Source organism: Micromonospora sp. NRRL B-16802, from assembly GCF_001279555.1.
In the GTDB taxonomy this organism is placed as follows: Bacteria; Actinomycetota; Actinomycetes; order Mycobacteriales; family Micromonosporaceae; genus Micromonospora; species Micromonospora profundi.
In genome coordinates this window covers 57,672-173,014 of sequence record NZ_LGEB01000024.1, presented here as the reverse complement: position 1 = coordinate 173,014, position 115,343 = coordinate 57,672, and the positions used below count along the sequence as shown (strand labels likewise).

96 protein-coding genes, 2 pseudogenes and 2 riboswitches (2 of these 100 cut by a window edge) are annotated in these 115,343 nt (G+C 71.1%); of the genes and pseudogenes, 57 read left to right on the top strand and 41 right to left on the bottom strand.

Annotation, left to right across the window (positions count from 1 at the left end; all coding sequences use genetic code 11):
- The 18 genes and pseudogenes from ADK66_RS05550 to ADK66_RS05465 form a co-directional block, all read left to right on the top strand.
- Positions 1-194, top strand: the 3' portion of a protein-coding gene (locus tag ADK66_RS05550; protein ID WP_053652796.1) for an ATP-binding cassette domain-containing protein. It extends 763 nt beyond the left edge of the window; 194 of the gene's 957 nt are visible here — the last part of the coding sequence; the start codon falls outside the window, past its left edge; the stop codon is at positions 192-194.
- Entirely contained in the window at positions 191-979 is a 789-nt protein-coding gene (locus tag ADK66_RS05545) for an ABC transporter permease (RefSeq protein ID WP_053652795.1), read from the top strand. The genes ADK66_RS05550 and ADK66_RS05545 overlap by 4 nt, the downstream gene beginning before the upstream one ends.
- A 611-nt stretch (positions 980-1,590) precedes the next feature.
- Positions 1,591-3,297 (top strand): ribulokinase, encoded by a 1,707-nt coding sequence (gene araB / locus ADK66_RS05540; RefSeq protein WP_053652794.1) that lies wholly within the window; start codon positions 1,591-1,593, stop codon positions 3,295-3,297.
- Positions 3,294-3,986, top strand: coding sequence for an L-ribulose-5-phosphate 4-epimerase (locus tag ADK66_RS05535; protein ID WP_053652793.1), 693 nt, complete (start codon positions 3,294-3,296; stop codon positions 3,984-3,986). The genes araB and ADK66_RS05535 overlap by 4 nt, the downstream gene beginning before the upstream one ends.
- A gap of 126 nt (positions 3,987-4,112) precedes the next feature.
- Positions 4,113-5,117, top strand: coding sequence for an ABC transporter substrate-binding protein (locus ADK66_RS05530; protein ID WP_369814764.1), 1,005 nt, complete (start codon positions 4,113-4,115; stop codon positions 5,115-5,117).
- A 191-nt stretch (positions 5,118-5,308) separates the two neighbouring features.
- Positions 5,309-6,850, top strand: a complete 1,542-nt coding sequence (locus ADK66_RS05525) for a sugar ABC transporter ATP-binding protein (RefSeq protein ID WP_053652791.1) — start codon at positions 5,309-5,311, stop codon at positions 6,848-6,850.
- Entirely contained in the window at positions 6,847-7,917 is a 1,071-nt protein-coding gene (locus ADK66_RS05520) for an ABC transporter permease (protein WP_053652790.1), read from the top strand. Before ADK66_RS05525 ends, ADK66_RS05520 begins: the two co-directional genes overlap by 4 nt.
- The gene (gene yjfF, locus ADK66_RS05515; RefSeq protein ID WP_053652789.1) at positions 7,914-8,903 is read left to right on the top strand and encodes a galactofuranose ABC transporter, permease protein YjfF; all 990 of its coding nucleotides are present in this window, start codon (positions 7,914-7,916) and stop codon (positions 8,901-8,903) included. The genes ADK66_RS05520 and yjfF overlap by 4 nt, the downstream gene beginning before the upstream one ends.
- Positions 8,904-8,929: 26 nt before the next feature.
- On the top strand, positions 8,930-10,432 hold the full coding sequence (gene araA / locus ADK66_RS05510) for an L-arabinose isomerase (RefSeq protein ID WP_053652788.1): 1,503 nt from the start codon (positions 8,930-8,932) through the stop codon (positions 10,430-10,432).
- 347 nt (positions 10,433-10,779) lie between these two features.
- Positions 10,780-12,878 (top strand): annotated as a pseudogene (locus ADK66_RS05505) (RICIN domain-containing protein).
- 412 nt (positions 12,879-13,290) lie between these two features.
- Positions 13,291-14,280: a LacI family DNA-binding transcriptional regulator gene (locus ADK66_RS05500; protein WP_197281424.1), complete on the top strand. Its 990-nt coding sequence runs from the start codon at positions 13,291-13,293 to the stop codon at positions 14,278-14,280.
- Positions 14,281-14,653: 373 nt separating this feature from the next.
- Positions 14,654-15,799: a multiple monosaccharide ABC transporter substrate-binding protein gene (chvE, locus tag ADK66_RS05495; RefSeq protein ID WP_053652786.1), complete on the top strand. Its 1,146-nt coding sequence runs from the start codon at positions 14,654-14,656 to the stop codon at positions 15,797-15,799.
- 83 nt (positions 15,800-15,882) lie between these two features.
- On the top strand, positions 15,883-17,421 hold the full coding sequence (mmsA, locus tag ADK66_RS05490; protein ID WP_053652785.1) for a multiple monosaccharide ABC transporter ATP-binding protein: 1,539 nt from the start codon (positions 15,883-15,885) through the stop codon (positions 17,419-17,421).
- A complete protein-coding gene (gene mmsB, locus ADK66_RS05485; protein WP_053652784.1) occupies positions 17,418-18,668 on the top strand; it encodes a multiple monosaccharide ABC transporter permease in 1,251 nt (416 codons plus the stop codon). The genes mmsA (ADK66_RS05490) and mmsB (ADK66_RS05485) overlap by 4 nt, the downstream gene beginning before the upstream one ends.
- An 827-nt stretch (positions 18,669-19,495) precedes the next feature.
- Positions 19,496-20,665 carry a peptidoglycan DD-metalloendopeptidase family protein gene (locus tag ADK66_RS05480; RefSeq protein ID WP_082377240.1) on the top strand — a complete coding sequence of 390 codons (1,170 nt, stop codon included), beginning with the start codon at positions 19,496-19,498 and terminating at the stop codon, positions 20,663-20,665.
- A 65-nt stretch (positions 20,666-20,730) separates the two neighbouring features.
- Positions 20,731-21,612, top strand: coding sequence for an N-acetylmuramoyl-L-alanine amidase (locus ADK66_RS05475; RefSeq protein ID WP_082377244.1), 882 nt, complete (start codon positions 20,731-20,733; stop codon positions 21,610-21,612).
- 122 nt (positions 21,613-21,734) lie between these two features.
- Complete coding sequence (locus tag ADK66_RS05470; protein ID WP_053652783.1) at positions 21,735-22,388, top strand: M23 family metallopeptidase; 654 nt, start codon at positions 21,735-21,737, stop codon at positions 22,386-22,388.
- Positions 22,389-22,462: 74 nt separating this feature from the next.
- The gene (locus ADK66_RS05465) at positions 22,463-22,693 is read left to right on the top strand and encodes a DUF2188 domain-containing protein (protein WP_053652782.1); all 231 of its coding nucleotides are present in this window, start codon (positions 22,463-22,465) and stop codon (positions 22,691-22,693) included.
- A gap of 118 nt (positions 22,694-22,811) precedes the next feature.
- On the opposite strand, the gene ADK66_RS05460 is transcribed toward ADK66_RS05465, so the two are convergent.
- A complete protein-coding gene (locus tag ADK66_RS05460; RefSeq protein ID WP_053652781.1) occupies positions 22,812-23,930 on the bottom strand; it encodes an ROK family transcriptional regulator in 1,119 nt (372 codons plus the stop codon).
- 90 nt (positions 23,931-24,020) lie between these two features.
- Between ADK66_RS05460 and ADK66_RS05455 the strand changes: the two genes are divergently transcribed.
- A complete protein-coding gene (locus ADK66_RS05455) occupies positions 24,021-25,319 on the top strand; it encodes a DUF1479 domain-containing protein (protein ID WP_053652780.1) in 1,299 nt (432 codons plus the stop codon).
- A 61-nt stretch (positions 25,320-25,380) separates the two neighbouring features.
- Here the strand turns inward: ADK66_RS05455 and ADK66_RS05450 are convergent, their stop codons facing one another.
- Positions 25,381-26,640, bottom strand: coding sequence for a glycoside hydrolase family 16 protein (locus tag ADK66_RS05450; protein WP_053652779.1), 1,260 nt, complete (start codon positions 26,638-26,640; stop codon positions 25,381-25,383).
- 292 nt (positions 26,641-26,932) lie between these two features.
- On the opposite strand from ADK66_RS05450, the gene ADK66_RS05445 reads away from it, so the two are divergent.
- Positions 26,933-27,334 (top strand): hypothetical protein, encoded by a 402-nt coding sequence (locus tag ADK66_RS05445; RefSeq protein ID WP_053652778.1) that lies wholly within the window; start codon positions 26,933-26,935, stop codon positions 27,332-27,334.
- Between the two features lie 30 nt (positions 27,335-27,364).
- Here the strand turns inward: ADK66_RS05445 and ADK66_RS05440 are convergent, their stop codons facing one another.
- A complete protein-coding gene (locus ADK66_RS05440; protein ID WP_157552255.1) occupies positions 27,365-28,822 on the bottom strand; it encodes an aminotransferase class V-fold PLP-dependent enzyme in 1,458 nt (485 codons plus the stop codon).
- A gap of 166 nt (positions 28,823-28,988) precedes the next feature.
- On the opposite strand from ADK66_RS05440, the gene ADK66_RS05435 reads away from it, so the two are divergent.
- From ADK66_RS05435 to ADK66_RS05415, 5 genes are all read left to right on the top strand, one after another.
- A complete protein-coding gene (locus tag ADK66_RS05435) occupies positions 28,989-30,167 on the top strand; it encodes a glutathione-independent formaldehyde dehydrogenase (protein WP_053652777.1) in 1,179 nt (392 codons plus the stop codon).
- A gap of 612 nt (positions 30,168-30,779) precedes the next feature.
- Complete coding sequence (gene mmsA / locus ADK66_RS05430; RefSeq protein ID WP_053652776.1) at positions 30,780-32,327, top strand: multiple monosaccharide ABC transporter ATP-binding protein; 1,548 nt, start codon at positions 30,780-30,782, stop codon at positions 32,325-32,327.
- The gene (mmsB, locus tag ADK66_RS05425) at positions 32,324-33,622 is read left to right on the top strand and encodes a multiple monosaccharide ABC transporter permease (protein ID WP_053652775.1); all 1,299 of its coding nucleotides are present in this window, start codon (positions 32,324-32,326) and stop codon (positions 33,620-33,622) included. The genes mmsA (ADK66_RS05430) and mmsB (ADK66_RS05425) overlap by 4 nt, the downstream gene beginning before the upstream one ends.
- A gap of 57 nt (positions 33,623-33,679) precedes the next feature.
- Complete coding sequence (locus ADK66_RS05420) at positions 33,680-34,783, top strand: sugar-binding protein (RefSeq protein WP_053652774.1); 1,104 nt, start codon at positions 33,680-33,682, stop codon at positions 34,781-34,783.
- A gap of 98 nt (positions 34,784-34,881) precedes the next feature.
- On the top strand, positions 34,882-36,144 hold the full coding sequence (locus tag ADK66_RS05415; RefSeq protein ID WP_082377238.1) for an ROK family transcriptional regulator: 1,263 nt from the start codon (positions 34,882-34,884) through the stop codon (positions 36,142-36,144).
- Between the two features lie 50 nt (positions 36,145-36,194).
- On the opposite strand, the gene ADK66_RS05410 is transcribed toward ADK66_RS05415, so the two are convergent.
- The gene (locus tag ADK66_RS05410) at positions 36,195-36,542 is read right to left on the bottom strand and encodes a hypothetical protein (protein WP_053652773.1); all 348 of its coding nucleotides are present in this window, start codon (positions 36,540-36,542) and stop codon (positions 36,195-36,197) included.
- 88 nt (positions 36,543-36,630) lie between these two features.
- On the opposite strand from ADK66_RS05410, the gene ADK66_RS05405 reads away from it, so the two are divergent.
- The 3 genes from ADK66_RS05405 to ADK66_RS05395 all read left to right on the top strand — a co-directional run bounded on the left by ADK66_RS05405 (position 36,631) and on the right by ADK66_RS05395 (position 38,918).
- On the top strand, positions 36,631-37,596 hold the full coding sequence (locus tag ADK66_RS05405) for an ATP-binding cassette domain-containing protein (RefSeq protein WP_231639910.1): 966 nt from the start codon (positions 36,631-36,633) through the stop codon (positions 37,594-37,596).
- The gene (locus tag ADK66_RS05400) at positions 37,593-38,417 is read left to right on the top strand and encodes an ABC transporter permease (RefSeq protein WP_231639909.1); all 825 of its coding nucleotides are present in this window, start codon (positions 37,593-37,595) and stop codon (positions 38,415-38,417) included. The genes ADK66_RS05405 and ADK66_RS05400 overlap by 4 nt, the downstream gene beginning before the upstream one ends.
- 144 nt (positions 38,418-38,561) lie before the next feature.
- Positions 38,562-38,918: a hypothetical protein gene (locus ADK66_RS05395; protein WP_053652771.1), complete on the top strand. Its 357-nt coding sequence runs from the start codon at positions 38,562-38,564 to the stop codon at positions 38,916-38,918.
- An 86-nt stretch (positions 38,919-39,004) separates the two neighbouring features.
- Here the strand turns inward: ADK66_RS05395 and ADK66_RS05390 are convergent, their stop codons facing one another.
- The 6 genes and pseudogenes from ADK66_RS05390 to ADK66_RS05365 all read right to left on the bottom strand — a co-directional run bounded on the left by ADK66_RS05390 (position 39,005) and on the right by ADK66_RS05365 (position 46,471).
- Positions 39,005-39,277, bottom strand: coding sequence for a hypothetical protein (locus tag ADK66_RS05390; RefSeq protein WP_053652770.1), 273 nt, complete (start codon positions 39,275-39,277; stop codon positions 39,005-39,007).
- Between the two features lie 108 nt (positions 39,278-39,385).
- Positions 39,386-42,082: pseudogene (locus ADK66_RS05385) on the bottom strand (DUF5682 family protein); the annotation flags it as partial.
- Positions 42,079-43,191: an AAA family ATPase gene (locus tag ADK66_RS05380; protein WP_053652768.1), complete on the bottom strand. Its 1,113-nt coding sequence runs from the start codon at positions 43,189-43,191 to the stop codon at positions 42,079-42,081. The pseudogene ADK66_RS05385 and the gene ADK66_RS05380, both read right to left, overlap by 4 nt.
- Positions 43,192-43,206: 15 nt before the next feature.
- Complete coding sequence (locus ADK66_RS05375) at positions 43,207-44,616, bottom strand: VWA domain-containing protein (protein WP_053652767.1); 1,410 nt, start codon at positions 44,614-44,616, stop codon at positions 43,207-43,209.
- A complete protein-coding gene (locus ADK66_RS05370) occupies positions 44,613-46,004 on the bottom strand; it encodes a hypothetical protein (protein WP_053652822.1) in 1,392 nt (463 codons plus the stop codon). Before ADK66_RS05370 ends, ADK66_RS05375 begins: the two co-directional genes overlap by 4 nt.
- Positions 46,004-46,471 carry a hypothetical protein gene (locus tag ADK66_RS05365; RefSeq protein ID WP_197281429.1) on the bottom strand — a complete coding sequence of 156 codons (468 nt, stop codon included), beginning with the start codon at positions 46,469-46,471 and terminating at the stop codon, positions 46,004-46,006. The genes ADK66_RS05370 and ADK66_RS05365 overlap by 1 nt, the downstream gene beginning before the upstream one ends.
- 326 nt (positions 46,472-46,797) lie before the next feature.
- Between ADK66_RS05365 and ADK66_RS05360 the strand changes: the two genes are divergently transcribed.
- The 4 genes from ADK66_RS05360 (at position 46,798) to ADK66_RS05345 (ending at position 50,863) form a co-directional block, all read left to right on the top strand.
- On the top strand, positions 46,798-47,904 hold the full coding sequence (locus tag ADK66_RS05360; RefSeq protein WP_231639908.1) for a hypothetical protein: 1,107 nt from the start codon (positions 46,798-46,800) through the stop codon (positions 47,902-47,904).
- A 102-nt stretch (positions 47,905-48,006) separates the two neighbouring features.
- Positions 48,007-49,056, top strand: coding sequence for a nitronate monooxygenase (locus ADK66_RS05355; protein WP_053652766.1), 1,050 nt, complete (start codon positions 48,007-48,009; stop codon positions 49,054-49,056).
- Between the two features lie 65 nt (positions 49,057-49,121).
- Complete coding sequence (locus ADK66_RS05350) at positions 49,122-50,210, top strand: SRPBCC domain-containing protein (RefSeq protein WP_053652765.1); 1,089 nt, start codon at positions 49,122-49,124, stop codon at positions 50,208-50,210.
- Positions 50,211-50,224: 14 nt separating this feature from the next.
- Positions 50,225-50,863 carry a hypothetical protein gene (locus ADK66_RS05345; RefSeq protein ID WP_053652764.1) on the top strand — a complete coding sequence of 213 codons (639 nt, stop codon included), beginning with the start codon at positions 50,225-50,227 and terminating at the stop codon, positions 50,861-50,863.
- A gap of 53 nt (positions 50,864-50,916) precedes the next feature.
- Here the strand turns inward: ADK66_RS05345 and ADK66_RS05340 are convergent, their stop codons facing one another.
- Positions 50,917-52,953, bottom strand: coding sequence for a glycosyl hydrolase family 28-related protein (locus ADK66_RS05340; protein WP_082377237.1), 2,037 nt, complete (start codon positions 52,951-52,953; stop codon positions 50,917-50,919).
- A gap of 212 nt (positions 52,954-53,165) precedes the next feature.
- On the opposite strand from ADK66_RS05340, the gene ADK66_RS05335 reads away from it, so the two are divergent.
- Complete coding sequence (locus ADK66_RS05335) at positions 53,166-54,260, top strand: PIN domain-containing protein (protein WP_053652763.1); 1,095 nt, start codon at positions 53,166-53,168, stop codon at positions 54,258-54,260.
- Positions 54,261-54,383: 123 nt separating this feature from the next.
- Entirely contained in the window at positions 54,384-54,605 is a 222-nt protein-coding gene (locus tag ADK66_RS05330; protein WP_030335934.1) for a hypothetical protein, read from the top strand.
- A gap of 116 nt (positions 54,606-54,721) precedes the next feature.
- On the opposite strand, the gene ADK66_RS05325 is transcribed toward ADK66_RS05330, so the two are convergent.
- The 3 genes from ADK66_RS05325 to ADK66_RS05315 all read right to left on the bottom strand — a co-directional run bounded on the left by ADK66_RS05325 (position 54,722) and on the right by ADK66_RS05315 (position 57,845).
- Positions 54,722-55,783: a Gfo/Idh/MocA family oxidoreductase gene (locus ADK66_RS05325; RefSeq protein ID WP_053652762.1), complete on the bottom strand. Its 1,062-nt coding sequence runs from the start codon at positions 55,781-55,783 to the stop codon at positions 54,722-54,724.
- A gap of 95 nt (positions 55,784-55,878) precedes the next feature.
- A complete protein-coding gene (locus ADK66_RS05320) occupies positions 55,879-56,544 on the bottom strand; it encodes a response regulator transcription factor (RefSeq protein WP_053652761.1) in 666 nt (221 codons plus the stop codon).
- Entirely contained in the window at positions 56,532-57,845 is a 1,314-nt protein-coding gene (locus tag ADK66_RS05315; protein WP_053652760.1) for a sensor histidine kinase, read from the bottom strand. The genes ADK66_RS05320 and ADK66_RS05315 overlap by 13 nt, the downstream gene beginning before the upstream one ends.
- Positions 57,846-58,087: 242 nt before the next feature.
- Here ADK66_RS05315 and ADK66_RS05310 point away from each other — a divergent pair, with 242 nt between their 5' ends.
- From ADK66_RS05310 to ADK66_RS05300, 3 genes are all read left to right on the top strand, one after another.
- Positions 58,088-59,722 (top strand): MFS transporter, encoded by a 1,635-nt coding sequence (locus ADK66_RS05310; RefSeq protein ID WP_082377235.1) that lies wholly within the window; start codon positions 58,088-58,090, stop codon positions 59,720-59,722.
- A gap of 52 nt (positions 59,723-59,774) precedes the next feature.
- Positions 59,775-60,536: a TetR/AcrR family transcriptional regulator gene (locus tag ADK66_RS05305; protein ID WP_053652759.1), complete on the top strand. Its 762-nt coding sequence runs from the start codon at positions 59,775-59,777 to the stop codon at positions 60,534-60,536.
- A 77-nt stretch (positions 60,537-60,613) separates the two neighbouring features.
- Positions 60,614-61,801 carry a low temperature requirement protein A gene (locus tag ADK66_RS05300; RefSeq protein ID WP_053652758.1) on the top strand — a complete coding sequence of 396 codons (1,188 nt, stop codon included), beginning with the start codon at positions 60,614-60,616 and terminating at the stop codon, positions 61,799-61,801.
- Positions 61,802-61,863: 62 nt separating this feature from the next.
- On the opposite strand, the gene ADK66_RS05295 is transcribed toward ADK66_RS05300, so the two are convergent.
- The 3 genes from ADK66_RS05295 to ADK66_RS05285 all read right to left on the bottom strand — a co-directional run bounded on the left by ADK66_RS05295 (position 61,864) and on the right by ADK66_RS05285 (position 63,948).
- Positions 61,864-62,259 carry a hypothetical protein gene (locus tag ADK66_RS05295; RefSeq protein WP_053652757.1) on the bottom strand — a complete coding sequence of 132 codons (396 nt, stop codon included), beginning with the start codon at positions 62,257-62,259 and terminating at the stop codon, positions 61,864-61,866.
- Positions 62,256-62,705 (bottom strand): hypothetical protein, encoded by a 450-nt coding sequence (locus ADK66_RS31285; RefSeq protein WP_157552253.1) that lies wholly within the window; start codon positions 62,703-62,705, stop codon positions 62,256-62,258. Before ADK66_RS31285 ends, ADK66_RS05295 begins: the two co-directional genes overlap by 4 nt.
- Positions 62,706-63,069: 364 nt before the next feature.
- The gene (locus ADK66_RS05285) at positions 63,070-63,948 is read right to left on the bottom strand and encodes an alpha/beta fold hydrolase (RefSeq protein WP_053652756.1); all 879 of its coding nucleotides are present in this window, start codon (positions 63,946-63,948) and stop codon (positions 63,070-63,072) included.
- A 152-nt stretch (positions 63,949-64,100) separates the two neighbouring features.
- Between ADK66_RS05285 and ADK66_RS05280 the strand changes: the two genes are divergently transcribed.
- Positions 64,101-67,601 carry a BTAD domain-containing putative transcriptional regulator gene (locus tag ADK66_RS05280; RefSeq protein WP_082377234.1) on the top strand — a complete coding sequence of 1,167 codons (3,501 nt, stop codon included), beginning with the start codon at positions 64,101-64,103 and terminating at the stop codon, positions 67,599-67,601.
- A 329-nt stretch (positions 67,602-67,930) separates the two neighbouring features.
- On the top strand, positions 67,931-69,508 hold the full coding sequence (locus ADK66_RS05275; RefSeq protein WP_082377233.1) for a Na+/H+ antiporter: 1,578 nt from the start codon (positions 67,931-67,933) through the stop codon (positions 69,506-69,508).
- 45 nt (positions 69,509-69,553) lie between these two features.
- On the opposite strand, the gene ADK66_RS05270 is transcribed toward ADK66_RS05275, so the two are convergent.
- The 4 genes from ADK66_RS05270 to ADK66_RS05255 all read right to left on the bottom strand — a co-directional run bounded on the left by ADK66_RS05270 (position 69,554) and on the right by ADK66_RS05255 (position 74,402).
- Positions 69,554-70,291: an amino acid ABC transporter ATP-binding protein gene (locus tag ADK66_RS05270; RefSeq protein ID WP_082377243.1), complete on the bottom strand. Its 738-nt coding sequence runs from the start codon at positions 70,289-70,291 to the stop codon at positions 69,554-69,556.
- A gap of 2 nt (positions 70,292-70,293) precedes the next feature.
- A complete protein-coding gene (locus ADK66_RS05265) occupies positions 70,294-71,070 on the bottom strand; it encodes an amino acid ABC transporter permease (protein ID WP_053652754.1) in 777 nt (258 codons plus the stop codon).
- A gap of 45 nt (positions 71,071-71,115) precedes the next feature.
- Positions 71,116-71,988 carry an ABC transporter substrate-binding protein gene (locus tag ADK66_RS05260; RefSeq protein ID WP_053652753.1) on the bottom strand — a complete coding sequence of 291 codons (873 nt, stop codon included), beginning with the start codon at positions 71,986-71,988 and terminating at the stop codon, positions 71,116-71,118.
- A 280-nt stretch (positions 71,989-72,268) separates the two neighbouring features.
- Positions 72,269-72,380, bottom strand: a riboswitch (SAM riboswitch).
- A gap of 72 nt (positions 72,381-72,452) precedes the next feature.
- Positions 72,453-74,402: a hypothetical protein gene (locus ADK66_RS05255; protein WP_053652752.1), complete on the bottom strand. Its 1,950-nt coding sequence runs from the start codon at positions 74,400-74,402 to the stop codon at positions 72,453-72,455.
- 194 nt (positions 74,403-74,596) lie between these two features.
- Between ADK66_RS05255 and corA the strand changes: the two genes are divergently transcribed.
- A complete protein-coding gene (corA, locus tag ADK66_RS05250) occupies positions 74,597-75,718 on the top strand; it encodes a magnesium/cobalt transporter CorA (RefSeq protein ID WP_053652751.1) in 1,122 nt (373 codons plus the stop codon).
- Positions 75,719-75,746: 28 nt separating this feature from the next.
- Here corA and ADK66_RS05245 read toward each other — a convergent pair whose 3' ends face one another.
- Complete coding sequence (locus tag ADK66_RS05245; protein ID WP_157552249.1) at positions 75,747-75,938, bottom strand: hypothetical protein; 192 nt, start codon at positions 75,936-75,938, stop codon at positions 75,747-75,749.
- Between the two features lie 297 nt (positions 75,939-76,235).
- Between ADK66_RS05245 and ADK66_RS05240 the strand changes: the two genes are divergently transcribed.
- Complete coding sequence (locus ADK66_RS05240) at positions 76,236-76,745, top strand: DinB family protein (RefSeq protein ID WP_053652749.1); 510 nt, start codon at positions 76,236-76,238, stop codon at positions 76,743-76,745.
- A 15-nt stretch (positions 76,746-76,760) separates the two neighbouring features.
- On the opposite strand, the gene ADK66_RS05235 is transcribed toward ADK66_RS05240, so the two are convergent.
- Positions 76,761-77,807 carry an NAD(P)-dependent alcohol dehydrogenase gene (locus tag ADK66_RS05235; protein ID WP_053652748.1) on the bottom strand — a complete coding sequence of 349 codons (1,047 nt, stop codon included), beginning with the start codon at positions 77,805-77,807 and terminating at the stop codon, positions 76,761-76,763.
- 167 nt (positions 77,808-77,974) lie between these two features.
- On the opposite strand from ADK66_RS05235, the gene ADK66_RS05230 reads away from it, so the two are divergent.
- On the top strand, positions 77,975-78,364 hold the full coding sequence (locus ADK66_RS05230) for an SCP2 sterol-binding domain-containing protein (RefSeq protein WP_053652747.1): 390 nt from the start codon (positions 77,975-77,977) through the stop codon (positions 78,362-78,364).
- Positions 78,361-80,424 (top strand): glycogen debranching N-terminal domain-containing protein, encoded by a 2,064-nt coding sequence (locus ADK66_RS05225; protein WP_053652746.1) that lies wholly within the window; start codon positions 78,361-78,363, stop codon positions 80,422-80,424. The genes ADK66_RS05230 and ADK66_RS05225 overlap by 4 nt, the downstream gene beginning before the upstream one ends.
- A gap of 50 nt (positions 80,425-80,474) precedes the next feature.
- On the opposite strand, the gene ADK66_RS05220 is transcribed toward ADK66_RS05225, so the two are convergent.
- Together ADK66_RS05220 and ADK66_RS05215 are read right to left on the bottom strand one after the other, a co-directional pair.
- Positions 80,475-80,744, bottom strand: a complete 270-nt coding sequence (locus tag ADK66_RS05220; RefSeq protein ID WP_157552247.1) for a hypothetical protein — start codon at positions 80,742-80,744, stop codon at positions 80,475-80,477.
- Between the two features lie 57 nt (positions 80,745-80,801).
- Positions 80,802-81,302: a DinB family protein gene (locus tag ADK66_RS05215; RefSeq protein WP_053652744.1), complete on the bottom strand. Its 501-nt coding sequence runs from the start codon at positions 81,300-81,302 to the stop codon at positions 80,802-80,804.
- Between the two features lie 134 nt (positions 81,303-81,436).
- Here ADK66_RS05215 and ADK66_RS05210 point away from each other — a divergent pair, with 134 nt between their 5' ends.
- Positions 81,437-82,360, top strand: coding sequence for a DUF72 domain-containing protein (locus ADK66_RS05210; protein ID WP_082377231.1), 924 nt, complete (start codon positions 81,437-81,439; stop codon positions 82,358-82,360).
- A 79-nt stretch (positions 82,361-82,439) separates the two neighbouring features.
- Here ADK66_RS05210 and ADK66_RS05205 read toward each other — a convergent pair whose 3' ends face one another.
- Together ADK66_RS05205 and ADK66_RS05200 are read right to left on the bottom strand one after the other, a co-directional pair.
- Entirely contained in the window at positions 82,440-82,811 is a 372-nt protein-coding gene (locus ADK66_RS05205; protein ID WP_053652742.1) for a hypothetical protein, read from the bottom strand.
- Between the two features lie 97 nt (positions 82,812-82,908).
- The gene (locus ADK66_RS05200; RefSeq protein WP_053652741.1) at positions 82,909-83,535 is read right to left on the bottom strand and encodes a hypothetical protein; all 627 of its coding nucleotides are present in this window, start codon (positions 83,533-83,535) and stop codon (positions 82,909-82,911) included.
- 186 nt (positions 83,536-83,721) lie between these two features.
- Here ADK66_RS05200 and ADK66_RS31280 point away from each other — a divergent pair, with 186 nt between their 5' ends.
- Positions 83,722-83,892, top strand: coding sequence for a hypothetical protein (locus tag ADK66_RS31280; RefSeq protein WP_157552245.1), 171 nt, complete (start codon positions 83,722-83,724; stop codon positions 83,890-83,892).
- Between the two features lie 24 nt (positions 83,893-83,916).
- Here the strand turns inward: ADK66_RS31280 and ADK66_RS05195 are convergent, their stop codons facing one another.
- Both ADK66_RS05195 and ADK66_RS05190 read right to left on the bottom strand, forming a co-directional pair.
- Positions 83,917-84,780, bottom strand: a complete 864-nt coding sequence (locus ADK66_RS05195; RefSeq protein ID WP_053652740.1) for an alpha/beta fold hydrolase — start codon at positions 84,778-84,780, stop codon at positions 83,917-83,919.
- 198 nt (positions 84,781-84,978) lie between these two features.
- A complete protein-coding gene (locus ADK66_RS05190; RefSeq protein WP_053652739.1) occupies positions 84,979-86,262 on the bottom strand; it encodes a hypothetical protein in 1,284 nt (427 codons plus the stop codon).
- 318 nt (positions 86,263-86,580) lie between these two features.
- On the opposite strand from ADK66_RS05190, the gene ADK66_RS05185 reads away from it, so the two are divergent.
- Together ADK66_RS05185 and ADK66_RS05180 are read left to right on the top strand one after the other, a co-directional pair.
- Positions 86,581-88,638, top strand: coding sequence for a type IIA DNA topoisomerase subunit B (locus ADK66_RS05185; protein WP_053652738.1), 2,058 nt, complete (start codon positions 86,581-86,583; stop codon positions 88,636-88,638).
- Between the two features lie 32 nt (positions 88,639-88,670).
- Positions 88,671-91,154: a DNA topoisomerase (ATP-hydrolyzing) subunit A gene (locus tag ADK66_RS05180; RefSeq protein WP_053652737.1), complete on the top strand. Its 2,484-nt coding sequence runs from the start codon at positions 88,671-88,673 to the stop codon at positions 91,152-91,154.
- A 12-nt stretch (positions 91,155-91,166) separates the two neighbouring features.
- Here ADK66_RS05180 and ADK66_RS05175 read toward each other — a convergent pair whose 3' ends face one another.
- The 7 genes from ADK66_RS05175 to pseB all read right to left on the bottom strand — a co-directional run bounded on the left by ADK66_RS05175 (position 91,167) and on the right by pseB (position 98,599).
- Complete coding sequence (locus ADK66_RS05175; protein WP_053652736.1) at positions 91,167-91,802, bottom strand: alpha-ketoglutarate-dependent dioxygenase AlkB; 636 nt, start codon at positions 91,800-91,802, stop codon at positions 91,167-91,169.
- 114 nt (positions 91,803-91,916) lie between these two features.
- The gene (locus ADK66_RS05170; RefSeq protein ID WP_053652735.1) at positions 91,917-92,975 is read right to left on the bottom strand and encodes a PseG/SpsG family protein; all 1,059 of its coding nucleotides are present in this window, start codon (positions 92,973-92,975) and stop codon (positions 91,917-91,919) included.
- On the bottom strand, positions 92,972-93,727 hold the full coding sequence (locus ADK66_RS05165; protein WP_255353012.1) for a cytidylyltransferase domain-containing protein: 756 nt from the start codon (positions 93,725-93,727) through the stop codon (positions 92,972-92,974). Before ADK66_RS05165 ends, ADK66_RS05170 begins: the two co-directional genes overlap by 4 nt.
- Positions 93,728-93,795: 68 nt before the next feature.
- Positions 93,796-95,607 (bottom strand): hypothetical protein, encoded by a 1,812-nt coding sequence (locus ADK66_RS05160; protein WP_053652734.1) that lies wholly within the window; start codon positions 95,605-95,607, stop codon positions 93,796-93,798.
- Positions 95,597-96,448, bottom strand: coding sequence for a hypothetical protein (locus tag ADK66_RS05155; protein ID WP_053652733.1), 852 nt, complete (start codon positions 96,446-96,448; stop codon positions 95,597-95,599). Before ADK66_RS05155 ends, ADK66_RS05160 begins: the two co-directional genes overlap by 11 nt.
- Before the next feature lie 10 nt (positions 96,449-96,458).
- Positions 96,459-97,610, bottom strand: a complete 1,152-nt coding sequence (locus tag ADK66_RS05150; RefSeq protein WP_053652814.1) for a DegT/DnrJ/EryC1/StrS aminotransferase family protein — start codon at positions 97,608-97,610, stop codon at positions 96,459-96,461.
- Positions 97,611-97,615: 5 nt separating this feature from the next.
- Entirely contained in the window at positions 97,616-98,599 is a 984-nt protein-coding gene (pseB, locus tag ADK66_RS05145) for a UDP-N-acetylglucosamine 4,6-dehydratase (inverting) (RefSeq protein ID WP_053652732.1), read from the bottom strand.
- Between the two features lie 366 nt (positions 98,600-98,965).
- On the opposite strand from pseB, the gene ADK66_RS05140 reads away from it, so the two are divergent.
- Positions 98,966-100,699 (top strand): glycosyltransferase family 39 protein, encoded by a 1,734-nt coding sequence (locus ADK66_RS05140; protein WP_053652731.1) that lies wholly within the window; start codon positions 98,966-98,968, stop codon positions 100,697-100,699.
- Positions 100,700-100,805: 106 nt separating this feature from the next.
- Here the strand turns inward: ADK66_RS05140 and ADK66_RS05135 are convergent, their stop codons facing one another.
- Positions 100,806-101,315 carry a GNAT family N-acetyltransferase gene (locus tag ADK66_RS05135; RefSeq protein ID WP_053652813.1) on the bottom strand — a complete coding sequence of 170 codons (510 nt, stop codon included), beginning with the start codon at positions 101,313-101,315 and terminating at the stop codon, positions 100,806-100,808.
- A 99-nt stretch (positions 101,316-101,414) separates the two neighbouring features.
- Here ADK66_RS05135 and ADK66_RS05130 point away from each other — a divergent pair, with 99 nt between their 5' ends.
- From ADK66_RS05130 to ADK66_RS05115, 4 genes are read left to right on the top strand one after another with little or no spacing between them, the layout of a single operon-like run.
- Positions 101,415-101,666 (top strand): acyl carrier protein, encoded by a 252-nt coding sequence (locus ADK66_RS05130; protein WP_053652730.1) that lies wholly within the window; start codon positions 101,415-101,417, stop codon positions 101,664-101,666.
- Positions 101,663-102,925: an AMP-binding protein gene (locus ADK66_RS05125; protein ID WP_053652729.1), complete on the top strand. Its 1,263-nt coding sequence runs from the start codon at positions 101,663-101,665 to the stop codon at positions 102,923-102,925. The genes ADK66_RS05130 and ADK66_RS05125 overlap by 4 nt, the downstream gene beginning before the upstream one ends.
- Positions 102,918-103,673, top strand: a complete 756-nt coding sequence (locus ADK66_RS05120) for an SDR family NAD(P)-dependent oxidoreductase (protein ID WP_053652728.1) — start codon at positions 102,918-102,920, stop codon at positions 103,671-103,673. Before ADK66_RS05125 ends, ADK66_RS05120 begins: the two co-directional genes overlap by 8 nt.
- Entirely contained in the window at positions 103,657-104,160 is a 504-nt protein-coding gene (locus tag ADK66_RS05115) for a hypothetical protein (RefSeq protein WP_197281423.1), read from the top strand. Before ADK66_RS05120 ends, ADK66_RS05115 begins: the two co-directional genes overlap by 17 nt.
- Before the next feature lie 386 nt (positions 104,161-104,546).
- Here ADK66_RS05115 and pseI read toward each other — a convergent pair whose 3' ends face one another.
- Complete coding sequence (gene pseI, locus ADK66_RS05110) at positions 104,547-105,599, bottom strand: pseudaminic acid synthase (protein ID WP_053652727.1); 1,053 nt, start codon at positions 105,597-105,599, stop codon at positions 104,547-104,549.
- 133 nt (positions 105,600-105,732) lie between these two features.
- The gene (locus ADK66_RS05105) at positions 105,733-106,911 is read right to left on the bottom strand and encodes a glycosyltransferase (RefSeq protein WP_082377229.1); all 1,179 of its coding nucleotides are present in this window, start codon (positions 106,909-106,911) and stop codon (positions 105,733-105,735) included.
- A 225-nt stretch (positions 106,912-107,136) separates the two neighbouring features.
- Here ADK66_RS05105 and ADK66_RS05100 point away from each other — a divergent pair, with 225 nt between their 5' ends.
- The 5 genes from ADK66_RS05100 to ADK66_RS05080 all read left to right on the top strand — a co-directional run bounded on the left by ADK66_RS05100 (position 107,137) and on the right by ADK66_RS05080 (position 112,200).
- Entirely contained in the window at positions 107,137-108,321 is a 1,185-nt protein-coding gene (locus tag ADK66_RS05100) for an acyltransferase (protein ID WP_082377228.1), read from the top strand.
- 94 nt (positions 108,322-108,415) lie between these two features.
- Positions 108,416-108,859, top strand: coding sequence for a hypothetical protein (locus ADK66_RS05095; protein ID WP_053652726.1), 444 nt, complete (start codon positions 108,416-108,418; stop codon positions 108,857-108,859).
- Between the two features lie 149 nt (positions 108,860-109,008).
- The gene (locus ADK66_RS05090) at positions 109,009-109,791 is read left to right on the top strand and encodes a hypothetical protein (protein ID WP_053652725.1); all 783 of its coding nucleotides are present in this window, start codon (positions 109,009-109,011) and stop codon (positions 109,789-109,791) included.
- Between the two features lie 288 nt (positions 109,792-110,079).
- Positions 110,080-110,221: riboswitch (cyclic di-AMP (ydaO/yuaA leader) on the top strand.
- 244 nt (positions 110,222-110,465) lie between these two features.
- Positions 110,466-111,317: a C39 family peptidase gene (locus tag ADK66_RS05085; protein ID WP_053652724.1), complete on the top strand. Its 852-nt coding sequence runs from the start codon at positions 110,466-110,468 to the stop codon at positions 111,315-111,317.
- A 136-nt stretch (positions 111,318-111,453) separates the two neighbouring features.
- Positions 111,454-112,200 (top strand): alpha/beta fold hydrolase, encoded by a 747-nt coding sequence (locus tag ADK66_RS05080; protein WP_053652723.1) that lies wholly within the window; start codon positions 111,454-111,456, stop codon positions 112,198-112,200.
- 19 nt (positions 112,201-112,219) lie between these two features.
- Here ADK66_RS05080 and ADK66_RS05075 read toward each other — a convergent pair whose 3' ends face one another.
- Together ADK66_RS05075 and ADK66_RS05070 are read right to left on the bottom strand one after the other, a co-directional pair.
- Complete coding sequence (locus ADK66_RS05075) at positions 112,220-113,905, bottom strand: CDP-glycerol glycerophosphotransferase family protein (protein WP_053652722.1); 1,686 nt, start codon at positions 113,903-113,905, stop codon at positions 112,220-112,222.
- Between the two features lie 39 nt (positions 113,906-113,944).
- Positions 113,945-115,343, bottom strand: the 3' portion of a protein-coding gene (locus tag ADK66_RS05070; protein ID WP_053652721.1) for a bifunctional cytidylyltransferase/SDR family oxidoreductase. It continues 122 nt past the right edge of the window; the window shows 1,399 of its 1,521 coding nt (coding positions 123-1,521); the start codon falls outside the window, past its right edge — the gene reads right to left on this strand; its stop codon occupies positions 113,945-113,947.

Below are 115,343 nucleotides of genomic sequence, written 5' to 3'. Positions count from 1 at the left end.
CGACCCGGGACGACGCGGCGCTCACCCTCCAGGTCCCGAGCGACGGCGGCGTCGGATCGTTGCGCTCAGTGCTCGACCAGCTCGACAGCGCGTCGATAACCGTGGCCGGCCTCGCCGTGCACACCCCCGACCTCGACGACGTCTTCCTCACCCTCACCGGCCAGACCGACAAGGAAGGGGCCCTGGTGCGATGAGCACCCTCACCCTCGCCGCCCGCGATTCGGGCACGATGTTGCGGCGCAACCTGCTCCACATGCGGCGCTACCCGTCGCTGACACTCATGCTCGTCGGCATCCCGGTCATCCTGCTGCTGCTCTTCGTGTACGTCTTCGGCGGCACCCTGGGCGCCGGCCTCGGGCCCACCGGTGACCGCGCCGATTACGCCAACTACGTCACCCCGGGCATCCTGCTCATCACTGTGGCGAGCGCGGCGCAGGGCACCGCCATCTCGGTCGCCATGGACATGACCGAAGGCATCATCGCCCGTTTCCGTACGATGGCGATCTTCCGGCCGTCGGTGCTCACCGCCCACGTGCTCGGCAGCCTCATCCAGGCGTTGCTCAGCCTCGCGGCGGTCACCGGGGTGGCGCTGCTCGTCGGGTTCCGGCCCAACTCCACGGCGATCGAGTGGATCGCCGTGATCGGCGTCCTCGCCATGATCACTTTCGCGGTGACCTGGTTGTCGGTCGCGCTCGGCCTGGTCACCAAGAGCGTCGAGACGGCAAGCAATCTGCCCATGCCGCTGGTGCTGCTGCCCTTCCTCGGCAGCGGGTTCGTCCCCACCGACTCGATGCCGACCCCGGTGCGGTGGTTCGCCGACCACCAGCCCTTCACACCGGTCATGGAGACCCTGCGCGGCTTGTTCTTCGGTACCGGTATCGGCAGTAACGCGATCGAGGCGGTCGCGTGGTGCGCGGCCATCAGCGTGGTCTGCTTCTTCTGGGCCAGGGCGTTGTACAACCGCGACCCGAGCGCCTGACCCGACACGCACCCGTCGTGACTCGCGGCGCAGTCCCGGCCGAGGCGAGGCGCGAACGGGGGTGGCCCGCACGATTGCCCGACAGCCCGGCCCCGATGGGCCGGGCTGTCGGCTGTCGGCGCGGACGTGGTTCGCGTCGGCCCCGGAGCACGCTCGACCAAACATCAAATGTTATCGATAACAATGCGCCGCCGGGTCGGCTGGCCGGGGTCGCCGCTGGTCGCCGGAGCGCTTGATCCTGGGCACTGTGCTGACCCGTCGGTCGATACAGAGATCCGACCACAGGACCGCGAAGCCCGATGATGTTATCGCTGACACTGGCGCTGGCGGCAGTCGCTCCTGTTTGGATGTCCGCCTCGCGATCGTGGTCGACGGCGGGCGACTCGTCCCTGACCGTCGGGGAGGGTGCCGTCGTCGAGGCAGCCCCTACGGGGCCGCCGACCCGCCAGCATGTCCCCAGAATGCCGGACTTCCGCGCTTTGCCCCGGTCTGATGGCTGCCTGTGTGCCCGGATGGGCCTCCGCGTTCCGTTACGGAGCTGTTGCGGGTAGATGTCTTGACGAGCCTGGATGTGAGCGTTAACACTATCCCCGTTAACGGCGGAGGTGAACATGAACCGTGTGGACGGAGCTGCCGAAAGCTACGTCGTCGGTGTCGACTACGGCACCCTCTCCGGGCGGGCACTCGTGGTCCGGGTCGGTGATGGTGCCGAGGTCGGGACCGCGGTGCACGAGTACGGCGACGGGGTGATCAGCGCGGCGCTTCCCAACGGCCGGTCGCTGCCCCCGGACTGGGCTCTGCAGAACCCGCAGGACTACCGCGACGTGCTGCGTCACGCCGTTCCGGCAGCGGTGTCCGCAGCGGGGATCGACCCGGCCGCCGTGATCGGCATCGGCATCGACTTCACCGCCTGCACGGTGCTGCCGACGTTCGCCGATGGCACCCCGCTCTGCGAGGACCCCGATCTGCGCGACCGGCCGCACGCGTGGGTCAAGCTGTGGAAGCACCACGCCGCGCAGCCGCACGCCGACCGGATCAACGCGTTGGCCCACGAGCGGGCCGAGCCGTGGATCGGCCGGTACGGCGGCAAGATCTCCGCCGAGTGGCAGTTCGCCAAGGGCCTGCAGATCCTGGAGGAGGACCCCGAGGTCTACCACCGGGCCGAGCGCTTCATCGAGGCGGCCGACTGGATCGTCTGGCAGCTCTGCGGCGCCGAGACCCGCAATGTCTGCACTGCCGGCTACAAGGGGATCCTCCAGGACGGCCAGTACCCGTCCGAGGGCTTCCTGACCGCGCTCAACCCCGGCTTCGGCGACTTCGTAACCAAGCTGGACGGTCCGCTGCTGCCGCTGGGTGCCAAGGCCGGCACGCTCACCGCCACCGCTGCGGCGTGGACCGGGCTGCCGGAGGGGATCGCGGTGGCCGTCGGCAACGTCGACGCGCACGTCACAGCGGCCTCGGCGCAGGCCGTGGAGCCCGGTCGGCTCGTCGCCATCATGGGCACCTCCACCTGCCACGTGGTCAACGGTCGGCAACCCGCCGAGGTGGCCGGCATGTGCGGGGTGGTCGACGGCGGCATCAGCCCCGGCGCATGGGGCTACGAGGCCGGGCAGAGCGGTGTCGGCGACATCTTCGGCTGGTTCGTCGAGCACGCCGCCCCGGCCGGGGCCGCCTCGCACGAGCACCTCACCGCACTGGCCGCCAGCCAACCGGTCGGCGCGCACGGCCTTGTCGCGCTGGACTGGTGGAACGGCAACCGCTCGCTGCTTGTCAACCACGACCTGAGCGGGATGATCGTCGGGATGACCCTGGCCACCCGGCCGCAGGACATCTACCGGGCGCTGCTGGAATCCACCGCCTACGGCACCCGCATGATCATCGAGGCGTTCGTCGAGGCCGGCGTGCCTGTCGACGACCTGGTGATCGCCGGTGGCCTCACCTCCAACGAGCTGCTGATGCAGATCTACGCCGACGTGACCCGGCGGCCGCTGAACATCATCGCCTCCGCGCAGGGCCCGGCGCTCGGATCGGCGATCCACGCTGCCGTCGCCGCCGGCGCGTACCCGTCGGTGCACGAGGCGTCGCAGGCCATGGGGAAGGTGCACGAGGCCGTCTACCGGCCGGACCCCGACCGGGCCCGCGCCTACGACGCCCTCTACGCGGAGTACCGGGCCTTGCACGACCACTTCGGCCGGGGCGGCAACGACGTCATGCTCCGCCTGCGGGCGATCCGCAACGCGGCGGTGGGGACCGCCGAGGCGCCGGCCGACAGCGCCCCCGTGACCGCTCACGAGACCCCGTTGGAGGTCGTCGCATGACCATCGAGGTGACCCGACAGATCCGCGAGCTGCGTGAGACGGTCGCCCGTCTGCACTCCGAGCTGACCCGCTACCAGCTGGTGGCCTGGACGGCCGGCAACGTCTCGGCCCGCGTACCGGGCAGCGACCTCATGGTGATCAAGCCGAGCGGTGTGAGCTACGACGACCTCACGGCCGACACCATTGTGGTCTGTGACCTCGACGGCGTTCTCGTCGAGGGCGACCTCGCCCCGTCCAGCGACACCGCCGCCCACGCCTACGTCTACCGGGCCATGCCCGAGGTGGGCGGGGTCGTGCACACCCACAGCTCGTACGCGACCGCCTGGGCGGCCCGCGGTGAGTCCATTCCCTGCCACCTCACCGCGCAGGCCGACGAGTTCGGCGGCGAGATCCCGATCGGCCCGTTCGCGTTGATCGGCGGCGACGACATCGGCAAGGGCATCGTCGCCACGCTCGCCGGGCACCGCTCACCTGCGGTGTTGATGCGTAACCACGGCGTGTTCACCATCGGCCGTGACGCCCGCGCGGCGGTCAAGGCCGCGGTGATGTGTGAGGACGTCGCCCGCACCGCCCACCTGGCCCGGGCGCTCGGTCAGCCGGTGCCGATGGCACAGGCAGACATCGATGCCCTGTATCACCGCTACCAGAACGTCTACGGTCAACAACCAGTCGCACCGGCGAGTTCCTGACCGTCCAGCGTGGATCAGGGTCGCAGGTCTGCACCACCGACGTACCAGCACGCACCACCCGCGTAGGTCGCCTCTCGTACGTCGGCGGCGGACGCGGTCCCCACCACACCCAGCCAAGGAGAACTGATGAGAAAGATGCGTACGCAGTCCGCGCCGTGGCGCGCTGTCGCGGTCCTCGCCAGCGTGCTGCTCGTCGGCGGCGTGGCGGCCTGCGGCAACAGCGACACGGGCGGCGGCGGCTCCACGGACGACGGCAAGATCACGATGGGCTTCTCGCAGGTCGGCGCGGAGAGCGGGTGGCGTACCGCGAACACCACCTCGATCAAGGAGGCGGCAGCCGCGGCGGGCATCGAGCTGAAGTTCGACGACGCGCAGCAGAAGCAGGAAAACCAGATCAAGGCGATCCGCAACTACATCCAGCAGAAGGTCGACGTGATCGCCTTCTCGCCGGTTGTGGAATCCGGATGGGACACCGTCCTCAAGGAGGCCAAGGACGCCGACATCCCGGTCATCCTGACCGACCGCTCGGTCGACTCTGCCGACAAGTCGCTGTACAAGACCTTCCTCGGCTCGGACTTCGTCAAGGAGGGCCGGCTCGCCGGTGAGTGGCTGGTCGAGCAGAAGAAGAGCGCCTCGGGCCCGGTGAACATCGTCGAGTTGCAGGGCAACACCGGCGCGGCTCCGGCCAACGACCGCAAGAAGGGCTTCGGCGAGGCGATTGCCGCCAACCCGAACTTGAAGATCATCGCCTCCCAGCCGGGTGACTTCACCCGGGCGGGTGGCAAGCAGGTCATGGAGCAGTTCCTCAAGGCCAACCCGAAGATCGACGTGCTGTTCGCGCACAACGACGACATGGGCCTGGGTGCCCTCGAGGCGATCACCGCGGCCGGCAAGGAGCCGGGCAAGGACATCACCATCATCACTGTCGACGCGGTCAAGGACGGCATGCAGGCTCTCGCCGACGGGAAGTTCAACTTCATCGCGGAGTGCAGCCCGTTGCTCGGCCCACAGCTGATGGAACTGGCCAAGAAGGTCCACGCCGGCGAAGAGGTGCCGCCTCGGATCGAGACCGAGGAGACCACGTTCACGCAGGAGCAAGCGAAGGAAGCGCTGCCCAACCGTAAGTACTGATCGACGCCGGGGGGCCGCCGCGCTCGCGTGGCGGCCCCGCCGCGTCGCCTCCCTACCCGAAACGGACCGGGCTTGGCCCGCGGCGACCCCCGTACCACGCCCGCCCGAGCGACCCCCCAGGGTCGACCGGGCGGGCGTCGCGGGGGCGTAGCGGCCCTTCCGTGTCGACAACCCAGAAGAGGTCTGATGGGATGACGGATAGCCGTCCGGTCCTGACGATGACCGGGATCAGCAAGTCCTTCCCCGGGGTGCGCGCACTCCACAACGTCAACTTCCGGCTCTTCCCCGGCGAGGTGCACGCCCTGATGGGCGAGAACGGCGCCGGCAAGTCGACCCTCATCAAGGTGCTCACCGGTGTCTACGACACCGATGAGGGCGCGATCACCCTCCATGACGAGCCCGTGTCGTTCACCGGGCCCATGCAGGCGACCGCAGCTGGTGTGAGCACCGTTTTCCAGGAAGTCAACCTCTGCACCAACCTGTCGGTGGCGGAGAACATCTTCATCGGCCGTGAACCCCGGCTCCTCGGGGCCGTCCGCTGGGGTGAGGTCCGCCGCCGCGCCCGTACGCTGCTGGCCCGCCTCGACCTCGACCTCGATGTCAGCGCGCCACTCGGCTCGTACTCCCTGGCGATCCAGCAGATGGTCGCGATCGCCCGCGCCATCGACATCAAGGCGCGGGTGCTGATCCTGGACGAGCCGACGTCCAGCCTCGACGCCGGCGAGGTGGCGCAACTGTTCCGCATCATGCGGCAACTGCGCGACGAGGGCATCGCGATCCTGTTCGTCACCCACTTCCTCGACCAGGTCTACGAGATCGCCGACCGGATCACAGTGCTGCGCAACGGTGGACTCGTCGGCGAGTACCAGACCGCCGAGCTGCCCCAGCTCGCTCTCGTGGAAAAGATGATCGGCAAGGAACTCGACGTCCTGGAGGGCATCGAGGAGCACTCCCGCCGGGACCTTGCCGCGCTGGAGGAGGGCACCCCGCTGGTGGCGGTGTCGAACTTCGGCCGGTCCGGCGCGGTCGAGCCGTTCAGCCTCACCATCCACGCAGGCGAGGTGGTGGGCCTGGCCGGCCTGCTGGGCTCTGGGCGTACCGAGGTGGCGCGGTTGTTGTTCGGCGCCGACCGCACCGACGGCGGCCAGGTCGCCATCGACGGCACGGCGAGCAGTCTCCGTACCCCCGCCCAGGCCATCGACCACGGCGTCGGCTTCTGTTCCGAGAACCGCCGCGCGGAGGGCATCGTCGCCGACCTGTCGGTCCGCGAGAACATGATCCTCGCCATGCAGGCGGCCCGGGGCTGGCTGCGACCCATCCCGCGACGTCGCCAGGACGAGCTTGTCGACAAGTACGTCAAGGCCCTCAACATCCGGCCCGCTGACCCGGAGGTGCCGGTACGCAACCTGTCCGGCGGCAACCAGCAGAAGGTGCTGCTGGCCCGGTGGCTGATCACCGAGCCACGACTGCTGATCCTCGACGAGCCGACCCGGGGCATCGACATCGGCGCGAAGACCGAGATCCAGAAGCTCGTGACGCAGCTGTCCGACGGGGGCATGGCCGTGCTGTTCATCTCCGCCGAGTTGGAGGAGGTGCTGCGCCTGAGTCACAAGGTGGCAGTGATGCGGGACCGGCAGATGGTCGCGCAGCTCGCCAACGACGAGAGCCTCGACGCCGACCGCATCATGCAGACAATCGCCAGCGGATCCCACCGGGAGGAGGCAGACCGATGAACGACACAATGAGCCGCTTCCGGACGATGACCGGTCACCGGCTGTTCTGGCCCGCCGCCGTGCTGTTCGCCATGCTCGCCGCGAACACGATCTACCGGCCCGGGTTCCTGTCCATCGAGCTCAAGGACGGGCACCTGTACGGCACGCCGATCGACATCCTGCGGTTGAGCGCACCGCTGATCCTCGTCGCGCTGGGCATGACCCTTGTCATCTCGACCGGCGGCATCGACCTGTCGGTCGGCTCGCTCTGCGCGATCAGCGGCGCGATCGCCTGCATGTACATCAGCAAGCAGCCCGACCAGAACAGTCTCGGTGTGGTGGTGACCGCCCTCGCGCTGGCGATGGGGGTCTCGCTCGTGCTCGGCGCCTGGAACGGGGTGCTGGTGGCCGTGATCGGCATCCAACCGATCATCGCCACCCTGATCCTGATGGTCGCCGGCCGGGGTCTCGCCCAGCTGATCACCGAGGGCCAGATCATCACCATCAACTCGGAGCCGTACCGGGCGATCGGCCTGGGCCACGCGTTGACCCTGCCGCTTGCCATCTTCATCGCTCTCGCCGCGGCCCTGCTGGTGGCCGCGTTCACCCGTCGTACCGCGCTCGGCATGATCATCGAGTCGGTGGGCGGCAACTCAGTGGCGAGCCGGCTCGCCGGCATCCGGTCCAGCCGGGTCATCTTCCTCGCTTACGTGATCAGCGCCGCGTGCGCCGCGGTAGCCGGTTTCATGATGACGGCAAACGTCTCCAGCGCCGACGGCAACGCCGCCGGCCTCTGGGTCGAGCTGGACGCGATCCTCGCGGTCGTCATCGGCGGTACGTCCCTCGCGGGCGGTCGGTTCTTCCTCAGCGGCACGATCATCGGCGCGCTGATCATCCAGACCCTGACCACCACCGTGTACGCAATGGACATCTCACCGCAGACGTCGCTGCTGTTCAAAGCGGTGGTCGTCATCGCCGTCTGCCTCATCCAGGCGCCGGCCTTCCGGGCCAGGTTCAGCCGCCGTAGGCGAAACGTCCCGCCGCCCGCCCCCGTCGCCGACAAGCCGAAGGAGCAGGTGCCGGCATGACCACTGGATCGCTTACCGCCGGTCGTACCCGGTTCCGGCTGCCGAGGAAGCAGATACCGGTCCTGGCGACGCTGGCACTGCTGCTGGTGATGTACGGCATCGGCGTTTCGCAGTACACGGCGTTCTCCAACGTGCAGGTCATCTTCAACGTCTTCATCGACAACGGCTTCCTGCTCGTCGTCGCGGTGGGCATGACCTTCGTGATCCTCACCGGTGGCATCGACCTGTCGGTCGGGTCGGTAGTGGCCATGACGGCGATGGTGTCGGCCTGGCTGCTCCAGGAGGGCCTGCCGGCGGCACTGGTGCTCGTCATCGCCCTGCTCATCGGCCCGACGCTCGGCCTGCTGATGGGCTGCGTCATCCACTTCTTCGAGATCCAGCCGTTCATCGTGACGCTCGCCGGGATGTTCTTCGCCCGGGGCATGTGCACGTTCATCTCCGGCTCGTCCATCCCGATCACCGACGGGTTCTGGACCAGGATGTCGCAGGAGCGGATCGGCGACCCCAAGGGCAACTTCGTCTCGATCAGCGTGCTCATCGCCTTCGCCGTGGTGGCAGTGGCCGCGTACACGCTTGCCTACACCCGGTTGGGGCGCAACGTGTACGCCATCGGCGGCAACCCGCAGTCGGCGCTGCTGATGGGCCTGCCGGTGGGGCGGACCCGGATCGCCGTCTACACGATCAGTGGTCTGTGCTCGGCGATCGGCGGCATCCTGCTGTCCTTCTACACCCTCTCCGGCGCGCCGTTGATCGCCGTGGGAATGGAGTTGGACGTCATCGCCGCCGTCGTCATCGGTGGCACGGTGCTCACCGGCGGCGCGGGGTACGTCTTCGGCACGGTGCTCGGCGTACTGGTCCTGGGCGTCATCCAGACTCTCATCACCTTCGATGGGAGCCTCAACTCCTGGTGGACCAAGATCGTGATTGGGGGCCTGCTCTTCGTCTTCATCCTCCTCCAGCGCCTCATCGGAATCCGTTACAAGTGACCGCCCCTCTCGCGGAAGGCAACCCCATGGCACCACACCCCGAACCCGTGATCTGGTTCCTCACCGGCAGCCAAGGCATGTACGGCGAGGAAACGCTCCGGCAGGTCGCCGAGCAGTCCCGCCAGATCGCGGCCGCGCTCGACGACTCGCCGCAGATCCCTGCCCGGGTGGTCTGGAAGCCGGTCCTGACCAACAGCGGCGAGATCCTCCAGGTCTGCCGCGACGCCGCCGCTCAGGGCGCGATCGGGGTCATCGCGTGGATGCACACCTTCTCCCCGGCGAAGATGTGGATCGCCGGCCTGGACGCGTTGCAGACGCCGTTGCTGCACCTGCACACCCAGGCCAATGTCCTGCTGCCGTGGGACGACATCGACATGGACTTCATGAACCTGAACCAGGCCGCCCACGGCGACCGCGAGTTCGGGTACATCCAGACGCGTCTCGGTGTGGCCCGTAAGACCGTCGCGGGGCATGTCAGCGACCCGAGGGTGACCAGCCGGGTCGGCGCGTGGGCGCGGGCGGCCCTGGGGTGGTCGGCGATGCGGTCGCTGCGTCTGGCCCGCTTCGGTGACAACATGCGCGACGTCGCGGTGACCGAGGGCGACAAGGTCGAGGCGGAGCTGCGCTTCGGGGTGTCGGTGAACACCTACGGCGTCAACGACCTGGTCGAGGTGGTCGGCGAGGTCACCGACGCGCAGGTCGACGACCTCGTGAAGGAGTACGAGGACACGTACCGCGTCGTCGCGGCGCTGGGCTCCGGGGGCGAGCAGCACGACTCCCTGCGGTACGCGGCCCGCCTGGAGCTGGGCATGCGGGCCTTCCTGGACGCCGGCGGGTTCCGGGCGTTCACCACCAACTTCGAGGATCTCGGCGGGCTGCGTCAGCTGCCGGGCATCGCTGTGCAACGGTTGATGGCCGACGGCTACGGCTTCGGCGGCGAGGGCGACTGGAAGACCTCGGTCCTCGTGCACACCCTCAAGGCGATGTCGGTGGGCGTGGAGGGCGGCACGTCCTTCATGGAGGACTACACCTACGACCTCACCCCCGGCTCGGAGCTGGTGCTCGGCGCCCACATGCTGGAGGTCTGCCCGACCATCGCGTCCGGCGTACCCAACGTGGAGATCCACCCGCTGAGCATCGGCGGGCGGGAGGACCCGGTCCGCCTCGTCTTCGACGCCGAGCCCGGCCCGGCGGTGGTGCTGGGGCTCGCCGACATGGGGGAGCGCTTCCGGCTGGTGGCCAACGAGATCGACGTGGTGACGCCGCCGCAGCCGCTGCGCCGGCTGCCGGTGGCACGGGCCGTCTGGCGTCCACGACCCGACCTGCCCGTCTCGGCCGAGGCGTGGATCACCGCTGGCGCTCCCCACCACACGGTGCTGTCCCAGGCCGTCGGCGTGGAGGAGTTGCACGACCTGGCCGAGATGAGCCGTACCGAACTCGTCGTCATCGACGCCGACACCGAGCCGCGCCGCTTCGCCGACGAGATCCGGTGGAACCAGGCCTACTACCGGTTGGCGCGCGGCTTCTGACCCCACTCACCAGCGCTTCCCAGACGGGTGGCGCGTCCCCGGCGGCAGTCGTCGGCCGGGACGCGCCACCCGTCTGCGTGTGCGCCTAGCACGATCGCGAGCCGGCTGTGTTACGTCTTGACTAAGGACGTGTTATCGCTCACAGTCTATAACCAAGACAATCAATGTCTGCGGCTGGCCCGCCCGCGAATTGTGTCCGCCCCCCGATTTTCACAGATTGCTGCCCTCGTGGCACGGGGAGCGATGTTAGCGATCACATCGGTCGGGCCCGTGGCCAGGCACGGCACCCCGCCCGGTGCCGGGGATGCCGGCCCAGACCGCTCGGTTCGCGTTCTCGAAGGAGGATCATGGTTGCCATCGGTCGGGTTCCCTGGGCCACACCATCCGCGCGTCGGCGCGGCTGGTTGCGGCGGCTCACCGCCGCCGCGGCGGCGGTGCTGGTGGGCGGCACGCTCACCGCGGTGGCCGCGTCACCCGCATCGGCAGCGACGGTGGACACCAACGCCTGGTACGTGTTGGTGAACCGCAACAGTGGCAAGGCGCTGGACGTGTACAACCAGGCCACGAACGACGGCGCGCGCATTGGCAGCAGTGGCAGTTCGTCGACTCCGGCGGCGGCTACTACCGGCTGAAGTCCCGGCACTCCGGCAAGGTGCTCGACGTCTACAACTTCTCCACCGCCAACGGCGCGTCGATCGTGCAGTGGGCCGACGGCAACGGGGTGAACCAGCAGTTCCGCCTGGCGGACTCCGCCGGTGGCTACGTTCGACTGATCAACCGCAACAGCAACAAAGCAGTCGAGGTGCAGAACGCCTCCACCGCCGACGGCGGCAACATCGTGCAGTACGACGACTGGGGCGGCAACAACCAGCAGTGGCAGCTCGTGCAGGTGGGCAGCGGAGGCAACCCCACCACGCCGCCGCCGACGACTCCGCCCCCGCCGAGCGGCACGTACACCAACCCGGTCGTCTGGCAGGACTTCGCCGACGTCGACATCATCCGGGTGGGCGACGCCTACTACATGTCGGCGTCCACGATGCACTACTCGCCGGGCGCTCCCGTCCTGCGCTCGTACGACCTTGTCAACTGGGAGTTCGCCGGGCACTCGGTACCCCGCTTGGAGTTCGGGTCGAAGTACGACATGAGCGGCGGTAACGCGTACGTCGACGGGATCTGGGCCTCGACGTTGAACTACCGTCCGAGCAACCGGACGTTCTACTGGGCCGGGTGCATCGACTTCGCGCAGACCCACATCTACACGGCGAGCGCCGTGGACGGCACCTGGAGCAAGCACACCACCATCCCCAACTGCTACTACGACGCCGGGATGCTGATCGACGACAACGACACCATGTACGTGGCGTACGGCAACGGCACCATCAGCGTCGCCCAGCTGTCCGCCGACGGGAAGTCGCAGGTCCGCGCCCAGCAGGTCTACCAGACGCCGTCGAGCATCGGAACGCTTGAGGGCGCACGGTTCTACAAGCGCAACGGTGCCTACTACATCTGGCTCACCCGACCGGCCAACGGCCAGTACGTGCTGAAGTCGACAAACGGCCCGTTCGGCCCGTACGAGCAGCGCCAGGTGCTGCTCAACCTGCCCGGCCCGATCTCCGGCGGCGGGGTTCCGCACCAGGGTGGACTGGTGCAGACCCAGAACGGCGACTGGTACTACATGGCGTTCGTCGACGCGTACCCCGGTGGTCGGATGCCCGCCATGGCGCCGATCACCTGGACCGGCGACGGGTGGCCCGTCCTGCAGACGGTAAACGGCGCCTGGGGCAGCTCGTACCCGAAGCCGAACCTGCCCGCCGCGCCCCGGGCGGTGAAGCCACTCACCGGCACCGACACGTTCTCCGGCACGACCCTCGGCCCGCAGTGGGAGTGGAACCACAATCCGGACACCAGCAGGTATTCGGTGAACAACGGACTTCGCCTGCAGACCGCCACCGTCACCGGCGACCTGTACGCCGCCCGGAACACGTTGACGCACCGCATTCAGGGCCCCACCTCCACCGCCACCATCGAGCTGGACTACTCGACGATGCGCGACGGTGACCGCACGGGCCTGGCGGTGCTGCGCAACTCGTCGGCCTGGATCGGCATTCGGCGGGACAACGGTTCCACTCGTCTGGTGATGCAGAACGGCTTGACGATGGACGGCAACTGGAACACCACGAGCACCGGCAGTGAGGTGGCGAGCACCGCCGTCTCCGGTGGCCGGATCTGGTTGCGTGCCAACGCCGACATCAGACCCGGCTCCGGACGGCAGGCCCGCTTCTCGTACAGCACCGACGGGGTCAACTTCACGTCGTTCGGCAACGCCCTGACGCTCGCCAACAACTGGCAGTTCTTCATGGGCTACCGGTTCGCCATCTTCAACCACGCCACCCAGGCGCTCGGGGGAGCGGTCACCGTGAGCCGGTTCGACCTGACGACACCGTGACGCCTGTCACACGGCTGTCGATCTGACCGGTGGCGCGGACTGCCCGTCCGGATCTCGGACGGGCAGTCCGCGCCACTGTTTGTGCCCGTCGCCGCCCTGCTCCGCGCCCCCTTCCGGGAACGGGGAACCGGCCGGCGGCAGGGGCGCCGCCAGGGCCGTCCGCCGCCCTCGGTGTGGGTGACGGGTGGGCCGGGCCGCCGACCTGCGGCCCGTCGCGCCGTTCCCCCGCAGCCAGGCCCTGTCCAGGCCGATGCCTGGCGTAGACTGTCGGCGATCCAGCGCTGGTCACCTGGGATTCAGCACCGGCGTGGTGACTGAGCGAGGGGGATCAGGCCGGGCCGCTCCAGTCGACGTCGACGGGCTGCGGTCCGGATTTGGCGGGGGGAGTGAAATGGCCGTCCATGGTCCCGCGATGACTGATGTCGCTCGTCTCGCCGGTGTCTCCCACCAGACCGTGTCACGTGTGCTCAACGGGCACCCCAACGTGCGTGAGCAGACCCGTTTGCGGGTGCGGGCGGCGATCGCCGAACTCGGCTACCGCCCGAACGGCGCGGCGCGAGCCCTGGTGACCGGCCGGTCGCAGGTGATCGGCGTGGTGGCACAGAACACCACCCTCTACGGCCCGGCGTCGCTCCTGGCAGCCCTTGAGCAGACCGCCGCGGAGGAGGGCTTCGCGGTCAGCGTGGGCAGTGTCCGGGACCTCGACCACCGGTCGATCTCGGCAGCGGTCGAGCGGCACCTGGCGCACCGGGTCGCCGGCATCGTCGTCATCGCGCCGGTCGAGTCGGCCGGCGAGGCGCTGGAGCGGCTGCCCCAGGACGTCCCGTTGGTCACCGTCGACGGCGACCCGCATCGGCCCATGCCGCTGGTGACTGTCGACCAGGTGGCGGGCGCTCGGGCGGCGACCCAGCATCTCCTCGACGCCGGGCACCGCACCGTGTGGCACGTGTCGGGGCCGTCCGACTGGTTCGACGGCGCCGGTCGCATCGAGGGCTGGCGCGAGACCCTGCTGGCCGCCGGGATCAGCCCACCGCCGCTGATGCCGGGCGACTGGTCGGCGGCATCGGGCTACCGGTGCGGGCAGATGCTGGCGCGGATGCCCGAGGTCACCGCCATCTTCACGGCCAACGACCACCTCGCCCTGGGCGTGCTGCGGGCGCTGCACGAGTTCGGCAGGCGGGTGCCTGCCGAGATCAGTGTGGTGGGTTTCGACGACGTGCCGGAGGCCGCGTACTTCATCCCGCCGCTGACCACCGTCCGGCCCGACTTCGACGCGGTGGCGCGGGCGAGCCTGCAGATGCTGTTGACGCAGATCGAGTCGGGCAGCGGTGGGGCTCTGCGGCAGACCATCGCACCGACACTCGTCGCCCGCGACAGCGTCGCCCCGCCCCCTTCGCGCTGAGGCGCCACACGTCCCCTCGGCGGACGTGCCGGTCTGTCGCGTCCCGTCGCCTTGCCCTGACGGCCCGCCGCGCTTCGGTCGGCGGAGTCCTGCTGGCCCGTCGCGTCCCGTCGGCGGTGCCCGTCCGCGCGTTGCACTGACGGTGGTGGGCGGTCACCCTGAGGCAGCCGCTACCCAGCGTGCGATCGGGTGGCGGCATCCACTGTGGACGGCGGAATCCCAGGCCGCGCCGCCGGGAAGCCTCTCGTTACGAGACCGTGACACCGGTATTTCAGATCTACTGTTGACGTGCCTTATGTGAGCGCTAACACTACCCCAAAGGTGACACGTGGGCCCCGGCGGTCGGCGGGGGAATCCGGAGGAGGAGAGGCCCGTGAGCAGGAAATTCCTGGTTGCTCTGGGTAGCGCGATGCTGGCGCTGAGCCTGGCGGCATGCAGTGGCGAAGGCGCCGGTAGCGGCGGTAACACGAGTGAGAAGAAGCCCGGCGACCTGACCATCGGCGTCTCGATGCCGACCCAGACCTCCGAGCGGTGGATCGCCGACGGCAACGCCGTGAAGCAGAAGCTGGAGGCCAAGGGCTACAAGGTCGACCTCCAGTACGCCGGCGACGACATCCCCACCCAGTCGCAGCAGGTCGACCAGATGATCACCCAGGGCGCGGATGTCCTGGTCATCGCGGCGATCGACGGAACGGCGCTCAGCGGCCAGCTGCAGGCCGCCGCCGACGCGAAGATCCCGGTCATCTCGTACGACCGCCTGATCCGTGGCAGCAAGAACGTCGACTTCTACGTGAGCTTCGACAACTACAAGGTCGGCGTCGCCCAGGCCACCGGGCTGCTCGTCGGCCTCGGCCTGCAGAACCAGGACGGCTCGAAGGGTACGGCCACCGGCCCGTTCAACATCGAGCTGTTCGCGGGGTCGCTCGACGACAACAACACCCAGTACTTCTTCGGCGGCGCCATGGACACGCTGAAGCCGTTCATCGAGGCCGGCACGCTGAAGGTGAAGTCGCGCCAGACCACGATCGAGCAGGTGGCGATCCTGCGGTGGCAGCAGGAGACCGCGCAGAAGCGCATGGAGGACCTGCTCACCTCCAGCTACAACGACGGCTCGCAGGTCGACGGCGTGCTGTCGCCGTACGACGGCATCTCCCGGGGCATCATCACCGCCCTGCAGAACGCCGGCTACGGCGGTAGCGGCAAGAAGAAGCTGCCCGCGGTGACCGGCCAGGACGCCGAGATCGCCTCGATCAAGCTGATCAACGACGGCGTGCAGACCTGCACCGTCTTCAAGGACACCCGTCTGCTGGCCGACCAGGCCGTCAACGCCGCCGAGGCGTTCCTCCAGGACAAGCAGCCGCAGGCCAACGACACGCAGACGTACAACAACGGCGTCAAGGTCGTTCCGTCGTACCTGCTGCCGTTCGTGACGGTCTACAAGGACAACATCAAGACCGCGCTGATCGACTCCGGGTACTGGACGGCGGAAGAGGTCGCCGCCGGTCAGGCCAAGAAGTAAGCCATCCGTCGGGCTCGGCGGTCACCCCGCCGGGCCCGACGTTCGTGGCGGACCACGTCGGGACCTGACAGAGGACAGCGACCATGGACGACACCATCCTCGAGATGCGTCGCATCACGAAGACCTTTCCCGGGGTGACCGCCCTTGAGGACGTCACCCTCGCGGTACGCCGGGGAGAGATCCACGCCATCTGTGGCGAGAACGGCGCCGGCAAATCCACACTCATGAAGGTGCTGTCCGGCGTACACCCATCGGGCTCGTACGACGGAGAGATCCTCTTCGACGGCAAGCCGATGCACTTCCGGGGAATCCGGGACAGCGAGGCGAACGGCATCGTCATCATCCACCAGGAACTCGCCCTGGTGCCGCACCTGTCGATCGCCGAAAACCTCTTCCTCGGCAACGAGCGCCGGGGCCGCAGCGGCCTCATCGACTGGAACCGGGCCAACGCCGAGGCGGCGGAACTGCTGGCGTCCGTGGGGCTGCACGAGAACCCCGTCACCCCGGTCATCCAGCTGGGCGTGGGCAAGCAGCAGCTTGTGGAGATCGCCAAGGCGCTGTCGAAGAAGGTGCGCCTGCTCATCCTTGACGAGCCGACCGCCGCCCTCAACGACGTCGACTCGGCGCACCTGCTCGGGCTGCTCCGGCAGCTCAGGGACCGGGGGATCACCTGCATCATGATCTCCCACAAGCTCAACGAGATCACCGCGATCGCCGACTCGACGACAGTGATCCGCGACGGGCGCGCGGTGGAGACCCTGGACATGCGCGCCGACGACGTGACCCAGCAACGCATCATCCGGGGCATGGTCGGGCGCGACCTGGACAGCTTCTACCCCGACCGCGAGTCGTCGCCGGGCGAGGAGGTGCTGCGGATCGAGGACTGGTCGGTGCGCCACCCCACCCATGAGCGGATGGTCGTCGAGGGCGTCGGCCTGTCCGTGCGCGCCGGTGAGGTCGTCGGCATCGCCGGGCTGATGGGCGCCGGCCGGACCGAGTTGGCGATGAGCGTGTTCGGCAGGTCGTACGGCAGGGACATCAACGGCCGGTTGTTCATGCACGGCCGGCAGGTCAACGCCCGTACCGTCGCGGAGGCCATCGACAACGGCATCGCGTACGTCACCGAGGACCGCAAGCGGTACGGCCTCAACCTCATCGACGACGTCCGGCGCAACGTGTCGGCCGCCGCCCTGGACCGGCTGTCCCGAATGGGCTGGGTCAACGGCAACGAGGAGATCAAGGTCGCCGAGTCGAGCCGCCGGGACATGAACATCAAGGCGCCAAGTGTCATGGCGGTGGTCGGCAAGCTCTCCGGCGGCAACCAGCAGAAGGTCGTGCTGTCGAAGTGGCTCTTCACCGACCCGGACGTGCTGATCCTCGACGAGCCGACGCGCGGGATCGACGTCGGAGCCAAGTTCGAGATCTACACGATCATCAACCGGCTGGTGGCCGACGGCAAAGCGGTGATCATCATTTCCTCCGAGCTGCCGGAGCTGCTCGGGATGTGCGACCGCATCTACACCCTCGCCGCGGGCCGGATCACCGGCGAGATGCCGGTGGGTGAGGCGACCCAGGAGAGCCTCATGGAGCTGATGACAAAGGACAAGGAGCTCGTCGGATGACAAGCATCAAGACCCCTTCGACGGAGCGCCCGACGTCACCGGACGCCACGCCGGCCGCCGCCCTGCACACCGGGACGAGCGACCTGCGGGCGCTCGTGTTGAACAACCTGCGGCAGAGCGGGATCTACGTCGCCCTGGTCGTCATCGTCGCGCTGTTCGCGATCCTGACCGACGGGGTGTCGCTCAGTCCCGGCAACATCACGAACATCGTCCTCCAGTACTCGTACATCCTGGTTCTGGCGATCGGGATGGTCATCCTGATCATCGGTGGGCACATCGACCTGTCGGTGGGGTCGGTGGTCGCGCTGACAGGTGCGGTCTCCGCCGTCCTGGTCATCCAGCAGGGATACCCGTGGTGGGTGGGTGTCCTTGCCGCGATCGCCGTGGGCATCGCGGTCGGCGCGTGGCACGGCTTCTGGGTCGCGTACGCCGGGATTCCCGCGTTCATCGTGACCCTGGCGGGGATGCTGCTGTTCCGTGGTCTGACCCTGCGGGTGCTCGACAACATCTCGCTGTCGCCGTTCCCTGCCGAGTACCAGCGCGTCGCCGCGGGCTTCCTCAACGGGCTGCTCGGCGGTCAGGGCTTCGACGCCTTCACGCTGCTCATCGGCGCCGTCGCCGTCGCCGGGTACGCGGTCAGCGGTTTCCGTACCCGCGTGGCGCGGATCCGCTACCAGCAGCCCGTCGAGTCGTTCCCGCTGTTCGTCGCCCGGGTCGTCGCGGTGGGTGCCGTCATCATGTACTTCGCCTGGCAGTTGGCGCACGCCCGTGGCCTGCCGATCGTGCTGATCATCCTGGCGGTCCTCGTGCTGTTCTACGGCCTGCTCACCCGGCGTACCGTCTTCGGTCGGCAGGTCTACGCGATCGGCGGCAACCTGTCGGCGGCGGCGCTGTCCGGGGTGAAGGTCCGTACCGTCAACTTCTGGATGTTCGTCAACATGGGCTTCCTGGCGGCGGTGGCGGGGGTCATCTACTCCTCCCGGTCCAACGGGGCGCAGCCCGCCGCGGGCAACATGTTCGAGCTGGACGCCATCGCCGCAGCGTTCATCGGGGGTGCGGCGGTCACCGGCGGGGTCGGTACGGTCGTGGGCGCGATGGTCGGCGGTCTGATCATGGCCGTGATGAGCAACGGCATGCAGCTGATGGGTATCGACCAGTCGACACAGTCGGTGGTGAAGGGGCTCGTCCTGCTCGTCGCCGTCGCGTTCGACGTCTACAACAAGCGCCGCGCCGGAACGGCCCGCTGACGTCGCAACAGCACGATCGTGGCCCCTGCCCGCCTCTGCGGGCAGGGGCCACGCGTCAACAGGTGGTGGTCGGTAGGCACACCGTGCCCGCCTCGGCCCCGCGCCGGTGCCCGGCACGCTGGTTGAGGGCTTCCCGCGGCGATGCCTGAGCCGCCCTGCAGGGTCGACCCACCTGTCGGTGGTCCTGTAGAGCTGCCCCACATATGGACCGTGCCCTGCGGAGACGGTTGTGGTGCTCCGGCCGCTCGTGGTGCTCCCGCTGCTCGTGGTGGCTCCGACTGCTCGTGGTGGCTCCGACTGCTCGTGGTGGCTCCGACTGCTCGTGGTGCTCCGGCTGCTCGTGGTGCTCCCGCTGCTCGGTCCTCGTGGTGCTCGTGGTCCTCGTGGTGCTGGTGGTGTTCGTGGTGCTCGCGGTGATCCGGCCGGCGCCGCCCCATTTCTGGGGCAGCTCTACAGGGAGCCGGACACACCCCAGGGCCGGCCAGGGAGGCGACACCGCAGCGCCGCAGGGTCGAGCGCGAGACGATCCCGCTGCGCCGCGGACGACGCAGCGGGATCACGCGGTCAGTGGCAGTTGCCGGTGCCGCTGTCGTTGTCGCTGCCCGGCGCGGAGTCTCCGTCACCGCTGATCTGACGGAGTGGGATGTAGGAAACCTTCGATGCATTCGTTGACTTCGACGGTTTACTACACAACAATCATCGTCAATATTTATGTCTCTCTCTATCTATGTGGCACTCCGCTCAGCCTCGCCGGTACCCCCACCCGCCAGCGGCCGCAGGCTCTCCATCGCCCCGGCCTCGATCCCCGTATCGAAAGTGAGGTCACGATGAGACTCGATCGACGATGGGCAGGCGGCGCAGCCGCAGCCCTGCTGACGGTCACCAGCCTGTTCTGGGCGACCCCCAGCGTCGCCGCGCCGACCGCCGACGCCTCCGCACTCACCGAGGCGGTGACCGCCAAACTCCTCGGCACCGCCCGGATGTCGAGCGCTGGCGCGCAACAGGACACCAGGATCACCGTGAGCCGCAGCAGCGGCCGGTGGGCGTTCGGCACCGCCGTCGCGGTCGCACCCCGACAGGAGGACGCTCACCCGACCGGGTCGGTCTTCATCGCGCGGGCCGACCGCGCCGGATGGCGGATCGCCTTCGACGGTGAGGCCGCCTTCGGTGAACTGGCCGCCGAGTCGCCCCTGGTGGGCGCCCAGGAGCGAAGCGTGCTCACCACGACGCCGAGCCCTCTGTACGCGGGCGGGGACTACCGGACCGGGATGGCCCTGCCGTTCGGTGTCGGACAGACGTGGACGCTCACCAGCGGCCCGCACGGCTGGGGCGGGACCGAGTCGCCGTACAGCTCGATCGACCTGGCCGGCGGCGACCAGGTGGTTCGCGCGACGCGGGCCGGTGCGGCGTACACCATGTGTCGCGGGTGGATCCGGGTCATCCACGACCGGGGCTACTCGACCGACTACTACCACCTGTGGAACAGCATCTCCGTCAACGGCGCCAGCGTCGGCCAGGGCGCCGTCCTGGGCAACACCGGCACCGACGTCACCTGCGGTGGGGCTGCCTACGGCCGGCACGTCCACTTCGGACTGCGGCAGAACAGCGCGTACGTGCCGATCGCCGGGCATGACATCGGCAAGTGGGTGCTGGCCAACGGCGGCGCCGCCTACCAGGGCGGGGCGCGGCACGGATCGGCCTTCGCCGGTGTCGGCGGTGGCCTCTACAACTACGGCGCGCTCGGCTTCAACCAGGGCGTTGTCGACGCGAACGGCGGTGGCGCGCTCACTCGCCGGGCCGGTCCGGGAACGGGCTACGGCTCGCTCGGCTCGGTGGGCGACGGCGCGACAGTCACCATCTCCTGCTCCGCGAACGGCACCTCCCACACCGGCCGGTACGGCACCACGGCGCTCTGGAACCGGTTGAGCGACGGCAGTTGGGTGTCCGACGCGTACCTGTCGACAGGTGTGAACGGTCCGGTAAACGGCTGGTGCTGACGAGTACGACCGCCGAGGTTGGCGGCCCCACAGGCCGCCAACCTCCGTTCCCGCGAGGAGTGCAGATGTCCGTTCGACCCATCCTCCGAGGCCGCCTCCTACTCGCCCTGACCACCGCCCTCACCACGGCGCTCACCACTGCGCTCACCGTCGCGGTCGTCGCACCGGCCGCCGCCGACCCCAGCGGGATCGGCACCCTCAGCACCGACTACGGGCCGGCCGCGTGGGCGCCGGCCAGCACGAGCAACTACACGGTGGCCAGCCGGCCGGGCAGCCACCAGGTCACCCGCGTCGTCATCCACACCGCGCAGGGCTCGTACTCCGGCACCGTCAACTGGTTCCAGAACCCGGCGGCGCAGGCCAGCGCGCACTACACCTTCCGGTCCTCCGACGGGGCCGTCACCCAGTCGGTGCGGGAGAAGGACATCGCCTGGCATGCCGGCAACTGGACCTACAACACCCAGTCGATAGGCATCGAACACGAGGGGTACGTCGACAACGCCGCCTGGCTCACCGACGCGATGTACCGGGCATCCGCCGCACTCACCCGCAACCTCGCCAACAGGTACGGCATCCCGAAGACTCGGGCGCACATCATCGGGCACAACGAGGTGCCCGGCGCCACCCACACCGACCCGGGCCCGAACTGGAACTGGACCTACTACATGCAACTGGTGAACGGGATCACCGGCGTCGGCTCCGGAACGGTGAGCACCAGCGCGAGCACCCTCAACGTGCGCTCCGGCCCCGGCGCCAGCTATCCGGTCGTCGGGTCGGTCCCCGACGGCGCGACAGTGGCCGTCTACTGCCAGGCCGTGGGAAGCACTGTCACCGGCCCGTACGGCACGACCTCCGTGTGGAACCGGATCGGCACCAACAGGTACGTCTCCGACGCGTACCTGTTGACCGGCCACGACGGGTACATCCCGAACGTGCCGCGCTGCTGACGGCACGGCCCGGCCTGACGGCCCGGCCCGGTCCGTACGCCAGCTCACCGCCGCCGGGGAGTGGTGAGCTGGCGTACGGACCGGGATGCTGACCCGGAGTCCACGCGTTGCCGGCGTCTGTCATGCTCGGGCCGGTGACGACCGGCCGCCCCCGCAGAGCCCGCACCCACCGCCGCCCCCGGAGCCGGCTGATCGGTGTCCTCGTCGGGCTCGTCGCGCTGGCGGTCGTCGTCGGGGTGGCAGTGGTCGTCGTGCCGCTGCTGCGCCCGCCGGGTCCGCGCCCGCTCTTCCAGATGCCCGTGGCCTGCGGCGAGACCTGGCAGTTGAGCACCTATCCCGGGCACGACGACTTCGACGTCGACCTGTTCCCGATCGAGGGCGAGGCGTGGGGGCGGCCAGTCCTCGCGTCCTACGGCGGCACTGTCACAGTGGCGGGCATCAACGGAACCCTGGGCGGACGTACCCCGGAGAACCCGGAAGGTCCACGCGGCCGTGGTGGCGGCTACTGGGTGAAGATCGACCACGGCGGCAAGTGGGAGACGCAGTACCTGCACCTGCTCGAACCGCCGCTGGTGAAGGAGGGCCAGGAGGTCACGCAGGGCCAGCAGATCGGGCGGCTCGGCAGCACCGGCAACTCCGGCGCACCGCACCTGCACTACGAGCAGCGCCGGGGGTGGGAGAAGGTGGAAACCCACTTCGACGGTACGCCGTCGGGTATCACCACCGACGAGCGCGAACAGACGCTGCGGCGCACGAGCAACAACTGCGTCTCCTGAGGACGGCGTTTTGCCCGACCCGGCTCGGGGCACTGATCGAAGGACAGTGCAGAGGCGCACGGAGGGAGCAGGCCATGGCCAAGGGTGACGTCGACACGTACCAAGAGGACGGGCAGTGGAAGAACAAGGCGGAGGGCAACGAGCGGGCCAGCAGCACGCATGAGGGCAAGGCCGACGCGCAGGCCCAGGGTCGGGAGATGGCTGCCGACCGTGGGGTCGAGCACGTGATCAAGAAGCAGGACGGCACGATCGGGGAGAAGAACACGTACCCGCGCAGCCGGGACCCGCGCGACATCGCGGGCTGACAGCTTCCCACCTTTTTCCGCGGACTGACCCCGTCGGCGTGGCCGGCGGGGTCCGCTCTGTGTCCGGCCGGGCGGGCAGGTCCAAACGCGCGTGGCGCCCGGCGGAGGGCCGTCGCGGTCAGGATGTCCGGCGGGCGATGATTGCCGAGCGTAGACGGTCGAGGGCTTCCGCGCGGGCGCCGGTGAGCGCCGGTTCGTCGGTGAGTCGTGCCGGACGCACCTCGACGTGCCGGGGCATTCCGCTGAAGACGTTGGTGACGGCGTCGAGGATCGGCGGATGGGTGCCCCATGCGCCGCCGATCAGCACGAGCCGGGGGTCGGCGAGCGCCACGACGGCGGCGAGCACGCCGCTGACGGCCTGCCCCAACGCCGCCCTGCCGGCTGCCGGAAGGCGGCGGACCCGCTCGACGTCGATGGCGGTCGTGCCGGCATGGCGGAGGCCCAGATCGGCGAACACGTCGATGAACCGGGTTGCCCTGCCGTCCGGGCCGGTGGTCAGCAGGTGGGCGATCTCCCCGGCGACACCGCTGTGGCCCCGGCGTACCGCGCCGTCGCTGACGACCGCGCACCCCAGCCCTTCGCCGAGGAAGACGTAGGCGAAGTCGCTCAGGCCGGCCGGGTCGAGGTCGCGCTCGGCCTGCGCCGCCCAGTTGACGTCGTTGTCGACGACGACCGGCCCGGCGACGTGTGGCGTCAGCACGGCGACCGGGTCGAGGTCGCCGAGCAGGAACGGCGCGTCCGGTAGCCGGATCAGCCGGCCGGTGACCCGGTGCACCGGGTCGGCGGCGCTGACGACCGCCAGCCGGATGGCTCCTCCGCCGCCCTGCCCCGCCTGCGTCGCTGCGGTGCCCACTGCGGCGGCCACCCGCTCGGCGTGTGCGGGCCGACTGATGTCGTGCCGGGTCCGTCCGACGATGTCGCCGTGGGCGTCGACCCGCTCGACCACCACCCCGTCCGGGGCGATGCTGACGGCCAGGGCGGTGCCCGCTGAGCCGGCGAGCGCGTAGTACGAGCCGACGCGGCCCATGCCCCGACCGCCAGGGGTGCGCTCCCCGGTGTCGACGACAAGCCCGGCCTCGGTCAACCGGCGCACGCTCTCCCCGACGGTGGGCTTGGACAGGCCGCTGCGGGTTGCCAGGTCGGCCCGGGTCAGCCGTCGTTGCCGCATCAGCTCCCGGAGCACGTGCTCGTCGGTAAGCGAGCGGAGCAGCTCCAGGGAGGGCTTGGCGGTGGTCACGCCAGGATTCTAGGCAGGAGCCTTGCCTGGAACGGTGAACGCACCTAGAGTCTTTTCCAAGAAGGAGCCCTTACTAGAAGGAGTCGCGCCATGAACGCCCAGCCCGACCTGGCCGTCGCCCCGCTCCCGTCAGTACCGCACTGGGAGTCGACCCCGGCCGACCTTCCGTCCGCCATCCGCGAGGTCAAGGCGGCGCTGCGGGCCCGGATCGAGGCGTCCGGCCGGACTGTCGAGGAGGTGTTCGCGGTCGTCGAGCAGCGTGTCCGGGCGCGGGTCGAGGAGATCGCCGCCGCCAGGGGCCGCGGCGAGACGATCTGGCCCGTCATCGAGTACGCGGACATCGCCGCCGGCACCGTCTCGGCGGAGGCGCTGGCGAAGCTCCGCCAGCGGGGTTGCCTGGTCGTACGCGGGCACTTCGACCGCCAGCAGGCGCTGGACTGGGACCGCGACATCGTCGACTACGTGGAGTCCAACAGGTTCTTCGAGACCTACCGGGGCCCCGGCGACGACTTCTTCGGCAGTGTGGGGTCGAAGCCCGAGATCTATCCGATCTACTGGTCGGCAGCTCAGATGCAGGCCCGCCAGAGCGACCGGATGGCCCGGGTCCAGGCGTTTCTCAACAGCCAGTGGAAGCACGAGTCCGACGGCGTGCGCTGGTTCGACCCCGACCGCGACTCGCTCTACCCGGACCGCATCCGCCGCCGGCCACCGGGCGCCGACTCCAACGGCCTGGGCACCCACCTCGACCCCGGCACGCTCGACCTGTGGATGACCGAGGCGTACCAGCGGGCGTTCCGGCACCTCTTCGACGGGACGGTCGAGGAGTACGACCCCTGGGACGCCGCCCACCGCACCGCCGGCCCGCAGTACCCCGGCAGCACCATGTGCTCGGCGTTTCGCACCTTCCAGGGCTGGACGGCGCTGTCCGACATGGACAACGACCAGGGGGTGCTGCACACCGTCCCGATCCCCGAGGCGATGGCCTACCTGATGCTCCGGCCGCTGCTGCCCGACGTACCAGAGGACGACATGTGCGGCGTCACCGTCAACCAGGTCTTTCCGGTGAGCGAGCGGTGGCATCCGCTGCTGCTGGAGGCCCTCTCCGGCATTCCCGACGTCCGGGCGGGCGACTCCGTGTGGTGGCACTGCGACATGATCCACAGCGTCGCGCCGGTACGCGACCAGCAGGGCTGGGGCAACGTCATGTACATCCCCGCAGCGCCGTGGTGCCCGCGCAACGAGCGGTACTCGGCAGCCGTCCGCGACGCCTTCCGGACTGGGTCCAGCCCGACCGACTTTCCGGCCGAGCACTACGAGCGCAGTTGGTCCAACCGATTCCAGGCCGACGACCTCAACTCCACCGGTCGGCGCGGCCTGGGTCTGGACTGACTGTCGGCAGCGGGCCGCCCGACAACGGTGTCGGGCGGCCCGCAGGCCGTCGGTGCCGTACTCAGATGCGGGACCACTTCTGGTTCGACGCACCGTTGCAGTCCCACAGGTGCAGCTTGCCACCGTTGTTGGGGTTGGCGTCCCGGACGTCCACACAGCGGTTGGCGCTGATGTTGACGAGGTCGCCGGCGCCGTTGAGCGTGAAGCGCTGCGCGGGATTGCCGTTGCAGGTGACCAGGTTGACCTCGGTGCCGTTCGCGGTGCCGGCCCAGGCGGGGTCCATGCACTTGCCCATGGCGCGGACGGTCCCGTCCGAGGCGAAGGTCCACGCCTGCGCGGCGGTGGTGTTGCAGTCCCAGATCTGGAGCTTCGCGCCCTCGACCGGGTTGGCGCTGGGGATGTCGATGCACCGGCCGCTCTGCGCGCCGCGGATCCGGCTGGTGCCGGGCGCCGGGTCGCCGCCACCGCCGGAGGTGTAGCCGGACACCCGGACGTAGTCGACGAGCATCTGCTGCGGGAACTGGGTGGAGCCGTCCGGGTAGCCGGGCCAGTTGCCGCCGACAGCCACGTTGAGAATCATGAAGAACGGGTGGTCGAACACCCAACGGTTGCCGCCCAGCCGGGCCGGGTTGACCTGGTGGTACTGCACACCGTCCAGGTACCAGGTGATGAGGTTCGGCTCCCAGTCCACTCGGTAGGTGTGGAAGCCGTCGGCGAGCGGGCTGCCGACGGTGCGGCTGCCGGTGATGCCGCCGCCGCCGGAGTAGCCGGGGCCGTGCACGGTGCCGTAGACGGTGTTGGGCTCCCGGCCGATGTTCTCCATGATGTCGATCTCGCCGGCGTCGGGCCACCCGCCGCCGGTGCCGAGCATCCAGAACGCCGGCCAGATGCCCTGGCCGCGCGGGATCTTGATGCGGGCCTCGAACCGGCCGTACGTCTGGGTGAATGTGGACGCGCTCAGCAGTCGCGCCGACGTGTACTCGCAGCGCCCGTAGTGGCACTGGTAGTTGGCCGGGTTGTCCCGGCGGGCGGTGATGACGAGGTTGCCCTGGCCGTCGTGCACCGCGTTGCTGGTGCTGTTGGTGTAGTACTGCCGCTCGTTGTTGCCCCAGCCGCCGCCGCCGATGTCGAAGCGCCACTTGTTCTGGTCGACGGGCGTACCGGCCGAGGCGTTGAACTCGTCCTGCCAGGTGATCGGGCCGATGGCGGCCTCGGCTTGGTCGTTGTGTCCGGGTACGACGAGGGCGGCGGCGGTGGCGATGAGCGCGACCGCCGCGAGGACGAAGGGTCGCAGGCGGGGGGCGGGACGGGCTGTGAACACGGGAGGCTCCTCAGCGGGAGAGGTGGCGGAGGCTTCGCGCCGGAAAATCCGGAGAGCGCTCTTTCGACGAAGGATGTCGATATGGCGCCTTTCTGTCAAGAGTCCTTCCAATTAAAGGAGTGGCCGAGTCGCCCTGCCAGAAGGGCGAAGCGCGCCTTCCTCCGATAGGGGATGAATCGACTCCTGCTATTGCCGTCGGCGTCCACGCGGGACAGGATGACGAAAGCTCGCTCGAAACCTCGCCGTAACGTGCGAGCTGCTGGTCTCTGTCACAAGGAAGTGGGAGTCAGTCATGAGCGACGCGTCGACGGCGCTGGGTGTGCGCCTCTACCCGGACCTGGTCGAGCGGGATGGCCTGGCCCCCGCGCTCATCGAAACCGCCACCGCGCACCAGCTCGACATCGGCCGGGTGACAGCCCCCGACCAGGGACGGGCCCGGTTCACCTGCGCCGAACTGCACTCCGGCCAGGGAGTCGTCTGCGTCGGGCTCGGCTCACAGGCCCGGTACTTCATGGTCGATCTCCGGGTCGACGGTGAGGTGCAGGCCCGGGGCGACGCCATGGACCTGCTCCAGGTCGCCCAGATGGCTGCGGCCTGGCACGCCGGGGCGACGCTCGCCGAGCTCACCGCCCGGTTCCCGTTCATGGAGGAGACGAAGCGGCACACCGCCGCGCCGGTCGCCCAGGTCAGCTAGCGACACCCCGCCGCCGGGCCGCGCAACCGGTCAACAGCGCAGCCGGGGCGGCAGGGGCGGCCCGCTCGTGGCGTCGCGGTCCAGATAGGTCGACTCGACGAACGCGAGAAACCGTTGCGCGTCGTCCGCCGTGGACACCAGCCCGAACGAGACGCGAACCGCGCCGCCGATCGGCAACCGCAGCGCGTGGAGGTACTGGTCGATCGAGTCGAGCCGGGCGGGCACCCGTCGCCGCAGCAGGCCCCGGCTGATCCCGAACGCCTCCTCGCCCGCGCCCGGATTGCAGAAACAGCCGGTCCGCAGCAGGAATCCGGCCGAGGCGGCCTCCCGCGCGACCAGCCGCTCGTCGACAAGAGTGCCGTCCGGGCGACGGAGGTTGAACGTCACAGTGGCACCCCGACCCTCGCCCGTCACCGGCCCGTACACCTGAGCCAGCGGCTGGCCGGTGCCGTGCCGCAACGCGGTCAACCGGGCCAGCAGCCACTCGGTGAGCAGCCCGACCCGGGTGTGCACGAGGTCCACGCCTATCGAGTCGAGCCAGCGCAACCCGAACTCCACGTCCGGGATGCTCAGGAAGTTGAGAGTGCCGTCCTCGAACGCCGACTCGTCGTCCATCGTGCGGTGCCAGTCGCCCTGCACGCTCACCGCGCGGATCGTGCCGCCGGAGAACCACGGCCGGCGCAGCCGGGCCAGCGCGTCCCGACGGGCCAGCAGCGCGCCCACGCCGGTCGGATACCCGAACAGCTTGTACCAGCTCAGGCAGACGAACTCCGGTCGTACGACGCTCAGATCCAGCCGGTTCGTCGGCGCGAACGCGGCGGCGTCGAGCAGCACGTCGTAGCCGTGCTGGTGGGCCAGCTCCACCCAGCTCAGCGGATGCTGCACCCCGGAGAAGTTGCTCTGCGCCGGGTACGCGAACAGTCCACGCCGGGATGGGCGACCCGACAACCCGGGAAGCCGACGATGGCCGGCGTCCAGCACCCGCACCAGATCCGACTCGGCGACCCGCAGCTCCGGGCCGGCCAACGGCACGTACCGCACCGGCGCTCCGGCTGATCGGGCGTACTCGCGGATGCCGTTGACCGAGTTGTGGTTGTCCCAGGTCAGCGCCAACGGCGACGACCGGCCGAAGTCGTACGCCTCGCCGACCAGCCGGCACGCTCCGCTGGCGTTCGGAGTGAAGACGACCGCGTACTCGGAGGGGTCGGCACGGAAGAAGTCGAGCACCGCGCGGCGGGCCGATCCCACTGTCGCGCCGGAGGCCACCGAGGTGGGGTTCTCCGAGTGCGGGTTGCTGTACAGGCCGGCGAGCAACCTGTCGTGGTGGGCGCGTACCTGCGCCTGCGCGGCGACCCCCGCCCCGGTGTAGTCGAGATAGACCCGGCCGCCCTGGTCGAGGTGCCGGTATTCGGTGGCGCGCAGCTCGTCGAGCCGGGCGGTGTCGGCGTACCCCCGCATGGCCGTCGGTGTGCTCTGCTCGGTCGTCATGGCGAAGGCCCCGATCCGGTCGGTGACGTGTCCGCCTGAATATCGTGCCTCGCCGATGCGATGTCTGTCGCGACGCCGACCTGCGCGCACCCCGGCTACAGGTTGCATGATCGCGCGGGCGGCGGGAAGACCGGCGTTTCTACGGTTACCGCGCGAGGGGGTCGGGATGAGAGCCGTCGTGTACGCCGACGTGCGGTCCGTCGCCGTGCGGGAGGTGCCCGACGCGACGCTGGAGGCGGACACGGACGCGCTCGTGCGGATCACCTCCACCGCCATGTGCGGCACCGACCTGCACATGTACGACGGGCGCACCGGCGCGGACCCCGGGCTGGTGCTCGGTCACGAGCCGCTGGGCGTGGTGGAGCAGGTGGGCAGCGGGGTGCATACCGTCCGGCCGGGCAGCCGCGTGGTCATGCCGACGCACCTGTTCTGCGGTACGTGCGTCATGTGCGCCCGAGGGCTCTCGGCGGCCTGCCTGCGGGCGCGCGCCGAGGGGCCGGGTGCCGCGTACGGCTACGCCGGGATGGGCCCCTACCGGGGTGCCCAGGCCGACCTGCTGCGTGTGCCGTGGGCCGACGCGAACTGCGTGCCGTTGCCGGGGGAGCCGGGTGACGCGTACGAGGACGACTTCGTCCTGCTGGCGGACGCGTTCGTCACCGGCTGGCACGCCGCCTCCGCGCTCGCCGACGTACAGCCCGGCGACACTGTGGCAGTGTTCGGCGCCGGAACGATCGGCCTGCTCAGCGCCTACTCGGCGCTGATCCGGGGCGCACGGGTGGTGTACTGCGTGGACGGCGTCGACGCCCGGCTCGACAAGGCCGGTGAGATCGGCGCGGTGCCTGTCGACTTCCGACACGGTGACCCGGTCGAGCAGATCCGCGCCGACCGCGCCCGTGCCGGGCTGCCGCTGGGCGAGGAGAAGCTGGGCGGGATCGACAAGGTCATCGACGCGGTCGGGTTCCAGGCCCGTAACCGGGAACGCCCCGACCAGGAGCGCCCCGACCAGGTGATCGCCGACGCGGCCCGGTTGGTGAATCCCGCCGGGGCGATCGCTGTCGCCGGTGTGTACCCGGAGAGGGACCTGCATCCCCGCCCCGGGGCGAGCAGCCACGAGGACCTGCGCGCCCCCTGGGGAACGCTGTTCGGCAAGGGTGTCGCGGTGCGGTTCGGGCGTACGCACGACCGCCGCTACACGGTGCTGCTGCGCGACATGGTCGTCGCCGGCCGTGCCCGACCCAGCGTGATCGTCACGCACCACGGCAGCCTCGCCGACGCTCCGGAGCTGTACCGCAGCTTCGACCGGCGGGAGCACGGAGTGATCAAGGCGGTGCTGCACCCGAGCTGACAGGTCGCGGCGTCACCGGGGCCCGGTTCGTTGCGGAGAGGTCGCTCCCGCGCCGACGGCGACCGGGCTCGGGCGTGGTCGTCCGATGCGTGGGCCGGGCAGACGGGCACGATCGGCGCAGCGGGGGACAGCGTGTCACGACGGGGCTTCGGAGCGCCGTGAGATGACGACTGCGGGGCACCGATCCTTTTCGATTGGCCGGGCCAACGGAGTTATCGATAACATCGAAATATTCTGATGTAGCGCCGGTGGCGCATACCGCCGCTGGGTGGGCTGGCGCGCCTTGGTGGCCGCCGGCCTCCGGCTGCCTCGCGCCCGGCGGCCATGGGTCCTGCCTGGTGGGAGCCCGGTGGTCGAAGATCGGTTTCGATCAAGGCGCGAGCGTGGGTTCCGCGGGGCGCACGGCTGCTGTTAGCGGGCGGCGAGGGGCTCCTGGGACTGCTGGTGCACGTGAACAATGGATCACGTCAATATTGCCGGATTGTTACCTTTTCAACAGTCCCTCGCCTTGCAGATCGGCCGTCCGCCGCAATACGTTGCCGACAACAACAAAACCAAGTGAAGGTCCAACCTTCCGGAGGCAACGATGACGTTGGCGAGGTGGTACGAGCGATGAGCGACGTGCCGATCCTCCTTGAGATGCGTTCCATCACCAAGGAGTTCCCCGGAGTCAAGGCCCTCTCCGACGTCAACCTGGTGGTTCGCGCCGGCGAGATCCATGCCATCTGCGGCGAGAACGGCGCAGGCAAGTCCACGCTGATGAAGGTCCTCAGCGGGGTCTACCCGCATGGCACGTATGACGGCCAGATCATCTACCAGGGGTCGGAGAGCAGGTTCTCCGACATCCGGGCCAGCGAGAACGCCGGCATCGTGATCATCCACCAGGAGCTCGCGCTCATTCCGGACATGTCGATCGCCGAGAACATCTTCCTCGGCAACGAGCCACGCAAGTGGGGCGCGATCGACTGGAAGGCCGCGAACCGGATGGCGTTGGACCTGATGGCCCGGGTCGGCCTCCAAGAGGACCCGGACACCCTGATCAAGGACATCGGGGTCGGCAAGCAGCAGTTGGTGGAGATCGCCAAGGCGTTCGCCAAGGACGTCAAGCTGCTCATCCTGGACGAGCCGACGGCCGCGCTGAACGAGGCGGACTCGCGGCACCTGCTCGACCTGCTGCGCGGCTTCCGCTCGCGTGGCATCACCTCGATCATGATCTCGCACAAGCTGAACGAGATCGAGGCGATCGCCGACCAGATCACCATCCTGCGCGACGGCCGGACGGTGGAGACGCTCGACGTCAAGGCCGACGGTGTCGACGAGGACCGCATCGTGCGGGGCATGGTCGGCCGCGAGCTGGGCAGCCGGTTCCCGGACCACACCCCGAAGATCGGCGAGGTCTTCTTCGAGGTCCGCGACTGGAACGTGCGGCACCCGATCTCCGCCGAGCGGCAGGTCTGCAAGAACGAGAGTTTCGTGGTGCGCCGCGGCGAGATCGTCGGCTTCGCCGGCCTCATGGGCGCCGGCCGCACCGAGCTGGCCATGAGCGTGTTCGGCCGCTCGTACGGGGTGTACGAGTCGGGCACGATCATCAAGGACGGCAAGGAGATCGTCCTGAAGTCGGTGGCCGACGCCATCGACCACGGGCTCGCGTACGTCAGCGAGGACCGCAAGGCGATCGGCCTCAACCTGCTCGACGACATCAAGGCGTCCACGGTGGCCGCCAAGCTGTCCAAGATCTCCCACCGGGGCGTGCTGGACCAGGTGGAGGAATACAAGGCGGCCGAGGCGTACCGCAAGGAGTTGCGGACGAAGGCGCCGACGGTCGACGAGGGCGTCTCCAAGCTCTCCGGCGGCAACCAGCAGAAGGTGGTGCTGGCGAAGTGGATGTTCACGGACCCGGACCTGCTGATCCTCGACGAGCCGACGCGCGGTATCGACGTGGGTGCCAAGTACGAGATCTACGGCATCATCCAGCGGCTCGCCGACCAGGGGAAGGGCGTCGTCGTCATCTCCTCGGAGCTGCCTGAGCTGATCGGGCTCTGCGACCGCATCTACACCGTGTTCGAAGGCGCCATCACGGGCGAGATCGCCCGGGCCGATGCCACACCGGAAAACCTCATGAAGCAGATGACCTCTACGAAGAAGATGCTGACACGATGAGCCGATTGAAGGACCTTCAGAAGAACCTGTTCGGAGGGACCACCTCCAACGCTCGCCAGTTCGGGATGATCTTCACCCTGGTGGCGATCGTCGTCCTGTTCCAGATCCTCACCGACGGCCTGACGCTGCGGTCGGACAACCTGATCGCGCTGTTCCAGCAGAACTCGTACATTCTGATTCTGGCCATCGGCATGCTCATGGTGATCGTCGCCGGGCACATCGACCTCTCGGTCGGGTCCGTCGCCGCCTTCTCGGGCATCCTCGTGGCGAAGGCGATGGCCGACTGGTCACTGCCCTGGCCCCTCGCCATCCTCTTCGGCCTCGGAGTCGGTGCCCTCATCGGTGCCTGGCAGGGCTTCTGGGTGGCCTACATCGGGGTACCGGCGTTCATCGTGACCCTGGCCGGCATGCTGCTCTTCCGCGGCGGCAACCAGTTCATCGGTAACGCCAACACCATCCCGGTGCCCGAGGGCTTCCGGCAGATCGGCTCCGGCTTCCTGCCCGAGTTCGGGCCGGACACCGGCTACAACAACGCCACACTGCTGCTCGGCCTCGCCGCGGCGGTGGCCGTGGTGTGGCGCGAACTCCAGGCGCGCAAGACCCGCCGCGAGATGGACGCCGACCCGGCGCCCATGTGGATCTCCATCCTGCGGATGGGTGTCATGGTCGGGGTCATCGCCTTCGCCGCGCTGCGCTTCGCCAGCGGTCGTGTCGGCACCAGCTTCCCGATCTCCGGCATCATCCTTGTCGCGCTCGTCATCGCGTACTCCTTCTACACCCGCAACACGGCAGGTGGCCGGCACATCTACGCGGTGGGCGGCAACTCCCGGGCGGCCGAGCTGTCCGGCGTGAAGCTCAAGCGGGTCAACTTCTTCGTCATGATGAACATGTCCGTGCTGGCAGCGCTGGCCGGCATGATCTTCGTGGCCCGTTCGGCGGCCTCCGGTCCGCAGGACGGCAACGGCTGGGAACTGGACGCGATCGCCGCGGTCTTCATCGGCGGCGCGGCCGTCTCCGGAGGTATCGGCACCATCAGCGGGTCGATCGTTGGTGGTCTCGTGATGGCCGTGCTCAACAACGGCCTGCAACTGATGGGCGTCGGCACCGACCGCGTCCAGATCATCAAGGGGCTGGTCCTGCTGCTGGCCGTCGCGATCGACGTCTACAACAAGAGCCAGGGTCGTTTCTCGATCATCGGAAGCCTGATGCGGCCATTCCGTCGCGAGGAATCCGGACCGCCCGCCTCACCGCCGGACGCGGAGCGCGAGCCCGCCAAGGCAGCGGTGTCCGGCTGAACGGCCACCGACCCTCACCACCCGTCTCCACCCTTTCCAGAAAGGCAAGTCCTCACCATGCGTAAATCCTTCGGCACGTCGGTGGTGGCCATCAGCGCCGCCGCCATGCTGGCCCTCGCCGGCTGCGGCTCCGGCCGCAGCGAGGAGTCCGGTGGCTCCAACGGAGACGCCAAGGGCTTCGCGGCGAACTCGCTGATCGGCGTCGCCCTGCCGGCCAAGACCTCGGAGAACTGGGTCCTCGCCGGTGACCTCTTCAGCAACGGTCTCAAGGAGGCCGGTTTCCAGGCTGACGTGCAGTACGCCGGCGCGTCGACCACTGTCGCCGACCAGCAGGCTCAGATCACCGCCATGGTGACCAAGGGCGCCAAGGTCATCGTCATCGGCGCGACCGACGCCGCTCAGCTGTCGACCCAGGTCGCGGCGGCCCACCAGGCCGGCGTCAAGGTCATCGCCTACGACCGGCTCATCACCAACACGCCGGACCTCGACTACTACGTCGCGTTCGACAACTTCAAGGTCGGCCAGCTCCAGGGCCAGGCCCTGCTGGAAGGCATGAAGGCCAAGAAGCCGAACGGCCCGTACAACATCGAGCTGTTCTCCGGCTCGCCGGACGACAACAACGCCGGTGTCTTCTTCAACGGCGCCATGGACGTGCTCAAGCCTGAGATCGACAAGGGCAACGTTGTCGTCGCCTCGAAGCAGACCGACGTCAAGCAGACCGCCATCCAGGGCTGGAAGGCCGAGGGTGCGCAGGCCCGCATGGACCAGCTGCTCACCTCGACCTACGGCAACAAGGAGCTGGACGGCGTCCTCTCCCCGAACGACACCCTGGCCCGCGCGATCCTGACCTCGGTCAAGGGCGCCGGCAAGCCGGTCCCGGTCGTCACCGGTCAGGACTCCGAGGTCGAGTCGGTCAAGTCGATCGTCGCTGGCGAGCAGTACATGACGATCAACAAGGACACGCGGAACCTGGTCAAGGAGACCATCAACATGGTCAAGGCTCTCCAGGCCGGTGACAAGCCGCAGGTGAACGACACCTCGTCCTACAACAACGGCAGCAAGGTCGTCGAGACGTACCTCCTCCCGCCGGTCGCCGTCACCAAGGCGAACGCGGCCGAGGCGTACGCCAACGACCCGAAGCTCGCGCCGCTCACCAAGTAATTCTGTACCGCAGGTAACGCGATGGGTCCCGGATCTCCTGTTCCGGGACCCATCGTCGTTTCAGCACCACAGGTAACGACCCGGAAGGAGGTCTGACCGTGGCAACACCCGCACGGTCCGGACCAGCCGGCGTCGGCCGTAACCTCGAATCCCCACTGCAGTCGGTTCCCGGCGCGAGCCAGGAGGAGATCCGGCGGCAGAACCTCGGCGCCGTCCTGCGCTACGTCCACCTGCACGGACCGACGTCCCGGGCCGAGCTGACAAGCCGTCTCGGCCTCAACCGCAGCACCATCGGTGCCCTGGCTGCCGAACTGACCGCCAGTGGCCTGGTCACCGAGGAGGTGCCGACCACCGCTCGCCGCGCCGGTCGTCCCTCGCTGGTGGTCAGCCCTCGCTCCGACCGCGTCTACGCCAACGCCCTGAGCATCGACGCCGACCGGCTGCGTGCCGCCCGGGTCGGCCTGGGCGGGCGCATCCTCGACCTGCGCGAGGTCGTCCGTCCCGGTGGCATGTCGGCGATCGACGCCGTCGGCCCCCTGGCCGACCTCGTCCGCGACATGGAACGCGCCGTCGCACCCGACACGCTGCTTGTCGGCGGCGCGGTCGCCGTCACCGACACCACCCGTGATCCGGACGGCCGCATTCGGATCGCAAGCGTCGACGAGAGTCTGGGTGCCGCCCTCGACGCCGAGTTCGCCCCCGGCCCGGGTTTCGTGACCGGTGACCTGGCCGACATCGCGGGCCTCGCCGAGCACATCCGAGGCGTGGCAGCGGACGTCGACGATCTCATCTACCTGCACGGCGACGTGGGCATCAGCGCCGGCATCATCGTCGCCGGACGGCTGGTGATGGGCCACCAGGGTCACAGCGGCAAGGTCGGCCACATGGTGGTCAACCCGAACGGTCTGCCCTGCGGCTGCGGCTCGCGCGGCTGTTGGGAGACCGAGGTCGGCGAGGCAGCCCTGCTGCGCCACGCCGGCCGGGACCCCGGTGACCGCGCCGCTGTGGCCGAGGTGCTGGCAGCGGCGGCCGACGGCGACCCGAGGGCCAGGGAGGCCGTCGAACAGGTCGCCGACTGGCTCGGCTTCGGCGTGGGCAACCTGGTCAACGTCGTCAACCCGGATGCCGTCGTGTTCGGCGGATCGCTGCGCGACGTCTTCATCGCTGGCGCGGACGTCGTCCGGCGGCGGCTGGACACCATGCCGCTGCCGGTCTCCCGCGAGCACCTTCGGCTCCAACCGGCGGCCCTCGACGAGAACGCCGTCCTGATCGGCGCCGCCGAACTGGCCTTCGACAAGCTGCTGGCCGACCCACTCAACGTCGGCGTCGCAGGCCAGGTCGGCTGCCCCGAATCGGCCTAGCGCCTGCCGCGTGCCTTGCCTGCCCGGACGCCGCCTGAGAGGCCCGACCGTTACGCGGGACCGGGCAGTTCCTGAACCACGCTGGTGCCGCTGCCTGGCCGCGACTCCCAGGACCAGGTCTCGTGCAGACTCAGCCGGCCGTCGGCCAGCACCGTCACCTCGGAGACGCAGTGCCCGGAGGACGTCTGTCCCTCGGCGTTGAGCTGGACGTAGCGGAAGTCGAGCCGGTCGCCCTCGCGGGTGCCGACGAGGTAGCCGCGGCGGATGGACCCCCCGGCGTACTCGGCCCACACCTCGCCGGCCCGCTCGTGGTACGCGAAGACCGTCTCCGTGCCCACCTCACCGGCCACCACATCCGTCTCGGCGGCGAAACGCCGACCGTCCAACGACATCGTCATGCCGCCGAAGGTACTCGATCAACTGTTCCCGTACTTCTTACCGTATGTTGTACGTTAGACGCCTTCGATGCGTCGGAAGGGGATGGATGTGACAACGAGCGGTGCGGCGATAGTCGCGGAGGGGCTACGGAAGCGGTATCGGGACCGGTACGCCCTGGACGGCTTCGACCTGCGGGTGGACGCCGGGACGGTGTGTGGCCTGCTCGGCCCGAACGGGGCCGGCAAGACCACGTCGGTACGGATCCTGTCCACCCTGCTGCGACTGGACGGAGGGCGGGCCGAGGTCGCCGGCTTCGACGTGACCCGCCAGCCCGACCAGGTGCGCTGTCGGATCGGCCTGGTGGGGCAGCACCCCGCGCTCGACGAGGCGCTCAGTGGCCGGCAGAACCTCGTGCTCTTCGGCCGGCTGTTCCAGCTCGGTCGCCGCCGAGCCGGCCAGCGTGCCGACGAGCTGTTGGAGCGGTTCGGCCTCGCCGACGTCGGCGAGCGACCGGTGACCACATACTCCGGAGGCATGCGTCGTCGCCTCGACCTGGCCGCCGGCATGGTCCTGGCGCCTGCCGTGCTCTTCCTCGACGAGCCAACGACGGGGCTGGACCCACGAGGCCGTAACGAGGTGTGGGCCTCGATCCGGGAGCTGGTCCACGCCGGCACCACCGTGCTGCTCACCACCCAGCACCTGGACGAGGCCGATCAGCTCGCCGACCGGATCTGCGTGGTCGAGACCGGTCGCGTGATCGCCGAAGGCACCCCGGACGACCTCAAGGCCCGGCTGGGCGGCGACCGAGTCGAGGTGGTCGTCGCGGATCCAGCCGACCTCGCCGCCGCTGCCGCTCAGGTACGCCGCATGGTCGACGACGAACCGACAGTCGACGTGGACCGCCGAGCGGTCAGCGTCGGCGTCGGGCATCGACCCGGTGCCCTCATGGAGGTGCTGCGGGCGCTCGACGCCGCGCAGGTCACGGTGGCCGACGTCGCCCTTCGTCGTCCCACCCTGGACGACGTGTTTCTGCGCCTCACCGGGCGCGGTGTCGCCGAGGAGGTGGCAGCGTGAGCGTGACCCTGCCCTCGACGGTGGACCTGACGCCCGGCCGACCCGCTCCGCTGGCCGACAGCGGCACGCTCGTCTGGCGCGGCCTGGCCCGGTGGCGCCGCGATCCAAGCCCGTTGATCGCTTCGCTCGGTTTCAACATCCTGATCGTGCTGATGTTCGCGTACCTGTTCGGCGGGGCGTTGCAGGTGCCCGGCGGAGGCAGCTACCGGGAGTTCCTGATGCCCGGCATGTTCGTGATGACCATGGTGTTCGGCATCAGTCTCACCACGATCGCCGTCGCCGAGGACCTGGAGCGCGGGGTGACCGACCGGCTTCGTTCGATGCCTGTCGCACCACTTGCCCCCCTCGTCGCCAGAGCCGTGACCGACATGCTGTTCGCCGTGGTCACCCTGGCGGTGCTGCTGGTCACGGGCCTCGCGGTGGGCTGGCGGGCGCACGGCGGGACCGGCGCCACGCTGGGCGCGGTGGGGTTGATCCTGCTGTTGCGGTTCGCCCTGGTCTGGGTCGGCATCTTCCTCGGCCTGGTCACCCGCGGTCAGTCGGCCGTGGTCGCCGTCCAGACCCTGGAGTTCCCGCTCGGCTTCCTCTCCAACGCGTTCGTCGCACCGGCCACCATGCCGGCCTGGCTCGGCGCGGTGGCCGAGTGGAACCCGCTTTCGGCGACCGTCGGGGCCGCCCGCGAGCTGTTCGGCAACCCCGGCTGGGGCGGCGACTCCTGGGCGGCGCAGCACTACCCCTGGTTGGCCGTGGCGTGGCCGATAGTGCTGGTCGCCGTGTTCCTCCCACTCTCGGTCGCCCGTTACCGGCGGCCGGCCGGCTGAGCAGCGGGCGGGTGCGCCCCCGGTGGGCCCAGCCACCGGGGGCGCGGTCGGTCAGCCCTCGGGACGCGAGCCCTGCCCGGGGGCGGCCTGGCTACTCCGGCCGGCTGGCAGGTGCAGCGAGCAGTCGCCGACAGCCTGGAAGGCGTGCACGCCGGTCTCGGCGAGACCATCGGCACCACCGCCGCGTTCGGCTTCGCCATCGCCCTGCTGGTCTCCGGCCTCGCCTCCACCAGCGTCGGCACCCAGGTCATCCTGAGCTTCGGCATCCCGTTCGCGCTGATCCCGGTGGTCGCCTTCACCCGCCGCCGCGACCTGATGGGCTGGTCAACCACCCGCTCACCACCGCCGCCGCATTACTCGTGGCCGTGCTGGTGGTCGCGCTCAACGCCTTCCTGCTCTGGCAGGTCGTCGCCGGCTGAACCGGCCGGTCGGTGGCGTCGCCGTGCGGCGCGAGCGACACCAGCCAGCGGGCCGGGCCCGGCCCTCTCCCTGACGCGGTGATACCTGTGAGTCATCTTGATGACTCACAGGTATCACGCCCACGAGGGCGGCGGAGACGGCCGACAGGCCCAGACTCACATCGCCGGTCAGGTTCGGCGGCCCTCGTCGCGGGTGGGGATCTCCTGGCGCTGTTCGAGAGCGTCCGCCGGGTTGGCGTCGGCCGGAAGGGTTGTGACCTCCTCGAGCGTTCCCGCCGGCAGGGCGCCCTGCTCGGCCAGATCCGCCTCGGACGCCTCCGGGTCGACGTCACCCGACATCCGGTCCGGCGGCCCGTAGTCGACGGCGTTCTGCCGTTGCTCAAGGGCGTCCGCCTCCGGAGGAGGAAACGTTGCGTCCTGTTCGTCCCGGTACGTGCTCATCGGAGCCTCCTGCCCGGCGGGTGTCGACATGACGCCGGGCCACTGCCTACCCGGCGTCGCCGACCACATGCCCGGAGATCACATCGCGGCCCCACGCCCACGCTGAGTCAGGAGCGCGTTCACGGCCTCGGCGGTCTCGGGGTGGGCGGCCAGCAACGCGCCCACCAGACGCTGTGGCGCGGCAGCGGTGACCGCGCCTGTAGGGGCCGGAGGTGCCAGCCATGGCGGCACCCAGGAATCCAGCTCCGGCAGCGCCCCCGGGAAGATGCGCCCGGCCTCACGGACCAGCAACGGAACCAGCTCCGGGCCCTGGTCCCGCAGTGTGGTGATGAGGGTGGGCAGCCAGGGCAGCAGCACCGGGTCGGGCAGCTGGGCGAAGGCTGTGGACATCGTCTCGACGACGAACGGCGCCAACCCGGGCACCGGCTCCAGCGCGTGGACGAGCCCGGCAAGATACTGCGGGAAGGCGGGCACCACCAGCGGATTGGCCAGCAACTCAGCGCACCGGACCCGCAGCTCGACGAGGGGCAGCAGGCCGAGCTGGTGCTGACCCGCCCAGAGCAGGGCGACCTTCGCCGGCGCCGTCGGATGTGACTGCGCGACGGCCAACTCCAACTGGTGCCTATCGCAGCCCAGTGACAGGGCCAGGCCCTCCATCGAGAACAGGAAGCCGAGCATCGCGGCGACCTGCCGGACCTCCGTCTCCTCCGCCGTCACGGCGGTCGGCAGCAGGGTGCAGTAGTGCGCGTACCCGGTGGTGACGAACGCCTCGCACCAGGCCGGCAGGCTCGGCGCGGTGGCCCGGTAGTGAGCCAACAGCCGACGGATACGCCGCAGCACGTCCGGGGCGCCGTCGACGGTGCGCTCGGCGGCGAGCAGGTCTACCGCCCGCGCGCCCAACTCGTCGACCAGGCGCGGGCTGCCGAGCAGCCGGATCGCATCCTCCACTGCGGCGAGCGCACCGGCCGCGGTGGCGTCGGGGCCGCGCACCGACCGGCGTAGCCGCTGCTCCAGGACCTGCTCGACTGTCACACCCTCGTAGCCCAGCTCGATGAGCGCGCGCTGGTGGTGACCGAGTGCCAGGTCCCAGCTCTCCTGGATCGAGCGGTGCCCGAGCCGGCGCTCACCCATGATCGGGCGAACCGCGGCCGGTGGCAGCAGGTGCCGAAGGATCCACAGCAGGTCCGAGCAGGGGGCCAGCTCCGGGTGACCGGTCAGATCCAGCAGCGCCCGTTGGACGGACCGCTTCTCCAGGGCCAGGCCGAGCGGCTGGAGCCGGTCGAGGACGTCGCGGGCCAGGGGCGGGAGGGCGTCGTAACCGACCTGACCGACCCGGTCGCCGCCCAACAGGATCTCGCAGAGCCGCCGCACGTCCCGCCGGCCCGGTACCACGTCCTTCTCGATGCAGGTGACAGCCGCGTCGGCGAAGTCGTACGGGGTGGGTCGTGCCCGATTGCGCAGACCGGCAAGCAGGACCGAGGTCTCGAAGACGGCTATCGCGTCGGCGGTGCTGGCCAGGTATCCATTGCGGCGGGCCAGACGGACGATGTCGACGCACCAGCCGCGCAACTCCGCCTCGTCGAGGCCGTCCAGGGCCGGCGGTGCGGAGAGAAAACCGGTGAGTACGTCGCTGACCGGGCCGTCGACAGGGGAGGGCGCCGCCGGGGCGCGGCCCCGCCGGCCCCGGGTCGCCGTGGCCCGTTGACCCTCCAGCCGGTACGGGGACAGCCGGTGACGGCTCACCGCCTTCGCCCACGTCGCCGCCGCGATCGACACCGAGCCGGGTGCCAGGCCGAACTGCGCCTCGATCGCGGAGTGACTGGACGGGATCAGCCCGTACCGCCAGCGGGTGGCGGTGCGCGGGGTGATGTCGAAATCGGCGGCGACGGAGTCCAGCCCGAACTGCTCGACCCGGCTTGCGGCGTGGAAGGCGCCGCAGACGTAGAGGCATTCGGAGGGATCGACGCCGGAGGCGGCAAGGTGTTGGCGCATTCGCGTCCACATGTACCGCTCGCGGTCCTCGTCACGGTCCAGTCGGTCCGCGGCGGCCGGGCGCAACCGCCGGAACAGGCTGCCGATCAGCACCATCACCTGGCGGTAGGTGTCGTAGTCGGCGTCGGCCAGCGGGCCTTCGACGTACTGGTCCCACCACTCCGACCAGTGCCGCACCTTGCCGTGGTGCAGCAGGTACGCCTCCAGCTCCGCGAATCGGGGCCGCAGGTCACCGATCTCCACCCCGACGGCGTCGCCGTGCAACCCGGACTCTTCGCCGGTCTGCGCGGCCGGCACGGTGTCGCCGCCCTCGGCGGTCGGATCCTGGCGCGGCGACCACTGGAAGACGTGGTCGGTGGAGCGGTCCACAAGCACCAGCTCCACACCGGGGGTCTCCAGCGCGTACGCGATGGCCTGGTATTCCGCCGACGCCTCCGTGACGGGCGCGACCACACTGAGCGGCCCCCAGTCGGCGGGGAAACCGGACAGCTCCGACGCGAACGCCTGCACCGCTACCGGCAGACGGCAGTTGCGCAGCTCGCCGAGCAGTGGCTGGAGATCCTCGCACAGCTCCAGGTAGATGACCCGGGGTTGCTTGGCCCGCAGTCGGCGCACCATGGCAAGCGCGGACGCCGGTGAGTGATGGCAGACCGGGAAGATCTCCAACCGCTCGCCGAGGGCGCGGTCGACGTCGTCGACGATGCCCGCGAGGATCGCACCGAGCGCGTCGGGGGAGCCCGCGAACGCGGACGCCGCGTCGGTGAGCTGCTCGCGCAGCGCGCCGAACGTGCCGGTGACGGTCGGTGCGGTCACGACAGGGACGCGATCGCCTGGCGACCGCCGTCGAGGAAGCCCGCCCACCCGTCGGCGTCCTTACGCGCGCGGGGCTCCACCACGCCGTGCAGGTACTTGTTGAGGATCGCCAGGTCCTCCGGGGTGCGCCGGGCCAGCGAGCCGACCAGGGATCCGGCGATCGTGGCAGCCCGCAGCGTACGGTCGCCGAAGAACTGGCTGTGCAGGATGGCGTCCTCCAGTACGCCGATCTGCTCGGCGGTGGACAGCGCCGACTCCAACTTCTCGTCGTCGCTTGTCGCGGCGGCGGCACCGGCCCGCAGGTCGGCGAAGCTCTGCAGCAGGATGTCGAGCAGCGTGGGCGGCACGTCCAGCTCGATCTGGTGCCGGCGCAGCAGCTCCTCGGTACGGAAGCGGACGATCTCGGCCTCGCTGCGCTTGTTTGTCACCACCGGGATCCGGACGAAGTTGAACCGCCGCTTGAGCGCCGAGGAGAGGTCGTTGACACCTCTGTCGCGGCTGTTCGCGGTCGCGATGATCGAGAAGCCGGGCTGGGCGAAGACGATGTTGTCGTGGTCCAGTTCGGGGATGGCCACGTACTTCTCGGACAGGATCGAGATCAACGCGTCCTGCACGTCACTTGTGGAACGGGTCAGCTCCTCGAAGCGGCCGACCACGCCCTGCTCCATCGCCGTCATGATCGGCGACGGGATCATCGAGTCCCGGGACTGTCCCTTGGCGATCACCATGGAGACGTTCCACGAGTATTTGATGTGGTCCTCCGTGGTGCCGGCGGTGCCCTGCACGACAAGTGTCGAGTTGCGGCAGATCGCGGCGGCCAGCAACTCGGCCAACCAGCTCTTGCCGGTGCCGGGGTCACCGATCAGCAGCAGGCCGCGATCCGAGGCCAGTGTGACGATGGCCCGCTCGACGAAACTGCGGTCGCCGAACCACTTCTGCGGGATCTCCCTGGACAGGCCGTCGGCCCGCTCCGAGCCAAGGATGAACAGACGGACCATGCGTGGGCTCAGCCGCCAGGAGAACGGCTTCGGGCCGGTGTCGACCGACTCGAGGAAATCCAGCTCGTCGGCGTACGTGACCTCGGCGGGGGCGCGCAGCATCTCGGACATGAGGGGGTTGGTCTCCTAGGTGAGGAAGTTCTTCAGCTCGACGACGAGTTTGCGGATGTGCCCGGAGATGACCGGGGTGCCCTGGTCCTTGAGGCGCTGCCGGAACCAGGGGTTGACGCTCTGCTGCCCGGAACTGCTTACCGAGCCGACCGGGATGACCCGGGCACCGGAGCGGTGGACGGCCTGTAGACCGTCGAAGACCGCCTGGTTGTTGACCTCGTAGAAGTCGGAGATCCACACCAGCACTGTGTTCTTCGGCTCGGCGATCTTCGGCCGGGCCAGCGCCAACGCTGCCGTGCCGTCGGTGCCGCCGCCCAACTGGGTACGCAGCAACACCTCGAACGGGTCGTGCACCCATGGCGTGAGGTCGAGTGCACGGGTGTCGTAGGCCACCAGGTGCACGTCGACCTTCGGCAACCCGGCGAAGATCGACGCGAGGATCGTGCAGTTGACCATCGAGTCGACCATGGAGCCGGACTGGTCGACAACGACGATGAGCCGGGCCGGCGTGGTACGCCGGGCGGTCTGCCGGTAGTAGAGCCGGTCGACGTAGAGCCGCTCGTCCTCCGGGCTCCAGTTGGTCAGGTTCTGCCAGATGGTCCGGTCGAGGTCAAGGTTGCGGAACACCCGCTTGGGCGGCACCGACCGGTCCAGTGCGCCCACGCTGGTCTGCTGCACCTGCGTACGCAGCACCTCGGCCACCTCGTCGACGAAACGCCGGATCAACGCCTTGGCGTTGGCCAGTGCCACCCCGGAGAGGTTGGCCTTGTCCCGCAGCAACTGCTCGATCAGTGACATGCTCGGGGTCAATGCCTTGGCCAGCGCCGGGTCGGCGAGCACCTCCCGCAGGTGCATCCGCCGGACCAGGTCACCCTCCAGCCCCGCGAGGGTGGCACCCAGCCCACTGCCCTCCCGCCGCAGGTCGCCGGGCTCGGCCCCGAGGGCCTGCTCGAACCAGCCGGCGTCGGACTGCCAGCGGGCCAGCTGGGTGGCGCTGACCGGACCGGAGCCGGTGGCGAACACGTTGAGCAGCACCTTCGACACGAGCGCGGCCCGGCGCACTTCGGCCTCGCCCGGCCGGTAGGCCGCGCCGTCAGCAGGGCCGCCGGCACCGGAGCCGCTGTCAGCGGAACTGTCGGCAGCCGGGCCGTCGTCAGCAGAGCTGTCGGCGGCCTGCTCATCGTCGGAGGTGAGCAGTCCGCGCAGCTCCGCCCCGAGCGCCGGGAAGCGTTGCACGATGGTGTCCACCGAGACCGCCGGGTCCAGCAGGGCGGCGGGCAGCCCGAGATCGTCGACAAGAGCGACGCTCGCCGACTCCAGGCTCGGTTGCTCGTCGCGGTCGAAGAGACGTGACAGCAGCCTCCAGTAGAGGACCTGGCGGCGGTTGGCGTCGGCGGACCCGCCGGTGGGGATCGGCTCGGTCATCGGCGCAGCAACCGTCCCGCGCGCTCGCGCAACACGGCCACGGCATCGCCCGCCCTGGCCTCATCCTTGGCGACCTTCGGGTCGGTGACGCCGCACGCCCAGTCGCCGTTGTGCGCCTGCACCGTCCGCCGCTTCACAGTGGCGCGTACCGCGAACGGTTGGAGCTGCCACCGCCCGTCGTCCCAGCGCAGCAGGCCCAGGCAGGCGGACGAGGCGGCCACCAGCTCGGCCGTGAGGGGACCGGCGGCCGGTAACCGGTCGACGGCCAGGACGACCCGTTCGCCGTCCACCTCGATGGCGAGCGTCCCGTCCTCGTCGCGGAGCGGGGTGCCCTCGATGAGTACGGGCTCGCCGATGGCTGTCGGGTGTCTGTCCAGTGGGGCGGTCGTCGCCGCGACAGCCGCTGGGAGCAGCACCCGGGCGGTGGCGAACGGGTCCGCGGGCTCGTCGAGTTGGACCCGATCATCGACCCAGCCCAGGTCGCCGCCGTGCAGCGGCAGGTCGGTGACAGTCAGTGCCCGCTGCTCGGCCAGCGCCGTGAGCAGCATCGGGTGCGCCGACAGCAACCGCCAGACTGCCGGACCGACGATGGTTGCCACCTTCGCGGCGGCGACCGCCGTGCGGACCAGCCGCGGCTGCCCGCCGCCCGTCGGCTCCAGAACGGCGTGCAGTTGCACCTGCACGGCCGTGTCGTGGACGTGCAGGTCCACGCCGAGCGGCAGCAGTCGTCCGGAGACCCGTGGTGCCTCGTCGGTGACCTGGGTGCCCTCGGTGAGCAGCACGCCCCGGGCCCAGAGATCGGCCCAGCGCCGGGCCGGCACTTCCGCCATCGTGGCGATCGGTGCGCAGGCCCGTAGCTCGGCGGTCAGGCCGTCGAGCAGCACCGCGAGCCGACGGAGCGCCGGCACGGCAAGGGCGGCCTCGACCGTCGAGGCGGCGGAGGACAACAGTTCGTGGTCGACACCGCGCCAGCCGGCGACGGCCACCTCGTGCCACCACGCCCGCGCACCCGCGAGGGCGGGCAGCGCCTCGGCGGGTCGGACGGCCGGAGCCGTCCATGGCGACCGTGCCCGGGCCGCCGCCGTGTCGAACTGCGTCAGCAGGGCGTCGTGCGCCGCGCCGAGCAGCGCCGAGCGTGCTCCGGCGAGCGCGCCGAGGTGCTCCGGCGTGACCGACCCGGCGGTGATCGCGGCGACAGCCGCGGCGACCGGGTCGGCCAGCGGCGTGCCGACAAAGGCGTGGGCGAAGGCGGCCAGTGCCGCCCCGTCCCGCTCGCCGCCCCGGCCGAAGCCGTTGGTGAGGGCGTCGTCGAAGCCGGCGACCACGTCGAGCGTGTCGGCCAACCCGACCGGAACCTCGCGTAGCTGCGCGAGGTGCGTGCCGCGCATCAGCGGGTCGCCCCGGTGCCCGGGAACCACTGCAGCTCGGGAAGCGCGATAATGCTGCCCGCCAGCTCCAGGTACGACAGGTGGCGCAGGAAGCGACTGAACACCATCGCCGCCGAGGCCGGCTCGGGCTGGCCGTCGAGCCGGGCCAGCAGGTCCGCGCCGCCGGCCACCCCGTCGCCGATGTCGACCCGCAGGTAGCGTGCGACCCGGGCGCCGCCGTACTGGAGGAGCGCCTCGTCGGTGAGCGCCTGCAGGTGCTTGCACGGCGCGCCGCGCAGGCCGCCGCAGGGCCGGTTGTTGTTGGTGCTGCACTGGTAGGCGTGGGTGCCGGCGGAGATCGACGAGACGTAGACCCGCTCGATGTCCGACCCGCTGGACACGACGCCCTGCAACCGCCCGTCGGCCAGCTCGACGAAGGGCACCTTTGCCAGCTTGCGGGGCCGCGCAGGCGGCACCACCGCCAGCACGCTGCGCCGCCGCCAGCCGGCTCCGTCGGCGTCCGTCACGTCAGGCCCTCCCGCCATCGACAAACTCAGGATGATGCGCACGCCCGCCGGGACCCGGCGGCGCTGCGACGACACGATCATGGACTACGGGTACGACGAAACGGCCGCCCGCCATCGTCGGGGACGGCCCACCAGGGGCGGTGCGTGGCACCCCGGATCCGCGCCCGGGCGGAGCGTCAGTACGTCGACATGGGGTGTGGCGTGCGCCCCGATGGCCGTCGCCGGTGGTCGTGATCGGCCAGGATGGGCAGGTGGTCGGGTCGCGGCCGCGACGAGGAGGGCTGGCGATGCGGGTACGCGGGCGGTTGAGCTGGGGGCGGCGTGCCCGCGTCGGGGCGGCGCTGGCGGCTCTGCTCACCGGCCTGGTCCCACCGACGGTGCTGCTGACGCCGGGTGCGGCGGGCGCGGCGACCGGCGCGTCGGTGTGCCAGATCCGCGACGACCGGCTCACCGAGATCTCCGGGATGGTCGCCACCGACGACGGGTACGTGGTGGTCAACGACGGTGCCGACAACGAGGCCCGCCGACGGATCTTCTTCCTCGACGATCGATGCGCGGTGCAGCGGACGGTCAGCTACCCGTCCCGGCCCCGGGACACCGAGGACCTGGCGATCGGTCGGGACGGCACCATCTGGGTCGCCGACATCGGTGACAACGACCGTACCCGGGAGACGATCGGGCTGTGGCGGCTCGCTCCGGGCGCCGACCAACCGGTGTTGTACCGGATGACGTACCCGGACCGCCCGCACGACGCGGAGGCGATGCTGCTCGACGGCGAGGGCCGGCCGCTGATCATCACCAAGGGCGGCAGCGGCACCGGCTACCTGTACGCGCCGACCACCGCGCTGAAGCCGGACGGCACCACAGCTCTGGCGTTGGTCGGTCAGGTTTCCCTGCCGTCCACCACCACAAGCAACCCGTACTCGTTCGTCGGGCGCAACGTGATCACCGGCGGGGCGAGCGCCCCGGACGGCCGGCGGGTGGCGCTGCGCAGCTACGCCGACGCCTTCGAGTACGACGTGTCGAACGGCGACGTGGTCGCCGCGCTGACCAGCGGCACCCCTCGGATCGTCGCGCTGCCCGACGAGCCGCAGGGCGAGTCGATCACCTACAGCCGCGACGGACGGTCCCTGCTCACCGTCTCCGAGTCCGCAAGCCAGCCGGGCACCCGTCCGACGATCCTGAGGTATCCCGCCAGCAGCACGCCGACCCCGACGTCGCCACCCGCGGAGTCGGCCGCCGCAGCCCCGCCACCCACTGCCGGCAGTCCGGCGGCGCAGGCGAGCGGCCTCGACGTGAGGCAGTTCTGGCCGCTGATGGCCGGCGGGGGGACGCTGCTGGCGCTCCTCGCGGTGGGCGCGGTGCTGTGGCGGCGGCACACCCTCCGGCGCTGACGACCAGCCACCGGCGTACCCGCCCGGCCCGTCGACCGCTGAACCTGTCGTACGCGCGGCGGGCACGCCCCGACCAGCGAATCGGTGCGGCAGGATGGGTGGATGTCAGTGCTCTCCGCCCTGCGCCAGCCGATCGTCGCGGCTCCGATGGCCGGTGGCCCGTCCACGCCGGCCCTCGTGTCGGCCGTCTCCGCCGCCGGCGGGTTGGGTTTCCTTGCCGCCGGAATGATCGACACCGGGCGGCTGGTCGCCGACATCGCCGAGGTCCGCGCGCGTACGCGGCGGCCGTTCGGGGTCAACGTCTTCCTGCCCGGTGACGACGCCGTCGACGAGTCCGCCATCCGGGAGTACGCGCGGCGGCTCGCCCCGCAGGCCGACCAGTTCGGTGTGAGCCTGGGCGAGCCGGTGGGCGGCGATGACGCGTACCCGGAGAAGTTGGCGGCCCTGCTCGCGGACCCGGTCCCGGTGGTGTCCTTCGCCTTCGGGCTGCCCGATCGGGCAGCCGTGGCGGCCCTGCGCGAGCGGGGTACCGAGGTGTGGGCAACTGTCACCCGCCCCGACGCCGCCACGGCCGCCGCCGAGCTGGGTGTGGACGCCGTCGTGGTGCAGGGCACCGAGGCCGGCGGGCATCGCGGCGGCGTGCCGGATGACGACGACTACTCGCTGTTGCCGCTGCTCCGGCTGGCCGCCGCAGTTTGTGACAGGCCACTTGTGGCCGCTGGTGGCATCGCCGACGGCCCCGCTCTGGCGGCGGCGCTGGCCGCCGGTGCCGCCGCGGCCCAGCTCGGCACTGTGTTCCTGCGCTGCCCGGAGGCGGGTAGCTCGCCGCTGCACCGCGCGGCGGTGGCAAGCGCCGCACCCACCGCGTTGACGCGGGCGTACACCGGCAAGCGTGCCCGGGGTGTGGTGAACGCCTTCCTGCGTGCGCACGACGCGGCGGCACCGGCCGGCTACCCGCAGGTGCTGCACCTGACCCGCCCGCTGCTCGCCGCGGCCCGGCGCGACGAGGACGCCTCGGTGGTCAACCTGTGGGCCGGTCAGGCCCACCCGCTGGCCCGGGACGTGCCGGCGGCGCAGCTCGTCGCCGAGATCAGCGCCAGTGCACGGGCTGCGCTGGCGACGGCGGCGCAACTGTCGACGCGCTGGGGTTGACCGGCGCGTCCCGGGCAGGCGGGAGGGGCCCGACGCGTCGGTGGGCAACCCGTTAGAGTCTCGCCGTGATCGAGATCGACGCGCACGTCGACCTGTCCCACCCGCCCGACCGGGTCTGGCTCGCATTGACCGATCGGGAGCTGATCGGCCGCTGGTTCGCCGAGGCCGACATGGTCGAGGGAGTGCCGGACCGGCTGCTGCTGCACACTGCCGGACTGCCCGGCTTCGATGCCAACGTCGAGGTCGAGGTGATCGAGCGTCAGGTGCCGGAGCTGCTGGAGCTGCGCTGCGACGAGGCCGGTCGGCTCACCGAGCTGACCTGCGTGGTCACCCCCACCACCCAGGGCTGCCGGCTGAGCGTTCGCGAGGTCCCCACCCACGGCTCCTGGTCGGCGGAGCAGCACGGACCGCGTGAGCAGCAGCTCCGTCAGGCGTTGACAGTGCGCCTGCCGGCGATCCTGGACTGGCTCGCGTTCCAGCAGGTCGACCTGCGTCGCGGCGAGGCCGGGATGACCGCCGAACTGCCGTTGATCGGCGGGGTCGGCGCAGCGCGGGCACGCCGCCGCCGTCGGACGGTGGTCACCGCCCTGGTCGGTGTCGTTCTCGTGGCGGGGCTGGTGGCCTGGATGACGCTGCCGGGCGGGTCGAAGCAGGCCGCCGCGCCGGTCTCGTCATCGCCCACCGCGACGTCGGAGCCGACCGCCGCGACCGCCACGTCCACCGCACCACCGAAGGCGACATCGTCGGCGCGCCCGTCCCGGACCGCCGCGTCGCCCACCACCAGCCCGAGCCGCACCCCGACGGCGAAACCCTCGCGTACGCCCACGGCCGCGCCGCCCCCACCGCCGCTGACGGCCCGCTACGACACCGACTCCAGCCGGTTGTTCGGCTACACGGGCAAGGTGGTGGTCAACAATCCGGGCCGGGCACCGGCCGACCAGTGGTCCGTGGTGGTGACCCTCGCCGAGGGCAGCAGCGTCGACGAGGTCGAGGGCGCGGAATGGCGGCAGGACGATCGGGCGATCACCTTCAGCGGGCCGGCCGTGCCGGCGGGCGGGTCGCGGACGATCCGCTTCGACGTCCGCGACGGCCGACCCAAGGCCAGGGAACCGGTGGGCTGCACGGTGGACGGCAACCCGTGCGCGGGCCTCTGACCTAGGCTCTCCACATGGCACTGCTGCACCGGGCGACGCTGCGCCCCTCGAAGCTGGCCCTGCTGACGACCTGGCTGCCGGACCGACAGTGGTACCAGGGGCCGGCCGGGCTCGACGTGGTGAGCTCGGGCGCCTACCGCTTCGACGACCCGGCCGGCGAGGTCGGCATCGAGACGATGCTTGTCGGCGTCCCGGGCGGGCCCGTGCACCAGGTGCCGCTGACGTACCGCGCCGCGCCCGTCGACGGCGCGGACGCTTGGCTGGTGGGCACCACCGAGCACTCGGCGCTCGGCCGGCGCTGGGTGTACGACGGCTGCGGCGACCCGGTCTACGCGGCGGCGCTGGCCCACGCAATCCTTGCCGGCACCGGCCAGGCCGAGCAGTATTTCGAGGTCGACGGTCGGCGCGAGGTGCACGAGCCGACGATGACGGTGGTCGCCAGCGGCGCCGGGGACAACAGCGTGCGCCCGGTGGGCGACATCCGTCGGGTGGTCGACGGGGACAGCACGATCATCGTGACCGACTCCGTCGAGCTTGTCGTCGTCCGGCGACCCGCGGAGGACGGGGCCGCGGGCGCGGCCGGCGCCACCCTGAGCGGCAGCTGGGCTGGGCAGCCGACGACAGTGCCGCTGGCGTACGCCCGGACGCTCTGACGCGGCAGGAGCCGTGCGGTGGGCGGCCCGACTTCCCGGGCCGCCCACCGCGTTCACCAACGCGACGGAGGCGGTGGTGGCGAGACCGGTGGCCGGTCGTCGCAGGTGATGGTGTTGGGCAGCAGCCACGGGGCGAGCCAGCCGCCGTCGTTGCCGCCCAGGTCGGTGACTGTGAACTCCGAGCCGGCGGGAGTGAAGTGGAACGACCCGCAGTTGTTGACGCCGACCGCGCCGACGTTGCGGGCGTCCACGTTGGCGAACGACGCCGACCCCGCCGAGCGGGCACTGACAACTGACGTGCCGGTGCCGTCGACCCGGATGTCGCGGAACCGCACGTCGTTGATCGAGTAGAGGTCCTTCACCGGCCAGTCGCTCACCAGCATGATCGCGTTGTACGTGTTGTCGAGGTAGGCGTCACCGGTCACCTCGATGCGCGCGTCGATGCTCCGGTCCAGGGCGAAGATCCAGATGGCGCCCAGCCCGATGTTCCAGTTCAGCTCGTACGCTCCGGCGCGGACGGTGGTGTTGTTGGTGATCCGCAGGTGCCCGGTGAACGGCTCCGCGCCGAAGCGGGCGCCGACGTGGAGGGCGCTGCCCTCGCGGACCGGGTCGGCGACGAGGTTGTGCGACACAGTGGCGTCGGTGCCGCCGTAGATGGCGATGCCGTTGGCGAGCGTGGGGGACTGCACCGTGTTGTGGTCGAACGTGTTCCGCGCGTTGGCTGTCTTGTCCGACCACATCGCCAGGCCGTCGTCGCCGGTGTTGCGGACGAAGTTGTGCGCGACGACCGAGTCGGTCACGCCGGTGTGGAAGTTGAGCGCGTCGGCGATCTGGTCGACGATGATGTTGTTGGTGACGCGCACGTTGCGCATCGGCCCGTCGAACCACACGCCCACCTTCGTGTGGTGCAGGTAGAGCCCGTCGATTGTGGAGTCGCTCATCGCGCCACCGATGGCGTTCACCTGGTCGGTGTCGATGCGTTCCCGTACGTCGCCCTCGATGGCGAAGCCGGAGAGGTGGACGTTGCGGCTGCCACCGTCGGCGGCCTCGCGGCCGTAGAACCCGACGCCTGTGTGCACAGAGCCGTCCGGTGCGGGCGGCGACAGGGCCACCTCGCGGCCCTTGATGATGGTGTGCCAGTTGCCCGCGCCCTCGATTGTGACGTCGTCGACGACGATGTGCCTGTTGACCTGGTAGGTGCCCGGCGGGAGGTACACGGTCAGGTGGGTACGCCTGGCGAACGCGATGGCCCGGTCGAGGGCGTCGGCGGAGTCCCGCCGGCCGGTGGGGTCGGCGCCGAAGGCCAGCACGTTGGCGGCGAGCAGCCGGACGCGGGGCGGCGCGACCAGTTCGGAGTCGAGCAGGTCGATGACGGTCCAGGCGGCGGCGCTGCCGCTCGGCGCGGTGAGCCGGATCGTGTCTCCGGCCCGGTAGGTGCGCCCGAGCAGGAGTCGCTGCTCGTCGTAGAAGTGGGTGGGCCGGAACGGCGTGCTGATGCTCGGGTACGGGGTGGTGGCCGACGGCACGCACTGGCACTCGGTGATCCACCAGTCCGGGTGCAGCAGCCCGGCCCGGGGGTCGTTGGAGAAGGGGTACTGGTTGTACAGCCAGGAGTACTGCGACGTCAGCGTCATGTCGCGCACGTGTTTACCGTTCGCCGAGACGCGCAGGGGTGCTGTGATCCCGCCTCCGGTCGGCGCGTCCGGGATGCTGTACCGCACTGTGATGCCGTTGGCCGCCCTGGGCAGGACGAACTCGACGTACTGGCCGGGAGTGAGCCGGACCGCCCGGCGGCCGGACGCCTCCGCGGGCAGCGTGTAGGCGGACCGGTCGGGGCCGATGACAGTGCCGTTGGTGCGGGCGTTCTCCGCCTCCTGTTCGACGAAGTCAACGTCGGCGCCCCGCCCGGCGACAAGCGCCGGGTCGAGGCCGGCTCGGGTGACCACAGGCGTCGCGGCGGGTGCCGGCGGACCGGCGACGGCGGCAGTGGACCCGCCGGCCGCCAGCACTGTGATGGCGGTCGCGAGGCTGACGGTGGTGATGGTCGGGCGGCCTGGGCGACCCCGCGCCCGCATCGAGTTCCGGAACATCGGTGCCACTCCTTCGTGGATGGTGGTGGGGAGGTCCGCCCGGCGCTCCCCCTACGCCCGACATTGATCGTCATCGTGCCAGCACCGACCACTGTGCTGCAAGATGCCTATCCGTAAACGAAAAAAAGCGACAAGATGCTGGTAAGAAATGGACTGTCGCGTTGGGTGGTGGTTGCGCTCCGGCCGCCTCTGCGCGGCGTACGCTGTGCCGCGTGGAGCAAGAAGACCGGATCGCCCTTTTCCTGGACTACGAGAACCTCGCGCTGGGCGCCCGCGACCATCGTGGCGGCGCGGCCTTCGACTTCCGGCCGATCGCCGACGCGCTTGCCGAGCGGGGACGGGTGGTGGTGCGCCGGGCGTACGCCGACTGGTCGTTCTTCGACGAGGACCGCCGGATGCTCACCCGGTCCCACGTGGAGCTGATCGAGATCCCGCAGCGCATGGGCGCCTCCCGCAAGAACGCGGCAGACATCAAGATGGCAGTGGACGCGATCGAGTTGGCCTTCGAGCGCGACTACATCTCGACGTTCGTCATCTGTAGCGGTGACAGCGACTTCACCCCGTTGGTGCACAAGCTCCGCGAGCTGAACAAGAAGGTCATCGGTGTCGGGGTCGAGGGGTCGACCTCGGCGCTGCTGCCTCCGGCGTGCGACGAGTTCCTCTACTACGACCGGCTGGAGGGCGTGGACATCCCGCCGACCGCCAGCAGGCGGGGCCGTCCGGCCCGACAGCCGGGCCCGGGTCAGCGACCGCCCGAGCCGGAGCAGGAGGAGCGGGAGCAGGAGCCCGAGGGTCGGCCGGCGGGGGAGGAGCCCGGTCGGGACGTCGACGCCCTGGCCGTGCTGGTGGCCCAGACGGTGGCCGGGTTGCAGGGCAGCGCCAGCGGCGAGGTGACCGCATCCCGGCTCAAGCGGACCCTGCTGCGCAAGGACCCGACCTTCAGCGAGTCCGACTACGGCTTCCGTACCTTCGGGGAACTGCTGCGCCACCTTGCCGGGCACAACGTGGTCGACCTGGCCGAGGGGCCCGCCAAGGGTGACCCCGAGGTCTCGCTGCCCGAGCACGGCGACCGGGAGGTGGCCTTCGGTCTGCTCCGGTCCGTGGTGGGCGACCTCGGCAGCGCCGGCAATCCGGTGGCGCTGTCCGGTCTGAAGAACCAACTGCGTCGGGCCCGGCCGGACTTCAGCGAGAAGAAGCTGGGGTACCGCAGCTTCCTCCAGTTCTGCAAGGCCGCCGCGACCGGTGGCGTAGTCGATCTGAGGTGGAGCCCGGAGGCGGACGACTACCTGCTCACCGCGCAGGGTTGACGGCCGTCGAAGGTTGCTAACCGTTAACACTGGTCTCGATTTGCGCCTGAATTGCGGCTATTGCCCTGGTCCGGGCGCACCTGCGCCGTACCCTCCGCGCAAAAATTGCTATACGGTCGGCGAATGAAGGTCGAGGAGCATTGGTGGAACGGAGACACGACCCCGCGCGGGCGCCGGGACGTGTACATCCGTACTGATGGGCAGGGTTGGGAGGTCCGCGCCCAGATCGGTGGGGCGTCGGGTCGTGAGCGGGTGCAGCAGTGCCCCAGCCGGGCCTCGGCGGCCATCCTCGCCGACGCCTGGCGCGGCACCCATCCATCCTGGCGCGAGCTGAAGCAGCGCTGATCCGGCACCGGGCCGGGCCGGCAACGCTCCTGGGCTCCCCGCCCGGCGCGCTCACCGGCCGGCCCGGTGTACACGTCAAACCGCCGGCACCCCCGCCGGCCAGGCTCGGCAATCGGTCAGGCGATCGGGACCGGTAGCACCACGCCTTCGGCCGCTGACCGGTGAGCCAGCTCGATCAGTTCGACGGTGGCCACCGAATCCCGCGGGTCCACAGGCATCGGCGTACCCTCGCGCAACGCCGTTGTCACCTGCGCGTAGAAGCTCTGGTACGCCCCCGGCTCGGTCGGCACCGGGCGTAGATCTCCGTCGACGCCGAGCAGGCCGTACCGCTCCGGCGGGACCTCGCCCCAGCCCGGCTGGTCCGGTCGGCCGCCCTCGTGCAACGCCGCCTCCTGCACGTCGAGGCCGTACGTGGTGTAGCCGGCCCGGTCGCCCAGCAGCCGCAGCCGGGGCCCGAGCTGAGCGGTCATCGCACCCATCCACAGGTGCGAGCGCACCCCGTTGGCGTGGGTCAACGCCACGAAGGCGTCGTCGTCGACAGCCGCGCCCGCACGCCGACGGTCCACCTCCGCGTAGACGCGCTCGACCCGGCCGAACAGCTGCACCGCCTGGTCGACGAGGTGCGCGCCCAGGTCGAAGAGGGCGCCGCCAGCCTCCTCGGGGCCGGCGAGCTCCCGCCAGCCTGGCTTGATCGTCGGCCGGAACCGCTCGAACCGGGACTCGAAGCGCAGTACCCGCCCCAACTCGCCCCGCTCCACCAGCTGCCGGGCGGTCAGGAAGTCGCCGTCCCAGCGCCGGTTCTGGAACACCGTCAGCGGCACGCCACGCTCGGCGGCGTCGTCGACAAGCGCGCGGCTCTCGGCGGAGGTCGGTGCGAGCGGCTTGTCCACGACGGTCGGCAGACCGGCGGCCAGCGCAGCCCGGGCCATCGGCACGTGCTGCCGGTTCGGCGTCGCCACCACGACCAGGTCCAGAGCCTCGGGTGTACGCCACAGCGCGTCGGCGTCGTCGACCAGCCGGGCGTCCGGGAAGTGCTGCCGTGCGTGCTCGCGCCGCTGCGGGTCGCGGGTCACGATGGCGTCGAGTCGCAGCCCCGGCGTCGCGGCGATCAGCGGCGCGTGGAACACCCGACCCGCCAGCCCGTACCCCAGCAGACCGACCCGCAACGCCTCCGACATGCCGTGCTCCTCCCCGGCCCGCGCCCGGGTGGCGGCGGCACCGGCTGTCGAATCTACGCCCCGACGCAGCCGGCCTGATCTAGACCCGGTGCTGGTCAGCCGGCCGGGTCGGCGCGCAGATAGGTGAGAACGGCGAGCACCCGGCGGTTGGTGTCGTCGCTGGGCGGCAGGTCGAGCTTCAGCAGGATGTTGCCGACATGCTTGCCGACCGCCGCCTCGGTGACGTGCAGCCGGGCGGCGATCGAGGCGTTGGACCGGCCCTCGGCCAGCAGCGCCAGCACCTCGCGTTCCCGGGCGGAGAGGGCGCGCAGCGGGTCGCGCGGGCGGTGCAGCAGTTGCCGCACCACGTCCGGGTCGATGGCGGTGCCGCCAGCGGTGACCCGCCGCAGAGTGTCGACGAACTCGGTGACCTCAGCCACCCGGTCCTTGAGCAGGTAGCCCACCCGCTGGCCGTCGCCGCTGTCCAGCAGCGCCGCCGCGTACCCGGTCTGCACGTACTGGCTCAGGACCACCACCGGGAGCCGGGGTCGCTCGGCGCGCAGCGCGACGGCCACGCGCAGCCCGTCGTCGCGCCGGTCCGGTGGCATCCGGATGTCGGTGAGCACCAGATCCGGCTGGTGCGTACGGGCCGCGTCAAGCAACTCGGGCGCGGAGCCGACGGCGGCGCACACAGTGAAGTCGAAGCGGGTGAGCAGCGCGACCAGGCCCTCCCGCAACAGCACCTCGTCCTCGGCGAGCACCACCCGGGTCACCGCGGCCATGGCAGCTCCACCCGGACCAGGGTAGGCCCATCGGGCGGGCTGGCCAGCAGCAGCCGCCCATCGGCGGCGGCGACCCGATCGGCGAGACCTGTCAGTCCGGTGCCCCGGGACGGGTCGGCGCCGCCGCGCCCGTCGTCGGACACCTCGACGACGAGATCGCCGCCGGTACGGCTGAGGCGTACCTCCGCGCGGGTCGCCCCGGCGTGCCGGACCACGTTGCCAAGCGCCTCGGACACCACGAAGAAGGCGGTTGTCTCGACGATCTCCGGCAACTCGCCGTCCAGGTCGGCGGAGACGGTGACCGCGACGGGGGCTGCATCGGCAAGCTCCCGGACGGCGCCGGCAAGGCCCAGGTCGGTGAGGCTCTGCGGCCGGATGCCGTGCACCAACTGCCGGAGCATCACCATCAGGCCCCGCGCCTGGTCGTGCGCGACCGCGAGGGGCCGGGCGGCGGGGGAGTCCTCTCCCACGTCCAGCCGGGCCAGGCCCAACTGGAGCGTGAGGCTCGTCAGCCGGGGTTGCGCGCCGTCGTGCAGGTCACGCTCGATCCGGCGCCGTTCCGCCTCGTACGCGCTGACCAGCCGGGTCCGGGACCGGGCGACCTCGCGCAGCGCCGCCGCGTCGACCGGCCGGGCCAGCGTCCACCGCACCACCGCTGCCTGGCCGGCGGCGAGCAGCCCGGCCGCGTACCAGAGCACCGGAACGAGCAGCACGCCCACTATCGCGTACGGGACGGCCTCGCCCGCGGTGTCGACAGTGCCCCAGACGACGATGACCTGTGCGGCGTCGCCGGGTTCCGACGTGCTGTTGAACGCCAGCCACGGGCTCGCGATCAACCCGATGTCGAGGAGCACCAGCAGCAGGAACACCCAGTACGCGATCGGCGCGATCCCGCCGAGGCAGAACAGGTACGCCACCTCGCGCCAGCCGGCCGCGCTGCGGTAGCGGGCGGCCAGGCCGGTCCACCGCGGCACCGGCAGAGGACGGCCGTCCACGAGGCCGAGCCGCCAGCGTTCGACGACGGCGACCGGGAAGCTCACGATCGGCGCGAGCGCCAGCACTGTGAGACTGCCGACGGCCAGGAACAGCATGAGGGGGAGGTCCGGCGGTCGGCCGTGCTGCCGGAACGCGTTGAGAGCGGCCAGCAGTGGCGCGCCGATGACGAGAAGCCCGATGGCGAGCACGCCGGCGATCGGCACGGTGCTGACGAGGTAGGCCAGAGCCCGCCACGGCCAGGCGGAGATCAACCAGTCGCGGCGGCGCAGCGCCTCGGCCAGGTGACGAGGGTGTTCCGGGGTCATGCCGCAGACGCTATTCGCCGACGGCCCGGCACCCCAGCCGTCCAGGCCCCCTTCCGGGGTATGCCCAGCCCTACCTGTGCCACCCGCCGTCGATCCGGACGCTCACGAGGTGTGGCATGACCGCAAACGGGAAGGAGATGCCGTCACGCGACAGGTGTGACCTCAGGTCCCGGCTGGAGAGACATGGGTGCAGGAATGTCCGTGGTGGTCGGCGGTGGGCGCCGGCCGCGCGCGGACGGGCGGTGGTGACGGCGGCGGCCGGACCCGCTGACCGTCCGACCTCCGCCTGGGCGCCGCTGCGTACCGCGGCCTACCGCAATCTCTGGCTGGCCCTGCTCGCCGCCAACGTCGGCACCTGGATGCAGACCGTCGGCGCGCAGTGGCTGCTCATCCACCAGGCCAACGCGTCCACGCTTGTCGCGCTGGTCCAGACCGCCAGCCTGCTGCCGGTGCTCCTGCTGGCGCTGCCCGCCGGGGTGCTGGCCGACAGCTTCGACCGTCGGCATCTGTTGATCTCCGTGCAGCTGTTCCTGGTCGCGGTGGCGGCGCTGCTGGCAGTGCTCACCCTGACCGACCGGATGCCGCCGGCGCTGCTGCTCACCCTCACCTTCGCGTTCGGGGTCGGGCAGGCGCTGACCCTGCCGGCCTGGGCGGCGGTGATTCCGGAGCTGGTGCCGCAGGAGCACCTGCGCTCGGCGTCGGCACTCGGCTCGATAAGCGTGAACGCCGCACGGGCCGTCGGGCCGGCACTGGCCGGCGTGCTCATCGCCCGGACCGGCGTCGCCCCGGTGTTCGCGCTGAACGCTGTGGCGTTCGGCATCTTCGCGTACGCGTTGTGGCGCTGGCGGCCCGGCAACACCCGCGCCGTCGAGGTTCCCGAGCGGTTCACCGCAGCGCTGCGCGCCGGCAGCCGCTTCGTACGTCACTCACCGACAGTGCGCCGGCTGCTGCGCCGTTCCATGGTCTTCGTCGTCCCGGCCAGCTCGTTGTGGGCGTTGCTGCCGCTCGTGGCGGACCGGCGCCTGGGGTTGGGCTCCGGTGGGTACGGGCTGCTGCTGGCCGCCCTCGGGATCGGCGCGGTGGGAGGTGGCTTCCTGCTGTCAGTGATCCGCGCCCGGCTGTCGGCCAACCATCTGCTGCTGATCTCCGGAGCGCTGTTCACCATCGCTCTGACAGTTGTCGGCACGGTACGGGTGGTGCCGCTGGTGCTCGTCGCCCTGCTACCCGCCGGGATGGCCTGGGTGACCGTGCTTGCCAACATCAACGCCGAGATGCAGCTCTTCCTGCCCAGCTGGGTACGAGCCCGAGGGCTGGCCGTCTACCAGATCTTCTTCGCCGGCGGGCAGGCGGCCGGCGCCCTTGTCTGGGGTCTGGTCGCTGACCTGGGCGGACTGGTGCTCGCCTATCTGGCGGCGGCCGCGGTCATGCTGATCGGCACCGTGACGAGTCGGCTCTGGCCGTTGCCGGACCTGCGTACTGGCAACCGGGAGCCGGCTGTCTACTGGCCGCAACTGAACCTGGTGTACGAGCCGGATCCGGGCGTCGGGCCGGTGCTGGTGACCGTGCAGTACACGGTGCGGCCGGAACGGACGCAGGCGTTCCTCACGGCGATGGACATGGTGCGCGGTGCCCGGCAGCGGACCGGCGCGATGCGATGGGGGCTGTTCCGGCCGGCCGAGACGGCGGACCGGTTCGTCGAGGTGTACCTGGTGCCGTCCTGGGGCGAGCACCTGCGCCAGCACGGCGGCCGGTTGACAGGCGAGGACCGTGCTGCCGAGCGGCGGGTCCAGGACCTGACCGAGGGCGCACCGGAGATCCTCCACCTGGTGCCGGCAGCCGCCGGCCCGACAATGACCGACGATCGGGAAGGCGTCTGACCCGGATCCGGGCGTCGTACGGCGTACGGCCGCGTTGTTAGGATTGCCGACCATGGCGAGTCAGCGTAAGGCGAGCGCGGACCCGGCCCGCAGCCTGGCCATCCTGTGGCGCACCCGGGAGCCGACCAGTCGCAGCGCCGGCCAGGGGCTCAGCGTCGACCGGATCGTCCGCGCCGCGATGGACATCGCCGACACCGAGGGCCTGGACGCGCTGACCATGCGCAGGGTCGGTGAGGCGCTCGGCGTCGGCACCATGTCGGTCTACACGTACGTGCCGGGCAAGACCGAACTCGTCGACGTCATGATCGACACCGCCTACGGCGAGATGCCCCGCACCGCTGTCGACGGCGACTGGCGGGCCCGGCTGGAGCGGATCGCCCGCGACAACCTCGCGCTCTACAAGCGCCATCCGTGGATGCTGCGGGCCGAGACGACCCGGCCGGTGCTGGGCCCGCACACGATCGCCAAGTACGACCACGAACTCGGCGCGGTCGCCGACATCGGTCTCACCGATGTGGAGATGGACGCGGTGCTCACCCTCGTCCTCGGGCACGTCAAGAGCGCCGCCCGCGCCGCGTCGGAGGTGCTCGACCTGGAGCGGGAGACCGGCATGACCGACGGCCAGTGGTGGCAGTCGCACGCGCCGTGGCTGGAGACGTTCCTGACCGCCGACAGGTTCCCGACCGCGTCCCGGGTCGGCACGGCGGCCGGGCAGCAGCACGGCGCCGCGTACGGCCCGGAGTACGCCTTCGAGTTCGGCCTGCAACGGGTCCTCGACGGGATCTCGGTGGTGGTCGCCGAGCGGTCCCGCTAGCGAATCGACCCGGGCACCTCGGCGCGGGTGGTACGACTGGGGCGGCGACTGCGGCTGCGTGCCCGGGGGGACAGCGAATGACGAGTGGGCTTCCGGGACGGCTGTTGCAACGGCGGGAGAACCCCCGCCGTACGTCGTTCCTGGAGTTGTTCTTCGACCTGACCGTCATCTTCGCGCTGACCCGGCTCTCCCGGGCGTTCCTGCACGACCTCAGCATCCTCGGCGGCTTCCAGGTGCTGGTGCTGCTGGCGGCGATCTGGTGGGTGTGGTTCGTGACAGCCTGGTCGGCCGACTGGTTCGACCCGCGCGCCCCGCTTATCGTCGCCCTGCTGCTCTGGGTGATGTTCGGTGGCCTGCTGATGGCCGCCGCCGTGCCCACAGCATTCGACGAGCACGCACTCGTGTTCGCCGTCGCTTACGTCGCCATCCACCTGGGCCGGGCAGCGCTGCTGCTCCCCGCCCTGCGCGGGCACCCGTTGCAGGTGCGGACGGCGCGGGTGGCGATCTGGTTCGCGGTCTCCGGGGTGCTCTGGATCGTCGGTGCCGCCCTCGCCCCGGTGCGGGAGCTGCTCTGGGCGCTCGCCCTGGTGATGGAGTACGGCCTGGCGCGGCTCGGCTGGCCGACGCCGAGGCTCGGCCGCAGCTCGTGGCCGGACCTCCAGGTGAACGGTGGACACCTCTCCGAGCGCTATCAGCAGATCTTCATCATCGCGCTCGGTGAACTCATCCTGATGGCCGGTGTCACCTACAGCGACGCGGGCTTCGACCACGAGCGCACCATGGCGTTCGTCCTGGCGTTCGTGACGGCGGTGGCCCTGGCCCGCCTCTACCTGGTGCCCGCCGGCGGGCGGGTGGGTGCGGCCATCGAGGCCGCCGGCCCGCCCGGCAGCAAGCTGGCCCTCCTCGCCGGTTACCTGCACCTCGTCATGATCGCCGGCGTGCTTGCGACTTCCGTGGCCATGGAGATGACGATCGAGGACCCGGCGGTGCGCGACCACGGGCACCTGGTCGTGGGCGTCGTCGGGCCGGTCCTGTTCCTGGTCGGCCGGATCCTGCTGTCGATGCTTGTCGACTCCCACCTGCCCTGGGCCCGGCTGATCGGTGTGCCGGCCATCATCGTGGGCGGGTTCGTGAGCATCGGGCTCTCGCAGCTCGCCGCCAGCGCGATCGTCGCCGGGATACTGCTGCTGATCGTCCTGCTCGACGCGATGCCCGCAATGTGGAGGCGGGAGTCCGTCGTCGGAAGTGACGCGGCGCCCGGCTAGCCGGCCGGGCTACCAGCCCGCGTCGGCCAGCGATCGGGCAGCCACGCCGGAAGCCGGGAAGCTCAGGAGTCTTCGGGCTGCCGGTCGGACTCCGCTACGACCGCCCGGACTTTGCGCAGGGTGGCGTCGGGCGCACGGATCGCCGTCCGCCACCGGTCCAGTGTGCGGGTGAGGACCCGGACGACGAACTGCAACTGGTTGACCTGCTCGCGCAGCAGTCCCAGCTCCGATCTGGCGCTTATCGCCTGACCCTCCAACTCCGTGATCCGCGACTGTAGTGGCTGCACGAGGGTCAGGGCGGCCTCGGTGAGGGTGTCGGCCGCGTCGGCCTTGAACTTGCCGCGCTGCACAACGACTGTGGCGATGGCGGCCAGGCCGGTGCTCCCGCCGAGGATGCCGAGCAGGCTGATCAGCACCTGTACCCAGCCCGGCGCCTCGGGGGTCGGTGCTGAGATCACGTGACACCTCCCACGACCCGCCGGTGGGTCGTGCACTGGTGGCCGTAGGCCAGGCAGCGCAGGTCGTTGGCGATCTGGGCGGCCCGCCAGAACGACCCCGCAGGCACCGCGCTGATCAGCGACGCCGCGACGACGCCCTGCTGGCCCGACACCGCCACCAGCGCCACTGCGTACATGCCGGTGATGGTGCCGAGCACCAGAACGGATGCGAACTCGATGCCGAGGCCGGTGGAGAGACGACCGGGCCACAGGATGCCCAACAGCCCGGCCACCCCGACGACGATCAGGGAGACCTCCCAGCCGAGCTGGATGGGTTCGGGCATTGACAGTTGGACGGACGGTGGTCGGGCGTCGAGCGTCATCAGCAGGACACCGCAGATGGACGTCGTGATCAGAGCGGCCACCTCGAACGGCTGGTGCTTGGCCCGGACTCGCAGAATTCCCACGGCAACTCCCTGGTCGAAGGACCGTGGTCACCCGCCGCCCGCCGGGGGATGTGCCGTGCTGCTGGTCCCGCGTTCGCGGCGCGGTCCGTCGGCGGCCTTCGTCCAGGCGGTGCGTGTGGACGGTCGATGGTCGAGGAGGTGAGCGACTCGCCGTCGTTGGCTGGCCGGTATCTGCCTGTGTATCACCGGCGGGCGGTTCGCGTCCACTTGCGTAACGTCGTGTATCCGCAGGTCAGATGGGGTGCCGAAGGGCTCCGGCCGGGCTGCGCGCAGCGTGGCAGGGGGAGGGCCGGCGAACCGGCCACCTCCCTTCCATAACTATACGTGTCGGGAATCTAACTGAAAGTCATGGGCGGTTGTCGATCTATCGCCGCAGCAGGGCGCGCAGCGCCCGGACCACCTCGGCCGGCGCCTCCTCGGCCATGAAATGCCCGCAGGTGACGGTCTGGTGCTCCAGATCCTGCGCCCAGGCCCGCCACACCTTTGCCGCGTCGTAGCCCAGTGCGGCACCCCAGTCCTGCTGGAGGACCGTCACCGGCATCCGCAGCTGGTTGCCAGCCGCCCGGTCGGCGGTGTCGTGGGCGACGTCGACCGCGGCGGACGCCCGATAGTCGGCCACGATCGAGGGAACCGCCTCCCGGGAAGCGCGCAGGTACGCGGCCCGTACGTCGGCGGGGATCGCCTCCGGATCGCGTGCCCACAGGTCCAGGAAGTAGCCGAAGAATGCGTCCGGGCTGCCGCCGATCATCTGCTCGGGCAGGCCCTGCGGCTGCGCCATCAGGTACAGGTGGAACGCCACGGCCGCCGAGACGCCGTGCAGCACGTCCCACATGTCCAGGGTGGGCAGGATGTCGAGCAGGGCGAGTCGGCTGACGGCCGCCGGATGGTCCAGGCCCGTCCGGAACGCGACAAGGGCACCCCGATCATGGCCGGCCAGCGCGAAGCGTTCGTGACCGAGCGCGCCGGCCAGCGCCACGATGTCCGCCGCCATGGTGCGCTTGGCGTACGCCTCGCCGTCGGTGTCCACGGGCTTGTCGCTGTCGCCGTACCCGCGCAGGTCGGGGCAGATGACAGTGTGGTCGGCGGCCAGGTCGGCCGCGACGTGGCGCCACATGAGATGGGTCTGCGGGAAACCGTGCAGCAGCACGATCGCCGGCCCGGAGCCGCCCACGGCGGCGCTGAGCGTCACGCCGTCGGCGACGGTGATGCGGCGGTAGTCGAAACCGTTGATCCTCGGGTCCACGGGGAACCTTTCTGATGAGCGGGGTCGGCGGTGGCGGGTGCCCGTCGCCGTCGTACCTGATCGAGCCTGGCCGGTGGGCATCAGCGACCGGTCAGCGACGGATCAGTACCGGTCGGCCGAGGTGGCCCGGGACGCCCGCCTAGATTGGTCCTGTGACCAGGCAGCAGGCCGCACCCGAGGCGGTGACCTTCGGCGTGCTCGGGCCGGTGACCGCCACGACGGAAGGTGGCCCGGTCGCGCTCAAGGGGCCTCGGCAGCGCACCGTGCTGGCCCGGCTGCTGATCGCCAGGCGCCGGGTCGTGCCTGTGGAACGCCTCGTCGACGACCTGTGGGAGAGCCCTCCCGACGGCGCGGTGGGTGCCATCCGCACCTTCGTCGCCGACCTGCGGCGGGCGCTGGAGCCGGACCGGCCGCCCCGGCAGCCACCCCGGCTCCTGGTCACCGAACCCACCGGGTACGTGCTGCGGGCCGCCCCGGACGCGGTGGACGCCTGGCGGTTCGAGGCTGCGGTCGGCGAGGCGGGACAGCTGCTCACGGCAGGACTGCCCGCACCCGCCCTGGACGCCGTGGACGCGGCCCTGGAGTTGTGGCGCGGGCCCGCGTACGCCGACTGCGCGGGTGAGATCTGGGCGGCCGCGGAGATCAACCGGCTGGACGAGCTGCGGATGCTCGCCGTCGAGCGACGCGCCGAGGCGCTGCTGGCGCTGGGTCGGCCGGACGAGGCAGCCGCCGACCTGCCCGCCCACCTCGCCAACCATCCGCTGCGGGAGGACGCCTGGCGGTTGCTCGCGGTCGCCAGGTACCGCTCCGGTCGACAGGGCGAGGCGTTGGCCGCTCTGCGCCAGGCGCGCGACGTCCTGGTGGCCGAGTTGGGCCTGGACCCGGGGCCCGAGCTGCGGCAGCTGGAAGCCGACATCCTGGCCCAGGCGCCCCACCTCACCATCGCCAGCACCGCGCCGCCGCCGTCCGGGCGAGTCGGGTCCACGTCGCCGTCCGCGCGAGTCGGCTCGCCGCCGCCACCTGGTCGAGTCGGCTCGGCGCCGCAACGGCCGTTCGTGGGCCGGGACGCGGAACTTCAGCGGCTGCGGGACGCCGCCGAGGCCGTCGGCCGCGCCGGTCGGCCCGCGCTCGCCCTGCTCAGCGGTGACCCGGGCGCCGGCAAGACCGCGCTGGCCGAGGCGTTGACCCGCCGACTCGCCGCCGAGGGCTGGACGACGGCGTGGGGTCGCAGCCCGGAGTACGAGGGCGCCCCGGCGGCCTGGCCGTGGACCCAGATCACCGACGCGCTCACCGGGCCGACGCTGGCGGGGCCGACAGCGCTCACCGGGCCGACGGCGCTGGCCGGGCCGGCCGAAGATGGGTTCGAGGGTGCTGGCGATCCGGCGGTGGCCCGGTTCCGCAGGCACCGCGCGGTGGCGTCGCTGCTCTCGGGCGTCGCCGACCGGAGCTCGCTGCTGCTTGTCCTGGACGACCTGCACCGCGCCGACGGGGACACGCTCGACCTGCTGACCGGGCTGCTCACCGGCCCGCAGCCGGCGACCGGGCCGGTGCTGATCCTCGGCACCTACCGGGCCACCGAGATCAACCCCGAGCTGACCGCCGCGCTGGCCCGCTCCGCAGGCCTGGAACCGGTACGGGAGTACCTGGCCGGCCTGTCCGACGAGGCGACCGGCGAACTGGCCCGTGCCGTCGCCGGGGTGGAGCTGGACCCGCCGACCGTCCGGCTGATCCACCACCGCAGCGGCGGCAACCCGTTCTTCGTACGCGAGCTGGCCCAGCTGTACGCGGGCGAGGGCGCTGTCGCGCTGGCGGCGGTGCCACCGGGAGTGCGCGACGTCATCCGGCACCGCGTCGGGCAGCTGCCCGAACCGACCCGTACCGTGCTGCGGCAGGCGGCCGTGCTGGGCCGCGACCTCGACCCGGAGGTCCTCGGCGCGCTCACTGACGACCCGACGACGGTGCTGGACGCACTGGACCGCGCGTTGCAGGCCGGTTTCCTGACCGAGCGGGAGTCCGACGGGCAGCTACGGTTCACCCACATCCTGGTCCGCGACACCCTCTACGCCGACCTGTCCGCGCCCCGCCGCGCCGCCTGGCACGCCTCGGTGGCCGACGTGCTGCAACAGCGCCAGCCGGTCGACCCGGCCGCGCTCGCGCACCACCTGCTGCGCGCGGGTGGACCGGACGCCGCCCACCGGGCCGCGGGCTACGCGCGTACCGCCGCCGAGCTGGCCGAGCGGGCTGGGAACCCGCACGAGGCGGCCCGGCTGTGGGCGCAGGTCATCGAGGCGTACGACAGGGCTGGTGGGACCGAGCGGCGCGAGCGGCTGAGCGCCGTGCTCGGCCTCGGGCGGGCGCTGGCGGTGACGGGCCGGCTGGCAGAGGCGCGGCGGTACCGGGCCGGAGCGATCGCCGACGCCGAAACCGTCGGCGATCCCCGGCTGACGGCGGCGGTGCTGGCCGGCTTCGACGTACCCGCCATCTGGACCCGCAACGACGACGACCTGCTCTCCGAGCGGATCGTCCGCGCCGCGGAGCACGCCCTGGCCGGTCTGGGCTCGACCGGCTCGGCGCAGCGCAGCCGGCTGCTCAGCACGCTCGCGTTGGAACTACGCGGAAGCACCGGTGACCGTGGTCGCCGGGCCGCCACCGAGGCCGAGACGATCGCCCGGACCGCCGGGGACGCCGGGCTGCTGGCCTTCGCGCTCAACGCGCGCTTCATGCACGCCTTCGACAGGGTCGGGCTGGCCGCCGAGCGGGCGCGGATCGGGGAGCAGCTCATCGACGTTGCCGCCCGGCACCAACTGGTGACCTTCGAGGTGCTGGGCCATCTCGTCCTGGTCCAGGCGTGCTGCGCGCACGCCGACCGGGCCGGTTCCGACGCGCACGCGCGCGCCGCCGACCGCCTCGCCCAGCGGTACGAGCTGCCGCTTGTCGGCGTCTTCACCGGCTGGTACGCCGCGCTGCGCCTCGCCCTGGACGGCGACCGGGCCGCTGCGGCGCACGCGTACCGGGCGGCTGCCGACCGGCTGCCGGCCGACGACATGCCGGGCCTGACCCGTGGGCTGCTCCCGCTCGCGCTGCTCGGCCTGCACCTGGACGCCGCCGCCAGCGCCGATCCGCTGGCTGCCGATCGACCGGCGCGTGCCGATCGACCGGCCGACGTCGGAGGACCGGTTGCCGGGCCGGTGGGTGCGGCGTGGTTGCTCGGTGAGGCCCAGCCGCCCGGTGCGGTGCGGCTCGTCGACGGGGCGCGCCCGGTTTCGGTCCTGGACGCCGAGGACCGGGCCAGCCTGGACTGGGGGCCGCACGAACCGTGGGTCCGACCGCTGCTGCTCGCCGCCGCGGGCGACCGGGACGCGGCCCGCAGCGCGTTGCGGACCCTCTCGGACGGTCCGCACGACCTGCTGCGGGAGACCCGGCTCTGCCTCCTCGCCCAGGCGGCGCTCGCGGTGGACGACAGATCCACCATGGAGTATGTCGCCGCCGCGCTCCGCCCGGCCGCCACCGAACTGGCCGCCGGCAGCGGGATCCTCACCGCCGGCCCGGTAGCGGGTCACCTCGCCGCGCTGGCCGCCGCGCTGGGCCGCCCCGAGGAGGCGGCCGACCACCTCCGTACCGCCCGAGCGGTCACCGCCCGCGCCCGCGCCTGAGCCTGAGCCGTCACCGCCCGCGCCCGCGCCTGAGCCGTCACCGCCCGCGCCCGCGCCTGAGCCGTCGCCGCCCGCGCCTGCGGTGTCGCCGCCGACCCGCTCTGTGCGCGCCGCCGGCATTCACCGTGAGCGTCGCAGCCACCGACACCGGTGACGTGGCGTGCGCGCTGTCGTCGGCCTGACCGGAGCGCCGTCGTCGACCGACAAGGGGTGCTGCCGCGTTCCGGCGGCCGGTCGACTTGCCGGTTCTCGTGGAACCGTCCGGCGGCGTGCGGTCAGATGGAGGCACCGGCGGGTGCCGTCGTCGCCACGGATCGAGGGAGGTACGCGTGGAGGCGCTTGTCCTGATCGTGGTGCTGGGCATGACAGTCCTGATCGGCACCACCCTCGGCGGCCGGTACCGGGTCGCGCCGCCGATCCTGCTCATCGCGTTGGGAGTCCTGCTCGGGCTGACACCGCCGTTTTCCGAGGTGACCCTGGAACCGGACCTGGTGCTGTTGATCTTCCTTCCGGCGATCCTCTACCGGGAGAGCCTCACCATCAGCCTGCGCGAGATCCGGGCCAACCTGCCGGTGATCGGGCTGCTCGCCGTGGTGCTCGTGCTGCTCACCATGGTCACGGTGTCGCTGACCGCGCAGGCGCTCGGGGTGAACCCCGCTGCCGCGTGGGTGCTCGGCGCGGTTCTCGCGCCGACCGATGCCGCCGCGGTCACCGGCCTGGCGAAGCGGTTGCCCCGCAAGCTCCTCACCACCCTGCACGCGGAGAGCCTGATCAACGACGGCACCGCCTTGGTGATCTTCGCGGTGGCCGTGGGTCTGCTCACCGGCGCCGCCGAGCCGGGTGTGCTGGGCATCAGCGAGGAGTTCGTCGGCGCCAGCGCCGGTGGGGTGCTCGCCGGGCTGCTGGTGGGCGGCTTCGTGGTGCTGATTCGCAAACGGCTCGACGATCCGCTGCGCGAGGGCGCGTTGAGCGTGCTGACGCCGTTCGGCGCGTTCCTGCTGGCCGACTCGGTGCACGCCAGCGGTGTGCTCGCGGTGGTCGTCGCCGGCCTGGTCCTCGCCTACGCCGGCCCACGGGTGATCCGCGCCCGCTCCCGCGTGCTGGCCTACGCGTTCTGGGACCTGTCCACGTTCCTCATCAACGGCGGCCTGTTCGTCCTGCTCGGCACCCAGATCCCCCGGGCCGTCCAGGGCATGACCAGCACCTCGCCGCGACGGGCTCTGGTGATCGTGGTGGTGGTCGCCTCGGTCGTGATCGCCACGCGGCTGCTGTTCGTCTACCTGACGAGCGAGTCGGTGTCCCTGCTGCGTCGCCAAATGTCGGACGACGGAAAGTCGGTGTCGACCCGCTGGCGGGTCGGCACCGTCGCCGGCTGGGCCGGGTTCCGGGGAGCCGTCTCGCTGGCTGCGGCCCTGGCCGTCCCGACGGTGACTGTCGCCGGCCGACCGGTGGTCGAACGCGACCTGATCATCTTCGTCACCGCGTTGACCATCGTGTTGATCATGCTGTTGCAGGGCACCACCCTGCCACTTGTGGTGCGCTGGGCGGGGCTGGGCGGTGACCCCGGACGCGACGACGAGTTGCGGCAGGCGCGGTTGCGCGCCACCGAGGTCGGCCTGTCCGCGATGCCCCAGGTCGCCGCGGAGATCGGTGCCGGGGAGGACGCGGTTCGCCGCTTGGAGGCCGAATACCAACGGCACCTGGCGGACGTGAAGGAGGGCGGTGGGGAGACGGCCGAGGAGCGTGACCTGGAACGCCAACTGCGCCTCGGGCTTCTCGCCCACAAGCGGCGCGAGGTCACCCGAATGCGCGACAGGCGGGAGATCGACGACCTCGTGCTGCTTGAGTTGCAGGCCACGCTCGACAACGAGGAGATCCGGCTGCTGGGGCGCGGCCCCGAGGACTGACGCTGCCCTGCGGGGCGCGGCTCAGAGCACCTGGTCGAGCGCGGCTCAGAGCACCTGGTCGAGGAACCGGCGCAGCCGTGGATGCTCGGCCCCCTCGAAGATCCTCTCCGGTGGGCCAGCCTCCAGCACCACGCCCCGGTCCATGAAGGCGACGGTGTCGGCGACCTGCCGGGCGAAGCCCATCTCGTGGGTGACCACCACCATCGTCATTCCGCCGGCGGAGAGGTCGGCCATCACGCCGAGTACGCCCTTCACCAGCTCGGGGTCGAGCGCCGAGGTGGCCTCGTCGAAAAGCATCACCTCGGGGCGCAGGGCCAGCGCCCGGGCGATCGCCACGCGCTGCTGCTGGCCGCCGGAGAGTTGCGTCGGCCGGGCGTCGGCCTTTCCGGCCAACCCGACAAGCTCCAACTGGGCGCGGGCGACCGCGACCGCCTCGTCCTCGCTGAGCTTGCGCAGCCGGCGCAGTGCGAGGGTGATGTTGCGCAGCACGCTCATGTGCGGAAAGAGGTTGAACTGTTGGAAGACCATTCCCACCCGCTGCCGCAGCGCGTCCGGGTCGTCGCCCAGCACGCTGCGCCCGTCCAGCAGCACGTCGCCGCGGTCCGGCTCGATGAGCCGGTTGAGGGTACGCAGCAGAGTGGACTTGCCCGAACCGGAGGGCCCGATCACGCAGGCCGTCGCACCGCGCGGCACTGTCAGGTCGACGCCGCGCAGCACCCGGTTGGGCCCGAAGGCGAGGTGTACGTCCCGCGCGTCGAGGCTGACCGAGGTGGTCGTCGCGATGCTCATCGGCGGTCTCCTTCCGGAATGCCGGCAAGCGCCAGCTCGTCCTCGTCGTCGTCTGGTGGCGCGGTCGCCGGCCGGCCGAGGCGCAGCCGCCGGTCGATCCAGTTGACGATGTGCGTCAGCGGGACTGTCAACGCCAGGTAGAAGAGCCCGGCCAGCAGCAGCGCGGACTGGTTGCCGGTGTTTGCCGCGTAGTCCTGCCCGATCCGGAACAGCTCCCGCTGGCTTGCCACCAGCCCGAGGAAGTAGACAAGGCTGGAGTCCTTGATCAGCGCGATGAGCTGGTTGACCCAGGCGGGCAGGACCCGCCGGATGCCCTGCGGAATGATCACCAGCCGCATCGAGTCGGCCCAGGAGAAGCCGAGCGCGCGAGCGCCCTCCAACTGGGCGGCCTCCACCGACTGAATGCCCGAGCGGAAGATCTCACCGATGTACGCCGACGCGATGAGCGACAGCGCCAGAATGCCCAGCGGGTAGGGGTCGGGCCCCCAGATCTCCATTCCCAGCGGGGCGAGCCCGACGCCGATCAGCAGGATCGTGGCCGCCGCCGGCAACCCGCGGAAGATGTCGGTGTAGACGCGCGCCGGCCAGCGCAGCCACCGGCTGCGGGAGATGCCGGCGACAGCGAGCAGCAGGCCCAGCACGGAGCCGAGCAGGGCGGCGGAGACCGCCAGGATCAGGGTGTTGGGCAGCCCGACGGTCAGCATGTCGGGCAGTGCCTCGCGCATCGACCTCCAGTCGAAGAAGGTCTCCCACAGGGTGCTCAACGGATCCATCGGTCGCCTCTCCTACCGCCCTGCTCGCTCGTCACCGGTACGCCGTCAGGAAGCGGCGGACGCGGACGCAGCAGCCGACGGCACTGCCACCGTGCCGCTGCCCGGCTTGAAGTCCTCCGGAACCGGCCGGCCCGGGTAGTACTGCGCCTGCAACCGGCTCCACGTGCCGTCCGCGATGACCTCGTCGAGGCCCTTGTTCAGCGCCTCGCGCAGCTTGTCGTTGCCCTTGGCCACCGCGTACGCGGTCGGAGAGTTGCTGAGCTGCTTCGCCGCCACGGTGATCTTGCCGTTGCTCTCGGCGGCCAACTTGTCGCCGATCTCCGCGGGGGCGATCCACGCGTCGGCGGTGCCCGCCTTGAGCTGGTTGACCGCGCCGTTGTAGTCCGGCACGCGGACCGGGTCGAGCTTCTGGCCGGTGGCGTAGTCGTCCTGGACGGTGCCCTGCACCACGACGACCCGCTTGCCGGCGAGCTGGTCGAAGCCGGTGATCGGCGAGCCGGCCGGAACGTCCAGACCGAAGTAGCTGAAGTCGTAGCCGTTGCCGAAGTCGACTGTCTTCTTCCGCGCCTCGGTGATGGTGATCGAGGAACTGCCGACGTCGAACTTGCGGTTGTTGACCTGGGACAGCAGCGCGGAGAAGTCGGTGCCGACGAACTCGACCTTCAGGCCGAGCTTGTCGGCGACCGCCGTGAGCAGGTCGTTGTCGAAGCCCGTGAACTTGCCGTCCTTGAGGAACACGTTCGGCGGCGCGTCGGACAGCGTGCCGGCCCGCAGCACGCCGGGCTGCGCCAGGTTGTACGGGTTGGCGGTGGCCTCGGACGAGGAGTCGTCGGAGCCGCAGGCGGTGAGGGCGGTCGCGGCGAGGATCGCGGCGGCACCGACAGCGGCGGCACGGGTCAGGGCAGGAAGGAATCGCACGAGTGTCTCCGAAGGTCGCGTCAGGGGCGGGCGTGGACGTGCGCCGCCCACGGTGCGCCCGATGAGGGCGTACCGCTGGTGTGGTTCCTGGAAAGGGGGAGTGCGCTAGTGCGCTGCGCGGCCGCGACAGGCGGCGCTGCACACCCGCATCATGTCCACGTGCCGTCGCCGGATCAGTACCGGCGTGACCCGACCTGCGCGGAAGTCCGCGCCGTCGGCGTGTGGATCGGTGGTGAGGATGCGCATAGAGGTCTCCCGGGTCTGTGCTGACCTGGGTGCCAGGCCACGCTTGCACCGGCGTCCTGCCGGTGCCTGGTCTTCACCCGGGGCACCCCACCGCGGAGGAGGGTTGCCGGCCAGCAAGCCGGGGCTTCGCGCTGGCACTCATGACCTGCGCCGAGGCTAGCAGCAGACCCCGGCCCGCCGTCCAGCCGATATGACCACGCTCACCGTCCGTTGCCTGGTCAGCCGGCATGCACGTGCGGCCGGCGCGTCGGGTCGGGCTCCTGGCGGCGCAGGATCTCCCTGGTCACCGAGGCGATCTCGCCCTGCCCGAACGCCAGGTAACGCAGGACGTTGCGGGCCGGACCGCCCTCGGTCCACTCGAAGTAGATGTGGGGGCGCCGACCGCTGCGGTCGCGGATCTCCAGCAGCAGGGCGGCCAGCGCATTGGGCACCGACGAACTGGCCAGGCTGAGCACCGGGAAGCGGTCGTGCGCCACACTGCCGCGCACCAGCAGCCCGGTCTCGAAATCCGACGGGTCGGTGACGTGGACCTCGACGAAGACGACATCGCTGTCGTCGGGGAAGTCGTTGTCGGCCATGGTCTGCGCCAGCTTGTCGCGGTACTCCGCCAGGTCGCGCCGCCCCGGCTCGTGGGCGATGAGGCGGATCCGACGCCCGGCACGCTCGGCGACGAACGCCGTCACGAGCGGGTCCAACTCGACCCGGTCGACACGCAACTCGAAGGCCCGCAGCACCCGCGAAAGCGCCGACACCAGGATCATCGCACCGATGAAGCAGGCGGCGATCTTGACGCCGTCGGGGCGTTGCACCACGTTCGCCGCCGTTGTGTAGACGAACACGACGGCGATGACTCCGAACGCGATCATGCGCCCGCGCTGCCCGCGCCGCCGTGCCGCGAGGGTCACCGCCGTCGACGCCGAGGTGATCAGGACCAGAACCCCTGTGGCGTACGCGCCGCCCTGCGCGTCGACGCTGGCCCTGAAGATGATCGTGATGAGGAACGCGACGCCGGTGAACACCAGCACCAACGGCCGGACCGCCCGCGCCCAGGCCGGCGCCATGCCGTACCGGGGCAGATAGCGGGGCACCAGGTTGAGCAGGCCGGCCATCGCCGAGGCGCCCGCGAACCAGAGGATCCCGATCGTCGACAGGTCGTACGCCGTGCCGAAGACCTGGCCGAGATTCTCGTGCGCCAGATAGGCGAGGGCCCGCCCGTTCGCCGGACCACCCGGCTGGAACGCCTCGGGCGGAATCAGCACTGTGGTGGTCACGCTGCTGGTGATCAGGAAGACGCTCATTGTGGCGGCGGCGGTGGTGAGCAGGCGACGCGCGCCCCGGATCCGGCCCAGCGGACGGTCCTCCGAGTCCTGGGGGTCCCCCCGGATGTGCGGCATCACCGCCACGCCGGTCTCGAAGCCAGAGAGGCCCAGCGCCAGCTTCGGAAACACCAGCAGGGACAGCGCGACGACCATCAGTGGGTCGCCGTGCCCGGTGGTCAGGGCTGTGGTCCAGTCCCCGACCGCACTCGGATGGGTCACCACCCGCCACAGCGCGTCGACGATCACCACGGCGTTCAACGTCAGGTAGACAGCGACCAGGACGACGGCGATCCCGACGGCCTCACCGAAGCCCTTGAGGAACACCGCGCCGAGCAGCGCCACGAGCAGCAGCGTGAGCAGCACCTCGTGACCCTTGAGACCACTGGGCCAGAACGGGTTCTCGTCGAGGTGCGCCGTGGCGTCGGCGGCGGACAGGGTGATGGTGATGATGAAGTCGGTGGCCGCGAAACCGAGCAGCACCAGCACGAACAGCTTGCCCGGCCAGTAGCTCAGCAGGCGTACCAGCATCGCGATGGAACCCTCACCGTGCGGGCTGTCCACCGCCACCCGCCGGTAGACCGGCAGCGCGCCCAGCACCGTCACGAGCACCAGCACAAGGGTCGCCACCGGCGAGAGCGCCCCGGCGGCAAGCGCCGCGATGCCCGGCTGGTAGCCGAGCGTCGAGAAGTAGTCGACGCCGGTCAGGCACATCACCTTCCACCACGGGTGGTTCCGTTGCGCCGGTGGGCGGGCGTGCAGACCCTGCGGCACGGGCCGCTCCGACGCGTCGGCGAGCAGCCAGCGTCGCACCCGGTCCGTCCGCCGGCCGGCGCGCCTGTCGACCTCCATCGGCGCTACCCCCGTCCCGCCCATGGTCACCGCGAGTATCCGTCGGCGCACCGCCGCCCGTCCGCCGAAACCGTTGGTCGCCGGGCGTCCGGCGGGCGGCACGCCGGAGGGTTTCGGGCCGCAGGGCCCGGGGAAAGCAGCGCGTCCCGGTGGGGAGGCCGCCGGACGGGCGGCACCGGAAAAGGGAGCGCGTCATGGTCGGCGGCCGTCGGTTTCGCCCGGGCGGTGGTTTCGGCCGCCAACTCGACGAGTACGAGACCCGCGTCGGCGTGCCACCCATGGGGGAGCCGACCACGGAGCCCTCCGGCGGTCTTGTCGACAGCGCCGTCTACGTCCAGGGGCACCGGTTCGCCTCGCCGAACGGTCTCGCCGACACGTACCGCTGCCTCCAGGAGCAGACCGACGCGATGGCCTGGATCGGGTTGTACCGGCCCGACATCGACCAGATCACCTCGCTGGCCCGGGAGTTCCGCCTGCACGACCTGGCGGTCGAGGACGCGATCAACGCCCACCAGCGGCCCAAGCTGGAGCAGTACGGCGACACCCTGTTCGTGGTGCTGCGCGCCGCCCGCTACGACGACATGCGGGAAGAGGTCGAGTTCTCCGAGCTGCACCTGTTCATCGGGCCGGACTTCGTAGTGACCGTCCGGCACGGTGAGGCCCCCGACCTGGCCGCTGTGCGGCGACGGATGGAGGCCGACGCGCCGATGCTCGCCCAGGGGCCCGAGGCGGTCCTGTACGCGGTCCTCGACCAGGTCGTCGACGGGTACGCGCCGGTGGTGGCGGGGCTGGAGAACGACATCGACGAGATCGAGACGCAGGTCTTCGGCGGTGACCCGAACGCCAGCCGGCGCATCTACGGGCTCAGCCGGGAGGTCATCGAGTTCCAGCGGGCGGCCCGACCGCTGCTGGCAATGCTCGGCGCGCTGGCCGGCGGTGACGGCGCCGACGAGGAACTGAGCCGCTACCTGCGGGACGTCACCGACCACCTCACCCAGGTGGTGGAGCGGGTGGACGGTTTCCGGCACCTGCTCCAGAGCATCCTCACCGTCAACGCCACCCTCGTCTCGCAGCAGCAGAACGAGGAGATGCGCAGCCTCACCGCCGCCAGTTACGCGCAGAACGAGGAGCTGAAGAAGGTGTCCTCGTGGGCGGCGATCCTGTTCGCGCCCACGCTTATCGGCACCGTGTACGGCATGAACTTCGTCCACATGCCCGAGCTGCACTGGCGCTTCGGTTACCTGTTCGCGCTGCTGCTCATGCTGCTGGTCTGCGGCACCCTCTACCTGATCTTCAAGCGGCGCGGCTGGCTGTGAGCGCGCTGGCGGCCACCGGGCCGCGCTGTCACTCGATGCCGCGCAGGATGTGCCGCTCGTCCTCGATGTCGTCGTCACCGGCGCCGATCCGGCCGAGCAGCACGGCGGCGGCCCAGATGGTCAGTGGCGTGGCCGCCCCGGTCATGCCGCCGCCGGTCCGGTCGTCCCGGGTCTGGCTCCGCTGGTTGCGCGGTGGCCTGCGCTGAGCCTGCATGGGCACTGCCTCTCCTCGTCGAAGCCGCCCTCGGCGAAGCGGTGTGCTCCCGCGCCACCGGCCGGGCCACCCGCATCCCGGCGGGTCGACACCGGTACGGCATCCACGTCGAACCATCCCACGGCCGGCCACATCCGCACCGCCTGTTTTCGGTTTCCCGACTGTCGCCTGCCAAACCGGACATTACGCACCTAGTCGCTGGTCACCCATGCCGCGGACAGGACCATGATCAACCTGGCGGCCGAGGTTTGGCCGTGGAGTGTCGGCGGTACCTGACCCGCAATCGACAAGGAGACGTGACCTGTGGACGTGAACGACCTTCTGACCGAAACCTACGACCGGCTGCCCGACCTTGTCCGCTCGGCCGTCGACGGGCTCACCCCGGAGCAGCTGCGCTGGACGCCCGCACCGGGCGCCAACTCGATCGGCTGGCTGGTCTGGCACCTGACGCGGGTCCAGGACCATCACGTCGCCCAACTGCTCGACGCCGAGCAGATCTGGGTCAGCGGCGACTGGGCGCAGCGATTCGGCCTGCCCGCCGACCCGGACGACACCGGCTACGGCCACACGCCGGAACAGGTCGCGGGCGTACGCCCGGAGAGCGCGCAGGCCCTCGTCGACTACTACGCGGCCGTCTCGGCGCGTACCGGATCGTTCCTGGCCGGATTGCGACCGGCGGACCTGGACCGGGTGGTCGACGAGGCATGGGACCCGCCGGTCACCCTCGGCGTGCGGCTGGTCAGCATCGCCGAGGACGACCAGCAGCACGCCGGCCAGGCCCACTACGTCCGCGGCCTGCTCGACGCCGGCTGACCGGCGTCCGCCGACTCACGGCACGATCACCGCACGACCCTCGAGCGTCCCCTCGCGCATCTGGCGGTACGCGTCCAGGGCGTCGTCGAGCGCGAACGTGGTGGTCTTCGGCCGGATCAGCCCCTGCGCGCCCAGTTCGAGCACCTCGATCAGCTCGGGCCGGCTGCCCCAGTAGGTGGTCGCGATGCTCACCTCGTAGGGCACCGAGAAGAACGACACCGGCAGGGTCCCCCCGCCGATGCCCACGATCGTCAGGTCGCCAACGGTGCGGGCCACCGCCACGCCGAGCGCCAGTGTGGCGTCCGCGCCCACGAAATCGAGCACCACGTCCGCGCCCCGTCCCCCGGTGGCCGCGCGGATCTCCTCGGCGGCGGTCGGGCCGGAGGTGACGGTCTGGTCGGCGCCGCACTCGTGCGCCAGCCGCAGAGCCTCCGCACGGGTGTCCACGGCGATCACCCGGGCGGCCGTGGTGGCCTTGAGGATCTGCACGCCGACGTGGCCCAGCCCACCGACACCGATGACGACTGCGGTGCTGCCCGGTGGCAGCTTCGGCCACGAGCGCCGGATGGCGTGGTACGGGGTGAGGCCGGCGTCGGTGAGCGGCGCCGCCTCCACCGGATCCAGGCCGTCGGGCAGGGGCACGATGTGCCGCGCGTCCGGCACCAGCTCGTACTCGGCCATGCCGCCGTCCAGGCCGAGCCCGCCACCGCCACCGGGGACCGGAGCGCCGGCCGGATTCTCGCAGTACGGGTCGACGCCGACGCGGCAGCGGGCGCAGGTGCCGCAGCCCCACGGCCCGTACACCGCCACGGGTTGACCGATCGTCAGTCCGGTCACGCCGTCGCCGACGGCATGCACCCACCCCGCGTTCTCGTGGCCCAGGGTGAACGGTGGGTTCCACGGCACCGAACCGGGCTCGAATTCGTCCATGAGGTGCAGGTCGGAGTGGCAGGCGCCAGCAGCGCCGATGCGCACCACCACCTCACCCGTTCCGGGCGTCGGTTCGGGCACCTCCATCAGTTCCGGTTCCGACTTCCACTGCCGTAGCCGCAGCGCACGCATTCCGATACCTCCCATAGGTCTGGCTTGCCGGTGCCTGCCCGCTCCGGGAGGCGGCAAACAGCCCTCGGCCTGGTCGCCGCGCTGTCCTGCCCGCATCACCCCGTTCGGGTGAGCCGGGCTCATCCCGACGCGGGCGACCCTGTGGAAATGCCGGGAGAGGGGACGTGATGGGCGCGACCGCGACGCAGTTCCTGCAACACCTGGACGTCGGCCGTCGTCCTGACCTGCCGGAGACGACCTCCGGGACGGTGCGGTTGGACCTGCGCTGCGACGGCTGCACCGACCACTGGTACCTGACGATCGCCGACCAGCACATCCAGGTGACCCGGTCGTCCGACGACGCCGACCTGGTGGTCGGGGCCTCCCGGGACGTCTTCGACAAGCTGGCCAACGGCCGGATGCACCTCGCCGTGGCGTTGCTGCGCAACGAGCTGACAGTGCGGGGCAACATGGCGCTGCTGATGCTGCTGCGGCGAGTCTTCCCCGGCCCGGCCGGCGCACGGCACCCCCGCGAGCTGGGCCGGGCCGCTCTGGCGCGACGGGAGGGGCGGCAATGAAACAGGAGCGGGTGAACGTCATCGCCGGCAACGTGTTCGCCATCAGCGACGCCCAGGGCGACATGGAGGTCGATCCGCAGGCACCGGTCGGTCTCTTCTCGTTCGACACCCGCTTCCTGTCCCACTGGGTGCTCAGCGTCGACGGGGAACGCCTCAACGCCCTCTCCCGCGACGACGTCGCGCACTACGAGACCCGGTTCTTCCTGGTGCCCGGCGTGGCGAGTCACTACATCGACGCCGACGTCTCGCTCATCCGGCACCGCTCGATCCACGACCGCCTGCACGAGCGGATCACCGTGCTCAACCACTCCTCCGAGCCCGCCGAGTTCACGGTGCGGATGGAGGTGGGCACCGACTTCGCCGACATCGCCGACATCCCCGAGGACGCAGGCGTCCGGCAGCGCCACGTCCAGATCACCGCTGACTCCGGGAACCAGCGGCTCATGTTGCGCTACCAGCGGGACCGGTTCGTCCGCGAGACCACAGTGAGCAGCAGCGCCTCCGCCGACATCGACGAGCAGGGGCTCACCTTCCGGATCCGCGTCGCGCCCGAAGGGACGTGGGAGACCACCCTGCACGTCGCCACGACAATGCGCGGCGAGGGCGGCCGGGACGTGCGCGCCAGCCTGGAGTCCCACCAGCACGACATCGGCAGCGGGATGCACGACGACCTGTCCACCTGGCTGGATCGGGCACCGCAACTGGTGGCCGAGCGGAAAAGCCTGGAGCGGATGTACCAGGGCAGCCTCGCCGACCTGAGCGCGCTGCGGTACACACCGCTCGCATACAGCGAGCGGGTGCCTGTCGGTGGCCTGCCGTGGGCCATGGCCCTGTGCGGGCGGGACAGCATCATCACCTGCCTGCAGACAATGGCGTTCACCCCCGAGCTGACCCCGGCGACGCTGCGGATGTTGGCGTTGCTGCAGGGAAGCCGGCTCGACGACGTCCACGAGGAGGAGCCGGGCAAGATCCTGGTCGAGGCGCGCTACGGCGAATCGGCGGCGTTCGGCGAGCGGCCGACCGCCGGCTACTACGGCGCGGTGGACACCACCCCACTGTTCGTCGTCCTGCTCGACGAGTACGAACGCTGGTCCGGCGACACCGACCTGGTCCACGAACTGCGCCACCCGGCCCGGATGGCTCTGGACTGGATCGACGAGTACGGCGACCTGACCGGCGACGGCTACCTGCGCTACCAGCGCCGAAACGAGCGGCACGGCACCGTCAACCAGTCCTGGAAGGACTCCGCCGACGCCATCGTCGACGCGTACGGGCGGGAGCCCGCCTTTCCCCGGGCCACCTGCGAGGCGCAGGGCTACGCGTACGACGCCAAACGGCGGGGCGCGCGACTGGCACGCGAGTGCTGGGGAGATCCCGAGTACGCCGACCGGCTGGAACAGGAGGCGGCGGCGCTGAAGGAACGGTTCAACAGGGACTTCTGGCTGCCGCACCGGGAGTACTACGCGCTGGCCCTCGACCCGTACGGCGAGCCGGTCGACGCCCTGTCGTCGAACATCGGGCACCTGCTGTGGAGCGGGATCGTCCCGGACGACCGGGCCGAGGCGGTCGCCGAGCATCTCGTCGGGCCGCAGCTGTTCAGCGGCTGGGGGGTGCGTACCTTCGCCACCGACCAGCGGCCGTACAACCCGGTGGGCTCGCACCTGGGATCGGTGTGGCCGTCGGACAACGCGCTGATCGCCGCCGGGTTGCGGCACTACCGCTTCGACGCGCACGCGGCCCGGATCGCGGCGGGCATCTTCGACATGGCGCAGACACTCCGCGGGGCGGTGCCGGAGGTGATCGCCGGCTACGAGCGCAGCCTCACGAAGTATCCCGTCCAGCTGCCCGTGGCCGGTCGGCCCCAGTCGTGGTCGTCGGGTGCGCTGCTGATGCTGCTGGGCACCCTGCTGGGCCTGCGACCCACAGGCGAGAACCTGCTTGTGAACCCGGCCCTCCCCGCTGGCTTCGGCCGGATAGAGCTGCTGGGCATCCCCGGCCGGTGGGGCCTGCTCGACGCGTACGCCGGGGACCGCCGGCGGGGCCGGCCCCGCGTCAACTGACCGCCCACCGTGTGCCTGGTGATCAACCGGAGAAACGAGCCCGCTGAGGGCTACGCGCCGGCCACCGGTGGCGACTGCACGCCGGCTGTTGGTGCGGACTGCACGCCGGCTGCCGTTGGCGACTGCATGGCGGCCGGTGCGGCCCGGGCGCGGCGGAAAGCGAGCACGGCACGACCCTCGCCGGTCAGCTCGCCGGGGCGCGGCGCGGCACGCGCCGCCGTCAGCAGCCGTGCCACAGGCAGTGGGTTGGCCGGCGAGTCGACGAGACGACCATCGAGCAGCCGCTCGCTGGTCACCCGGTCCAACGCTTCTGAGGTCATCTCGTGACCCTCAGCGCCGCGTCCGGGCACGACGTCACATCAGGCCCGCCTCAGGGCTCAGCCCATCGTCTTGGCGCCGTCGATCGCCTCGCGCAGGATGTCGGCGTGCCCGGCGTGCTGGGACGTCTCGGCGATCAGGTGCAGCAGCACCCGGCGGACCGTCCACGCCGCACCCGGCTCGAACCATGGCGCCTCGGGAAGCGGGTGAGCCGCGTCCAGGTCGAGGGTGCCGATCAGGTCGTCCGTCCGGCTGGACACCGTGTGGAACCGCTCGACCAGCCCGGCGAGCGTCTCGTCGGGCGCCATCTGGAACTGACCGACCCAGTCGACGGGCTCACGCTGCATCTCCTCCGCGCCACCGACGGCGAAGCGCATCCAGCGTTCCTCCATGGCCGCCACGTGTTTGACGAGGCCGCCGAGGCACAGCTCGCTGACTGTGGTGCGCGTCGCCGCCTGCTCGTCGGTGAGCCCGTCGACTGTCTGCAACAGAAAGCCCCGGTGCCGGCGCAGCGACTGGAGCAGGTCGGCCCGTTCGCGGGTGAGGTCAGTGGTGGTCATGGCGGCAACCCTCCGTCGATGTGCGCTCCGCCGCAGCGTAGGACCGGGGCCCGACATTTCTCGGCCCCTCGGGACCGCCGCGCGTGAGCCCTCACCGGTTGCCGATTCGCCCGGAGAGCGGTCCACTGAATGACATGGGTGTCATTAGGGTGGGTACGTCCTCCTGGGCCGACCAGTCGCTGCTGCGCTCCGGGTGGTACCCGCGCTCGGCAAACACACCGGCGCGCCGACTGGCCTTCTACGCCGGCCGGTTCCCACTGGTCGAGGTGGACACGTCCTACTACGCGATCCCCGTGCCCGAGGTGACGCAGGGCTGGGTGGACGCGACACCTGACGACTTCACATTCGACGTCAAGGCGTTCAGCCTCTTCACCGGCCATCCCACCCCGGTCGCCACGCTGCCCCGCGACCTCCGTCCGGACGCCGGCCCGAGCCGGGTCCGCTGGCGTGACCTGCCGGAGTCGACGTACGACGAGTTGTGGGCCCGGTTCCGGGCAGCCCTGGACCCGATCGCAGGTGCCGGCAAGCTGGGGGCGGTGCTGTTGCAGTTCCCGCCGTGGCTGGCGCGGGGCGTCGCCGCGGAGCGTCGGATCGTCGAGCTGGCGCAGCGCTGCCGGCCGTGGCGGGTAGGGGTGGAGCTGCGACACGGGTCCTGGTTCGACGGTCCGGCCGCAGCCGACACTCTGGACCTGCTGCGCGCGCACGACCTGTCGTTGGTCTGCGTCGACATGCCGCAGGGGCACCCGTCGTCGGTGCCGCCCATCCTCACCCGCACGGCGGAGCCGGCGATCGTCCGGTTCCACGGGCACAGCGACGCCTGGCGGGACGGCGACAAGCAGGAGAAGTTCCGCTACGCGTACGCCGAGGAGGAGCTACAGCGGTGGGCCGACCGGTTGGCCGAGCTGGCCGACCCGGCCGACGAGCTGCACGTGCTGTTCAACAACTGCTGCGCCGGTCAGGCCCAGCGCGACGCGACACGGATGGCGCAGCTGCTCACCGAGACCCTGCTCGGCGACGAGGCCGAGCGGCGGACCGCCACCGCGGTCTCCGGCACCTGACGGGCGGGTCGCCAGCGGGCTGTCCCCCGCCCGGCGAACGGCCGCCCGATCAACGGACCGGCCTCATCGCGCCGGTGTCTCAGGAGCGCCGGCCACGACTGCGCAGCGCGTCCTGGGTTCGGTCGTCGACGTCCGCGTCGTCGGGAAAGGACCGGCCGCTGGGTGCCGGGTCCGGAGGCGCTGTCGGTCCGGCCGATGCCGTACGGGTCGGCTCCACCGAGCCGAAGCCGTGCCGTCCGGCCGGGTCACGTCTGCCCGCTGGCGCCCCGGCGCGACGGTCTCCGCGCCGTCCCTCGGGCACCGCCGCCTCTTCGCTGCCCTCGTCCAGCGGCGAGTCCTCGCCCACACCCCAGGGCGGTTCCGCGTCGAAGCCGCCGTCGGCTTTCCACGGCTGGGTCGCCTCCGGCTCCAGCCGGTCGCCCGCGCCACTGCGTCCCTCATGTGCCGTCATGGCCACCTCGCTCGTCGGTCCACCGCAATTGGAGGGTGTGGGCCGGCCGGTGCCCCGCCGTCGAGGTGTCGGCGGGACGCCGGCCGGGCCGGGACGGTCAGCGCCCGGCCATCGCCATCTGTCGCTTGCCCATACCCATGCCCATCTTGGCCATCGACTTCGGGGCGCTCATCAGCCCGTTGGACCGGCCGAGCAACCCGCGGAGGACCTGGCCGGGCTTCTGCTGCTCGCCCATGTACGCGGTCACCACCACAAGGGTTCCGGTGATCGCCGGCACGGCCCACTGGAGCAGCTTCATCTGCCGCTGTGAGGAGGCCACACTCGCCGGTGTCTGGTGATTGGGCTCGGTGGTGCCGTTCACGGGCGGGTTGCCCGCCTTTTCCAGCCGCATGCCGACCAGGCGGCTGTAGCCGGTCACCGCGAGCGCGCCGATGGTCAGCGCCGTCTTGATGGCGCTGGCCCGGGCAACCCCGGACTGTGCGGCCACCCGTGGGCTCTCCGTCACCAGTTCGCCGACCGCGCCGGCCAGGTGGGCGCCGATAGCGGCCGCGTTGACAGGGGTCCACTTGGACCATCCCGCCGATGCGATCGGGAGCCGCTGGGTCGAATCGCTGATTTTCGCCGCTGCGCTGTTGACGCCAAGCGCTCCCATCAGGGAGCCGCCGAACCAGGCCGCCAAGCCCAGATCGTGCATGGAGCGCAGTGCGGTATGCCGTTCGGACATCTGATCCCCTTCCGCCGTGTCGGGCGCTGCGGCTTACCCGCCGCCCGGGTGGCTAACCCCGCCCCGGGCAGGCCGATCCGTGCCGCAGCGGACACGTCGCGGACACCAGGGTCGGTGGGGCGACAGCAGGAGTCGTCCGGGCGGTGGCGGGTAGATCCCACCGACCCGACGAAAGAGGGGAACGTCATGTCGCAGCCGGAGGAGAGCAGGGAGAAGACCGCCACCACCGATCCGGTGCTCATGCACCCGGACAACGATCCGCACAAGAACATCGCCGAGGTGGCCCCGCGCAAGGACCACGGCGCGATCCAGGTGGAACGCGACGACGAGTTGGTCCCGCTCGACCAGGACGAGTGAGTCAGCGGGCGGTGCGGCTCGGGCTCAGCGGCGCGGCAGGTCCTCGGCGAAGCGGGCCACCTGCCGCGCCAGCGGAGTGCTCGCACGGACCCAGGTGAAGTGGTCCAGCTTCGCGCCGGCCTGCTCCACCGTGTACCGCTGCCGACTCACCGGGGCGGCGGCCAGCTTCCCGCAGAGGTGGTCCACCGTCTCGTGCGGGGTGTACTGGTCGTCGTCCACGCTGACCGCGAGCACAGGGATCCGCACCGCCCGTACGGCCGCCTCGGTGTCCGTACCGTCGAGGTGGGGGAAACGGCCGGTCCGCGCGGTGTGTGCCCAGTCGCGGATGACGCCGCGTGCCTGCCGGCCGCCGAAACCCCAACCCGGCCAGACGCCGAGCAGCGCCGCGGTGGCGGCGATCCCCTGGGTGTACGGCAGCACGCCGTACCCTCGTCGGCCAGGGTAGGTGCGCCAGTAGGGGATGCCGACCGCGACAAGCGCCAACCCGTCGACCGCGTCGCCGCCGTCGAGGGCCAGGTGCACGAGCGCGGCCTGCCCACCGAGGGAGTGGCCGAGCAGCACCCGGGTACGCCCGTCCAGGCGGGGCTTCAGCGCGGCCAGGACAGCGCCGACGTCGCTTGCCAGCTCGGCGTAGCCGTACCTGTCGGCGCGGCTCGGCACGGGGGTGCTCGTGCCGGTGCCGCGCAGGTCGGCGACCACCACGGCGAGTCCGGCGGTGCGTAGCTCCGCGGCGAACGGCCGGTAGTAACGGGCACGGACCCCCATCGCGGGCCAGATCACCACGACTGGGGCGCCGGGTGGGCCGTCCGGCTCCGGATAGATCTGCACGCCGATCCGGGCACCGTCGACCTCGACGAACTCCTGCGTGTACTCCGGGTCCCCGTTCACCGGCTCAGCCTAGCCGCGTGAGGTTACCGGCGGGTAGCCACGGGGGGGCGTACCGATCGGGTCCCGATGCCTCCCGGACCGGGTCGACACTCTGAAACGCTTGATGACTCTGAGGCATATTGATACCTCAGAGTCATCACCCTCAAACTGGTGGCCCGGGTGCCGGGGCCCGCCGGTCGGCGGGCCCCGGGCGACGCCTCAGGAGACGCTGATCGTGCCGTTGGTGGCCCGGACGCAGCTCACCGCGCGGGCACTGGTGGTTGCCGCCCCGGCGAGGCACTGGCCGAGGACCTGGTGCCCGGTGGCGTTCGGGTGCCACGACTCCTGGCAGGTCTGGAAGTAGCTGACACAGGTGTTGGCGATCCGCTGAATGGCGATCTTGTCCTTGCCGGAGAGGCTGGTGACGAAGGTGCCGTTCGGGTTGCTGTCCTGCAACCGGATGGGGGTGGCCAGCGAGCCGGTGGGGCTTGTCGTCGTCTCGCAGAGCCGGGCGCCGTCGAAGGCGCGCTGCACGTTGAGGTAGACCAGGTCGTCGGCCGGGAACTCGGCGGCCAGGGTGTCCCGGGTGGTCTTCACGATGGTGCCCAGGCCCTGCGAGAAGCGGTGCCCGGGAGCGAGGCTGGCCCGGTGGATCGGGCAGCCGGCCGCGTACCGCTCGGCCCCGAGGTCGCGGAACTTGTCCCGGGTGTCGTCCCGGCTGTCCTCGGTATGGAACGTCGCGTTCAGGTCCAACGGCAGCGGGTTTGTGTAGTCCTGGAACACCACCCGGTGCTGCCCGTCCGCGTCCACCTGGTCGAGGGTGGTCAGCAGTTGGCGTACGGCGGCGGTGGTCTCGGCGGTGGCGGCGCTGAGCTGCGCCGCGGTGGCCAGGTCGGCGTCGGTGCACGGCTTCTGCTCCACCGGCCCGCCCAGGTACGCCCAGAACTCCCACCAGCCGGTCCAGGCATCGGCGATGAAGCGGTTGGCGCACTTCTCGGCGACGCTGCCGAACGTGAACGAGCTGTTGTTGGACCCGAGGCCGATAAGCACCAGGTCGATGTCGTTGGTCTGCGCCACGGCGCGCAGTTGGTCGAGTTGCGCGGCCACCGTACGGCCGTTGGCCCGTGCGCCGGAGGCGGTGGCGATGTCGTGCGGCTGACCGCCGGAGCAGGCCAGGTTGAACCGGTTCTGGATGCCCGGCAGGTTGGCCTTGTGCAGCGAGGCGTTCGCCGACCGGTGGCAGAAGTACGCGTTGTTGTTCGGAGCCGTCCAGCCGGGGAAGCCCTGGGCGACGCCGTTGGCGTCGACCACCGGCGCGTACGCCCCGGCGCCCTCGCCACTGATGAAGCTGTCGCCGAGCGCCACCGCGGCGGTGGGCAGCGCGGCTGCGGCAGCGGTCGACGGGGCGGCGGCCACCGGTGAGGGCAGTGCGACGGCCGTCGACAGGGCGGCCGTGACGATCGTGAGGGCCGCCGCGAGCGCGGTACGCCGGATTGTGGGCATGGGGCTCCCATCCATCGAAAGATGAAAGATTCTCTGAGAGCGCGATCACATCACCCGCGTGCGACGGACGTCAATGGCCTGTAACGGATTCGTTCGATGAAGGACACACAAGGACTGCACCCTCGAACCCTGCGGAGCGCCCGTGCGGCGAGGTGGCGGGCTGTCAGGTTGCTCACGTCCGTGAGGTCCGGGCCCGGCGGGTCGCGCGGGGCCTACAGCTGATGTCTCAGCCTCCGGCTAGGCTCGCTGCGGCGCGCCACGCCGGCTGATGTCGCCGGTGACCGGCTGCACACCGCCGAGACCGGGGAGTACGACCAGTTGACCGCAGAGCCTGACACCCTGTACGGGGCCGATGACCTCACCCACCTTGAGGGGCTGGACGCTGTACGCAAGCGGCCCGGCATGTACATCGGCTCCACCGACAGCCGTGGCGTGGGTCACCTCGTCAACGAGATCCTCGACAACTCGACCGACGAGGGCGTCGCCGGTCACGCCAGCAACGTCGAGGTGATCCTGCACGCCGACGGCTCGGTGCAGGTCGACGACGACGGCCGGGGCATCCCCACCGACGTGCACGCCAAGTCCGGCATCTCCGGCGTCGAGCTGGTGCTGACCCGGCTGCACGCCGGCGGCAAGTTCGGCGGCTCCGGCTACAAGACCTCCGGCGGCCTGCACGGCGTCGGCGCCTCGGCGGTCAACGCGCTGTCGCGCCGCTTCGACGTGACGGTCCGCAGGGCCGGCAAGATCCACGCGATGTCGTTCCGGCATGGCGTCCCGGGCGTCTTCGACGGCGACGGTCCGGACGCCCCGTTCACCGCAGGCCCCGGCCTCCAGGTGACCGGCAAGATGAAGCGCGGCCAGCCCACCGGCACCTCGATCCGCTGGTGGCACGACGCCCGCTACTTCGAGACCGGCGCCGCGCTCGACGTCGACGCGGTCCGGATGAAGCTGCGCAACACCGCGTTCCTGGTCCCCGGCGTGACGTACCTGCTGCGGGACCTGACCGGCGAGACGCCCGCCGAGGAGCGGTTCCACTACCCCAACGGGCTCAGCGACATGGTGGAGTTCCTCGCCCCGGCCGGCGACCGGCCCGTCTCCGGCATCCTGCTTGTCAACGGCGAGGGGACGTACCGGGAGAACGCCGCCGACGCCAACGGTGTCATGCAGTCCAACGTGCAGCGTCGCGCTGAGGTCGAGGTGGCGTTCCGCTGGGGCACCGGCTATGAGCGCACCGTCGAGTGCTTCACCAACACGATCCGCAACGCGCACGGCGGCACGCACCGCAAGGGCTTCGAGCGCGCGCTGGTCCGCTCCCTCGCCGACGCCGTCCGCAACACCCGAGGGCTGCTCAAGGCCAAGGAGGAGCCGCCCACCCTGGACGACGTCCTGGAGGGCATGACCGCTGTCGTGCACGTGCGGATCCCTGAGCCGCAGTTCACCTCGCAGACCAAGGACGAGCTGTCCACCACAGGCATCACAAAGGTGCTCCAGAGCCTCGTCGACGCGCACGTCAAGGCCTGGCTGGAGGACCGGCGCACAAAGGCCGAGGCGCGCGTCGTCCTGCAGAAGATCGTCGACGCGGCGCGGGTGCGGCTCACCCAGAAGCAACAGAAGGACGCGGCCCGGCGCAAGACCGCCCTGGAGGGCGCGTCGATGCCGCCGAAGCTCGTCGACTGCCGGGCCACCGGCGTCGAACGCAGCGAACTGTTCATCGTGGAGGGCGACAGCGCGCTCGGCACGAGCCGGATGGCCCGCTCCTCGGAATACCAGGCGCTGCTGCCGATCCGGGGCAAGATCCTCAACGTGCAGAAGGCCAACCTCCAGCAGGTTCTGGACAACGCCGAGTGCGCGGCAATCGTCCAGGTGCTCGGGGCCGGCTCGGGGCGCACCTTCGACCTGTCCGCGCTGCGCTACGGCCGCGTGCTGATCATGGCCGACGCCGACGTGGACGGCGCGCACATCCGTACCCTGCTGATCACCCTCTTCGCCCGCTACATGCGGCCGTTGATCGAGGCGGGTCGGCTCTACGCCGCGATGCCGCCCCTGCACAAGATCACCACCAAGGGGCGCAACCCGCAGACGGTCTACACCTACACGCAGGCCGAGATGGAGACGACGGTCCGCAAGCTGGAGAAGGCCGGCAAGCAGATCGTCACCCCCATCCCGCGCTTCAAGGGTCTCGGTGAGATGGACGCCGACGAGCTGTGGGACACCACGATGAACCCGGCCACCCGGGCCGTACGCCGGATCACCATCGAGGACGTGGACGCCGCCGAGCGGATCCTCGAACTGCTGATGGGGGAGAAGGTCGAGCCGCGCCGTAACTGGCTGATCGACTCCGCCGACCGCGTCGACCGGGAAGCGATCGACGCATGAGCACCCGTTTCGTTCGAGTGGAGATCTGAGTCATGGCACGCCGTAAGGACAACAAGGTCGATCTCTCCTCGTTCGACCAGGCTGGCGCGCGGGTCTTCGACAATCCGCTGGTCACCGAGGTGTCCGACTCCTACCTGGAGTACGCGTTCTCGGTCATCCACTCCCGCGCCCTGCCCGACGCCCGCGACGGCCTCAAGCCCGTGCACCGGCGCATCCTCTGGTCGATGTACGAGCAGGGCTACCGCCCCGACCGCGGCCACGTGAAGTCTGCCCGAATTGTCGGGGATGCGATGGGTAAGTACCATCCGCACGGTGACACGGCGATCTACGACGCCATGGTCCGCCTCGCGCAGGACTTCTCGCTCAACGTGCCACTCATCGACGGGCATGGAAATTTTGGGTCTCCGGACGATGGACCGGCTGCCTCGCGTTACACCGAAGCGCGGATGTCCCGCGAGGCGATGCTGCTCGTCGGTGAGCTGGGCGAGGACACCGTCGACGTCGAGCCCAACTACGACGGCTCGCTGACGCAGCCGACGGTGTTGCCGGCGGCCTTCCCCAACCTGCTTGTCAACGGTGCGTCCGGGATCGCGGTCGGTATGGCCACGAACATGATCCCGCACAACCTGGCCGAGGTGGTCTCCGCCGCCCGCTGGCTCATCAACCACCCGGACGCCACTCTGGACAAGCTCATGGAGTTCGTCCCCGGCCCCGACCTGCCCACCGGTGGCGTGCTGCTCGGCCTGGACGAGGTGCGCCGCGCGTACGAGACCGGGCGTGGCGTCGTGCGGATGCGCGGCAAGGTGGAGATCGGCCCGCTGGAGGGCAGCCGGGGCCGCCAGGCGATCACAGTGGTGGAGTTGCCCTACGGTGTCGGCGCGGAGAAGGTCATCGCGGCGATCACCAACGAGGTCACCAAGACCAAGCGGCTGACCGGGATCGCCGACGTCAAGGACCTCACCGACCGCGAGAGCGGCACCCGGCTCGTCGTCGAGTGCAAGGTGGGGGTCAACCCGCAGGCGCTGCTCGCCGACCTCTACCGGCTCACCCCGCTGGAGCAGTCGTTCGGCGTCAACAACCTGGTCCTGGTCGACGGCCAGCCCCGTACCCTCGGGTTGAAGGCGTTGTTGGAGGTCTTCCTGGCCCACCGGTACGAGGTGGTCACCAGGCGCACCACGTTCCGCCGCCGCAAGCGTCAGGAGCGGCTGCACCTGGTCGACGGTCTGCTGATCGCGTTGCTGGACATCGACCGGGTGGTCCGGCTGATCCGGGGCAGCGACGACGCGCAGGCCGCCAAGGACGGGCTGATGAGCCAGTTCGGCCTCTCCGACATCCAGGCCACCTACATCCTGGACACTCCGCTGCGCCGGTTGACGAAGTTCGACAGGCTCGAGTTGGAGGCCGAGCAGGAGCGTCTGCGTGCCGAGATCGCCGAGCTGTCCACGATCCTGGACGACGAGCGGGTGCTCAAGAAGGTCGTCTCCGACGAGCTGGCGGCAGTGGTCAAGCAGTTCGGCGCGGAGCGTCGCACCACGCTCGTCGACGGTGACCTCAAGGAGGTGCTTGCCGCGTCCGCGCCGGCCGGCCCGCTGGAGGTCGCCGACGATCCGTGCCAGGTGATTCTCTCCGCGACCGGGCTGGTCGCCCGGACCGCTGCCGAGTCGGAGGAGAGCGCCGAGGGGCGCCGGCGCAACGGCCGGGTCAAGCACGACACGGTACGCGCGATCGTGCACTCCACGGCCCGTGGCCGCGTGCTCCTGGTGACGAGCGCCGGCCGGGCCTTCAAGATCGACGTGTTGCCGCTGCCGGTGTTGCCCGAGCAGGCCGGCACGGTGTCGCTGCGGGGCGGCATGTCCGCCGCCGAGCTGGTGCCGCTGGAGGCGGGGGAGACGGTTCTCGGCCTGGCCCCGCTCGGCGGCCCGGCGGAGGGCTCACCCGGGCTGGCGCTTGGCACCCGGCAGGGCGCGGCGAAGATCTGCTCGCCCGAGTGGCCGGTACGGTCCGACGAGTTCGAGGTGATCGGCCTGCGCGACGGCGACGAGGTGGTCGGGGCGACCTGGCTGACCGACGGCTCCGAGACGCTGACATTCGTCACCTCGGAGGCGTCGCTGTTGCGCTTCGCCGCCGGGCTGGTCCGTCCGCAGGGCCTCAAGGGCGGCGGGATGGCGGGCATCAACCTGCCGGCCGGGGCGCGGGTGGTCTTCTTCGGGGCGGTGCGCACCGACGATCCGGGGCACGGTGAGCCGATGGTCGTGACGTCCACAGGTGCGACGGTCAAGGTGACGCCGTTCAAGGCGTACCCGGCGAAGGGCCGGGCGACCGGCGGCGTGCGGGCGCACCGCTTCCTCAAGGACGAGACGGACGTTGCTGTCGCCTGGGTGGGGCCGCGCCCGGTCGGCGCGACCGGCACCGGCGAACCTGTCGAGCTGCCCACAGCCGATCCCCGCCGCGACGGCAGCGGCTTCGCGGTGATCCTCGGCCCGACGGTCCTGGGTCACCTGGTGGAGCGCGACTGACCCCGGGGAGGGTCAGGCCACGTTGACGGGGCGGAACTGGACACTCACCCGCGGGCCGACAGGACGGGTGGTCTTGGGGATCGCGTGTTCCCAGGTGCGTTGGCAGGAGCCGCCCATCACGATCAGGTCGCCGTGGCCCACCGGGAAACGGAGGCTGTCGCCGCCGCCGCGCGGACGCAGCAGCAGTGGTCGGGGCGAGCCGAACGACACGATCGCGACGATGGTGTCGCTGTGCGCGGAGCGGCCGATGGTGTCGCCGTGCCAGGCGACGCTGTCCCGCCCGGAGCGGTAGAGGCACATGCCGGCGGTCACGAACGGCTCGCCCAGCTCGGGGGCGTAGTGCCGGGTCAGGGCTTCCCGTGCGGCGGTGAGCACAGGGTGCGGCAGTGGCCGGTCGGCGGCGTACCAGCAGAGCAGGCGGGGCACGTCGACCTCGCTGTCGTACATGGTGCGTCGCTCGGCACGCCAGGGCACCTCGCTGAGCAGGGTGTCGAGCACCGCGTCGGAGCCGCGCACCCAGCCGGGCAGCTGGTCGACCCACGCGCCCCGGCTGAGGTGGTGCCTGCGGATCTGGCCGGGCAGCGGCCCCACTGTCGGCCCGGCGTCGGCGAGGTCGAGCATCGACGGCTGGTAGGAGGCCTGCGTCATGCGGCCACCCTAGCAGCCCATTAGTACACCCGTGCTATTACCGCACCGCCCCCGCGAGCGTGATCATGCGGAGGAGGGCGGCGATCATGAGGGTCACGCGGCGCCGGGGCGGCGTCAGCCGCGTAGGGCCGCCGGGCGAAGCGCCTCGAACACCGCGTCGACGACCCTCGCCCGGCCTTTCCCGTCGACGGCGGACCAGGCCCGGGCGGCAAGCGCTGCCCGGCGTTGCGGGGAGCTGAGCAGCCCATGCACTGTTCGCGCCGCCGAGGCCCGCGCGGTACGCCCCGCGAGGCCGGCCTCGGCCAGCTCCGGCAGCTCACCGAGGCCGGCGGCCAGGCCGTGCTGGACCACCCGGGCGTACGACTCGCGTTGGTTGTCGACCACGCAGACCAGCGCGGCGGGTGCGCCGAGGCAGCACAGCTCCCACGTCGAGGTGCCGGCAGCGCTCACCACCAGGTCCACCTCGGTGATCAGCGACGGTAGTGAGCCGGTGGGCGGGACGGTACGGATGACCTGCCCTCGCCCGGGGGTGATGTCCTCCAGCTCCGCCTCGATCTCGGGTCGCCCGACGACGACAGTGAGGTCCATGGGGTGTCCGGTGGCCACCAGCACCCGGGTCAGCAGCGGAGCAGCGCCGAGGGCGTCGGTGCCGCCGAAGAAGGCCAGCACCCGGGGCCGGCTCACGGTCTCGGCGGGCCGAGGTGCCGGCGGTCGGGCGGTCACGACCGAGTCGCGCAGCAGGGCGTAGTCGCTGCCGGCGAGCAGTCGCCCGGCCAGTTCGGGAAGCCTCGCCCCGAAGTTCTGGTCGAGGTAGAGGTCCGCGTCCTGACCTCGGGAGTCTCCGTCGATCAGGGCGACTGTGAACACCCCGGCGGCGCGCAGCGCGCCCGCTCCGGCGGGATCCAGTTCGTAGGAGTCGAGCACAAGCACGTCCAGGTCGTGCCGGCGGGCCGCCTCGACAAGCCCGGCCGGCGACTCGGGGCCCGGGTGCAGGGGGATGCCCCGTGCGGCCAGCTCGGCGGTGGCCCAGTCGACCCGCTCCACAGTGCCGAACACCGCCACGTGGGCGCCGCGCGCCAGGAACTCCTCGGCGAGCGCCAGGCAGCGGACGAGGTGGCCGACGCCGCGCCGCGGCCCGGCGTCGCAGCGCAGTCCGACGCGGAGCGTGCTCAGGACTCCTCCAACCGCTTCTGCTGTACGTCGGCGTTGAGCGCCCGCAGCCGGGGCTGCCCGTCCAGCCAGTCCGCGAGCTTGGCCAGCGGCACGCTGACGTCGCCGAAGTGGTCGGTCACCGCACTCACCAGCGCCCAGTCCTGCTCGGTGTCGAGGGTCAGCCGCAGCGCCGAGCGGTCCGGCGTGAGGGTAACCCCGAGCACCCGGAACAGCTCCGGATGGGTGTACGCGTACGAGGTCACGTGCACCCTGTGGTGCCCGGTGGCGAGCCGGCCGAGGGTACGTAGCGTCTCCGCGCGGATGATCTCGACGTCCAGCCCTCGCGGCAGCGTACGGGCGATCGACGTGCTCGCGTAGTCCAGACCGGGCACCGCCCGGTACACGGAGGCGACAAGCGTGATGATCTCCGGGTCGAGCAGTGGGCAGTCGGCGGTGAACCGCATGACCGCGTCACCCGGGTGCGCCACCAGGGCACCCACGAACCGGCCGAGCACGTCGTCGACGGGCCCCCGGTGGCAGGGCACGTCCAGTCGCTCGCACTCGGCCGCCACCGCGTCGTCGACAGCGTCCGTGCTGGTGGCGACCACAAGGTCGGCGAGGACGCCGCTGTCGCGGGCGGCCCGCACCACCCGGCCCAGCACGGACCGGCCGGCGAGCGGCCGGAGCACCTTGCCCGGCAGCCGCGACGACCCCATCCGGGCCTGCACGATCCCGACAATGCGCGCCCCGGCGGCTTGCGCCCCGACGGTCACCCCCGTGTCGGCCGTCGGAGCCGTCCCAAGCGTCCCGGCGGGAGTCACCCGGGCGTGGCTGTCGCCGGTCACTGCTGCTCCTCCTGTTTGGGGGCGAGCGCGGCGCGCGCCCGGCGTTTGGCGGCACGGGCGCCGCGTTTGGCCAGCCGGGCGGGCGTGATGGCCAGCCGGCCGACGCGATAGCTGATGGAGCCGCTGAGCAGGCCGATCTTCGCCTCGGCGCGGCGTAGCGCCCGCTCCCGGGAGGTGAGCAGTTCCTCGGTCCACCTGGTCAGCGCCACGAGACGGCTGATCTCCTCGCGCTGGCGCAGCCACGCCTCCCGTACCTGCTGGTAGCTGTGCGTGCCGATCGGGGGGTCGGTCGGCTCGACGGCACGTAGCTCGCCGGCGAGGTTGGCCTGGCCGTCGGCGTCCAGGCCGTGCAGGGCCGCCGTGATCGCCGCCTCGGCCCGTACCGCCTTGGCCACTGTCGCCCGGTCCAGGTCCCGGTCGGCGAGGCCGCCGAGGACCACTGTCAGGCCCGCCACGTCGACTGTGGACGGCCACGGGTTGGCGTACCCGCCGGTGAGCAGGCCCGCCGCGAAGCGCCACAGCCCACGGGCCAGGACCACGTCGCCGGGCAGCGCGTCGGTGGCCCGCCAGCTCGGGTCGAGCACCGCGTAGCCGGCGTCGCTGACCACCACGTTGTCGGCGCTGGCCAGCGCGAGCGCGCCGGTGAGCCGGCCGTCGGCGTCGGTGTGGTCGGCGAGCCAGGCCGCGTACCCGCGCAGCAGCGTGCGTAGCGTCGTCAGGTCGCGGCGCAGCGCGGCGTCGAGCAGCAGGGTGCGCAGCAGCCGTCCGGGCGGCACGGGCCCGGACAGGGCGTCGAGGTCCCGGTACGCGGCCTCGCGGCTGGCGAACGGCGCGGCTGGCGCTTTCGTGTCGGTCCCTGTGGCGCGGCCCCACCGCCAGCCCGACGGACCGTCCAGGACCTCCAGCACGCCGGTGTCGGGCGGCCCGGTCTGCACCAGCGCCACCGGTAGGTCGCCGTCGGCGGGCAGATCAGGGCCGCCGGGGCGGCGGGCGAGCGTGAGCCAGCCGGGCGCGAGGTCGGCGGCGCGCCCGGCGTGCAGTGCGTCGACCGCCAGCCGCGCCGGGTCCTGGAGCACCGTCGCCGTGCCGGTGAGCCCGGCGCAGGCGCCGTGCAGCACCGCGTCGAACAGCCCGGAGCCCGCGCCCCGGTCGAGCTGGTCGGCGGCGAGCAGCGCCGTCGCGGCACCCCCGACGGGGTACGCGGCCCAGCACGCCGTCGGGTGCAGCCCGGCACTGACCAGCCGCTCGCGCAACTGGTCCCGGTTGGCCGGATGGCTCTGGTCCAGCACCCCGCCGATCACCCAGGCGGAGTTGTCGCGGGCGGCGTACCAGGGGGTGGTGTCGACGAGCCGGTGCAGCCCGAGCGGGTTGTCCAGGCGCAGCAGCAGCGCGCCGCCGGGCCGTACCGCCGCGACCAGCCGGGCCAGCACGCCGTTCCAGCCGAGCCGGGCGCCCTCCACGGACTCCACCGGGTCGAGACCGGCGGCGGCGATCACGACGTCGTACGTCTCGTCGTCGGGCAGCCCGGCAGGGCCACCCACCACCACGTGGGCGGCCCGTTCGGCAAGCGCCACCGCGTCGGGATGGCTGCGCAGCAGGCAGGTCACCTCGGCGTGGGCGAGCCGGTCGAGCAGCGCCGGGTCGTGCGGGCCGGCAAGGAGGACGCGCGCCCCGGGCGGCACGATGCGGGCGGCCAGCGCGGCGAGGGGCCCACCGTCGGCCAGCCGCTTCTTCGGCAGGTCGGACCAGGCCAGCATCTCGCCGCCCGGCACTGTGATCCGGCCGGCGGGTGCCGTCTCAGTCTTCACTGTCGTCCTCTTCTTCTTCCGGGAGGTGCGCCCAGCCGAGCAGCTCCCGCAGCTCCGCTGGCGTGCAACGGTGGTCGGTGCCCAGCTCGGCGTGGGCGATCCGGACGGCGGTGGGCAGGTCAACCGAGGTGCCGTGCAGTTCCGGCCACTGCCGGCGGATGCGGGCCGTCCCGCCGAACGTCGGGTCCTCGTTGGACAGGATCATCGGGTCGCCGTAGACGGCTGGTTCGCAGCCGGCCGCGATGCCGTAGAAGATCGCGCTGGTCAGCCGGTTGGACGCCACCCGGCGGTGGCGGCGCAGCTCGGTCAGCTGCTTGTCGAGGAACTCCGGGTCGGTGTCCTTCCACCAGTGCCCCCGGTAGCCGTGGCAGATGACCCGGAACCCGGCGCGCTCGTAGAGGCGGCGGACGTGGCGCATCCCGTACTCGTGCCAGTAGAGGCAGACGGTGACCGGGCCGGGCTCGGTGTCCCGGATGCGGGCGATCAGCTCCCGGTGGTCGCCCTTGACGTGCTGACCCTCCCAACCGTGGAACGGATACCAGATGGTGCCCTCGCGTTCCTCGGCCGGCGGATCCTCGGGCCGCATGGCCAGCAGGTACACGAAGGGAGCACCGATGACGACCACGTTGCGTCGCCCCACCGACCAGGCGCGGCGGCGGGTCTGTTCGGACCAGAGCAGGCTCGGGGTGCGCTCGGCGTACGGGTGACCGGGGGCGAGGCCGTCACCGATGTTCCAGCCGTGCTGCACGTACCCGTTGATGCGCGGGGGATGGCGGTCGCCGAGGCCGGTGTAGCGGGCCAGGACGTGGGCGTGGCCGTAGAAGTGGTTGGCGTGGTGCATCAGCGTCCCATCACGCGGCGGCGGGCCGCGCCCGGTGGCCGCGCAGCGCGGCGGTGAGCACGTCGATGACGCGGTCCTGGTCCGCGTCGCGCAGCGTCGGATAGAGCGGCAGCGACAGCTGTTGGATGTAGAACGACTCGGCGACCGGGCAGGACCCCCGCCGGTAGCCCAGGTCGGCGAAGACCGGGTGCCAGTGCACGGGGATGTAGTTGACCTGCACGCCGATTCCCGCCGCGCGCATCGCGTCGTAGATCTCGCGGCGACGTCCATCCAGGACGCGGATCGGGTAGAGGTGCCACGCCGGCTGGGCCCACGGCTGCTGGACCGGCAGGCGTACCCCGTCCAGGTCGGCGAGTGCCTCGTTGTAGCGGGCGACAAGTGCGGCCCGGCGGGCGACGAACTCGCCGAGCCGGCGCAGTTGGCTGCGACCCAGCGCGCAGAGTACGTCGGGCAGGCGGTAGTTCAGCCCGAACTCGGGCACCTCGTAGAACCAGCCGCCCTCGTCGGGCCGCCGCAGGTCGTCACGCTCGCGGACCATGCCCACGCCACGGAACCGGCGGACCCGCTTCAGGATCTCCGGGTCCAGCGCGGCGACCCCGCCGCCCTCGGCGGTGGTGAGGTTCTTCGTCGGGAAGAACGAGAACGTCGTCAGGTCGGCGAGTGATCCGACCGGCCGGCCGTGGTACGTGCCCCCGATCGAGTGCGCCGCGTCGGCGAGCAGCAGCGCGTCACTGCCCTCAACGGACTTGCGCAGCGCGTCGTAGTCGGCGGGGTGGCCGGCGTAGTCGACAGCCGCGACCACAGTCGTCCGCGACGTCACGGCGTCGGCCGCCGCCGCTGGGTCGAGGCAGAAGGTCTCCTCCTCCACGTCCGCGAAGACGATCTTCGCGCCGAGGGCGACCGCGCTGCTGGCGGTCGCCACGAACGTCATCGGCGGAACGACCACCTCGTCGCCGGGGCCGACGCCGGCAGCCGCGTACGCCACGTGCAGGGCGGCGGTGCCGTTGGAGACGGTGGCGACACCGACGCCACCGGTCACCTCGGCCAGGTCCGCCTCGAAGGCGTCGACCTGCGGGCCGGTGGTGAGCCAGTCACTGCGCAGCACCGCCGAGACCGCCTCGACGTCCGCATCGGTGACCGACTGCCGGCCGTACGGGAGCATCGCCATCACGCGGCGATGCCGAGCATGGTGCGTAGCTGGTCGACGCTGAGCCACTCGTCGTTGGTGTCCGACTGGTAGGCGAACCCGTCCGACACCGGCTCGCAGTCGACAGGCGGCTGGTAACCCCAGCCGGCGATCGTCGGCTGGACGATGTAGCGGTCCTTCGCGCGCAGCGTCCGCCGGCTGTCGTCCGGGGCGATCATCTCCTCGTGCAGCTTCTCGCCGGGGCGGATGCCGATCTCGTGCGTGGTGGCCTCCGGGGCGACCGCCTCGACCAGGTCGAGAATCCGCATGCTCGGGATGCGCGGTACGAACAGCTCTCCGCCCTGCATCTGGTCGAACGAGTCCATGACGAACTGCACGGCCTGCTCCAGCGTGATCCAGAACCGGGTCATCCGCTTGTCGGTGATCGGCAGGCTCTTGCCCTCGGCGGCCAGCCTGTGAAACAGCGGAACGACTGAGCCGCGGCTGCCGACCACGTTGCCGTAGCGGACCACAGCGAACCGGGTCGGGTGGTGTGCGGCGTAGTGGTTGGCCGAGACGAACAGCTTGTCGCCGACCAGCTTTGTGGCGCCGTACAGGTTGATGGGGCTGGACGCCTTGTCGGTGGAGAGCGCGATGACCTTCCGGACGCCTGCCTCGATCGCGGCGTCCACCACGTGCTGGGAGCCGGTGATGTTCGTGGCGATGAACTCGGAGGGGTTGTACTCCGCGGTGTCCACCTGCTTCAGCGCGGCGGCGTGCACGACGTGGTCCACGCCGTGCATCGCCCGGGTGAGGCGGCGCCGGTCCCGGACGTCGCCGATGAACCACCGCAGGCGCGGGTCGTCGCCGAGTTGCTGGCGCAGCTCGTACTGCTTGAGCTCGTCGCGGGAGAAGACCACTACCCGGGCGGGGTCGGCCTCGGTGAGAATGTGCTTGAGGAACGTCCTGCCGAAGGAACCCGTTCCCCCGGTGATCAGAATGGACGATCCATTCAACTCACTCAATTTGGTGCTCCCGTGATCGTGGATGAGCGGGCGGCCCTCGGCCAGCCGACCGGGGTGGAACGCTAACTCCGGCGGGTTAACGGGCCGGCGCTCACGGGTGAACCACTCACCCGGCCAACGTGAATGGCCGGCAGCGGGCAGGCGAACACTTCCGCTCCCTGCGCAAGTGGACTGACCAGGCCGGATCGGGTCGCTACAGTGGCCGCGCGAGCGACAGGGTCACCCGCGTGTGGCCTCAGTTCCCGCGTTCACCCGACATCCGCGCCACCTCGGCGCGAGCGGGTCATCCCCGAGCGCCACCGGCCGGTCCGACGTGCCCACCGACGGGCGGGGGACCGGCCCGGACCGGCACTTCAGGAGGCGTTGATGGCATCCGGCAGCGACGTGATCCAACGGCCGGCGGCCCCGGCCGGGACACCGCCAGCGGCACCCGCGCGGCGATGGCTGGTGCCGCTGCTGCTCGTCGCCGGCTGGGTGCTCAGCGTCGCCTGGCGGATGTGGCTGTCCCGGCACATCGTGCTGCCCATCGCGCACACCGACGAGGACAGCTACCTGAACACCGCCCGCGCGCTGATGGGCGGGCCCGGCGGGTTCAGCAGCGAGAACGACCTGCTGCGGCGGGTCGGCTACCCGATGCTGATCTCGCCTGCCTTCCTCGGCGACAGGGACTTCACCGACAGCTATCGGCTGGTCCAGCTGATCAACGCGATGGTCAACTCGACGCTGTTGCCGCTGGCGTACCTGCTCAGCAGGCGGGTGCTCCGCCTGCCCCGCTCGTACGCCCTGCTCGCGGCCATGGTGGCGGCGACAGTGCCGGCCACCGCCTTCTACGCCGGCGTCGCGATGATCGACACGGTGATGGCGCCGCTGGTCGTCGCCTGGCTGCTCGCCGTCCACCGCTGGGTCGAGCGACCCGGCCCGCTCGCGGCGGCCACCGTCGGCCTGCTCGTCGGCGCGTTCCACCTGCTGCACTCCCGCGGCCTGGTGATCGTGGCGGTACACGCCGGGCTGGTCCTGCTGCTGTTCGTCCGCCGCCGCATCACCCCCGCCGCCGTGCTCGCGGCGCTGCTGCCGGTGCTGGCCCTGGCGCTCGTCAACGAGGCCGGCATCCGCTTCCTCGGGGACAAGGTCTATCTGCTGGGCAGCACACCGGGCGGCGGCACTGTCGCGGCGGTCGCCTCCGGCCAGGGCGTGGTACGCGTCGGCGCGGCAGTGGCCACCCAGCTCTGGTACCTCGTGGTGATCACGTTCGGGATGGCCGGTGTGGCGTGGGCCGCCGCCGTCCGGGAACTGTGGCGTCCGCGACGCGGCGACGCCACCCGCTGGACGATGGGCGTGGCGCTCGTGGTGAGCGTCGGGGTGGCCAGCGGCGCGTCGGTGATCCTGGCCGGCATCACCGGCAAGCCGCTGGACGCGATCTACGGCCGCTACGTCCAGATGCTCGCCCCGTTCTGGCTGCTCGTCGGCCTCGGGGTGCTGCTCACCGCCGGACGACGGGTGGTCCTGCGCCAGGCAGCCGTCGCGGTGGCGCTTCTCGTGGCCGGCGGCGCGCTGATCGCCGCCCGGCTCGCCTACGTTTCCAGCCGGGGACACACACTGCGCTACGGCGGCTTCGGCGCACCGGACCTGATGGCGCTCACCGGCGGCTGGCGGGAGATGCGACCCGTCGTCGGGTCGCTTGTCGGCATCGCCGGCTGCCTGCTTCTCGTCGCAGCGGTCCGGGTGCCCCGGCTGCGCCTGCCGATGCTCGGCGCCCTGGTCGCGGTCAACCTCGTCACCATGCAGGTGATCGACCAGAGGCTCGTGCGACCGATGGCCGCGAGCACCGCGCCGACCCCCCGGGTCGCCGACCTCGGGGTACGCCAGGGCGAACGGGTGTGGGCCTCCACGGGAGTGCACTACATCCTGCGGTTCAACCTCAGCCACCAGGTGACCTGGACCGACGTGCGGTGGTTCCGCGACAAGCCACCGGCCGAGGCGCAGGTGGTGTTCACCCGCTGGGCGCCCGGCCAACCCGACGACTGGAACGGCACGGCGTACGGCTTCGTCCGGCTCGGCGGCAACGTCGAGCAGCACTGGGCGGCCTGGCGGCGCGCCTGACCCGCGCATTGTCGTCGCCCGCGCCCCTGTGGAAATCGCCTTTCGTGAACGGCGGATGACTACCGGGGGCACGGGCGGTTAAATGTCAGAGAATGCGCGCCGACAATCAGCGGTGACGGCGCTCCTCCCGGCTCAGCGAAATCGGGATGACGGTGATTTCCCGGCCGTCGGAAGCCTCTTGTCGCGGGGGGCCCTCGACGAATCGGAAACGGCGATTCATCTGTCGTACGGCGGTGTTGTGCGCGAGCACCTCCCCGTTCAACCGGTCCAGGTGCAACCCGTCGAAGGCGTACTCCACCGCTTCGCGCATGACCCCCAGCCAGGCGGGCAGCGTCTCGCCCCGCTTGGCCAGCCCGTCACCGTCCAGATAGAAACCCCACGCGCCGGTACGAGGGCCGTCCAGCCGCAGGTCGAAGAAGGTGACCACACCGCACGGGCGGTCGTCGTGGACGTACACCAGAACCCGCCGGGACGGGTCGGAGCGCACCGCCGCCCACCACCGGAAGTGCTCCTCGGTGGTGATTTCGTGGTTGGTCTTGCTGGCCTGACGGTTGGTTTCCTGATTACGCCAGGACAACATCAGATGAACGTCTTCCGGCGTCGCTTCGCGCAGCACGTGCGCCTCTCTTTCCACCTGTTCAGGACCGGTCTCCGGCACCTTACCGGCCGAACCGGGAAATCGAATATCCAATCGCTGGGTTGTAGACTCCGGCGCATGAACGAATTGAGTCGCGCACAGATCCGCGACCTCATGGATCAGGTGCTGAAAAACCAGGACAAGGAGTTGCCCGACGACGACTCGGCGCAACTGCGGGAGATCGGTTTCCGCTCGCTGGACTTTTCCGAGCTGGCCCTGCGGGTGGAGGACGAGACGGGGGAGGAGCTCAACTTCGACGCCCCCGGCCTGCGGCGCATCGCCACCGTCTCCGACGTCCTCGACTTCCTCGTCGAGCTGCAACAGCAGTGACCGTCGCGACCTCCCGCCCGGCCTCCGCGCGTCCGGAGCCGGCCGGCGTCGACAACCGGCTCGTCGTCGGCGGCACCCCGTTGACCTGGCGGGCCCTGCCGACGCCAGCCCTGCCCGATCCCGCCGCGGTGCTGGCGCACACCGCCGGGCACGCGCTCGCCGCCGCCCGGCAGCACGCCACGCACGGCACCGAGCTGCTGCTCAGCACCGCGAGCCGGGTCGACGCGGCGATGCGCGCCGAGCTGCTGGACGCCGGCTTCACCGTCGCCCTCGTCGGCGACGACGGCGTGCACCCCAGCGCGCCGACCCGGCCACGGGCCGCCGAGCCCGGCCGGCTCTGGCTGCTGACCTCCGGCTCGACCGGTCGCCCCAAGCGGGTCGGGCACACCCTCGACACCCTCACCACAGTGCGTGGCGACCAGCCGGACCGGACGTGGCTGTGCCCGTACGCCCCCGGCACGTACGCCTGGTGGCAGGTGGTGACCCTGTCGCTGACCCAATCCGGTCAGCACCTGGTCGTCGTCGAGCCGGACGAGCTGGACGACTGGCCCGCCGTCGCCGCCGCGCACGGCGTCGACGCCGCGTCCGGCACCCCGACCTTCTGGCGGCGCACCCTCTACCGGGACTCCGCCGCGCTGGCCCGGGTGCCGCTGCGGCAGATCACCCTCGGCGGCGAACCGGTGGATCAGGCGATCCTTGACCAGCTGCGGGAGGTCTTTCCCGCCGCCCGGCTCTCCTGGATCTACGCCTCCTCAGAGGTGGGGGCGTCCATCGTGGTGCACGACGGGCGGGCCGGTTTCCCGGTCGAGTGGCTGGGCCGAAAAACCCCGGGCCGACCCACGATCACCGTCCACGGCGACGAACTGGTCGTTACCTCGCCCTACCACGGGGCTGGCCTGGCCGGCCCGATCCACACCGGGGACCGGGTCCAGCTGATCGACGGTCGGGTGCTCATCACCGGGCGACTGGACTCCGACGAGATCAACGTCGGTGGCAGCAAGGTCTCCGCAGGTGTGGTGCGCGGTGTGCTGACCGGGCACCCCGCTGTGGCCTGGGCCCGGGTGACCGGCCGCCGGGCTCCCGTGCTCGGCGCGATGGTGGTCGCCGACGTGGTCCTCACCCCCACCGCTGCCCCCGTGCCCGACGAGGCCGCGCTGGTCCGCTGGTGCGCCGAGCGGCTACCCGAGTACGCGGTACCCCGCCGGATCCGCGTGCTGACCGAGATTCCCGTCAAGGAGACCTTGAAGAGCGATGTCTGACCTCCCCGACACCCCGCTCGTACCGCCCAGCTCCGTGGTCCTCGTCTCCGGCGGCTCACGAGGGCTGGGCCTGGCCATCGTCACCGACCTGCTCGACATGGGCGTACGGGTTGCCGCGTTCGCCCGTACCGTCACGCCGGAGCTGGAGAAGCTCGCAGCCGAGCACCCCGGCCGGGTGCATGTCGGGCCGGTCGACGTCACCGACCTGCGTGCCGCCCAGAGTTTCGTCCGCGAGGTGGAGCAGCGCCTCGGCCCGATCGACGGCCTCGTCAACAACGCCGCCGTCGGTCAGGACTCCCTGCACGTGCACACCGCCACCGACGACATTGCCCGGATCATCGAGACCAACCTGACCGCGCCGCTGCAACTGACCCGACTCGTCATCCGGCGGATGCTCGGCAAGGGCCTGCGGGGACGGATCGTCAACATCACCTCGATCTGCGCGCAGCGCGGGTTTCCGGGCCTGGTGGCGTACTCGGCCACCAAGGGCGGCATGGACGCCGCCACCCGTTCGCTGGCACGGGAGTTGGGCGGCCGGATGCTGGTGAACGCTGTCGCGCCCGGGTTCTTCGCCTCGGAGATGTCCGCAGTGCTCGGCCCCACCCAGCTCGACCAGATCGTGCGCCGTACCCCGAGCGGCCACCTGACCGAGCCGACGGAGGTCGTACCTGTGGTGCGGATGCTCCTGCGGGACCACACCAACATCAACGGCCAAGTGATCGTGGTGGACGGTGCCGCCTCCATCTGACCTGCGCCCGGTCGTCCGGCCCCGCCCGGTACCGGCGCTGCTCGCCGCCGCCGAGCGGTACCTGTGGGTGGCCGCTGACGCGGCGCAGTCGGCCGACGCGGCGACCCGCAGCCACCTCGACGACGGTCGCTGCGTGGGCTGGTACGGGCCGCCGACGGTCGGTTGGCGGGTCGCGATCGACGCGGAGCGCGCCGACGCCCCGGTCCCTCCGACGCTGGCCGGCCGATTCGGTACGGCGGACTTCTGGGCCCGGTGGACCCGGGCCGAGTGCTGCTGCAAGCTGGCCGACGTACCGGTGGCGCTCTGGTGGCGTCGCTACGGGCTGGGTACGCCGGCCGGCGGGGCGGTGCTCTGGCGCACGCTGAGGGTCGCCGACCTGGTCGTCACAGTCGGCTTCGCCTCAGGGCCTGGCTTCGCCTCGGGCCCTGACACTGCCCCGGAACCCCGCATCGCGCTCCCGACGGGCCGGGGTCACTCCTGCCTCTGACGGCCGCCATGCTGCCGATGCGCGTGCCTGTCGAGCTGCCCCAGATATGGGGCAGCTCGCCGCCGGATCGCCGGCCGGGAACGCCCGACGAGTGGGTGGTGTTTCGCCGGCCGGAAACGCCCGATGAATGGGTGGTGTTCGCTGTCGTCAGAGCTGCCCCGTGTCCGGGCGCTCGCCGCCGCCGAGGTTGCCGCGGGGGTCGCCCGACGAGTGGGTGGTGTTCGCCGTCGTCAGCCGCCCCATATCTGGGGCAGCTCGACAGGCACCAACGTTGGCCCAGACCTCGCCAACGCCGGACCGACCCGCGCAGCCGTAGGCCGGCTCCAGGGCAGGGCAGGGCAGGGCAGGGCAGGGCAGGGCAGGGCAGGGCAGGGCAGGGGCTACGGTCAGATGAGGTCCCAGCTCAGAGGGGTGCCGCGCGGGACATCGGTGGTGAAGGTGCGGCCCAGGACCCGGTCGATCTCCACCGGGGCCAGCCCGCCCGCCGGCCGGATCGACCGCACGTTGCGCGCCGTGACCGGGTCACCGGCCCGCACGTCCTCGACGACGTAGAGCGAACGCCGGAACCGCAGCCCTTCCCGTTCGGCCGGGGTCGGGCCGATGGCGGTGCCGCCCAGCGCCGCGTACGCCCTGCCGGACTCGGCGACCAAGGCCGCCAGTTCCTCCGGGTTAAGCGAGAAGTCCGAGTCCACGCCGCCGTCGGCCCGGTCCAGCGTCACATGCTTCTCGATGAAGCAGGCGCCGAGAGCCACCGAGGCGACGGCCACGCCGATGCCGGGCGTGTGGTCGGAGAGCCCGACCGGCACGTCGAAGGCGCCGGCCAGCACGGGCAGGCGGCGCAGGTTGCTGTCGGCGGGGGGCGCCGGGTAGGACGCGGTGCAGGCCAGCAGCACGATGCCCGTCGCCCCGCCGTCGCGGGCGGTCCGTACGGCGGCGTCGATCTCGGCCACCGTCGCCATCCCGGTGGAGATCACCAAGGGCTTGCCGGTGCTGGCCACCAGCCGGATCAGCGGCAGGTCCACAAGCTCCGACGAGGCGATCTTGTACGCCGGTGCGTCAAGCGATTCCAGCAGCTCCACAGCGGTCGCGTCGAACGGTGAGGAGAAGACCGTCAGCCCGCGCTCCCGGGCGCGCTCGAAGATCGGGGCGTGCCACTCGTACGGGGTGTGCGCCCGCTCGTAGAGGCGGTACAGATTTTCGCCGCCCCACAGTTCGTGACCGGTGGAGATGCGGAAGGCCGGGGTGTCGACGTCGATCGTGATGGTGTCCGGCCGGTACGTCTGGAGCTTCAGGGCGTGCGCCCCGCTCTCGGCCACCGCGTCCACGATGGCCAGCGCCCGGCTCAGGTCGCCGTTGTGGTTACCGGACATCTCGGCGACCACGAAGGGTCGCTCGCCGGCACCGACCGCGTGCGGTCCGATCTTGATTGTCGTCGTCATTCCGACCTCTGTTCAGGTACGTCCGCACGAGGGTGCGGTGGTGTCGTCGTCCACCGGACGGGTGGGCGACCGGTAACCGGGGCGCCGACAGCTGACCCTGCCCCCGGAGTGGCGTGCGGTGAGGTGTGGGCGGTCACTGGCGGCGACCTCCGCTCAGCGCGCCCGCGTGGTCCGTCGCGGCCGGGCCATCGTCCTGCCCGGCCGCAGCCCCGCTGGCGGTCGCGGCTCGTCGGCCCGGGTTCTCGTCGGCGGAGCCAGCGCTGCCCTCGGTGCCGCCCGTGGCTCCCGGGCGGCGCAGCCGGCCCGCGACCCGGTGCGCCTGGCGCAGCGCCGAGTACGCCAACCAGTCGCCGCGCCCGACCAGCCGGTGCTTGAGCCCTGTCACCCCGGCGGGCATCGGGTAGCCGCCGGTGGGCAGGTAGCGGCGGTAGTGCTCGGCGACCCGCTGGAAGAAGGCCCGCCGCAGGTGCGGGTGCAGCCGGTTGTCGTTGCCGACCACCACCAGGTAGTGGCTGATCATCAGTTGGAACAACTCGGCCCGCAGGGGTCCGTCCGGTTGGCGTCGGTTGACCCAGTCCATCAGTCGCTCGTACTGCGCGAACGCGTCGAAGTGCCGGCCGCTGCGGGTGGAGGTGATGGCGCCCTGCCGACCCTGCCGATACAGGTAGCAGACCCGGTCCAGCACCGAGATCTTCTCCGCGCCGATCAGCAGCGGGTGACTGAACGGGATGTCCTCGTACCAGCCCGGAAAGAAGCGCAGCTCCAACTCGTCGAGGAAGGCGCGGCGGACCACCTTGTTCCACGCGGTGTGCTGCACCCGCAGCAGGTGCGGCTGGTCGGCCAGCCGGGAGACACCCGATACCCCGTGCAGCAGATGACTGCTGGCGTCGACCTCCCGCCTACCGTCCTCGTGCACCCGCAGGTGGTCGAGCATCAGCACGTCGGGCTGGTGCGCGCGCAGCCGGTCCAGCACCGCCGCGACAGTGCCCGGGGGGAGCCAGTCGTCGCTGTCGACGAACCAGACGTACCGGCCGGTGGCCACGTCGAGGCCCGCGTTGCGGGCCAGGCCGAGACCCACGTTGCTTGCCAGGTGTACGACCCGGACGCCGTCGCGCCCGGCGGCGTACGAGCGCAGCATCGTGCCGCAGCCGTCCGGCGAGGCGTCGTCGACGGCGATCATCTCGACGGCGTTCGACTCGCCGGCCGGGATGTCGGCCCGGATCGACTCGAGGCACTGGTACAGGTACGCCTCGACGCCGTAGACCGGCACGACGATGCTCAGCAGCGGTGCCTGCGTCGGCTCATTGACCACGCCGCCACCATTGACGACGAGGATGGCCAGCCCCGGAACCTGACGTGGCGGCGGAAGGTGAGATTCCTGAACTCCGGCGGAGCGGGAGGTAAACAACGGCCGCCCGGTTCACCCGGGAGTGACCCGGTAAGGTGCCCCGGTGCGGCCTTCCGGGGCCGCCACGTCGTTTGACCCGGGCCGAGGAGGAGACGTGCTGGTGACCCTGCGAAGCGTCGGGACCCCGGCATGACGAGCACCGCTGACGCCGCGGCGGCGCCGCCCGCGCCCGCGTTCGCCAGGCTTCCCTCGCTGACCGGGCTGCGGTGGATCGCCGCGCTGCTGGTGTTCGGCTTCCACGCCGGCACGATGCGGATCATCGCCGAGCCGGACTTCAAGGCCGTTGTCGACGCGGTGTTCTCCCTGGGCCTGTCCGGGGTGCAGTTCTTCTTCATCCTGAGCGGTTTCGTGCTTGTCTGGTCGGCCCGCCCAGGCGACTCACGGCGCGCCTTCTGGCGACGGCGGGTCGCCAAGATCTATCCGAACCACCTGGTGTTGTGGGCGGCGGCGCTGCTTGTCGCCTGGTGGTTCGCCGACCCGGTGCTGCCGGCGGCGGCGCTGGAGAACCTGTTGCTGTTGCAGGCGTGGGATCCCCGGCCGGGCTGGTTCTACAGCATCAACACGGTGAGCTGGTCGCTCTCCTGCGAGTTCTTCTTCTACCTCTGCCTGCCGCTGGCGCTGCCCCTGCTGCGCCGGGCCCGTCCGGCGGTGCTCTGGACGCTGATCGTCGCGCTGCCTCTGCTGATCCTCGCGCTCTGGCCGGCACAGCAGTTGGTGCCGGAGGTCAGCCGGTGGTGGTTCACGCAGATCTTCCCGCCCGTACGGTCGCTGGAGTTCTGGCTTGGTGCGGTGGCGGCCGAGCTGATGCGCCGGGGCCTCTGGCGCGGTCCTGGCCTGACGACGGCCACCGTGATCTTCGTGGCGACCTGGGTGGCCGCCTCGCAGTGGATCCGCGCCGAACTGTGGACCACCCTGCTCGCTGTCGCGTACCTGCTGGTGATCACCGCCGCCGCGGACGCGGACGTGCGGGACCGGCGCTCGCCGTGGCGCTCCCGTCCGCTGGTGTGGCTCGGCGAGGTCTCCTTCGCCTTCTATCTGGTGCACGTGCTGGTGATGACGAGCGTGCTGCGGTGGAGCGGGGACTGGGGGACCGGCTTCCAAGGGTGGCGCGGCCCGGCTGTGGTGCTCGGGTTCCTGGTGGTCAGCCTGATCCTGGCCGGGTTGCTGCACCGCTACGTCGAGACGCCACTGATGCGCCGACTGGCACCGCGCCGCCCGGCCCGCCCGTCGGCCGTCCCTCGGCAACGGACCGCCGACACCGAGGCCGGGGCCGGAAAGCCCGACGACCGATCGACGTACGCCGACTCGCGCTGACGGGTCCAACCTGGTCAAACGCGGTCCGGCGCGGCGTGCGTCGACACGCCCGGCGCCCGATGCGCCCGGTCGGCGCCGGCGGTAGCGTGAGACCGTGCTTCCGGTCGCGCTCACCTGTCCTCTGTGGTGGGTGGCGCGCTGGTCGACACGGCTGCTGACCAGCTTCGCCGTCGCCGCGCTCGCGCTCGGCCCAGGCCCGCAGTCGACGGCAGCCGCCGGGGCACCGCCGCCAGCCGCCGGGTCAGCGACTGTCGGCGTCGGGTCGTCCGCGTCGTCGTCCCTCACCGCCGCCCCGGTGCTGCGCCTCGGGCTGCAAACGTCCGTCGCCGCCGAGATGGCCGCGAGGTTCACCGTCGCCGACGTGTCGGCCGCCGACGAGGCGACCACGGTGCGGTCGACCGACCCTGTCCCGCCCAGCGGCGTGGGCGGTGTGCCTGCCGCCACGGCAGAGTCGTTGCCGGCGCGTCCGGCCACCGATCCGTTGCCCCGCGCCGACGAGCCGACCCGGCCGGGCACCCGGGCACCGCCGGGCCGCTGAGCCACACCGCGACACCTGTCGCGATCACCGGGACACCGTCCCGCCGCCGCGCCTGACGACACATCACCTCGCACCGGCCGACCGTGGCCCCCTGGCCCGGACGCTCGTGCGGCTTCCCATCGCAACGCTCTCCCACCGAGGTGCCGACCATGGAGACCGTCGTCTTCTACGAGTTCCTGACCGAGGTGCCGCAGGCCGCCGCCATCTGGTCGGCCCTGCTCCTGCTGACACTGACAGTGCTCGCCGTCCTGGTCGCCCGTCCGGAGCGGGACGGGTCGGCCGCCGAGCGGGACGGGGAGGCCGCCGAGCCGGCGCCCACCGCCCGTGAGGCCGCCGTCGCCGAGGCCGCCGACCTGCGCCGGTACGCCGAGGAGGTGGCCGTCGCCGCGGCCCGCGCGGCGCAGACCGCCCGCCGACGGCGTGCGGCCTGGCTGACTGCTCAGGAGCAGGTGGAGCAGACCTGGGCGCGGTACGACGAGGCGGACGCCGTGGCCCGCCGGTTCGCCGGCGCCGGGGCGCTGCCCACCCCGCGAACCCCGCGCACCCCCGCCGAGTACGCCATCCGGGAGCGCTACCTGCACCGGGCGGCGATGGCCGCGTACTGGCGGGGGGACCTGACCATGCGGCAGCTCGGCGACGTGTTCGGCCACCGGCACGGCTGGGATCCACGACGGCACCCGGTGGAGCAGGAGGTGCTGATCAGCCGGGCGGCCCGGGAGACGCGGCGGGCCGACTACGAGGCTGCCGCCGGACGGGAACGGGCGGCCTGGCGCGACGCCGAGCTGGCGGCGTCTGCGGCGCGCGCCCTGGCCGAGGAGGCGTACGCGGCGGCGGCCCGGTTGCGGCCGACCCGGGTGGCGGCCCGCCGCACCGTCCGTGTCGCGGCTCTGCCGGCGGCGGCGGCGCGGTGGCGCCCGGCGCGGGTGGGGTGAAACGCGCCGATTATTCGGTGAGCCCGGTCACACGCGCGGGAAATCGGGCGGCTGGCGCGTTCGGCCGGATTGTTCCCGCAGATCCGGCGGCATTGTCGACGACGTGTCCGCTTGTCGACCTACGGTGCCTCCGTAACCGCTCGTCCCATCGAGTCACGTCAGCGGCAAGACGCCCGGAAATTGTCGCCCCGTTCAAGGTTTACGCAGGTGAGCGAGGCTTGGCAGGGCTCTGGGCGGCCAGTAGGGTTCGTCCCGTCCGGTGCGGTAATCGATCGCGAATGGCGACGCCGCACCGACCCGCTCAATCGTGATCAACGAACCGGGGACCCACAAGTACGTCCGGGGTGAATCCGCGAGCCACGGCCCGCGGTAGGGCGATCTTCCCGCCCGAATCCGTCAGCTAACCCGGTAGGCGGTGTCGGAAGGAGTTCCATCCCCATGCAGCACCCGCACACCCCTCGGCTATTCCTCCGCCTTCACGGCGTCGCGGTACCCACGCTTGCCCTCCTCGTGGCGGTGAGCTGACCCCCAGGGTCACCGCATTTCCCGCCCGGCCGCGCCGGGCGTTTCCCTGAGCGGTTCCACCATCCGCGGACCACGGTCCGCGCGCTGGCGCGTGCCCGGATACCGGCTGCCCCCGGTGTGCCGCTCTCCCCCTGAACCGTGGAGGACCCGTGAAGCACACCCTGCAGCGTCAGCTGCGTCGCCTCGCCACCGAACGCCCGTACCAGATCGCCGTCGCCTCCGCCGCGGCCCTCGCCATCGCGACCACCACCGGCGCCCTGGTGGCCGGTGCCGACGAAGCCCCCGTCGGCCAGCACACCGCGTCGACAGTCGCCGAGATGCGCAGCGACACCGCCGCCTCCCGCGGCGACGCCCGGGACGCGGACCCCTCGGCCAGCGCCGCCCCGACCAGCGCCAGCCCGAGCAGCGCCGCCCCCTCCGCAAGCGCCGCATCGCCGGCCGCCAAGGCCAGCAGCGACCCGGACCTGACCGCCAAGAAGGCAGCGCCGAAGCCGCCCGCGACAAAGGTGCTCGACTTCCGCTACCAGGCGCAGAACACCTACTACAACTGCGGCCCGGCGGCCGTCCGCAACGCACTCAGCGCCACCGGCATCAACCGCACCCAGGACCAGTTGGGCGCCGAGCTGGGCACCACCGAGATGGGCACCAACTCGGCCCTGGACACCACACGGGTGCTCAACGCCGAGGTGAAGGGCTCCCCGTACCGGACCCGGATGTTCGCCGGCTCGCCCAGCCCGGCCCAGATGGACCGCCTCCAGGCTGACGTCGTCACCGCGATCACCGACGGCCGTGGCGTGGTGGCCAACGTGGCCGGGGACGCCGTCGACACCAACGGCGGCTGGCACTCCTTCGGCGGCGGGCACTACGTCGCGGTGGTCGGCTACAAGGACGACGGCCGTACCGTGCGGATCGCCGACTCGGCGAACGCGGCCTACGGCGAGTACTGGATGACCACGATCAACCTCGCCAACTGGATCGCAACTCGGGGTTACTCCGCCTGACCCTGGCGTGAGGCCCCACCAGACGCCGCGGGCGCCGTCTCCCACGAGGGGCCGGCGCTCGCGGCGTCTTCGTCGACGCCGGGCCAGGGCGGCGACGGCTCTCGTCGCGGGCTGTGAACCGTGGGAGACTGCGGCCGTGCTGGATGAATCGGGTGGTCACGCCGACCGTAGGCCGGTCCTGCTTCTGCTGCACGGCATGGGGGCTACCGGTGACGTCTGGCTGCCCTGGGCGCCACTGCTGGAGCAGCACTGGCCCGGCAGGTGGCTGGCACCCGACCTCGCCGGCCACGGCTGGTCGGCGCCGCTGCCGACGTACTCCTTCGAAGGTTTCGCCAACCGCATCGCCCAGGCCCTGGCGCCCGGCGACCGCATCGTGGTCCTCGGGCACTCGCTGGGTGGGGTCGTCGGCCTGGCGCTGGCCGCCCGCGCCGCCGGAACGCCAGTGGACGCCGTGGTGGGGCTCGGCATCAAGGCCGTCTGGACGCCGGACGAGCTGACCCGCGCCGCCGACGTAGCGGCCCGCCCGGTCAGTTGGTTCGCCAGCCGGTCCGAGGCGGCCCGTCGCTACCTGCGGGTCGCGGGGCTTGCCGGCCTGGTCCCGCCGGACCACCCGATGGTGGACGCCGGCCTGCGCCAGATCGACGGCCGGTGGCGCCTCGCGATGGACACTGGCGCGTTCGCCGTCGGGGAGCCCGATCTCGCCGCGCTCCTGGCCGCGACCGACGTGCCGGTGGTGCTGGCGCGCGGCGAGCACGACACGATGGTCACCGACGCGCAGCTCAAGGAGTACGGGGTGCCGGTCGCCACGCTGCCCGGGCTCGGGCACAACGCGCACGTGGAGGACCCGGCGGCCGTGCTGGCGCTGCTGGACGCCTACCGCTGACGCTCGGCACGCCTCTGGTTCAGGCCAGCGGAGTGAGCTGCGTCGACCGCTCGGTCGAGTGGTCCGTCGACGCCAACTCCCGGCGGGCGGCGGTCAGGAACGCCTCGGCGTACGACTCGGCGGGGAAGTCACCCAGGTAACGCCTGCGGGTCGCCCAGCGCGCCTCGGCCAGCGGGTCGGTGTCGAGCAGGGCGGTCAGCACCTCGTCGGCGTTCGACATGTCCCGGCGCAGCACGTAGCCCGACGCGGCAAGCGGGAAGTTCTCGGTGAACCGTTCGCCCTCGTCGCCCATGTCGGTGACGGCGTACGGCTTGCCGGAGTAGAGGTAGTCCGAGATCACCCCGGACACGTCGGAGATCAGCGCGTCGGAGCGGTTGACGCACTCGGTCAGGCTCAGCTCCCGGGCCGCAGCCCCGACCACGTGCGGTCGCCCGGTGCGGTTCCGGTCGGCGACCAGCAGCTCGGTGAGCCGGCCCAGTTGACGGGCGGATGCCGGGTTCTGCGTCGTGTACGGGTGGGCCCGCAGGATCACCGTCGCGCCGCGTGCCAGCAGCCGCCGCAGCAGCGCCTCGGCTACCGGCAGCGAGCAGTAGTCGGCGTCGGCGTGGTGCCCCGTCCAGGTCGGCGTGTAGAGCACAGTGGGCTGGGCCAGCCCGACGGCCGGCTCCGGGCGTACCTGGATCGACTCGACCTGCGGGCGGCCCACCACGACGAACTTCTCCGCGGGGATCTGTATGCCGGCGCGGGCGTACCTGTCGATCGCCGCCGGACCGGCCACGAAGATCCGGTCGAAGATTCCCGAGACCGGGTTGGCGCTGGGCGCCTTGTCGCTGTCGCCGTGGTGCAGCTGCACGTGGGTGAGCTGGGTGAACCGGATGCAGTGGCTGTTCTTCGCGCCGTGGTTGACGTAGAAGGCGGTGCGCAGGCTCGGCACCAGCGCCTCGTCCATGGTCCGCAGGGTGGGGCAGTAGACCACTGGCGCGCTTGTGGCCGCGGCGATCGGCGCGAGGAACTCCGGCTCGCGCACCATGACCAGGAAGGGGCGGCCGATCCGCTCCAGGTACGGCAGCCACATGGTGACCTGATATTCCGAGCCGGGCGGCGCGGAGAAGTGCAGCAGGAACTCCGGCTGGTGCCGGCGCAGTGCGCGAGCCACCGGGTTGCCACCGCTGGCAGGCCGGAACCGCCGCCGGGCCAGGTCCAGCGCGACAGCCCCGGCGCCGGCGCCAACCAGGAGGCTGGCGGCCAGCGCGACGACGGCGGGCAGAGCGAGCGCGGCGGCCACCGCCACGACGGCGAGCAGCCCGAGCAGGGCGGTGCCGAGCTGACCGGCGATCAGCGGGGTCCACGTCCGTACCGGCAGGTTGGCTGCCCGGATCTCCAGGTTGCCGGCGGTCCGCAGCGGCCCCACCAGCAGCACCAGCCCCAGCAGGACCAGGGCGGTGGCGGCGAGCGCCAGGTCGAACCCGTCGTCAAGCCGTCGGGCGTAGCCGACCAGCACGGCGGCGGCGATCAGCGTGGTCTCCGCCACGAGGTCGGCGCCGGGCCGGACTCGCTGTTCGGCGGCGGCCGCCGCCAGCGCGGCGACAGCCAGCGCCAGCCCCCAACCGGTGGCGCCGGTCAGCGCCACCACGACGAACGCCAGCACGGCCAGGCCGACGCTCAGGCACCGGGCGGCCAACTTTCGGACCAGGTCACCGCGCATGTCGCTCCGTTCGCCGCCGTCCCGCTTCCGCTACCCGCGTCAGCTTGCGGAGGTCGTGCCAGCCGACACCTCGACCCGCCCCGCGCCGGACTGGGCCGGTACGGCAGCCGGCGCCGGCCCGTCGCCGGGCGCCCGGCGTACGTCGATGACCTGGCCGGTGAGGTCGGAGACCAGCACGTCGAGCGAGGACTGGGCGACGGCCTCCGCGGCGAGCAGGGTGTGCTCCGGCTCCTCGCCGAAGGCCCGCGTCCGCATCGGGGTGGCGGTCCGCTCCGGGTTGATGCAGTTGACGCGGACGCCGACGTCGGCCCACTCGTCGGCGAGCGCCTGGGTCAGGTTGACCAGGGCGGCCTTGGTGGCCGAGTAGAGCGCGTAGCGGGCCCGACCCCTGGTGTACGAGCTGGACGTGTAGAGCAGCAGCTGACCCTTGGTCTGCTGGAGGTACGGCAGGGCCTGGCGGGCGATGGTCACCGGGCCGACGAAGTTGACCTGCAACAGCCGGTCCATCGTCTCCTCGTCCATCTCGGCCAGCGCGCCCCGCTCCAGGATCCCGGCGGTGACCACCACGTGGTCGATCCGGCCGGTGGCCTCGAAGGCGGTCTTGAGGGCGGCCTCGACGTCCTCGGCGCGCTCCACGTGGGTGCCGGTGGTGGAGCGGCTGAACGGGAAGACCTGGGCGCCGTAGCCTCGGGCCAGCTCGGTCAGCTCGTGGCCGATGCCGTAGCTGCCGCCGAACACCACGATGGTGCGCCCGGTCAGCTCCTCGGTGTAGCTGCGGTGGTTGGTCAGCCGGGGCGCCTGCGCCGCGGCGAGCTGGAAGAGCTTGTCCGCCAGGTGCACGTCGACCGGGTGGGTGACCTTGATGTTCTCGTCCGAGCCGTCGATCACCTTGATCGGGGTGCCCGGCAGGTAGCGCAGCACCACGCCACAGTCGTCGGTGGCGGCGAAGTTGGGGTCATCCTCGGCGATCCGGTACGCCTCACGGATGGTGGGGGAGCGGAACGCCTGCGGGGTCTGGCCGCGGCGCAGCCGGGAGCGCACCGGGATGTCGGTGATGCAGTCGTTCTCGTCCACCTGGATGATCGTGTCCGCGGACGGGATGGCCACGTCCACGGCGTCGTAGGTCCACAGCGCGTTGACGCACTCGCGGACGATCCGGCCGCTGAGCAGTGGGCGGACGGCGTCGTGGAAGAGGATGTTGCAGTCGGCCGGGCCGACCGCGTCCAGCGCGATCCGGGTGGTGGCGTTGCGGGTGTCGCCGCCCTCGATCACCTTGGTGACCTTGCGCAGGCCGGCCTTCTCGACGATCTGCCGGGCGTCCTCGACGTGTCCGGTCGCCATCAGCACGATGATCTCGTCGATCTCCGGCGCGGCCTCGAAGACCGCGAGGGTGTGCTCGATGATCGGTTTGCCGGCGATCTTCAGCAGCTGCTTGGGA

Excerpts from the sequence above, each read along its gene's own strand:
- ADK66_RS05545 (WP_053652795.1), top strand. The coding sequence starts at position 191 with ATGAGCACCCTCACCCTCGCCGCCCGCGATTCGGGCACGATGTTGCGG.
- araB (WP_053652794.1), top strand. The coding sequence starts at position 1,591 with ATGAACCGTGTGGACGGAGCTGCCGAAAGCTACGTCGTCGGTGTCGAC.
- ADK66_RS05535 (WP_053652793.1), top strand. The coding sequence starts at position 3,294 with ATGACCATCGAGGTGACCCGACAGATCCGCGAGCTGCGTGAGACGGTC.
- ADK66_RS05530 (WP_369814764.1), top strand. The coding sequence starts at position 4,113 with ATGAGAAAGATGCGTACGCAGTCCGCGCCGTGGCGCGCTGTCGCGGTC.
- ADK66_RS05525 (WP_053652791.1), top strand. The coding sequence starts at position 5,309 with ATGACGGATAGCCGTCCGGTCCTGACGATGACCGGGATCAGCAAGTCC.
- ADK66_RS05520 (WP_053652790.1), top strand. The coding sequence starts at position 6,847 with ATGAACGACACAATGAGCCGCTTCCGGACGATGACCGGTCACCGGCTG.
- yjfF (WP_053652789.1), top strand. The coding sequence starts at position 7,914 with ATGACCACTGGATCGCTTACCGCCGGTCGTACCCGGTTCCGGCTGCCG.
- araA (WP_053652788.1), top strand. The coding sequence starts at position 8,930 with ATGGCACCACACCCCGAACCCGTGATCTGGTTCCTCACCGGCAGCCAA.
- ADK66_RS05500 (WP_197281424.1), top strand. The coding sequence starts at position 13,291 with ATGACTGATGTCGCTCGTCTCGCCGGTGTCTCCCACCAGACCGTGTCA.
- mmsA (WP_053652785.1), top strand. The coding sequence starts at position 15,883 with ATGGACGACACCATCCTCGAGATGCGTCGCATCACGAAGACCTTTCCC.
- mmsB (WP_053652784.1), top strand. The coding sequence starts at position 17,418 with ATGACAAGCATCAAGACCCCTTCGACGGAGCGCCCGACGTCACCGGAC.
- ADK66_RS05480 (WP_082377240.1), top strand. The coding sequence starts at position 19,496 with ATGAGACTCGATCGACGATGGGCAGGCGGCGCAGCCGCAGCCCTGCTG.
- ADK66_RS05475 (WP_082377244.1), top strand. The coding sequence starts at position 20,731 with ATGTCCGTTCGACCCATCCTCCGAGGCCGCCTCCTACTCGCCCTGACC.
- ADK66_RS05470 (WP_053652783.1), top strand. The coding sequence starts at position 21,735 with ATGCTCGGGCCGGTGACGACCGGCCGCCCCCGCAGAGCCCGCACCCAC.
- ADK66_RS05465 (WP_053652782.1), top strand. The coding sequence starts at position 22,463 with ATGGCCAAGGGTGACGTCGACACGTACCAAGAGGACGGGCAGTGGAAG.
- ADK66_RS05455 (WP_053652780.1), top strand. The coding sequence starts at position 24,021 with ATGAACGCCCAGCCCGACCTGGCCGTCGCCCCGCTCCCGTCAGTACCG.
- ADK66_RS05445 (WP_053652778.1), top strand. The coding sequence starts at position 26,933 with ATGAGCGACGCGTCGACGGCGCTGGGTGTGCGCCTCTACCCGGACCTG.
- ADK66_RS05440 (WP_157552255.1), bottom strand. The coding sequence starts at position 28,822 with ATGACGACCGAGCAGAGCACACCGACGGCCATGCGGGGGTACGCCGAC.
- ADK66_RS05435 (WP_053652777.1), top strand. The coding sequence starts at position 28,989 with ATGAGAGCCGTCGTGTACGCCGACGTGCGGTCCGTCGCCGTGCGGGAG.
- mmsA (WP_053652776.1), top strand. The coding sequence starts at position 30,780 with ATGAGCGACGTGCCGATCCTCCTTGAGATGCGTTCCATCACCAAGGAG.
- mmsB (WP_053652775.1), top strand. The coding sequence starts at position 32,324 with ATGAGCCGATTGAAGGACCTTCAGAAGAACCTGTTCGGAGGGACCACC.
- ADK66_RS05420 (WP_053652774.1), top strand. The coding sequence starts at position 33,680 with ATGCGTAAATCCTTCGGCACGTCGGTGGTGGCCATCAGCGCCGCCGCC.
- ADK66_RS05410 (WP_053652773.1), bottom strand. The coding sequence starts at position 36,542 with ATGACGATGTCGTTGGACGGTCGGCGTTTCGCCGCCGAGACGGATGTG.
- ADK66_RS05390 (WP_053652770.1), bottom strand. The coding sequence starts at position 39,277 with ATGAGCACGTACCGGGACGAACAGGACGCAACGTTTCCTCCTCCGGAG.
- ADK66_RS05380 (WP_053652768.1), bottom strand. The coding sequence starts at position 43,191 with ATGTCCGAGATGCTGCGCGCCCCCGCCGAGGTCACGTACGCCGACGAG.
- ADK66_RS05375 (WP_053652767.1), bottom strand. The coding sequence starts at position 44,616 with ATGACCGAGCCGATCCCCACCGGCGGGTCCGCCGACGCCAACCGCCGC.
- ADK66_RS05370 (WP_053652822.1), bottom strand. The coding sequence starts at position 46,004 with ATGCGCGGCACGCACCTCGCGCAGCTACGCGAGGTTCCGGTCGGGTTG.
- ADK66_RS05360 (WP_231639908.1), top strand. The coding sequence starts at position 46,798 with ATGCGGGTACGCGGGCGGTTGAGCTGGGGGCGGCGTGCCCGCGTCGGG.
- ADK66_RS05355 (WP_053652766.1), top strand. The coding sequence starts at position 48,007 with ATGTCAGTGCTCTCCGCCCTGCGCCAGCCGATCGTCGCGGCTCCGATG.
- ADK66_RS05345 (WP_053652764.1), top strand. The coding sequence starts at position 50,225 with ATGGCACTGCTGCACCGGGCGACGCTGCGCCCCTCGAAGCTGGCCCTG.
- ADK66_RS05340 (WP_082377237.1), bottom strand. The coding sequence starts at position 52,953 with ATGTTCCGGAACTCGATGCGGGCGCGGGGTCGCCCAGGCCGCCCGACC.
- ADK66_RS05330 (WP_030335934.1), top strand. The coding sequence starts at position 54,384 with ATGAAGGTCGAGGAGCATTGGTGGAACGGAGACACGACCCCGCGCGGG.
- ADK66_RS05325 (WP_053652762.1), bottom strand. The coding sequence starts at position 55,783 with ATGTCGGAGGCGTTGCGGGTCGGTCTGCTGGGGTACGGGCTGGCGGGT.
- ADK66_RS05320 (WP_053652761.1), bottom strand. The coding sequence starts at position 56,544 with ATGGCCGCGGTGACCCGGGTGGTGCTCGCCGAGGACGAGGTGCTGTTG.
- ADK66_RS05315 (WP_053652760.1), bottom strand. The coding sequence starts at position 57,845 with ATGACCCCGGAACACCCTCGTCACCTGGCCGAGGCGCTGCGCCGCCGC.
- ADK66_RS05305 (WP_053652759.1), top strand. The coding sequence starts at position 59,775 with ATGGCGAGTCAGCGTAAGGCGAGCGCGGACCCGGCCCGCAGCCTGGCC.
- ADK66_RS05300 (WP_053652758.1), top strand. The coding sequence starts at position 60,614 with ATGACGAGTGGGCTTCCGGGACGGCTGTTGCAACGGCGGGAGAACCCC.
- ADK66_RS05265 (WP_053652754.1), bottom strand. The coding sequence starts at position 71,070 with ATGGATCCGTTGAGCACCCTGTGGGAGACCTTCTTCGACTGGAGGTCG.
- ADK66_RS05255 (WP_053652752.1), bottom strand. The coding sequence starts at position 74,402 with ATGGAGGTCGACAGGCGCGCCGGCCGGCGGACGGACCGGGTGCGACGC.
- corA (WP_053652751.1), top strand. The coding sequence starts at position 74,597 with ATGGTCGGCGGCCGTCGGTTTCGCCCGGGCGGTGGTTTCGGCCGCCAA.
- ADK66_RS05235 (WP_053652748.1), bottom strand. The coding sequence starts at position 77,807 with ATGCGTGCGCTGCGGCTACGGCAGTGGAAGTCGGAACCGGAACTGATG.
- ADK66_RS05230 (WP_053652747.1), top strand. The coding sequence starts at position 77,975 with ATGGGCGCGACCGCGACGCAGTTCCTGCAACACCTGGACGTCGGCCGT.
- ADK66_RS05225 (WP_053652746.1), top strand. The coding sequence starts at position 78,361 with ATGAAACAGGAGCGGGTGAACGTCATCGCCGGCAACGTGTTCGCCATC.
- ADK66_RS05220 (WP_157552247.1), bottom strand. The coding sequence starts at position 80,744 with ATGACCTCAGAAGCGTTGGACCGGGTGACCAGCGAGCGGCTGCTCGAT.
- ADK66_RS05215 (WP_053652744.1), bottom strand. The coding sequence starts at position 81,302 with ATGACCACCACTGACCTCACCCGCGAACGGGCCGACCTGCTCCAGTCG.
- ADK66_RS05210 (WP_082377231.1), top strand. The coding sequence starts at position 81,437 with ATGGGTGTCATTAGGGTGGGTACGTCCTCCTGGGCCGACCAGTCGCTG.
- ADK66_RS05205 (WP_053652742.1), bottom strand. The coding sequence starts at position 82,811 with ATGACGGCACATGAGGGACGCAGTGGCGCGGGCGACCGGCTGGAGCCG.
- ADK66_RS05200 (WP_053652741.1), bottom strand. The coding sequence starts at position 83,535 with ATGTCCGAACGGCATACCGCACTGCGCTCCATGCACGATCTGGGCTTG.
- ADK66_RS31280 (WP_157552245.1), top strand. The coding sequence starts at position 83,722 with ATGTCGCAGCCGGAGGAGAGCAGGGAGAAGACCGCCACCACCGATCCG.
- ADK66_RS05190 (WP_053652739.1), bottom strand. The coding sequence starts at position 86,262 with ATGCCCACAATCCGGCGTACCGCGCTCGCGGCGGCCCTCACGATCGTC.
- ADK66_RS05180 (WP_053652737.1), top strand. The coding sequence starts at position 88,671 with ATGGCACGCCGTAAGGACAACAAGGTCGATCTCTCCTCGTTCGACCAG.
- ADK66_RS05175 (WP_053652736.1), bottom strand. The coding sequence starts at position 91,802 with ATGACGCAGGCCTCCTACCAGCCGTCGATGCTCGACCTCGCCGACGCC.
- ADK66_RS05155 (WP_053652733.1), bottom strand. The coding sequence starts at position 96,448 with ATGCACCACGCCAACCACTTCTACGGCCACGCCCACGTCCTGGCCCGC.
- ADK66_RS05150 (WP_053652814.1), bottom strand. The coding sequence starts at position 97,610 with ATGCTCCCGTACGGCCGGCAGTCGGTCACCGATGCGGACGTCGAGGCG.
- ADK66_RS05140 (WP_053652731.1), top strand. The coding sequence starts at position 98,966 with ATGGCATCCGGCAGCGACGTGATCCAACGGCCGGCGGCCCCGGCCGGG.
- ADK66_RS05130 (WP_053652730.1), top strand. The coding sequence starts at position 101,415 with ATGAACGAATTGAGTCGCGCACAGATCCGCGACCTCATGGATCAGGTG.
- ADK66_RS05120 (WP_053652728.1), top strand. The coding sequence starts at position 102,918 with ATGTCTGACCTCCCCGACACCCCGCTCGTACCGCCCAGCTCCGTGGTC.
- pseI (WP_053652727.1), bottom strand. The coding sequence starts at position 105,599 with ATGACGACGACAATCAAGATCGGACCGCACGCGGTCGGTGCCGGCGAG.
- ADK66_RS05100 (WP_082377228.1), top strand. The coding sequence starts at position 107,137 with ATGACGAGCACCGCTGACGCCGCGGCGGCGCCGCCCGCGCCCGCGTTC.
- ADK66_RS05090 (WP_053652725.1), top strand. The coding sequence starts at position 109,009 with ATGGAGACCGTCGTCTTCTACGAGTTCCTGACCGAGGTGCCGCAGGCC.
- ADK66_RS05075 (WP_053652722.1), bottom strand. The coding sequence starts at position 113,905 with ATGCGCGGTGACCTGGTCCGAAAGTTGGCCGCCCGGTGCCTGAGCGTC.